Source organism: Rubrivivax sp. JA1055 (assembly GCF_020966565.1).
In the GTDB taxonomy this organism is placed as follows: domain Bacteria; phylum Pseudomonadota; class Gammaproteobacteria; order Burkholderiales; family Burkholderiaceae_C; genus Rubrivivax; species Rubrivivax benzoatilyticus.
On record NZ_JAJKFP010000002.1, the window covers coordinates 332,299 to 444,547 of the forward strand.

Annotated in this window: 96 protein-coding genes, 2 tRNA genes, 2 pseudogenes and 1 riboswitch (2 of these 101 running past the window's edge); of the genes and pseudogenes, 63 read left to right on the plus strand and 37 right to left on the minus strand. The window is 72.0% G+C overall.

Going from position 1 to position 112,249, the window contains the following annotated elements; all coding sequences use genetic code 11:
• A protein-coding gene (locus tag LOC65_RS04695) for an ExeM/NucH family extracellular endonuclease (RefSeq protein ID WP_164962721.1) crosses the window boundary here: on the plus strand, window positions 1–1,402 show its 3' portion. Its footprint begins 1,394 nt before the window's first position; the window shows 1,402 of its 2,796 coding nt (coding positions 1,395–2,796); its start codon lies beyond the left edge, outside the window; the stop codon is at window positions 1,400–1,402.
• Between the two features lie 14 nt (window positions 1,403–1,416).
• Window positions 1,417–1,947: a PEP-CTERM sorting domain-containing protein gene (locus LOC65_RS04700; RefSeq protein ID WP_230246788.1), complete on the plus strand. Its 531-nt coding sequence runs from the start codon at window positions 1,417–1,419 to the stop codon at window positions 1,945–1,947.
• Window positions 1,948–1,954: 7 nt separating this feature from the next.
• On the opposite strand, the gene LOC65_RS04705 is transcribed toward LOC65_RS04700, so the two are convergent.
• From LOC65_RS04705 to LOC65_RS04725, 5 genes are all read right to left on the minus strand, one after another.
• A complete protein-coding gene (locus LOC65_RS04705; RefSeq protein ID WP_230246789.1) occupies window positions 1,955–2,992 on the minus strand; it encodes a DctP family TRAP transporter solute-binding subunit in 1,038 nt (345 codons plus the stop codon).
• A gap of 25 nt (window positions 2,993–3,017) precedes the next feature.
• On the minus strand, window positions 3,018–4,316 hold the full coding sequence (locus LOC65_RS04710) for a TRAP transporter large permease (protein WP_230246790.1): 1,299 nt from the start codon (window positions 4,314–4,316) through the stop codon (window positions 3,018–3,020).
• Complete coding sequence (locus LOC65_RS04715) at window positions 4,313–4,846, minus strand: TRAP transporter small permease (protein WP_230246791.1); 534 nt, start codon at window positions 4,844–4,846, stop codon at window positions 4,313–4,315. The genes LOC65_RS04710 and LOC65_RS04715 overlap by 4 nt, the downstream gene beginning before the upstream one ends.
• Before the next feature lie 247 nt (window positions 4,847–5,093).
• On the minus strand, window positions 5,094–5,900 hold the full coding sequence (locus tag LOC65_RS04720) for an alpha/beta fold hydrolase (protein ID WP_230246792.1): 807 nt from the start codon (window positions 5,898–5,900) through the stop codon (window positions 5,094–5,096).
• Entirely contained in the window at window positions 5,897–7,195 is a 1,299-nt protein-coding gene (locus LOC65_RS04725) for an O-acetylhomoserine aminocarboxypropyltransferase (protein WP_009857773.1), read from the minus strand. Before LOC65_RS04725 ends, LOC65_RS04720 begins: the two co-directional genes overlap by 4 nt.
• Before the next feature lie 52 nt (window positions 7,196–7,247).
• Between LOC65_RS04725 and LOC65_RS04730 the strand changes: the two genes are divergently transcribed.
• From LOC65_RS04730 to LOC65_RS04765, 8 genes are all read left to right on the plus strand, one after another.
• A complete protein-coding gene (locus LOC65_RS04730) occupies window positions 7,248–7,709 on the plus strand; it encodes a CBS domain-containing protein (RefSeq protein ID WP_009857774.1) in 462 nt (153 codons plus the stop codon).
• Window positions 7,710–7,763: 54 nt separating this feature from the next.
• Window positions 7,764–8,873, plus strand: coding sequence for a chorismate synthase (gene aroC, locus LOC65_RS04735; RefSeq protein WP_164962716.1), 1,110 nt, complete (start codon window positions 7,764–7,766; stop codon window positions 8,871–8,873).
• Window positions 8,870–10,075 carry an MFS transporter gene (locus LOC65_RS04740; RefSeq protein WP_164962715.1) on the plus strand — a complete coding sequence of 402 codons (1,206 nt, stop codon included), beginning with the start codon at window positions 8,870–8,872 and terminating at the stop codon, window positions 10,073–10,075. Before aroC ends, LOC65_RS04740 begins: the two co-directional genes overlap by 4 nt.
• Before the next feature lie 52 nt (window positions 10,076–10,127).
• Window positions 10,128–12,536, plus strand: a complete 2,409-nt coding sequence (locus LOC65_RS04745; protein WP_029718870.1) for a bifunctional diguanylate cyclase/phosphodiesterase — start codon at window positions 10,128–10,130, stop codon at window positions 12,534–12,536.
• Window positions 12,537–12,668: 132 nt separating this feature from the next.
• Window positions 12,669–13,838, plus strand: a complete 1,170-nt coding sequence (locus tag LOC65_RS04750) for an efflux RND transporter periplasmic adaptor subunit (RefSeq protein WP_230246793.1) — start codon at window positions 12,669–12,671, stop codon at window positions 13,836–13,838.
• A 3-nt stretch (window positions 13,839–13,841) separates the two neighbouring features.
• A complete protein-coding gene (locus LOC65_RS04755) occupies window positions 13,842–17,063 on the plus strand; it encodes an efflux RND transporter permease subunit (RefSeq protein ID WP_164962714.1) in 3,222 nt (1,073 codons plus the stop codon).
• A gap of 167 nt (window positions 17,064–17,230) precedes the next feature.
• Entirely contained in the window at window positions 17,231–17,614 is a 384-nt protein-coding gene (locus LOC65_RS04760; protein ID WP_164962713.1) for a type II toxin-antitoxin system RelE/ParE family toxin, read from the plus strand.
• Window positions 17,598–17,900: a DNA-binding transcriptional regulator gene (locus LOC65_RS04765; protein WP_230246794.1), complete on the plus strand. Its 303-nt coding sequence runs from the start codon at window positions 17,598–17,600 to the stop codon at window positions 17,898–17,900. The genes LOC65_RS04760 and LOC65_RS04765 overlap by 17 nt, the downstream gene beginning before the upstream one ends.
• 44 nt (window positions 17,901–17,944) lie before the next feature.
• Here LOC65_RS04765 and LOC65_RS04770 read toward each other — a convergent pair whose 3' ends face one another.
• The 8 genes from LOC65_RS04770 to gcvT all read right to left on the minus strand — a co-directional run bounded on the left by LOC65_RS04770 (window position 17,945) and on the right by gcvT (window position 28,198).
• On the minus strand, window positions 17,945–19,009 hold the full coding sequence (locus LOC65_RS04770; protein ID WP_230246795.1) for an ABC transporter ATP-binding protein: 1,065 nt from the start codon (window positions 19,007–19,009) through the stop codon (window positions 17,945–17,947).
• Window positions 19,010–19,012: 3 nt separating this feature from the next.
• Window positions 19,013–19,867: a carbohydrate ABC transporter permease gene (locus tag LOC65_RS04775; protein WP_230246796.1), complete on the minus strand. Its 855-nt coding sequence runs from the start codon at window positions 19,865–19,867 to the stop codon at window positions 19,013–19,015.
• Window positions 19,864–20,742, minus strand: a complete 879-nt coding sequence (locus LOC65_RS04780) for a carbohydrate ABC transporter permease (protein ID WP_164962709.1) — start codon at window positions 20,740–20,742, stop codon at window positions 19,864–19,866. Before LOC65_RS04780 ends, LOC65_RS04775 begins: the two co-directional genes overlap by 4 nt.
• Before the next feature lie 68 nt (window positions 20,743–20,810).
• A complete protein-coding gene (locus tag LOC65_RS04785; RefSeq protein ID WP_230246797.1) occupies window positions 20,811–22,061 on the minus strand; it encodes an ABC transporter substrate-binding protein in 1,251 nt (416 codons plus the stop codon).
• Window positions 22,062–22,306: 245 nt separating this feature from the next.
• The gene (locus LOC65_RS04790; RefSeq protein WP_230246798.1) at window positions 22,307–23,701 is read right to left on the minus strand and encodes an L-serine ammonia-lyase; all 1,395 of its coding nucleotides are present in this window, start codon (window positions 23,699–23,701) and stop codon (window positions 22,307–22,309) included.
• Window positions 23,702–23,748: 47 nt separating this feature from the next.
• The gene (gene gcvP / locus LOC65_RS04795) at window positions 23,749–26,637 is read right to left on the minus strand and encodes an aminomethyl-transferring glycine dehydrogenase (protein WP_230246799.1); all 2,889 of its coding nucleotides are present in this window, start codon (window positions 26,635–26,637) and stop codon (window positions 23,749–23,751) included.
• Between the two features lie 28 nt (window positions 26,638–26,665).
• The gene (gene gcvH / locus LOC65_RS04800; RefSeq protein WP_009857791.1) at window positions 26,666–27,040 is read right to left on the minus strand and encodes a glycine cleavage system protein GcvH; all 375 of its coding nucleotides are present in this window, start codon (window positions 27,038–27,040) and stop codon (window positions 26,666–26,668) included.
• 18 nt (window positions 27,041–27,058) lie between these two features.
• A complete protein-coding gene (gene gcvT, locus LOC65_RS04805; protein ID WP_230246800.1) occupies window positions 27,059–28,198 on the minus strand; it encodes a glycine cleavage system aminomethyltransferase GcvT in 1,140 nt (379 codons plus the stop codon).
• Between the two features lie 40 nt (window positions 28,199–28,238).
• Window positions 28,239–28,348, minus strand: a riboswitch (glycine riboswitch).
• 192 nt (window positions 28,349–28,540) lie between these two features.
• On the opposite strand from gcvT, the gene LOC65_RS04810 reads away from it, so the two are divergent.
• The 3 genes from LOC65_RS04810 to LOC65_RS04820 all read left to right on the plus strand — a co-directional run bounded on the left by LOC65_RS04810 (window position 28,541) and on the right by LOC65_RS04820 (window position 33,095).
• Window positions 28,541–30,187, plus strand: a complete 1,647-nt coding sequence (locus LOC65_RS04810; protein WP_230246801.1) for an acyl-CoA synthetase — start codon at window positions 28,541–28,543, stop codon at window positions 30,185–30,187.
• 116 nt (window positions 30,188–30,303) lie between these two features.
• Entirely contained in the window at window positions 30,304–31,101 is a 798-nt protein-coding gene (locus LOC65_RS04815; RefSeq protein WP_230246802.1) for an enoyl-CoA hydratase, read from the plus strand.
• A 5-nt stretch (window positions 31,102–31,106) separates the two neighbouring features.
• Window positions 31,107–33,095, plus strand: a complete 1,989-nt coding sequence (locus LOC65_RS04820; protein WP_230246803.1) for a prolyl oligopeptidase family serine peptidase — start codon at window positions 31,107–31,109, stop codon at window positions 33,093–33,095.
• A gap of 65 nt (window positions 33,096–33,160) precedes the next feature.
• Here LOC65_RS04820 and LOC65_RS04825 read toward each other — a convergent pair whose 3' ends face one another.
• Together LOC65_RS04825 and LOC65_RS04830 are read right to left on the minus strand one after the other, a co-directional pair.
• Window positions 33,161–34,837 (minus strand): electron transfer flavoprotein-ubiquinone oxidoreductase, encoded by a 1,677-nt coding sequence (locus LOC65_RS04825; RefSeq protein ID WP_230246804.1) that lies wholly within the window; start codon window positions 34,835–34,837, stop codon window positions 33,161–33,163.
• A gap of 71 nt (window positions 34,838–34,908) precedes the next feature.
• On the minus strand, window positions 34,909–36,087 hold the full coding sequence (locus LOC65_RS04830) for an NAD(P)/FAD-dependent oxidoreductase (protein WP_405048239.1): 1,179 nt from the start codon (window positions 36,085–36,087) through the stop codon (window positions 34,909–34,911).
• Between the two features lie 20 nt (window positions 36,088–36,107).
• Between LOC65_RS04830 and LOC65_RS04835 the strand changes: the two genes are divergently transcribed.
• Genes LOC65_RS04835 through LOC65_RS04845 form a run of 3 tightly spaced genes read left to right on the plus strand, consistent with a single transcriptional unit; the run spans window position 36,108 to window position 38,031 of the window.
• Window positions 36,108–36,890: an SDR family oxidoreductase gene (locus LOC65_RS04835; RefSeq protein ID WP_009857846.1), complete on the plus strand. Its 783-nt coding sequence runs from the start codon at window positions 36,108–36,110 to the stop codon at window positions 36,888–36,890.
• A 12-nt stretch (window positions 36,891–36,902) separates the two neighbouring features.
• Window positions 36,903–37,562 (plus strand): YceH family protein, encoded by a 660-nt coding sequence (locus LOC65_RS04840; RefSeq protein WP_230246806.1) that lies wholly within the window; start codon window positions 36,903–36,905, stop codon window positions 37,560–37,562.
• A 46-nt stretch (window positions 37,563–37,608) separates the two neighbouring features.
• Entirely contained in the window at window positions 37,609–38,031 is a 423-nt protein-coding gene (locus LOC65_RS04845; protein ID WP_009857848.1) for a thioesterase family protein, read from the plus strand.
• Between the two features lie 7 nt (window positions 38,032–38,038).
• On the opposite strand, the gene LOC65_RS04850 is transcribed toward LOC65_RS04845, so the two are convergent.
• Both LOC65_RS04850 and LOC65_RS04855 read right to left on the minus strand, forming a co-directional pair.
• Window positions 38,039–38,713, minus strand: a complete 675-nt coding sequence (locus LOC65_RS04850) for a glutathione S-transferase (protein ID WP_009857849.1) — start codon at window positions 38,711–38,713, stop codon at window positions 38,039–38,041.
• 16 nt (window positions 38,714–38,729) lie between these two features.
• The gene (locus tag LOC65_RS04855; RefSeq protein ID WP_009857850.1) at window positions 38,730–39,275 is read right to left on the minus strand and encodes a PAS and helix-turn-helix domain-containing protein; all 546 of its coding nucleotides are present in this window, start codon (window positions 39,273–39,275) and stop codon (window positions 38,730–38,732) included.
• Window positions 39,276–39,379: 104 nt separating this feature from the next.
• On the opposite strand from LOC65_RS04855, the gene LOC65_RS04860 reads away from it, so the two are divergent.
• The 6 genes and pseudogenes from LOC65_RS04860 to LOC65_RS04885 all read left to right on the plus strand — a co-directional run bounded on the left by LOC65_RS04860 (window position 39,380) and on the right by LOC65_RS04885 (window position 47,542).
• A complete protein-coding gene (locus tag LOC65_RS04860) occupies window positions 39,380–40,084 on the plus strand; it encodes a CoA transferase subunit A (protein WP_009857851.1) in 705 nt (234 codons plus the stop codon).
• A gap of 10 nt (window positions 40,085–40,094) precedes the next feature.
• Window positions 40,095–40,736, plus strand: a complete 642-nt coding sequence (locus LOC65_RS04865) for a CoA transferase subunit B (protein ID WP_009857852.1) — start codon at window positions 40,095–40,097, stop codon at window positions 40,734–40,736.
• 121 nt (window positions 40,737–40,857) lie between these two features.
• Window positions 40,858–43,374: a phosphoenolpyruvate--protein phosphotransferase gene (ptsP, locus tag LOC65_RS04870; RefSeq protein WP_230246807.1), complete on the plus strand. Its 2,517-nt coding sequence runs from the start codon at window positions 40,858–40,860 to the stop codon at window positions 43,372–43,374.
• Window positions 43,371–44,341: pseudogene (locus LOC65_RS04875) on the plus strand (1-phosphofructokinase family hexose kinase). Before ptsP ends, LOC65_RS04875 begins: the two are co-directional and overlap by 4 nt.
• On the plus strand, window positions 44,338–46,107 hold the full coding sequence (locus LOC65_RS04880; RefSeq protein ID WP_230246808.1) for a PTS fructose transporter subunit EIIBC: 1,770 nt from the start codon (window positions 44,338–44,340) through the stop codon (window positions 46,105–46,107). Before LOC65_RS04875 ends, LOC65_RS04880 begins: the two are co-directional and overlap by 4 nt.
• A 211-nt stretch (window positions 46,108–46,318) precedes the next feature.
• Window positions 46,319–47,542 (plus strand): LanC-like protein, encoded by a 1,224-nt coding sequence (locus LOC65_RS04885; protein WP_230246809.1) that lies wholly within the window; start codon window positions 46,319–46,321, stop codon window positions 47,540–47,542.
• A gap of 1 nt (window position 47,543) precedes the next feature.
• On the opposite strand, the gene LOC65_RS04890 is transcribed toward LOC65_RS04885, so the two are convergent.
• Window positions 47,544–48,584, minus strand: a complete 1,041-nt coding sequence (locus LOC65_RS04890) for a quinone-dependent dihydroorotate dehydrogenase (protein ID WP_230246810.1) — start codon at window positions 48,582–48,584, stop codon at window positions 47,544–47,546.
• A gap of 56 nt (window positions 48,585–48,640) precedes the next feature.
• Between LOC65_RS04890 and rpiA the strand changes: the two genes are divergently transcribed.
• On the plus strand, window positions 48,641–49,303 hold the full coding sequence (gene rpiA, locus LOC65_RS04895; RefSeq protein WP_230246811.1) for a ribose-5-phosphate isomerase RpiA: 663 nt from the start codon (window positions 48,641–48,643) through the stop codon (window positions 49,301–49,303).
• 114 nt (window positions 49,304–49,417) lie between these two features.
• Window positions 49,418–49,606, plus strand: a complete 189-nt coding sequence (locus LOC65_RS04900; protein ID WP_230246812.1) for a hypothetical protein — start codon at window positions 49,418–49,420, stop codon at window positions 49,604–49,606.
• Here LOC65_RS04900 and mnmC read toward each other — a convergent pair whose 3' ends face one another.
• The 3 genes from mnmC to earP all read right to left on the minus strand — a co-directional run bounded on the left by mnmC (window position 49,607) and on the right by earP (window position 53,365).
• A complete protein-coding gene (mnmC, locus tag LOC65_RS04905; protein WP_230246813.1) occupies window positions 49,607–51,526 on the minus strand; it encodes an FAD-dependent 5-carboxymethylaminomethyl-2-thiouridine(34) oxidoreductase MnmC in 1,920 nt (639 codons plus the stop codon).
• A gap of 141 nt (window positions 51,527–51,667) precedes the next feature.
• Window positions 51,668–52,222 (minus strand): elongation factor P, encoded by a 555-nt coding sequence (gene efp / locus LOC65_RS04910; RefSeq protein ID WP_230246814.1) that lies wholly within the window; start codon window positions 52,220–52,222, stop codon window positions 51,668–51,670.
• A 123-nt stretch (window positions 52,223–52,345) separates the two neighbouring features.
• Entirely contained in the window at window positions 52,346–53,365 is a 1,020-nt protein-coding gene (gene earP / locus LOC65_RS04915; RefSeq protein ID WP_230246815.1) for an elongation factor P maturation arginine rhamnosyltransferase EarP, read from the minus strand.
• 35 nt (window positions 53,366–53,400) lie between these two features.
• Between earP and uvrC the strand changes: the two genes are divergently transcribed.
• The 7 genes and pseudogenes from uvrC to LOC65_RS04950 all read left to right on the plus strand — a co-directional run bounded on the left by uvrC (window position 53,401) and on the right by LOC65_RS04950 (window position 59,146).
• Window positions 53,401–55,437, plus strand: a complete 2,037-nt coding sequence (gene uvrC / locus LOC65_RS04920) for an excinuclease ABC subunit UvrC (protein ID WP_405048238.1) — start codon at window positions 53,401–53,403, stop codon at window positions 55,435–55,437.
• Window positions 55,424–55,903, plus strand: a complete 480-nt coding sequence (locus LOC65_RS04925) for a hypothetical protein (protein ID WP_009855333.1) — start codon at window positions 55,424–55,426, stop codon at window positions 55,901–55,903. The genes uvrC and LOC65_RS04925 overlap by 14 nt, the downstream gene beginning before the upstream one ends.
• Window positions 55,904–55,947: 44 nt before the next feature.
• Complete coding sequence (pgsA, locus tag LOC65_RS04930) at window positions 55,948–56,511, plus strand: CDP-diacylglycerol--glycerol-3-phosphate 3-phosphatidyltransferase (RefSeq protein ID WP_009855334.1); 564 nt, start codon at window positions 55,948–55,950, stop codon at window positions 56,509–56,511.
• A gap of 111 nt (window positions 56,512–56,622) precedes the next feature.
• A pseudogene (locus LOC65_RS04935) lies at window positions 56,623–56,910 on the plus strand (HU family DNA-binding protein); the annotation flags it as partial.
• Window positions 56,911–56,919: 9 nt separating this feature from the next.
• Window positions 56,920–56,995 (plus strand) — tRNA-Val (locus LOC65_RS04940).
• A 127-nt stretch (window positions 56,996–57,122) separates the two neighbouring features.
• Complete coding sequence (locus LOC65_RS04945; RefSeq protein WP_230246816.1) at window positions 57,123–59,030, plus strand: SurA N-terminal domain-containing protein; 1,908 nt, start codon at window positions 57,123–57,125, stop codon at window positions 59,028–59,030.
• Window positions 59,031–59,070: 40 nt separating this feature from the next.
• A tRNA-His gene (locus tag LOC65_RS04950) sits at window positions 59,071–59,146 on the plus strand.
• A 59-nt stretch (window positions 59,147–59,205) separates the two neighbouring features.
• Here LOC65_RS04950 and LOC65_RS04955 read toward each other — a convergent pair.
• Complete coding sequence (locus LOC65_RS04955; RefSeq protein WP_230246817.1) at window positions 59,206–60,096, minus strand: LysR family transcriptional regulator; 891 nt, start codon at window positions 60,094–60,096, stop codon at window positions 59,206–59,208.
• Between the two features lie 92 nt (window positions 60,097–60,188).
• On the opposite strand from LOC65_RS04955, the gene LOC65_RS04960 reads away from it, so the two are divergent.
• The 6 genes from LOC65_RS04960 to LOC65_RS04985 all read left to right on the plus strand — a co-directional run bounded on the left by LOC65_RS04960 (window position 60,189) and on the right by LOC65_RS04985 (window position 65,066).
• Window positions 60,189–60,692 carry a lactoylglutathione lyase family protein gene (locus LOC65_RS04960; RefSeq protein ID WP_230246818.1) on the plus strand — a complete coding sequence of 168 codons (504 nt, stop codon included), beginning with the start codon at window positions 60,189–60,191 and terminating at the stop codon, window positions 60,690–60,692.
• Between the two features lies 1 nt (window position 60,693).
• Entirely contained in the window at window positions 60,694–61,683 is a 990-nt protein-coding gene (locus LOC65_RS04965; RefSeq protein ID WP_230246819.1) for an alcohol dehydrogenase catalytic domain-containing protein, read from the plus strand.
• Window positions 61,684–61,718: 35 nt separating this feature from the next.
• Complete coding sequence (locus tag LOC65_RS04970; protein ID WP_230246820.1) at window positions 61,719–62,819, plus strand: NADH:flavin oxidoreductase/NADH oxidase; 1,101 nt, start codon at window positions 61,719–61,721, stop codon at window positions 62,817–62,819.
• A gap of 122 nt (window positions 62,820–62,941) precedes the next feature.
• Window positions 62,942–63,457, plus strand: a complete 516-nt coding sequence (locus LOC65_RS04975) for an SRPBCC domain-containing protein (protein WP_230246821.1) — start codon at window positions 62,942–62,944, stop codon at window positions 63,455–63,457.
• Between the two features lie 22 nt (window positions 63,458–63,479).
• Window positions 63,480–64,190, plus strand: coding sequence for a type 1 glutamine amidotransferase domain-containing protein (locus LOC65_RS04980; RefSeq protein ID WP_230246822.1), 711 nt, complete (start codon window positions 63,480–63,482; stop codon window positions 64,188–64,190).
• Window positions 64,191–64,202: 12 nt separating this feature from the next.
• Window positions 64,203–65,066, plus strand: coding sequence for an NAD(P)-dependent oxidoreductase (locus tag LOC65_RS04985; protein WP_230246823.1), 864 nt, complete (start codon window positions 64,203–64,205; stop codon window positions 65,064–65,066).
• Here the strand turns inward: LOC65_RS04985 and LOC65_RS04990 are convergent.
• Window positions 65,054–65,971 (minus strand): LysR family transcriptional regulator, encoded by a 918-nt coding sequence (locus tag LOC65_RS04990; RefSeq protein ID WP_230246824.1) that lies wholly within the window; start codon window positions 65,969–65,971, stop codon window positions 65,054–65,056. The two genes, LOC65_RS04985 and LOC65_RS04990, sit on opposite strands and share 13 nt — an antisense overlap.
• Before the next feature lie 289 nt (window positions 65,972–66,260).
• On the opposite strand from LOC65_RS04990, the gene LOC65_RS04995 reads away from it, so the two are divergent.
• From LOC65_RS04995 to LOC65_RS05015, 5 genes are all read left to right on the plus strand, one after another.
• The gene (locus LOC65_RS04995; RefSeq protein ID WP_230246825.1) at window positions 66,261–66,554 is read left to right on the plus strand and encodes a hypothetical protein; all 294 of its coding nucleotides are present in this window, start codon (window positions 66,261–66,263) and stop codon (window positions 66,552–66,554) included.
• A 10-nt stretch (window positions 66,555–66,564) separates the two neighbouring features.
• Complete coding sequence (locus LOC65_RS05000; protein WP_230246826.1) at window positions 66,565–68,352, plus strand: PepSY domain-containing protein; 1,788 nt, start codon at window positions 66,565–66,567, stop codon at window positions 68,350–68,352.
• Window positions 68,349–68,657, plus strand: coding sequence for a DUF3325 domain-containing protein (locus tag LOC65_RS05005; protein ID WP_230246827.1), 309 nt, complete (start codon window positions 68,349–68,351; stop codon window positions 68,655–68,657). The genes LOC65_RS05000 and LOC65_RS05005 overlap by 4 nt, the downstream gene beginning before the upstream one ends.
• Before the next feature lie 221 nt (window positions 68,658–68,878).
• Window positions 68,879–71,077 carry a FepA family TonB-dependent siderophore receptor gene (locus LOC65_RS05010; protein ID WP_230246828.1) on the plus strand — a complete coding sequence of 733 codons (2,199 nt, stop codon included), beginning with the start codon at window positions 68,879–68,881 and terminating at the stop codon, window positions 71,075–71,077.
• 80 nt (window positions 71,078–71,157) lie between these two features.
• Window positions 71,158–72,558 (plus strand): class I SAM-dependent methyltransferase, encoded by a 1,401-nt coding sequence (locus tag LOC65_RS05015; protein ID WP_230246829.1) that lies wholly within the window; start codon window positions 71,158–71,160, stop codon window positions 72,556–72,558.
• Between the two features lie 6 nt (window positions 72,559–72,564).
• On the opposite strand, the gene LOC65_RS05020 is transcribed toward LOC65_RS05015, so the two are convergent.
• From LOC65_RS05020 to LOC65_RS05030, 3 genes are read right to left on the minus strand one after another with little or no spacing between them, the layout of a single operon-like run.
• Entirely contained in the window at window positions 72,565–73,968 is a 1,404-nt protein-coding gene (locus LOC65_RS05020; protein WP_230246830.1) for an efflux transporter outer membrane subunit, read from the minus strand.
• 6 nt (window positions 73,969–73,974) lie between these two features.
• Window positions 73,975–75,933 (minus strand): MacB family efflux pump subunit, encoded by a 1,959-nt coding sequence (locus tag LOC65_RS05025; protein WP_230246831.1) that lies wholly within the window; start codon window positions 75,931–75,933, stop codon window positions 73,975–73,977.
• On the minus strand, window positions 75,930–77,807 hold the full coding sequence (locus LOC65_RS05030) for an efflux RND transporter periplasmic adaptor subunit (protein WP_230246832.1): 1,878 nt from the start codon (window positions 77,805–77,807) through the stop codon (window positions 75,930–75,932). The genes LOC65_RS05025 and LOC65_RS05030 overlap by 4 nt, the downstream gene beginning before the upstream one ends.
• A gap of 127 nt (window positions 77,808–77,934) precedes the next feature.
• Here LOC65_RS05030 and LOC65_RS05035 point away from each other — a divergent pair, with 127 nt between their 5' ends.
• A complete protein-coding gene (locus LOC65_RS05035; RefSeq protein WP_230246833.1) occupies window positions 77,935–79,395 on the plus strand; it encodes an ATP-binding protein in 1,461 nt (486 codons plus the stop codon).
• Complete coding sequence (locus LOC65_RS05040) at window positions 79,388–80,092, plus strand: response regulator (protein WP_230246834.1); 705 nt, start codon at window positions 79,388–79,390, stop codon at window positions 80,090–80,092. Before LOC65_RS05035 ends, LOC65_RS05040 begins: the two co-directional genes overlap by 8 nt.
• A gap of 95 nt (window positions 80,093–80,187) precedes the next feature.
• Here LOC65_RS05040 and LOC65_RS05045 read toward each other — a convergent pair whose 3' ends face one another.
• The 3 genes from LOC65_RS05045 to LOC65_RS05055 are packed head-to-tail and all read right to left on the minus strand — an operon-like array spanning window position 80,188 to window position 85,962.
• Window positions 80,188–81,609 (minus strand): efflux transporter outer membrane subunit, encoded by a 1,422-nt coding sequence (locus tag LOC65_RS05045; RefSeq protein WP_230246835.1) that lies wholly within the window; start codon window positions 81,607–81,609, stop codon window positions 80,188–80,190.
• Window positions 81,606–84,740, minus strand: a complete 3,135-nt coding sequence (locus tag LOC65_RS05050; RefSeq protein WP_230246836.1) for an efflux RND transporter permease subunit — start codon at window positions 84,738–84,740, stop codon at window positions 81,606–81,608. Before LOC65_RS05050 ends, LOC65_RS05045 begins: the two co-directional genes overlap by 4 nt.
• Before the next feature lie 13 nt (window positions 84,741–84,753).
• Window positions 84,754–85,962 carry an efflux RND transporter periplasmic adaptor subunit gene (locus LOC65_RS05055; RefSeq protein ID WP_230246837.1) on the minus strand — a complete coding sequence of 403 codons (1,209 nt, stop codon included), beginning with the start codon at window positions 85,960–85,962 and terminating at the stop codon, window positions 84,754–84,756.
• 118 nt (window positions 85,963–86,080) lie between these two features.
• Between LOC65_RS05055 and LOC65_RS05060 the strand changes: the two genes are divergently transcribed.
• Both LOC65_RS05060 and LOC65_RS05065 read left to right on the plus strand, forming a co-directional pair.
• Window positions 86,081–87,559 carry an ATP-binding protein gene (locus LOC65_RS05060; RefSeq protein ID WP_230246838.1) on the plus strand — a complete coding sequence of 493 codons (1,479 nt, stop codon included), beginning with the start codon at window positions 86,081–86,083 and terminating at the stop codon, window positions 87,557–87,559.
• 67 nt (window positions 87,560–87,626) lie between these two features.
• A complete protein-coding gene (locus LOC65_RS05065) occupies window positions 87,627–88,304 on the plus strand; it encodes a response regulator (protein ID WP_255718614.1) in 678 nt (225 codons plus the stop codon).
• An 84-nt stretch (window positions 88,305–88,388) separates the two neighbouring features.
• Here the strand turns inward: LOC65_RS05065 and LOC65_RS05070 are convergent, their stop codons facing one another.
• The gene (locus tag LOC65_RS05070; protein ID WP_230246840.1) at window positions 88,389–89,048 is read right to left on the minus strand and encodes a PadR family transcriptional regulator; all 660 of its coding nucleotides are present in this window, start codon (window positions 89,046–89,048) and stop codon (window positions 88,389–88,391) included.
• A 79-nt stretch (window positions 89,049–89,127) separates the two neighbouring features.
• Here LOC65_RS05070 and LOC65_RS05075 point away from each other — a divergent pair, with 79 nt between their 5' ends.
• The 5 genes from LOC65_RS05075 (at window position 89,128) to LOC65_RS05095 (ending at window position 95,574) form a co-directional block, all read left to right on the plus strand.
• The gene (locus tag LOC65_RS05075; RefSeq protein ID WP_230246841.1) at window positions 89,128–89,427 is read left to right on the plus strand and encodes a DUF3861 domain-containing protein; all 300 of its coding nucleotides are present in this window, start codon (window positions 89,128–89,130) and stop codon (window positions 89,425–89,427) included.
• 237 nt (window positions 89,428–89,664) lie between these two features.
• Window positions 89,665–91,845 (plus strand): TonB-dependent receptor domain-containing protein, encoded by a 2,181-nt coding sequence (locus LOC65_RS05080; RefSeq protein WP_230246842.1) that lies wholly within the window; start codon window positions 89,665–89,667, stop codon window positions 91,843–91,845.
• A 19-nt stretch (window positions 91,846–91,864) separates the two neighbouring features.
• Window positions 91,865–92,890: an extracellular solute-binding protein gene (locus LOC65_RS05085; RefSeq protein ID WP_230246843.1), complete on the plus strand. Its 1,026-nt coding sequence runs from the start codon at window positions 91,865–91,867 to the stop codon at window positions 92,888–92,890.
• Window positions 92,877–94,559 carry an iron ABC transporter permease gene (locus LOC65_RS05090; protein WP_009855342.1) on the plus strand — a complete coding sequence of 561 codons (1,683 nt, stop codon included), beginning with the start codon at window positions 92,877–92,879 and terminating at the stop codon, window positions 94,557–94,559. Before LOC65_RS05085 ends, LOC65_RS05090 begins: the two co-directional genes overlap by 14 nt.
• Window positions 94,560–94,569: 10 nt before the next feature.
• Window positions 94,570–95,574, plus strand: coding sequence for an ABC transporter ATP-binding protein (locus LOC65_RS05095; protein WP_230246844.1), 1,005 nt, complete (start codon window positions 94,570–94,572; stop codon window positions 95,572–95,574).
• Here LOC65_RS05095 and LOC65_RS05100 read toward each other — a convergent pair whose 3' ends face one another.
• Complete coding sequence (locus LOC65_RS05100) at window positions 95,575–95,949, minus strand: hypothetical protein (protein ID WP_009855344.1); 375 nt, start codon at window positions 95,947–95,949, stop codon at window positions 95,575–95,577.
• A gap of 167 nt (window positions 95,950–96,116) precedes the next feature.
• Between LOC65_RS05100 and LOC65_RS05105 the strand changes: the two genes are divergently transcribed.
• The gene (locus tag LOC65_RS05105; protein ID WP_009855345.1) at window positions 96,117–96,485 is read left to right on the plus strand and encodes a translation initiation factor Sui1; all 369 of its coding nucleotides are present in this window, start codon (window positions 96,117–96,119) and stop codon (window positions 96,483–96,485) included.
• Window positions 96,486–96,581: 96 nt separating this feature from the next.
• Here LOC65_RS05105 and LOC65_RS05110 read toward each other — a convergent pair whose 3' ends face one another.
• The gene (locus LOC65_RS05110) at window positions 96,582–96,842 is read right to left on the minus strand and encodes a hypothetical protein (protein WP_138938741.1); all 261 of its coding nucleotides are present in this window, start codon (window positions 96,840–96,842) and stop codon (window positions 96,582–96,584) included.
• A 142-nt stretch (window positions 96,843–96,984) separates the two neighbouring features.
• Between LOC65_RS05110 and LOC65_RS05115 the strand changes: the two genes are divergently transcribed.
• Genes LOC65_RS05115 through LOC65_RS05145 form a run of 7 tightly spaced genes read left to right on the plus strand, consistent with a single transcriptional unit; the run spans window position 96,985 to window position 104,447 of the window.
• Window positions 96,985–98,274 (plus strand): DUF3422 family protein, encoded by a 1,290-nt coding sequence (locus LOC65_RS05115; RefSeq protein ID WP_009855347.1) that lies wholly within the window; start codon window positions 96,985–96,987, stop codon window positions 98,272–98,274.
• Between the two features lie 33 nt (window positions 98,275–98,307).
• Window positions 98,308–99,306, plus strand: a complete 999-nt coding sequence (gene bchI, locus LOC65_RS05120) for a magnesium chelatase ATPase subunit I (protein ID WP_230246845.1) — start codon at window positions 98,308–98,310, stop codon at window positions 99,304–99,306.
• Window positions 99,307–99,311: 5 nt separating this feature from the next.
• Complete coding sequence (locus LOC65_RS05125; protein WP_230246846.1) at window positions 99,312–101,057, plus strand: magnesium chelatase subunit D; 1,746 nt, start codon at window positions 99,312–99,314, stop codon at window positions 101,055–101,057.
• Window positions 101,050–101,646: an alpha/beta fold hydrolase BchO gene (bchO, locus tag LOC65_RS05130; protein WP_230246847.1), complete on the plus strand. Its 597-nt coding sequence runs from the start codon at window positions 101,050–101,052 to the stop codon at window positions 101,644–101,646. The genes LOC65_RS05125 and bchO overlap by 8 nt, the downstream gene beginning before the upstream one ends.
• Window positions 101,643–101,882, plus strand: a complete 240-nt coding sequence (locus LOC65_RS05135) for an alpha/beta fold hydrolase (protein WP_230246848.1) — start codon at window positions 101,643–101,645, stop codon at window positions 101,880–101,882. Before bchO ends, LOC65_RS05135 begins: the two co-directional genes overlap by 4 nt.
• A 31-nt stretch (window positions 101,883–101,913) precedes the next feature.
• Complete coding sequence (locus LOC65_RS05140) at window positions 101,914–103,443, plus strand: acyl--CoA ligase (protein WP_230246849.1); 1,530 nt, start codon at window positions 101,914–101,916, stop codon at window positions 103,441–103,443.
• Window positions 103,440–104,447, plus strand: a complete 1,008-nt coding sequence (locus LOC65_RS05145) for a 2-dehydropantoate 2-reductase (protein ID WP_230246850.1) — start codon at window positions 103,440–103,442, stop codon at window positions 104,445–104,447. Before LOC65_RS05140 ends, LOC65_RS05145 begins: the two co-directional genes overlap by 4 nt.
• Before the next feature lie 60 nt (window positions 104,448–104,507).
• Here the strand turns inward: LOC65_RS05145 and LOC65_RS05150 are convergent, their stop codons facing one another.
• The 4 genes from LOC65_RS05150 to LOC65_RS05165 all read right to left on the minus strand — a co-directional run bounded on the left by LOC65_RS05150 (window position 104,508) and on the right by LOC65_RS05165 (window position 107,875).
• Complete coding sequence (locus tag LOC65_RS05150) at window positions 104,508–104,942, minus strand: universal stress protein (RefSeq protein ID WP_009855353.1); 435 nt, start codon at window positions 104,940–104,942, stop codon at window positions 104,508–104,510.
• A gap of 77 nt (window positions 104,943–105,019) precedes the next feature.
• Entirely contained in the window at window positions 105,020–105,856 is an 837-nt protein-coding gene (locus LOC65_RS05155; RefSeq protein ID WP_230246851.1) for a sulfurtransferase, read from the minus strand.
• 1 nt (window position 105,857) lies between these two features.
• Complete coding sequence (locus LOC65_RS05160) at window positions 105,858–106,766, minus strand: DMT family transporter (RefSeq protein ID WP_009855355.1); 909 nt, start codon at window positions 106,764–106,766, stop codon at window positions 105,858–105,860.
• The gene (locus LOC65_RS05165; RefSeq protein WP_230246852.1) at window positions 106,763–107,875 is read right to left on the minus strand and encodes an aromatic ring-hydroxylating dioxygenase subunit alpha; all 1,113 of its coding nucleotides are present in this window, start codon (window positions 107,873–107,875) and stop codon (window positions 106,763–106,765) included. The genes LOC65_RS05160 and LOC65_RS05165 overlap by 4 nt, the downstream gene beginning before the upstream one ends.
• Window positions 107,876–108,100: 225 nt before the next feature.
• Here LOC65_RS05165 and xseB point away from each other — a divergent pair, with 225 nt between their 5' ends.
• The 4 genes from xseB to folE2 all read left to right on the plus strand — a co-directional run bounded on the left by xseB (window position 108,101) and on the right by folE2 (window position 112,117).
• Window positions 108,101–108,331 (plus strand): exodeoxyribonuclease VII small subunit, encoded by a 231-nt coding sequence (gene xseB / locus LOC65_RS05170; RefSeq protein ID WP_009855357.1) that lies wholly within the window; start codon window positions 108,101–108,103, stop codon window positions 108,329–108,331.
• Window positions 108,316–109,206: a polyprenyl synthetase family protein gene (locus LOC65_RS05175; RefSeq protein ID WP_230246853.1), complete on the plus strand. Its 891-nt coding sequence runs from the start codon at window positions 108,316–108,318 to the stop codon at window positions 109,204–109,206. Before xseB ends, LOC65_RS05175 begins: the two co-directional genes overlap by 16 nt.
• Window positions 109,207–109,314: 108 nt before the next feature.
• Window positions 109,315–111,201: a 1-deoxy-D-xylulose-5-phosphate synthase gene (gene dxs / locus LOC65_RS05180; RefSeq protein ID WP_164964237.1), complete on the plus strand. Its 1,887-nt coding sequence runs from the start codon at window positions 109,315–109,317 to the stop codon at window positions 111,199–111,201.
• A gap of 115 nt (window positions 111,202–111,316) precedes the next feature.
• Window positions 111,317–112,117 carry a GTP cyclohydrolase FolE2 gene (gene folE2 / locus LOC65_RS05185; protein WP_230246854.1) on the plus strand — a complete coding sequence of 267 codons (801 nt, stop codon included), beginning with the start codon at window positions 111,317–111,319 and terminating at the stop codon, window positions 112,115–112,117.
• 91 nt (window positions 112,118–112,208) lie between these two features.
• Here the strand turns inward: folE2 and fliR are convergent, their stop codons facing one another.
• Window positions 112,209–112,249 carry the final stretch of a flagellar biosynthetic protein FliR gene (fliR, locus tag LOC65_RS05190; protein WP_009855361.1) on the minus strand. 721 nt of this gene lie beyond the right edge of the window, so only the last 41 of its 762 coding nucleotides appear in the window; the start codon falls outside the window, past its right edge; the stop codon is at window positions 112,209–112,211.

The window sequence follows — 112,249 nt, forward strand, 5'->3', positions numbered from 1 at the left end:
GGTCGCGCCGCCCGCGGTCGGCGGCAACGTCAAGGTCGCCAGCTTCAACGTGCTGAACTACTTCACGACCTTCACCAACGGCGCCACCGCCGGCGGCCAGACCGGGCAGGGCTGCAGCCAGGGCGGCACGGTCTCGGCGTCCAACTGCCGCGGCGCCAACAGCCTGGCCGAGTTCCAGCGCCAGCGCGCCAAGATCGTCGAGGCGCTGGCTGCGCTGGACGCCGACGTCGTCGGGCTGATGGAGATCCAGAACAACGGCGTGGTCGCGGTGCAGAACCTCGTCGACGCGCTGAACCTGCGTGTCGGCTCGGGCACCTACGCTGCGCTGCCCGAGCCGGCGGCCGGCACCGGCAGCGACGCGATCAAGGTGGCGATGATCTACAAGCCTTCGCGCCTGACGCGTGTCGGCGCGCCGGCCAGCGACACTGCCGCGGTCAACAGCCGCCCGCCGCTGGCGCAGACCTTCGCGCCGGCCAACGGCGAACGTTTCACCGTCGTCGTCAACCACCTGAAGAGCAAGAGCAGCTGCCCGGCCGCCGGTGATGCCGACGCCCCCGGCAACGTCGACAGCGGTGACGGCCAGGGCTGCTGGAACGCGCTGCGTGTCGCCCAGGCCGAGCAGCTGCGCCGCTTCGTCGCCCAGCTGCAGGCCGCCAGCGGCAGCCACGACGTGCTGCTGGTCGGCGACTTCAACGCCTACGCCCAGGAAGACCCGGTCTACCAGTTCACCGGCAGCGGCTACGTCGACGAGGTCGGGCGCTTCGACGGCTTCGGCTACTCCTACGTCTTCGACGGCGCCGCCGGCCGCCTGGACCACGCGATCTCGACCGCCACGCTGTCGCCCAAGGTCAGCGGTGCGCGGCACTGGCACATCAACGCCGACGAGTCGGTGGCGCACGACTACAACCTGGAGTTCAAGCAGCCGGCCTGCGCCGCCTGCGCGCCCGACCCGTATGCGGCGACGCCGTACCGCTCGTCGGACCACGACCCGGTGCTCGTCGGCCTGAACCTGGTGAAGACGATCACCGCGGCACCGTCCAGCACCAGCGTCACCGGCACGCCGGGTGACGACCTCATCGTCAGCGGCGCCGGCCGGCGCACGCTGAGCGGCGGTGGCGGCCGCGACACCTTCGTCTTCAGCAGCGGCTTTGCCGGCGGCGCGACGATCACCGACTTCACGCCGGGTGATGACCGCATCTCGTTCGCCGAGCTGCTGCGCAGCCTGCGTGTGCCGTCCGCTGACCCGATCGGCCAGGGCTACCTCTTCTGCAGCGTCTCCGGCGCCGATGCGCTGCTGAGCATCGACCCGGATGCTGCCGGCCCCGCCGCGGCGCGCGCGATGGTGCTGGTCAAGGGCCGCACCTGCGCCGAGCTTCTCAAAGCCTCGAACTTCCTCTTCTGAACCTGGAGACCTGGATGACCCGCCAACTCTTGTCGGCCGCGGCGCTGGCCGCCACGCTGTTCGCCGGCCTGGCCGCCCCCGCGCAGGCCGCGCTCTATCGCATCGACGGCGCCGTCGACTACGGCCCGCTGGACGGCAGCACGATCAGCGGCAGCGTCGGCTTCGAGGATCCGGCGGCCGGGTACGACGGCAGCCTCGAACTGAACAGCTTCACGCTGGACTTCGCCGGCCACCGCTACACGCTGGACATGGCCGATGCCGACATCCTGCCGCTGGCCTGGTTCTCGGGCGGCAGCCTGCTCGGTGTGGACCTGTCGTTCGTCACCGGCGACCCGTTCGTGCAGCCGCTGCTGCAGCTCGTCGCCGGCTTCGGTTCGGCCAGCGAAGCCTACCTGGCTTACGACACCACCGGCGCCGGCACCGAAGGCCTCGGCAGCCTCGTGTTCACCGAGGTGACGCAGGACGTGCCCGAGCCGGCCGGTCCGGCGCTGGTGATGGCCGCGCTGGCCGCGGCGGCGCTGGCGCGCCGCCGTCGGCCTGCCTGAGCGGCGTCTACTTGCGCGCCGCGATCGCCTTCTCGGCGGCGTCGACCAGATCCGCGCCGATCTGCTTCTTCCACTTGTCGTAGACCGGGCGCGTGGCCTTCACGAAGGCCTCGCGTTCGGCCGGCGTCAGCTTGGTCACCGTGACGCCGAGCGCGCCGATCTCCTTGAGCAGCGGCTGGTCGGCCTCGACGACGCCCTTGCGCGCGATCGCGATCTGCTGCTTGCCGGCGTCGATGGCGGCCTGGCGCACGATGGCCTGGTCGGCCGGCGTCCAGCTCTTCCAGACGTCCTTGTTGACGACGAAGATCAGCGGGTCGGCGACGTAGCCCCAGAGCGTCAGATGCTTCTGGCCGACGGTGTGCAGCTTGGCCGCGGTGAAGATCGACAGCGGGTTCTCCTGGCCGTCGACGGCGCCCGAGGCCAGTGCCGGCTGGGCGTCGGCCCAGCTCATCTGCGTCGGGTTGGCGCCCAGCGCGGTGAAGGTGTCCAGGAACAGCGGCGAGCCGACGACGCGGATCTTCATGCCCTTCAGGTCGGCCGGCGTGTGGATCGGCTTCTTGCTGTTGCTGATCTCGCGCGTGCCGTTCTCGCCCCAGGCCAGCGGCAGCGCGCCGGCGCGGTCGATGGCCTGGAAGATCTGCTGGCCGACCGCGCCCTGCGTCAGCGCGTCCAGCGCCGCGTGGTCGGGCATCAGGAAGGGCATCGAGAACAGGTTCAGCTGCTTGACCTGCGGCGACCAGTTGATCGTCGAGCCGACCGCGAGGTCGATGACGCCTTGGCGGATCGCCGGGAACTCGCGCGTCTGGTCGCCGGCCACCAGCGAGGTGCCCGGATACAGCTTGATGTTGATGCGGCCCTGCGTGCGCTCGCGCACGAGATTCGCCCAGATCTCGCCGCCCTTGCCCCAGGGGAAGGCGGTGCCGAGCACCAGGCTCATGCGGTACTCGGCCTTGTAGCCGGGCGGCAGCGCGGTCTGGGCGCTGGCGACACCGGCGGCGGCCAGCGCGCAGGCGGCCAGCGTGAACTTCAGGAACGTTCGTTTCATCGTCGTCTTCTCCTCGGGACAGGGATCAATAACCCAGCTGCGCCGGCAGCCACAGCGCGAGCTGGGGCCACACGATCACCGCGACCATCACCATGAACATCGCCAGCAGCATCCAGCCGACCCAGCGCACGGTCTCCTCCATGCGCACGCCGGCGATGCGGCAGGACACCATCAGGTTCACCGCCAGCGGCGGCGTGAACTGGCCCAGCGCCACCTTCAGCGTCAGCAGCACGCCGAACCACACCGGATCCCACTGGTAGTGGTTCATGATCGGCTGCAGCAGCGGCACGAAGATCAGGAAGATCGAGACCCCGTCGAGGAACATCCCGACGACGATCAGCATCAGGATCAGCAGCGACAGCACGCCGTACTCGCCGAGCCCGGAGTTGACGATCGCGTTCGTCAGCGGGTCGATCACGCCCATCGTCGACAGCGAGTAGGCGAAGATGCCCGCCAGCGCGACGACGAACAGGATCACCGCCGACAGCTCGCCGGACTCGCGCAGGATCGGCGCCAGGTCGCGCAGCGCGATCGTGCGGTGGATGAAGACGCCGACGAACAGGCCGTAGAACACCGCGACGACGGCGGCCTCGGTCGGCGTGAACCAGCCGGCGCGCATGCCGCCGAGGATCAGCACCGGCGCGAACAGGCCCCAGCTCGCCTCGCGCAGGCTGGCCCAGAACGGCGGGCGCGGCAGCGTGGCCTCGGCGGCGCCCATGCCGTGTTTGCGCGCCAGCCACACCGCCGGCAGGATCAGCGCGATGCCGGCCAGGATGCCGGGCACCATGCCGGCGGCGAACAGCGCCGGCACCGAGGCGCCCGAGACCAGCACCGAGTAGACGATGAAGGCGACGCTGGGCGGGATCAGGATGTCGGTGGCCGCCGCGGCGCCGACGACGCTGGCCGAGAACGAGGCCGGGTAGCCGGCGCGCGCCATCGCCGCGATCATCACGCCGCCGACGGCCGCGGCGTTGGCCGGGCCCGAACCCGAGATGCCGCCGAGGAACATCGCGACGACGATCGCCACCAGCGGCAGCATGCCGGGGCCGCGGCCGACGATCGCGATGGCGAAGTTCACCAGCCGCAGCGCGACGCCGGAGCGGTCGAAGATCGAGCCGACGAGCACGAACATCGGGATCGCCAGCAGCGGGTACTTGCCCAGCCCGGCAAAGAAGTTCTGCGGCACCGCCAGCAGCCCGAACCACTGCGTGTCCAGGTTGGCCAGCGCGATCGCCGCGGTGCCGGCCAGCCCGAGCGCGACGCCGATCGGCACGCCCAGGAACATCAGCGCCAGGAAGCCGACGAAGAGCAGCGTCGGGATCATCGCCCGGCCTCCTCGTCGTCGTCACGCTCGCGGCCGCGGCGCACGAACAGCCCGAGCGCACGCCCGGCGATCACCACCGAGAGGATGGGCAGCCAGATCGAGTACCACCACTGCGGCACGCCGATGCCCGGCGAGGTCTCCTCCCACTGCACGTGGTCCCAGACGATGCGCGCCGACAGCACCGCCATGATCGCGAACAGCAGCGCCACCATCAGCGCGCCGAAACGCGCCAGCGCACGCTGGCGCCGCGGCGGCCCGGCGTCGGCGAAGACCTCGATGCGGATGTGCCGGTTGCGCGCCACCGCCGCCGAGCCGGCCACCAGCGCCAGCACGATCATCAGGAAGACCGAGATCTCCTCGGTCCAGGCGAAGGACTGGTCGCTGAAGTAACGCACCAGCACGTTGGCGAAGGTGATCAGCGCCAGCGCCGCCATCACGGCGACGGTGAGCCAGTCCTCGATCTTCAGCGGTACCGCCGTCTTTTCATCGGGCGTGGCAGGAGCGGGCGGCAGTTCGGAAGGCGAGGACATCGGGGGCGACGGCGCAGAAAGCGAAAGCCGGCGCGCGCCGGATGGCGCCGCCGGGGTGCACCGGGGACGCGAGCGCGGGGGTAGGCTCGCGGCGGCTCGCGGCGAGGGCCGCGGCCGTAGCGAAGACGGCGGGCCTGGTGCGGCCCGCGTGCGCCGCGGTGTCGCGGCGTCTTCGCTCCCGGTTCATCCGTCGTGGGGACGAGGCGCCATTGTAGGAGCCTGGGGCCGGCGCGCCGCCGGCGCCGGCTCAATCGAGCAGCGCGCGCAGTGCCGCGAGCACGCCGTCGGGCGCCTCGGCCATCAGCGAGTGGCCGCCGGGCAGCGTCGTCACGGTCGCGCGCAGCGCCTCGCCGAGTTCACGCGCCGCACGCGGCGGTGTCATCGAGTCGCGCCGGCCCAGCACCAGCGCCGCCGGGCAGCGCACGGCCGCCGCGGCCTGCAGGCCGCCGGCATAGGCGTCGCAGATCGCGAAGTCGTGCGCGAAGAGGTTCAGCCCGCCGGCTTCGGCCTGGCCCTGCATCCGGCGCATCAGCGCACGCTGGCCGCCGTGCAGCCAGGCGCCGGGTGCCGGGAACGAAGGTTTGGCGGCGATCGTCGACAGCGAGAAGGTGTTGACCAGGTCGATCGCCGCCTGCGGCGTCTCGCGTGCGGTCGCCAGCAGCGCCGGGCTGACCTTCATCGGGAACGCGGTGCCGATCAGGCCCAGTTGCGTGATGCGCTCGGGGGCGCGTGCCGCGGCCTCCAGCGCGATCAGCGAGCCCAGGCTGTGGCCGACGATGGCCGCGCGCTCGACGCCGGCGGCGTCGAGCAGCGCCAGCAGGCCGTCGGCGGCGGCTTCGACGCTGGCCGGCGGCGGCCCCTCGCTGCGGCCGTGGCCGGGCAGGTCGACGGCCAGCACCGAGCGGCCGTGGTGCGCGAACCAGCGCGCCAGCAGCGTCCAGACGCTGTGGTCGTTGAGCGCGCCGTGCACGAAGACGACGCAGGGCAGGGCGGGGTCGAACTCGACGCCGCCGGTGTAGGCGTACAGCGCGTGGCCGTTGACGACGAGCTTCATGCCGCACGCTCCGCGGCCTTCAGCGCCCGCTTCAGGTCCTCGATCAGGTCGGCCGGGTCTTCGAGCCCGATCGACAGCCGCACCGTGCCGGGGCCGATGCCGGCGGCGGCCAGCGCCGCGTCGTCCATGCGGAAATGCGTCGTCGACGCCGGGTGGATGACGAGCGAGCGGCAGTCGCCGACGTTGGCCAGGTGGGAGAAGATCTGCAGCGCCTCGATGAAGGCCTGGCCCTGGCGGCGGCTGCCGCGCAGGTCGACGCTGAACACCGAGCCGCAGCCGCGCGGCAGCAGGCGCTTCGCCAGTTCGTGGCTCGGGTGCCCCGGCAGATCGGGGTGTCGAACCCGTTCGACGAAGGGCTGGCCGGCCAGGAACTCGGCGACGCGGCGTGCGTTGTCGACGTGGCGCGCCATGCGCAGCGGCAGCGTCTCCAGCCCCTGCAGCACCAGCCACGCGGTGTGCGGGCTCATGCAGGCGCCGAAGTCGCGCAGGCCTTCGCGGCGCGCGCGCAGCAGGAAGGCGGCGACCGTGCTCTCCTCGCTGAAGACCATGCCGTGAAAGCCCGCGTAGGGCTCGGTCAGCTCGGGGAAACGCCCCGAGGCCTCCCAGTCGAAGCTGCCGCCGTCGACCAGCACGCCGCCGACGACGGTGCCGTGGCCGGACAGGAACTTGGTCGCCGAGTGGAAGACGAGGTCGGCACCGTGATCGAAGGGCCGGATCAGCCAGGGCGTGGTGAAGGTCGAGTCGACGAGCAGCGGCAGCCCGGCGTCGTGCGCGACGGCGGCCACCGCCGGGATGTCGAGCACGTCGAGCCCCGGGTTGCCCAGCGTCTCGCCGAACAGCAGCCGGGTGTTCGGCCGGATCGCTGCGCGCCAGGCGGCTACGTCGCCGGGATCGACGAAGCTCGTCTCGATGCCGAAACGCGGCAGCGTGTAAGCCAGCAGGTTGTGCGAGCCGCCATACAGCGCGCGCGAGGCGACGACATGGCTGCCGGCACCGGCAATCGTCGTGATCGCCAGGTGAAGCGCGGCCTGGCCGCTGGCCGTGGCGATCGCGCCGACGCCGCCTTCGAGCGCCGCCATGCGCTCCTCGAAGACCGCCGTCGTCGGGTTGCTGATGCGGCTGTAGACGTGGCCCGAACGTTCCTGGTCGAAGAGCGCGGCGGCACCTTCGGCGCTGTCGAAGACGAAGCTCGTCGTCAGGTGGATCGGCACCGCGCGGGCGCCGGTGGCGGGGTCGGGTGCGGCGCCGGCATGCAGCGCCAGCGTGTCGAAACCAGGGTCGGCGGGACCGGCCATGACGGACCTTCCACAGGGGGGATGGCGCCGGATTGTGGGCTATATTGCCCGCATGAAAGTCACCGACATCCTGCGCGTCAAGGGCAACACGACGTACACGGTTTCGCCGGACCAGCTGCTCGCCGAGGCGATGAAATCGATGTCCGAGTTCGACGTCGGTTCGCTGGTCGTGATGGAGCACGGCGACCTCGTCGGCATGCTGACCTTCCGCGAGGTGATCTCGGCGGTCGTCGAATGCCACGGCAACGTCGGCACGCGCCACGTTCGCTCGGTGATGGACGACGCGCCGCTGACCTGCACGCCCGAGACCAACATCGACGAGGTGCGCCGCATGATGCTGCTGCGCCACGCGCGCTACATGCCGGTGCTCGACCACGGCACGCTGATGGGCGTGATCTCGTTCTACGACGTCGCCAAGTCGGTGGTCGACGCGCAGGACTTCGAGAACCGCATGCTGAAGGCCTACATCAAGGACTGGCCCGAGGAAGACACGCCGGCGCAGCCGGCGGCCTGAGCGGCCGGCCGGGGGCCGCCGCATAGAATCCGCTGCCCCCAACGCAGCGTTCCCATGTCCGGCAGCACCCTCGGCGAACTCTTTCGCGTCACCAACTTCGGCGAGAGCCACGGCCCGGCGATCGGCTGCGTCATCGACGGCTGCCCGCCCGGCCTGGAACTGTCGGAAGCCGACATCCAGCCCGAGCTCGACCGCCGCCGCCCGGGCACCAGCCGCCACGTCACGCAGCGCCAGGAAGCCGACCGGGTGCAGATCCTGTCGGGCGTCTACGAAGGCCGCACCACCGGCACGCCGATCGCGCTGCTGATCCCCAACACCGACCAGCGCAGCAAGGACTACGGCAACCTGCTGGACACCTTCCGCCCCGGGCATGCCGACTACGCCTATTGGCGCAAGTACGGCCTGCGCGACCCGCGCGGCGGCGGCCGCTCGTCGGCACGCACGACGGCGCCGACGGTGGCCGCCGGCGCCGTCGCGCGCAAGTGGCTGAAGGAACGCCACGGCTGCACGTTCACCGGCTGGATGAGCGCGCTCGGCGAGATCGAGATCCCGTTCGAGGACGAGCGCCACATCGGCGCCAACGACTTCTTCGCCGCCAACACCCGCGACATCCCGCGCCTGGAGGCCTACATGGACGCGCTGCGCAAGGCCGGCGACTCCTGCGGCGCGCGCATCGAGGTCCGTGCGCGCGGCGTGCCGGCCGGCCTGGGCGAGCCGCTGTACGACCGCCTGGACGCCGACATCGCGCACGCGATGATGGGCCTCAACGCCGTCAAGGGCGTCGAGATCGGCGCCGGCTTCGCCTGCGTCGCCCAGCGCGGCAGCGAACACGGCGACGAGCTGACGCCCGAAGGTTTCGCCAGCAACCACGCCGGCGGCGTGCTCGGCGGCATCTCGACCGGGCAGGAGATCGTCGTGCGCCTGGCGATCAAGCCGACGAGCTCGATCCGCATCGCACGCGCCTCGATCGACCGTGCCGGCCAGCCGACGACGGTCGAGACCCACGGCCGCCACGACCCCTGCGTCGGCATCCGCGCGACGCCGATCGCCGAGGCGCTGCTGGCGCTGGTGGTGATGGACCACGTGCTGCGCCAGCGTGCGCAGTGCGGCGACGTCGAGCTGCCGATCCCGCCGATCCCCGCGGCCCGGCCGGCCGGCGCTTGAACCCCGCGCCCACCGGGCTGCGCGCCTTCGGCGCGGTCTGGTTCGTCTATTTCGCCGGCATCGCGCTGTTCAACCCCTACGCGCCGCTGTGGTTCAAGGAGCTGGGCTTCTCGACGCTGCTGATCGGCGCCGTGGCCTCGCTGCAGAGCTGGACACGCGTCGTCGCGCCCTACGGCTGGGGCTGGTGGGCCGACCACGGCGCCTCGCGCGTGCGGCTGATCCGCCTGGCGGCGGCTGCGGCGCTGGTGGCCGCCAGCGGCTTTCTCTTCGTGCGTGGCGAATGGGCGGTGGCGGCCTGCACCGCGCTGCTGTTCCTGGCCAACGGCGCCATCGTGCCGCTGTCCGAGTCGGCGCTGGCCTCGCGGCTCAGCGCCACCGGCGGCTTCGACGCGCGGCGCTACGGCCGCGTGCGCGTCTGGGGCTCGATCGGCTTCGTGGTCTCGGTCGTCGCCGCCGGCGCGCTGCTGCAGCGTGCCGGCATCTCGCTGTTCCCGGTGCTGCTGTGCCTGCTGTACGCGCTGCTGCTGGCGGTCGCGATGCGCCTGCCCGAGCCCGGGGCCAAGGCCGCCGGCGCAGCGCTGCCGCCGCCGGTGCTGCCGGTGCTGCGCCGGCCCGCGGTGGCCTGGTTCTTCGCCTCGGTGGCGTTGACGGTGCTGGGGCACACCGCGCTCTATGCCTTCTTCTCGCTGCTGCTGGACGCGCGCGGCTACCCGAAGTCGGCGGTCGGCGCGCTGTGGGCGGTGTCGGTGGCCGTCGAGATCGTCTTCTTCTGGTTCCAGGGCCAGGCGCTGGCGCGTTTCGACGCCTACCGCTGGCTGCAGTGGGCCGGGCTGGCGTCGGCGGCGCGTTTCGCGATGACGGCCGCGGCCGAGGGCTCGACGGCGCTGCTGGTGGCCGCGCAGCTGCTGCACGCGCTGACCTTCGCTGCCCACCACGCCGCCAGCATCGTGCTGGTGAGCCGTCACTTCCCCGGCGCGCTGCGCACCCGAGGCCAGGCGCTGTACTCGGTGCTGGGCTACGGCGTGCCGGGCGTCTGCGGTGGCCTGGCCGGCGGCTGGGTCGCCGAGCACCACGGCCTGCCGGCGGTGTTCTGGCTGGCCGCCGTCGCCGGCCTGGGCGGTGCGGCCGCCGCGGCGCGTGCCGCGCGCCACGACCGCGTGGCGCACGAAACCGCTTCAGCCGGCGCACCCAACGGCCGATAAACGCCGTGGCGCAGTCCGCGCCGGCCGCGACTTTCCCTCCCCCCCGCCCCTGATGGACACCAGCCCGTCGACGACGCCTGGCAGCGTTGACCGAGCGCACCGCCGCATCCGCTATGCGTTGTGGTTCACGTTCGCGACGCTGGTGGCGCTGGCCGGCTTCCAGTCCTGGTACAACGGCCGGCTCGAGCGCGTGCGTGCGCTGGATGCCGAGCTGATCGGCCTGGCCGGCGCGCAGCGCGGCTTTTGCCAGCAGGTCGGCCGCCTGGCGGCGATGGTCGCCGGCGGCGGCATGACGGGGACCGTGGACACGGCGCTGCTGTCCGAGGCGATCGACCGGTCGCGCAGCACCGAGTTGCGCATCGAGGCGCTGCTGGCGGCGCAGCAGACGCTCTCATGGCACGACGAGGACGAGGTCGCCACCGCGCTGGCGCGCTGGCACGTGGTGCGCGAGCGCCTCTGGTATCGCGCCGACACGCTGGACTGGCACCTCGCGCGCCGTGATGCGGACAACGCGACCCGGGTCGCCGAGACCCTGCAGGAGGAGGTGGAGCCTGCGCTCGCCGGCGCCGACCTGCTGTACCGCCGCCTGCACGAGGCCTCGCTGGAGCGCAGCGCGCGCCAGTCCAGCGTGCTGCAGTGGGGCGTGGGCATGACGCTGCTGGTGCTGGCGGCCGTCGTGCTGCTGGTCGCGGCGCCGACGATGCGCGCGCTGCGCGAGCAGTTGCAGCGCCTGGCGGTGCAGACACGCGAGCTCAAGCGCCTGGCGCTGGTGGTCTCGCGCACCGACAACGTGGTCGTCGTCACCGACCCCGGCGGCCGCATCGAGTGGGTCAACGACGCCTTCACGCGCATCACCGGCTGGTCGGCCGACGAGGTGCGCGGCCGGGCCGTCGACGGCGCGCTGCACAGCCCGCGCAACGCCTCGGCCGACGTGGCGCCGTTCCACGAGGCGCTGCGCAGCCAGCGCCCGGCGCGCTTCGAGGTGCTGACGCGCCGCAAACACGGCGGCGAGGTCTGGTTCGCCATCGACATGCAGCCGCTGTTCGACGAGGACAGCAGCCACCGCGGTTTCGTCTCGCTGGCCACCGACGTCACCGCGCGGCGCGAGCTCGGCGAGCGGCTGCGCCTGGCCGCCAGCACCGACGCGCTGACCGGCCTGCCCAACCGCGCCGCCGCGATCCAGCGCCTGGAGCGGGCGATCGACCATGCGCGGCGCAACCCGGGCTACGGCTTCGCGCTGCTGTTCATGGATTTCGACCGCTTCAAGCAGATCAACGACACGCTGGGCCACAGCGAAGGCGACGAGCTGCTCAAGCAGATGGCGCGGCGCATCGAGCTGGCGCTGCGCCCGGGCGACGCGGTTGCGCGGGCCGGCGGCGAGCACACCGCAGCGCGCCTGGGCGGCGACGAGTTCATCGTCGTGCTCGACGGCGTCTGCCGTGTCGAGGACGCGCGGGCGATCACCGACCGCCTGCTGCGCGACCTGGCCGAGCCGTACACGATCAACGGCCGCTGGGTGCAGTCCAGCGTCAGCATCGGCGTCGTCGTTGCCGCGGCGGGTGCCGAGTCGCGCACGCCCGACGACCTGCTGCGCGACGCCGACACCGCGATGTACGAGGCCAAGCGCGCCGGGCGCGACTGCTGCATGGTCTTCGACCCGGCGATGCACGAGCGTGTCAGCCAGCAGCTGCAGATCGAGAACGACCTGCGCCGCGCGCTGCCCGAGGGCGAGCTCTTCGTCGTCTACCAGCCCATCGTCGCGCTGCCCGGTGGCCGCGCCACCGGCGTCGAGGCGCTGGTGCGCTGGCGCCACCCGACACGCGGCGTGCTGACGCCGGGCGGCTTCATCGGCGTCGCCGAGGAGGTGGGGCTGATCGACGCCATCGGCGAGCACGTGCTGCGCGAGAGCTGCGCCTGCTTCGCCGACTGGCGCGCGCGCCTGGGCTCGCGCGCGCCGCGCCAGCTCAACGTCAACCTGTCGCGCGCCCAGCTGCGCTCGCCGGCGCTGCCCGAGCTCGTCGGCGCGATCCTGGCCGAGCACGGCCTGCCGCCGCAGGTGCTGCAGTTGGAGGTCACCGAGTCGCTGGCGGCGCAGGACGAGGTCGTGCAGGCGACGCTGCGCCAGCTCAAGCAGCTCGGCGTGCGGCTGGCGCTCGACGACTTCGGCACCGGCTACTCCTCGCTGGCCTGCCTGCATCTGCTGCCGGTGGACACGGTGAAGATCGACCGCAGCTTCATCGCCCACGCCGAGACCATCGAGTACCACCGCGTGCTGATCGAGGCGACGATCCGCGTCGCCCAGTCGCTGGACATGGCGACCGTCGCCGAGGGCATCGAGACCGCCGGCCAGGCGGCGCTGATGACACGCCTGCGCTGCGACTACGGCCAGGGCTGGCTGTACGGCCGGCCGCTGGAGGCCGCCGCGCTCGAGCGCCGCATCGCCGAGACCCACGCCGCCTGAGCGCTGCCGTCTGTCGCCGTGTCCGGCAGCTGATGCCGCCGCCGCTGCGCTTCGTCGCAGCGCCGCCAGGGTGATCGGCGGTCTTTCTACACTGCAGGCCGCCGTCTCCCGAGGACGGCCAGGAGGCATTCGATGAGAACGAGAACCTGGGTGTCGGCCGCCGTCGTGCTGGCACTCGCCGGTGGCGCTGCCGCCGTCTGGATGAAGGGCGCCGGCAACGGCGCCGCCAAGGAGGCGCCTGCCGGCCCGCCGCCGCTGAAGTTCGTCGCCCGCGAGGTCACCCTGCCGCAGCGCACGACGATGCCCGAGCGCGTGGAGTTTTCCGGCCCGCTGGTCGCGCCTCAGACGGCCATCGTGCGCGCCAAGGCCGCCGGCACGCTGCTGGCGCTGGACGTCGCCGAGGGCAGCCGCGTCAAGGCCGGCCAGGTGCTGGGCCGCATGGACCTGTCCGAGCTGGCCAGCCGCGTCGCCGAGCGCGACGCCCAGCTCGCCGCCGCCAAGGCCACGCTGGTGCAGGCCGAGCGCACGCACGAGTCCAACGAACGGCTGGCGCAGCAGAAGTTCATCTCGCCGATCGCGCTGGAGAACTCGCGTGCCGCGCTGGAGACGGCTCGCGGCGCCTACGACGCCGCCGCCGCGGCGCGCGACACGGTGCGCACGACGATGCGCGAGGCGGCGCTGGTGGCGCCGATCGCGGGCATCGTCGCCAAGCGCCATGTGGTGCCGGGCGAGAAGCTGGCCGAGGAGCAGCAGCTGCTGACGATCGTCGACATCCGCGAGCTCGAGCTCGCCGGCAGCGTCGGCACGCACGAGGTCGGCAAGCTGACGCCTGGCATGACGGCCGAAGTGCGCGTCGAGGGCCTGGCCGAGCCGTTCCGCGGCCGCCTGGCGCGCATCGCCCCGGCGGCCGAGTCCGGCACGCGTTCGATCGGCGTGACGATCGCGCTGGACAACCCCGGCGAGCGCCTGCGCGCCGGCCAGTACGCCGTCGCCGCGGTGACGCTGAAGGACGCCGGCGAACGGCTGACGCTGCCGGTCGACGCGGTCTCGCGTGTCGGTGGCCAGGACCACGTCTGGGTCATCGAGGACGGCGTGCTGGCGCGCCGCGCGGTCAAGCTCGGCCGCCGCGACGACGCGGCCGGCCGCGTCGAGCTGCTGTCGGGCGTGCCCGAGAAGGCCACCGTGCTGGCGCTGCGCTTCGACAACCTGCGCGAGGGCGCCAAGGCGCAGGTCTCGCCGGCCGGCAGCGCCGGGTCGGTGGCGTCCGCGGCGTCGGCGGCCTCGTCACCGCGCGTGGAGTGAAGCATGTGGATCACCCGCGTCTCGATCCGCAACCCCGTCTTCGCGACCATGGTCATGGTCGCGCTGTGCGTGCTGGGCGTCTTTTCCTACATGCGGCTGGGTGTCGAGCAGATGCCCGACATCGCGCTGCCCGGGGCCTACGTCGAGGTGTCGTACCCGGGCGCTTCGCCCGAGGCCGTCGAGCGTGAGATCACCAAGCCGCTGGAGGAGTCGGTCAACGGCATCGCCGGCGTCAAGCGCCTGACCTCGCGCAGCTTCGAGGGCCGCAGCCAGACCAGCATCGAGTTCACGCTGGACACCGACATGGGCCGCGCGATGCAGGACGTGCGCGACCGCGTCGCCGCGGCGCAGGCACGTTTCCCCGACGACGCCAAGCCGCCGCTGATCAACCGCTTCGACAACGAGAACTCGCAGCCGGTCGTCGCGCTGGCGCTGCTGTCGGACACGCGCAGCCAGCGCGAGCTGTCGATCATCGCCGACCAGGTGGTGAGCCGCCGGCTGCAGCGTGTCGACGGTGTCGCCCGCGTCGACGTCAGCGGCCTGGCGCTGCGCGAGGTGCGCATCGACCTCGACCCCGAACGCCTGCGCGCCTACGCGGTGACGCCGGCCGAGGTGGCCAAGGCGCTGGACGAGGCCAATGCCGACGAGCCGGTGGGCCTGCTCAGCAACGAGCGCGCCGACGCCATCCTGCGGGTCGAGGGCCGCGTGCGCGACCCGCGCGAGTTCGAGAACACCATCGTCGCGCACCGCAACGGCCTGCCGCTGCGCCTGGGTGACCTGGGCCGGCTGGTCGAGCGCGAGCGCGAGCCCGACTCGTTCGCCCGGCTCAACGGCCGCACGGCGATCAACTTCAACGTCTTCAAGCAGCAGGACGCGAACATCGTCGCCACCGGCGAGAAGGTCAAGGAGGCGATGGACGAGCTCGGCCGCACGCTGCCGCCGGACACCCAGATCGAGCTCGTCTACGCCGCCAGCGACTGGGTCAAGGGCTCGCTCGTCGGTCTGCGCCACACGCTGATCGAAGGCGCGCTGCTGACGGTGGCCATCGTCTTCCTGTTCCTGCACTCGTGGCGCAGCACGGTCATCACCGGGCTGACGCTGCCGATCGCGGTGATCTCCAGCTTCATCGCCGTGCACGCCTTCGGCTTCACGCTGAACTTCATGACGATGATGGCCTTGTCGCTGTGCATCGGCCTGCTGATCGACGACGCGATCGTCGTGCGCGAGAACATCGTGCGCCACGTGCACATGGGCAAGGACCACTACACCGCCGCCGACGAAGGCACGCGCGAGATCGGCCTGGCGGTGATGGCGACGACCTTCGCGATCTGCGCGGTGTTCGTGCCGGTGGCCTTCATGGGCGGGATCATCGGCAAGTTCTTCTACCCCTTCGGCATCACCGTCGTCGTCGCGGTGCTGGTCAGCCTGTTCGTCAGCTTCACGCTCGACCCGATGCTGTCCAGCGTCTGGCGCGACCCGCCGTCGGCGCGCCTGGCGCGGCTGCCGGTCATCGGCGCGATGCTGCGCGGCGTCGACCGCGGCATGGACGGGCTGCACACGGTCTACGAGCGCCTGATCCGCTGGGCCTTCGGCCCCAAGCGCTGGCGCCTGTTCGGCGTGCCGGCCTTCGCCCGGCCTTTCGGCGCCGACGGCCGGCGCGACCGCAGCCAGCGCCGCCGCTGGCGCTGGGCGACGCTGACGCCGCGCGGCGTCGTGATGGCCACCGGCGGCGCGAGCTTCGTCGCCGCGCTGATGCTGGCGCCGCTGGTCGGCTCGGAGTTCGTGCCGCAGACCGACCAGGGCTTCACGCAGCTGTCGATCCGCATGCCGGTGGGCTCCAGCCTGGAGCGCAGCGACGCCAAGGTGCGCCAGGTCGAGGAGATCGTCGCCTCGTTCCCCGAGGTCAAGAACGTCGCCACCAGCGTCGGCGGCCAGGGGGCGGGGCTTTCGACCGGGCGCAACCAGGCGGTGCTGAACATCGGCCTCGTCGACCGCCGCGAACGTGACCGCACGCAGAAGCAGGTCGAGGACGCGATCCGCGAGCGCATCGCGGCGATCCCGGGCATCGAGACCTCGGTCGGCTTCGACCGCCCGATCTACGTCGCCATCCTCGGCAGCGACCCCGAAGGCCTGGCGCGTGTGGCCAGCGACTTCGCCGAGAAGGTGAAGAAGATCCCCGGCATCGCCGACGTCGAGCTGTCGGTCAAGCCCGGCGTGCCGGCCTATGCGGTGCGGCTGCTGCCGGCGGCGGTGCGCGAGCTCGGCCTGACCGCGCCGCAGCTGGCGTCGAGCCTGCGCGCCTACGTCAACGGCGAGGTCGCGACCTACTGGACGACGCCCGACGGCGAGCAGGTCGAGGTGCTGCTGCGCCTGCCGCAGGACGCGCGCCAGGAGCTCGAGCAGATGCGCAAGCTGCCGGTGGCCTTCGCCAAGGACGGCACGCCGATCCCGCTGGACGCGGTGGCCTCGATCGAGTCGGTGGTCAACCCGGAAGTCATCCGGCGCCAGAACCTGCAGCGCCGCGAGGCGATCTTCGCCGGGGTGCAGGGGCGCCCGGCCGGCGACGTCGGCGCCGACGTGCAGAAGCTGATCGCCGAGACCTCGCTGCCGCCGGGTTTCACCTTCGACGTCGGCGGCCAGACCAAGGACCAGAACGAGGCCTTCACGGCGATGCTCGGCGCGATGGCGCTGGCGGTGATCTTCATCTACATCGTGCTGGCCAGCCAGTTCGGCAGCTTCGTGCAGCCGGTGGCGATCATGGCCTCGCTGCCGCTGTCGCTGATCGGCGTGATGATCGCGCTGCTGGTCTCGGGCTCGACGCTCAACGTCTTCTCGATGATCGGCCTGGTGATGCTGATGGGCCTGGTGACGAAGAACGCGATCCTGCTCGTCGATTTCGCCAACCACGCCCGGCGCGACGGCGCCAGCGTGCCCGAGGCGCTGCTGCAGGCCGGGCTGACGCGCATGCGGCCGATCGTCATGACGACCGCGGCGATGGTCTTCGGCATGCTGCCGCTGGCGATGGCGCTCAACGACGGCGGCGAGATCCAGGCGCCGATGGGCCGCGCGATCATCGGCGGCGTCATCACCTCGACGCTGCTGACGCTGGTCGTCGTGCCGGTGCTCTACAGCTACCTGGTGCGTGATCGCAAGCCGAAACCGGCGCCGGCGGCCGAGCCCGGCGGCGGGGTGCTGCCGGCAGGGGCCAGCGCGGATCGCGACTGAGGCTGCAACGTTGAACGAGAAGGCCGCCCGAGGGCGGCCTTCTTTTTGGGGCCTCGTGGGCGGCGGCACAGGGCGCATGCTCGCCCCGCAACCAGACGACGGGTGTCGTCGAACCGATCAGCTTTCTGCAGAAAGCTACCCGTAACGGGTATGATTTGGAGCCCGCGATGTCCCAGATCTTCAAGCGCAAGGACTTCGCACGATGGCAGGCGGCAGAGAAGCTGCCCGACTCTGCCTTGTGCAAGGCCGTGCAGGAGATGGAAAGCGGACTGATCGACGCCGATCTGGGTGGCGGTCTCTACAAGAAGCGAGTGGCTCGCCAGGGCGCGGGCAAGAGCGGCGGCTGCAGGACGCTGCTGTCGGCCCGGATCGGCGGGCGTTATGTGTTCCTGCACGGCTTTTCCAAGAGCGACAAGGCGAACATCACTCAGGACGAGAAGTCGGCGCTGCGGTTTGCCGGTCGGGTGTTTCTCGAGTTGTCGGCCGAAGCCTTGTCGAAGGCCCTGCGAACGGGCGTGCTGCTGGAGGTGCATGGTGAGCAAGATCGTTGAGTCCCTGCGTGATGACCTGGCGGCGCTCCATGAAGCGGGCGCGATCAGCAAGCTCACGATGCGCGAGTTCGACGCGATCTGTCCTCCGCCCGTCAGGCCTTTCGACGCCGCCGACATCAAGCGCCTGCGTGAAGCCTTGAACGTCAGCCAGCCGGTCTTCGCGCTGCACCTGCACACCACGGCGTCGACGGTGCGCAAGTGGGAACAAGGCGAGACCCGTCCGGCCGGGCCGGCGCTGAAGCTGCTGAACCTCATCGCCGACAAGGGCCTGCAGGCCATCAGCTGACGGCTGCAAGCCGCTGATCGCGGCCGTCCGGACGTGAGCGGCGCTCAGCCGATGCGCTTCTCGCTCGCCGCGTCGAACAGGTGCGCGTGTTCGGCCGCCCAGTGCAGATGCACCGTGCCGCCGACCTGGCCTTCGGCGGTGCCGGGCAGGCGCGCGGTCAGCTTGCCCGCCACGGTGTTGGCGGTCATGTAGGTCTCGGGGCCGGTCGGCTCGACGATGACGAGTTCGCCCGGCAGGCCTTCGGCGCCCAGGCAGACGTTCTCGGGCCGCAGGCCGTAGATGACCTCGCCGCTGCCGCCGGCCAGCGCCTGGCGTTGCGCGGCGCTGAGCGGCAGCGCGTGGCCGGCCGCCGTCAGGCCGCCGTCGGCGCTGCGCTGGGCGAGGATCATGTTCATCGCCGGCGAGCCGATGAATTCGGCGACGAAACGTGTCGCCGGCCGGGTGTAGATCTCGTGCGGCGAACCCAGCTGCTGCACGGCGCCGTCCTTCATCACCGCGATGTGGTCGCCCAGCGTCATCGCCTCGACCTGGTCGTGCGTGACGTAGACCGTCGTCGTGTGCGTGCGCTGGTGCAGCAGCTTGATCTCGGCGCGCATCTCGACGCGCAGCTTGGCGTCCAGGTTGGACAGCGGCTCGTCGAACAGGAACAGCTTGGGGTCGCGCGCCAGCGCGCGCCCCATCGCGACGCGCTGGCGCTGGCCGCCCGACAGCGCGCCGGGCTTGCGGTCGAGCAGGTGGTCGATCTGCAGCATCTTGGCGACACGCTGCACCGCCGCCTCGCGCTCGGCCTTGGGCACCTTGCGCATCTCCAGCGCGAAGGCGATGTTCTGGCGCACGTCCATGTTGGGGTACAGGGCGTAGCTCTGGAACACCATCGCGATGTCGCGGTCCTTGCTGGGCACGTCGGTGACGTCGCGGCCGTCGATGTGGATGCGGCCCGAGCTCGGCGCGTCCAGGCCGGCGATCATGTTCAGCAGCGTGCTCTTGCCGCAGCCCGAGGGGCCCACGAGGATCAGGAAGTCGCCGGCCTCGACCTCGATGTCGATGCCTTTCAGGATCTCGGTCTTGCCGAAGGCCTTGCGCACGGAGCGGATGGACAGGGCTCCCATGGTTCAGCCTTTCACCGCGCCGGCCGTCAGGCCGCGCACGAAGTACTTGCCGGCGACGACGTAGACGAAGAGGGTGGGGAGCGCCGCGATCAGTGCCGCGGCCATGTCGACGTTGTATTCCTTCACGCTGCTGGAGGTGTTGGCGAGGTTGTTGAGACCGACGGTCACGGGTTTGCTGTCGGCGCCGGAGAAGACGACGCCGTAGAGGAAGTCGTTCCAGATGTTGGTGAACTGCCAGATCAGCGTCACGACGAGGATCGGCGTGGACAGCGGCAGCACGATGCGCGTGAAGATCTTCCAGAAGCCGGCGCCGTCCAGCATCGCGGCCTTGATCAGCTCGTCGGGCAGGCCGACGTAGTAGTTGCGGAAGAAGAGCGTCGTGCTCGGGATGCCGGCGACGACGTGCACCAGGATCAGCCCCCAGATCGAGCTGGCGATGCCCAGCCAGCCGAGCACCTGGCTCATCGGCAGCAGCACCACCTGCATCGGCATGAAGACGCCGAACAGCATCAGCGCGAACATCGTCTCGCTGCCGCGGAAGCGCCACTTCGACAGCACGTAGCCGTTGATCGAGCCGATCGCCGTCGACACCAGCACCGCCGGCACGACCATCAGCACCGAGTTCATGAAGAAGGGCTTCAGGCCGCCGCAGTCGGTGCCTGTGCAGGCGCTGCTCCAGGCCCGCGCCCAGGCGTCGAGGCTGGGGCTCGTGGGCAGCGACAGCAGGCTGCCGGCACGCACCTGGTCCATGTCCTTCAGCGACGTGGTGACCATCACGTACAGCGGCGTCAGGAACCAGGCCGCGAACAGCAGCAGGGCAGCCCACAGCAGGGCGCGTTGCAGGACGTGGCGGCTCATCGTTTGGCCCTCAGTTCGCTGTAGAGATAGGGCACGACGATCGCAGCCACGGTGGCCAGCATCACCGTCGCGCTGGCCGCGCCCAGGCCGATCTGGCCGCGCGAGAAGGCCATCGCGTACATGAAGGTCGCCGGCAGGTCGGTGGCGTAGCCGGGGCCGCCGGCGGTCAGCGCCATCACGAGGTCGAAGCTCTTGATCGCCAGGTGGCTGACGACCATCAGCGTGCTGAAGAACACGGGCCTGAGCGTCGGGATGACGATGCGCCAGTAGATCAGCGGCAGGCTCGCACCGTCGACCTGCGCGGCCTTGATGACCGAGTCGTCGATGCCGCGCAGCCCGGCCAGGAACAGCGCCATGACGAAGCCCGCGCTCTGCCAGACGCCGGCGATCGCGACGCAGTAGATCGCCTTCTCCGGGTCGACCAGCCAGCCGAAGCTGAAGCTCTCGAAGCCCCATTGCTGGACCACGTGCTCCAGCCCCAGGCCGGGGTTCAGGATCCACTTCCAGGCCGTGCCGGTGACGATGAACGAGATCGCCATCGGGTACAGGTAGATCGTGCGCAGCAGGCCCTCGGCGCGGATCTTCTGGTCCAGCAGGATGGCCAGCAGCAGGCCCAGGGCCATCGAGCCGCCGATGAACAGCGTGCCGAAGATGCCCATGTTGACGAGCGCGACGTGGAAGCGCTCGTTGTCGAACAGGCGCACGTACTGCTCCAGCCCGACGAACTCGTAGTTGGGCAGCAGGCGCGAGGCCGACAGCGACAGGTAGCCGTTCCAGGCGATCAGCCCGTAGATGAACAGGAACGACAGGACGAAGGACGGCGCGACGACCAGCTTGGGCAGCCAGCGTGCGCCCGCGGGCGATGAAGACGGCATGGAGGCGGCACGGCAGACGCGCCGCGTCCCGCTGGCGGGGAACGCGGCGCGTCGGTTCTACGGCGGGTTTACTGCGCCTTCGCGGCGTTGGCGATGCGCGTCATCGCGTCCTTGGCGCTCATCTTGTCGCTGTTCCAGAACTGGCTGACGACGTCCTTGATCGCGCCTTCGATGGCCGGGGCGACGGCCATGCCGTGGGCGATCGACGGCACCAGGCCGCCGTTCTTCGACGTCGCGACGAAGTCCTTGGCCGACAGCCTGGCGCAGTCGTCGAACTTGTCCATGTTCATGCCCAGGCGCACCGGGATCGAGCCCTTGTTGAGGTTGAACACCTGCTGGAAGTCCGGCGACATGATGGCCGCGGCCAGCGCCTTCTGGGCCTTGGTGTTCTCGGCGTTCTTCAGCTTGAACATCGCGAACGAGTCGATGTTGAAGGTGAAGGCCTGCGCCGTGCCCGGGGCCGGGGCGCAGACGAAGTCCTTGCCCGGCAGCTTGCCGGCGGCGACGAACTCGCCCTTGGCCCAGTCGCCCATCAGCTGCATGCCGGCTTCGCCCTTGATGACCATCGCGGTCGCGAGGTTCCAGTCGCGGCCGGGGGCGTTGCGGTCGGTGTAGCCCTTCACGCGCTTGAAGGTCGTGAGCACCTTCTCCATCGTCGGGCTGTTCAGCGTCGCCGGGTCGAGCTGCACCAGGGCCTTGCGGTAGAACTCGGTGCCGCCGACACCCAGCGCCACGCTCTCGAAGGTGGTGAAGTCCTGCCAGTTCTGGCCGCCGTGCGCGACGGGGATGATGCCGGCCTTCTTCAGCGCCTCGGCGGCGACGAAGAACTCGTCCCAGGTCGTCGGCACCTTGGCGCCGGCCTTCTTGAAGGCTTCCGGGTTGGCCCACAGCCAGTTCACGCGGTGCACGTTCACCGGTGCGGCGATGTAGTTGCCCTTGTACTTCATCACGTCGGCCACCGCCTTGGGCAGCACGGCGTCACAGTTCTCGGCCTTGGCGACGTCGTCGATGTTGGCGAGCACGCCTTCGGCGGCCCATTCCTGCAGCGCCGGGCCCTTGATCTGCGCCGCGGCCGGGGCGTTGCCCGAGACCACACGCGACTTCAGCACCGTCATCGCCGAGTCGCCGCCGCCACCGGCGACCGCGAAGTCCTTCCAGGTGTGGCCCTTGGCCTGCATCGTGGCCTTCAGGGCTGCCGCGGCCTTGGCCTCGCCGCCGCTGGTCCACCAGTGCAGGACCTCGACTTCGCCGGCCTGGGCCATGCCACAGGCGGCCAGTGCGGCGGCGGCCGCCAGGGTGCGGATGGGGGTGTTCTTCATGTCCGTCTACCTCGTGTGCGCCGCTCGTGGCGGCTGTCGTTCGTGGTGGGTCGTGCGAGGTGCCGGGTGCCACGCGCAGTGTCGCCCGGGCCTCGCCGCGACGAGGATGCGCCGCTACGTGGGCCAGATCAAGGGCCGTAACCCCGTGGAATCCGATGAAAGCGCGCGTTGAGGGGCGGGCGCAACGTCGGCCCCCCTGCGCTTGACTCGGGCTGCGGCCTCGCGCTTGGCGGACCGCAGCGGCCTCAGCATTCGACGATGTTCACCGCCAGGCCGCCGCGGGCCGTCTCCTTGTACCTGGTCAGCATGTCGGCGCCGGTCTCGCGCATCGTCTTGATGACCTGGTCCAGGCTGACCTTGTGCGTGCCGTCGCCGCGCAGCGCGATGCGTGCGGCGTTGATCGCCTTCACCGCGCCCATCGCGTTGCGTTCGATGCAGGGGATCTGCACCAGGCCGCCGACCGGGTCGCAGGTCAGGCCCAGGTGGTGCTCCATGCCGATCTCGGCGGCGTTCTCGGCCTGCGCCGGGCTGCCTCCGAGCACCGCGCACAAGGCGCCGGCGGCCATCGAGCAGGCGACGCCGACCTCGCCCTGGCAGCCGACCTCGGCGCCGGAGATGCTGGCGTTCTCCTTGTAGAGCAGGCCGATGGCGCCGGCCGTCAGCAGGAAGTCGACGACACCGCGTTCGCTGGCGCCGGGCACGAAGCGTTGGTAGTAGTGCAGCACCGCGGGCACGATGCCGGCGGCGCCGTTGGTCGGCGCGGTGACGACCCGGCCGCCGGCGGCGTTCTCCTCGTTGGCGGCGAGCGCGAAGAGGTTGACCCAGTCGAGCACCGCCAGCGGGTCGGCCGGCGTGCCGTCGGGCGCCTGCGCCTGCAGCGCCTCGGCCAGGTCGGGGGCACGCCGCTGCACCTTGAAGCCGCCGGGCAGCGTGCCGCGGGTGCGCATGCCGCGCGCCACGCACTGCTGCATCACCTGCCAGATCGCCAGCAGGCCGGCGTCGATCTCGGCGTCGCTGCGCCAGTGGCGCTCGTTGCGGCGCATCACGCCGGCGATGTCGCAGCCCAGCTCGGTGCTCAGCGCCAGCAATTCGGCGCCGGTGTGGAACGGGTGCGGCAGCACGGTCGTGTCGGGCGCGATCACCGGGTGCCGGCTGCCGTCGGCCGCGACCTCGTCGCTGACGACGAAACCGCCGCCCACCGAGTAGTAGCGGCGTTCGGCTAGCAGCGCGCCGGCGGCGTCCCAGGCCGCGAAGGCCATGCCGTTGGCGTGGAACGGCAGGGTCTCGCGGCGGTGGAACTTCAGGTCGCGCGTTTCGACGAAGTCCACCGCCTGGCGGCCCAGCAGCGCGAGGCGGGCGCTGGCGCGGATCGCGGCCAGCAGCGCCGGCACCTCGTCGATCGGCACCGTGTCGGGCTCGTGGCCGGCCAGGCCCAGCAGCACCGCGGTGTCGCTGCCGTGGCCCTTGCCGGTGGCGCCCAGCGAGCCGTAGAGCCGGGCGCCGACACGCGCCGTGCGCTCCAGCAGGCCGTCGTGCGCCAGCCGCGAGACGAACAGCCGCGCGGCGCGCATCGGGCCGACGGTGTGGCTGCTGCTCGGCCCGATGCCGATCTTGAAGAGGTCGAAGACGGAAACGGCCATCGTGACCTCCAACGATGGCGGGCGCGGCGCCGGCCGCGCCCGCGGGCTCAGGCGTAGTCGGCCATCGGCGGGCAGCTGCAGCTGAGGTTGCGGTCACCCCAGACGTTGTCCACGCGGCCCACCGGCGACCAGTACTTGTGGCGGCGCAGCGCCGGCACCGGGTAGGCGGCTTCCTCGCGGCCGTAGGCGTGCGGCCACTCGGCCGCGAGCAGCGCCTCGGCGGTGTGCGGGGCGTGCTTCAGCGGGTTGTCCTCGCGCGACCAGGCGCCGGACTCGACCTTCGCGATCTCGGCGCGGATGGCGATCATCGCGTCGCAGAAGCGGTCCAGCTCGACCAGCGGCTCGCTCTCGGTCGGCTCGACCATCAGCGTGCCGGGCACCGGGAAACTCAGCGTCGGGGCGTGAAAACCGTAGTCGATCAAGCGCTTGGCGACGTCCTCGGCGCTGATGCCGCTGGTCTCCTTCAGCGGCCGCAGGTCGAGGATGCACTCGTGCGCGACACCGCCGCCGGCGATGCCGTCGATGCCGCCGCTGTAGTGGATGTCGTAGTAAGGCGCCAGCCGCGCGGCGATGTAGTTGGCGCTGAGGATCGCGGTCTCGGTGGCCTGGCGCAGGCCGTCGGCGCCCATCATGCGCACGTACATCCAGCTGATCGGCAGCACGCCCGCGTTGCCCAGCGGCGCGGCGCTGACGGCGCCCACCGGCGCGGCGGCGTCGCCGTGGCCGGGCAGGAAGGGCACGAGGTCGGCGACGACGCAGACCGGGCCGACGCCCGGGCCGCCGCCACCGTGCGGGATGCAGAAGGTCTTGTGCAGGTTCAGGTGGCTGACGTCGCCGCCGAACTCGCCCGGCGCCGCCAGGCCGACGAGCGCGTTCATGTTCGCGCCGTCGACGTAGACCCGGCCGCCGTGGCGGTGCACGATCTCGCACAGCTGCTTGACGCCCGGCTCGAAGACACCGTAGGTCGACGGGTAGGTGATCATCACGCAGGCCAGGCGTTCGGCGTGCTGGACGCACTTGGCCTCCAGGTCGGCGAGGTCGACGTTGCCGTTGGCGTCGCACTTGACGACGACGACCGAGAGACCGGCCATCTGCGCGCTCGCCGGGTTGGTGCCGTGCGCCGACTCGGGGATCAGGCAGAGGTCGCGCTTCGCGTCGCCGCGCGAGGCGTGCCAGCCGCGGATCGCCAGCAGGCCGGCGTACTCGCCCTGCGAGCCGGCGTTGGGCTGCAGGCTGATGCCGGCGTAGCCGGTGGCTTCGGCCAGCCAGGCGCAGAGCTGGTCGTTCATCTCCCAGACGCCGGCCAGCTGGTCGCGCGGCGCGAACGGGTGCAGGTTGGCGAACTCCGGCCAGGTGATGGGGATCATCTCGCTGGTCGCGTTGAGCTTCATCGTGCACGAGCCCAGCGGGATCATCGTGCGGTCGAGCGCCAGGTCCTGGTCGGACAGGCGGCGCAGGTAGCGCAGCATCTCGGTCTCGCTGTGGTGCGAGTTGAAGACCGGGTGCGTCAGGAAGGCGCTGCTGCGGCGCAGCGCCTCGGGCAGCAGCGGCTCGACGCCACGCTCGTATTCGTCGATCGACGGCAGCGTCGCGCCGTCGGGCGCGAACCAGCGCCAGAGGTCGGCGATGTCGGCGCGGCTCGTCGTCTCGTCCAGCGCTGCGGCGACACGCGTCGCCGACAGCCGGCGCAGGTTGGCGCCGTCGGCCAGCGCACGCGCCACCACCGCGTCGGCACGCGCGCCGAGCTCGACGGCGACGGTGTCGAAGCCGGCTTCGGTCAGCACCTCCAGGCCCATCGCACGCAGGCCGGCGGCCAGCGCCGCGGCGTAGGCGGCGACACGCTGGGCGATGCGCTTGAGCCCAGCGGGGCCGTGGTAGACGGCGTACATCGACGCCAGCACCGCCGGCAGCACCTGGGCGGTGCAGATGTTGGACGTCGCCTTCTCGCGGCGGATGTGCTGCTCGCGCGTCTGCAGCGCCAGGCGGTAGGCCGGGCGGCCGTGCACGTCGACGCTGACGCCGACGAGGCGGCCCGGCATCGCGCGCTTGTACTCGTCGCGGCAGGCCAGGTAGGCGGCGTGCGGGCCGCCGGCGGCCATCGGCACGCCGAAACGCTGCGTCGTGCCGACGGCGATGTCGGCACCGAACTCGCCCGGCGGCACGAGCAGCGTCAGCGCCAGCAGGTCGGCGGCGACGACGAAGGCCGCCTGCTTCGCATGCACCGCGTCGGCCAGCGTGCGCAGGTCGTGCACCGTGCCGTCGGTGGCCGGGTATTGCGCGACGACGGCGAAATACTCGCCGTCGTCGGCGAGCGTGGCGAAGGGCCGCACGTCGACCGCCAGCCCCAGCGGCTCGGCGCGCGTGCGCAGCACCTCGATCGTCTGCGGGTGGCAGTCGTCGGCGACGCGGATCGTGTCCGACTTGGCGCGCACGCTGCGCCGGGCCAGCGTCATCGCCTCGGCGACGGCGGTGGCCTCGTCGAGCATCGAGGCGTTGGCGATCGCCATGCCGGTCAGCTCGGCGATCATGGTCTGGAAGTTGACCAGCGCCTGAAGCCGCCCCTGCGAGATCTCGGCCTGGTAAGGCGTGTAGGCCGTGTACCAGGCGGGGTTCTCGAGCACGTTGCGCAGCACCACCGTCGGCGTGCGCGTGCCGTGGTAGCCCTGGCCGATGAAGCTGCGCAGCGTGCGGTTCTTCGCCGCGATCGCACGCAGCTCGGCCAGCGCCTGGTGCTCGGGCACCGGCGCCGGCAGCTGCATCGGCTGCGGCCGGGCGATGGTGCGCGGCACCACCGCCTCGATCAGCGCCTGCCGCGAGGCGGCGCCGATCACCGACAGCATCTGCCGTTCCTCGGCTTCGTTGGGCCCGAGGTGGCGGGCGGCGAACTCGTCGTGGTGCTCGAGCTCGGCGAGCGTGGGAAGGGCGGACATCAGCATGGGCGGCGGACGGCTGGAGGGGGTGGGGTCAGAGCGTCTTCAGCAACGCGTCGTAGGCGGGCGGGTCCATCAGCTGGTCGAACTCGGCCATGTCGGCGACACGGACCTTGAAGAACCAGCCGTTGCCCATCGGGTCGCTGTTGGCCAGCGCCGGCTCGTCGCGCAGCGCTTCGTTGACCTCGACGATCTCGCCGCTGACCGGCATGTAGAGGTCGGCGGCGGCCTTCACCGACTCGACGACGCCGGCCACCTCGCCCTTCTTGAACGTGCGGCCGACCTCGGGCAGCTCGACGAAGACGACATCACCGAGCGCGTCCTGCGCGTGCGGCGTGATGCCGACGACCGCGGCCTCGTGGTCTTCGATGTTGATCCATTCGTGGTCGGGGGTGAACATGGTGGTCATCGGCTTCTCCTGAAGATTTCAACCGCGGTGGTAGCGGTGGGGTTGGAACGGCATCGGGGTCACGCGCATCGGCAGGCGTTTGCCTCGCACCTCGGCGTAGACCTCGTGTTCGGGGGCGGCATGGTCCTGCGGCAGGTAGGCCATCGCGATCGGACGGTCGACCCCGGGCGCCAGCGTACCGCTGGTCACGCGTCCCAGCGCATGGCCGTGCGCATCGACGATGGCCGTGCCCTCGCGCACCGGCACACGTTCCAGGCCGACGAGGCCGACGCGCTTGCGCATCGCGCCGCCGGCCAGGTGGCGTTCGACGGCCGCCGCGCCGGGGTAGCCGCCTTCGCGTGCACCGCCCGGGCGGCGCACCTTCTGGATCGCCCAGGTCAGGCTGGCTTCGACCGGCGAGGTGTTCTCGTCGATGTCGTGGCCGTACAGGCACAGCCCCGCTTCCAGGCGCAGCGTGTCGCGTGCGCCCAGGCCGGCGGGCTTGACCTCGGGCAGCGCCAGCAGCGCCGAAGCCAGCGCCTCGGCCCGTTCGGCCGGCACCGAGATCTCGAAGCCGTCTTCGCCGGTGTAGCCCGAGCGCGTGACGAAGCAGGGCGCGTCGGCCAGTTCGAAGACGCCGCCGGTCATGAACACGAGGTCCTTCACGCCCGGGTTCAGCCGCGCCAGCGCGTCGGCGGCCAGCGGGCCCTGCAGCGCCAGCAGCGCGCGCTCGGGCATGCCGACGACGGTGCAGCGGTGGCCGATGTTCGTCTGCAGATGGCGCAGGTCGGCGTCCTTGCAGCCGGCGTTGACGACGAGGAACAGGTCGCCGAAGCCGGTGCCCGGCGCGGGGCGCGAGATCATCAGGTCGTCGAGCAGGCCGCCGTGCTCGTTGGTGAAGAAGGCGTAGCGCTGGCGGCCGACGGCGAGGTCGACGACGTCCACCGGCACCAGCGTCTCCAGCGCGGCTGCGGCGTCGGCGCCCGACAGCCGCACCTGGCCCATGTGCGAGACGTCGAACAGCGCCGCGGCGTTGCGGCACTGGCGGTGTTCGGCGATCAGGCCGTCGCGGTATTGCACCGGCATCGCGTAGCCGGCGAACGGCACCAAACGCGCACCGAGGCTCAGGTGCAGGTCGTGCAGGGGCGTCTTCAGAAGGTCGCTCACAGCGGACTCCATCGAGGGCATCGTCTTCGGATCGCCGGCTGTCGCCGACGCACGTGCCCCCGCTGTCCGCTTTACCTGAGAGATTCGGAAGCCACCCCGGCGGTGGTCCTTGCCCCTTCGGTGGGCCGCCTGTCGCGGCGGCCTCTCTCCAGTGAGGTGGAAAGCCAGTCCTTTTGCCTGAGCGTTCGGGCTGGACCCTGCGCCTTCGGCGGCCCGCTCGAGGCGGGCTCTCTCCTGACGGCGCGCAGTGTATCAGCGCCCATCCGGCGCCGCGCACCCGCCGCAGACGAGGGGCCGAGGCAGCCTGGTGTCAGCCGCTTGCATAACATTCGCCGCGCACCGACAGGAGGCCGGATGAGCATCTACGAGCAGCACCTGGACCGCAACGCGGCCAACCACGTGGCGCTGTCGCCGACGAGTTTCGTCGAGCGCAGCGCCGAGGTCTTCGGCGACCTGCCGGCCGTGATCCACGGCACGCGGCGCTACACCTGGGCCCAGGTGCGCGAGCGCAGCGCCCGGCTCGCGGCGGCGCTGCGCTCGCTGGGCGTCGGCCGCGGCACGACGGTCAGCGTGATGCTGCCCAACACGCCGGAGATGGTCGAGGCGCACTACGCGGTGCCGGCGGTCAACGCCGTGCTCAACACGCTGAACACGCGGCTGGACGCGCCGCTGCTGGCCTGGCAGATGAACCACTGCGAGACCGCGGTGCTGATCACCGACCGCGAGTTCGGCCCGCTGATGGCCGACGCGCTGGCGCGGCTGAAGGCCGAACACGGCCGCGAGCCGGTCGTCATCGACGTCTGCGACAGCGAGTACACCGGCCGCGGCGACCGCGTCGGCACGCTGGAGTACGAGGCGCTGCTGGCCGCGCACGCGCCGCTGGCGCGCCTGGAAGGCCCGGCCGACGAGTGGGACGCGATCGCCGTCAGCTACACCAGCGGCACGACGGGCGACCCCAAGGGTGTCGTCACCCACCACCGCGGCGCCTACCTGAACGCGGTCGGCAACGCGGCGACCTGGACCATGCCGCACTTCCCGAAGTACCTGTGGACGCTGCCGATGTTCCACTGCAACGGCTGGTGCTTCCCGTGGACCGTGGCGATGCTCGGCGGCACGCACGTCTGCCTGCGTCGTGTCGAGCCGAAAGCGATCCTCGACGCGATGCGCGAGCACGGCGTCGACCACTACTGCGCCGCGCCGATCGTGCACGGGCTGATCATCAACGCGCCGGCCGAATGGCGCGAGGGCATCACGCAGCAGGTGCGCGGCATGGTCGCCGGCGCCGCGCCGCCGGCGGCGATGATCGAAGGCATGGCGAAGATCGGCTTCGACATCACCCACGTCTACGGCCTGACCGAGGTCTACGGCCCGGCCGCGGTGGCCGTCAAACGCCCGGCCTGGAGCGAGGCCGACCTGTCCGAGCAGACGCGGCTCAACGGCCGCCAGGGCGTGCGCTACGCGCTGCAGGAAGGCATGACGGTGCTCGACCCGGAGACGATGGCCGAGGTGCCGGCCGACGGCCAGACGATGGGCGAGATCATGTTCCGCGGCAACATCGTCATGAAGGGCTACCTGAAGAACCCGTCGGCGACCGCCAAGGCCTTCGCCGGCGGCTGGTTCCACACCGGCGACCTGGCGGTCATCGAGCCCGACCGCTACGTGAAGATCCGCGACCGCAGCAAGGACATCATCATCTCCGGCGGCGAGAACATCAGCTCGCTGGAGGTCGAGGACGCGCTGTACCGCCACCCCGCGGTGCTGGCCTGCGCGGTGGTCGCCAAGCCCGACCCGAAGTGGGGCGAGACGCCGGTGGCCTACGTCGAGCTGAAGCTGGGCGTCGACGTCACGGCCGACGAGCTGATCGCCCACTGCAAGCGTGTGCTCGCCGGCGACAAGGTGCCCAAGGAGATCCGCTTCGAGACGATCCCGAAGACCAGCACCGGCAAGATCCAGAAGTTCCAGTTGCGCCAGCGGGCCAGGAGCTCGTCGGCGATCGAATGAGTCGTTCCTCTCCCTCTCCCGCTTGCGGGAGAGGGTTGGGGTGAGGGTGGCGGCAGACCCCGGCCCTCACCCCCCGCCCTCTCCCGCCGTCGCGGGAGAGGGAGCCTGACCAGGAGATGTCGATGACCGAAGAACCGCTGCTGCGGCACGAGAAGGACGAGCGCGGCGTCGTCACGCTGACGCTGGACCGGCCGCAGGCCTTCAACTCGCTGTCCGAGGCGATGATCGCGGCGCTGCAGGCCTCGCTGGAACGTGTCGCCGAGGACACGACGGCGCGTGTGGTCGTCATCGCCGCCGCCGGCCGCGCCTTCTGCGCCGGCCACGACCTGAAGGAGATGCGCGCCGAGCCGTCGCTGGCCTACTACGAGCGCCTGTTCGCGGCCTGCGCACGCATGATGCTGACGATCCAGAAGCTGCCGGTGCCGGTCGTCGCGCGGGTGCACGGCATCGCCACCGCAGCCGGCTGCCAGCTGGTCGCGATGTGCGACCTGGCGGTCGCCTCGCGCGACGCGAAGTTCGCCGTCAGCGGCGTCAACCTGGGCCTGTTCTGCGCGACGCCCAGCGTCGCGCTGGCGCGCAACCTGCCGCGCAAGGCGGCTTTCGAGATGCTCGTCACCGGCGAGTTCATCGGTGCCGACGAAGCCTGCGCCAAGGGTCTGGTCAACCGCGTCGCCGCGCCGGAAGCACTGGATGCCGAGGTCGAGCGCCTGGTCGCCGCCATCGTCGCCAAGCCGCAGGTCGCGATCGCCGCCGGCAAGGCGCTGTTCTATCGTCAGGTCGAGACCGGCATCGCCGCGGCCTACGAAGACGCCGGCCGCACGATGGCCTGCAACATGATGGACCCGGCCGCACTCGAAGGCGTGCAGGCCTTCATCGACAAACGCAAGCCCTCCTGGGCTCTTGGAGAACGATGAGACGAATGCTGTTTTCGGCGGCCTGTGCCGCCGCCGCGCTGGTGCTGGCCGGCTGTGCCAGCGCACCGGCCACCGAGGCGACGGTCGCGCCCAACGCCAACCTCGTGGTGCAGGGCATCCCGCCGATCCCGCAGTCGCTGGCCGAGCGTGTGCAGCGCTACAACGACTTCCGCGGCCACGGCTTCGCCGACTGGCATCCGACGCGGCGCGAGATGCTGGTGCTGCACCGCGCCGAGACCGACGCCACGGCCCAGCTCTGGCGTGCCGCCGCCCCCGGCGCCGCGCTCGAACGTCTGACCGCCGAGCCCGACCCTGTGGCCGAAGCCAGCTGGGAGCCGCGTGAAGGCCGCTACATCGTCTTCGCGCGCGGCCGCGGCGGCAACGAAGCGACGCAGCTCTACCGCCTGGACCCGGCAACGCGCCAGGCGACGCTGCTGACCGACCCCGACCAGCGCCACGATCCCATCGGCTGGCTGCATGGCGCGTCCAAGCTGGTTTACGGCGCGGTGCCGCTGGACCGCACCGCCGACGGCGGCAAACGTGCGGCGATCGACACGACGCTGTGGCTGATGGACCCGCTCTCGCCCGAGGGCCGGCGCCAGATCGCCGTGCTGCCCGGCGCCGGCTGGTTCGGCGGCGCGATCTCGCACGACGACCGCACGCTGGCGATCACACGCTATGTCTCGGCCACCGAGTCCGAAGCCTGGCTCGTCGACCTCGCCAGCGGCGAACGCCGGCGTGTGCTGCCGGCGCCCGGCGAGACGCTGAAAGCCTCGCACTTCCCGGTCGCCTTCCGGCCCGACGGCTCGGGGCTGCTGTTCCTCAGCGACCGCGCCGGCGAGTTCCGCGAGCTGATGCTGCTGTCGCTGGCCGACGGCCGCATCACGCGGCTCACGTCGCAGATCCCCTGGGACGTCAGCGGCGTCGCACCGAGCGAGGACGGGCGCTGGATCGCCTTCCAGGCCAACGTCGAGGGCCGCGACGAGCTGCGCCTGCTCGACGGCCGCACGCTGAAGGAGCTGGCGCTGCCGCCGCTGCCCGCCGGCAGCATCGGCAGCGCGGCCTTCGACCGCCGCGGCGACGAGCTGGCGTTCTCGACCAACAGCGCGCAAGGCCCGAGCCGGCTGCATTCGCTGCGCCTGGCCGGCGGCGCGGTCGCCGACTGGACCACGCCCCATGTGCCGCCGGGCCTGGACGTGTCGCGCTTCGGCGAGGCCGAGATCGTGCGCTGGACGAGCTTTGACGGCCGCACGATCTCCGGCCTGCTGCACCGCCCGCCGGCGCGGTTCACCGGCCCGCGCCCGGTGCTGATCCAGATCCACGGCGGCCCCGAGGGCCAGGCCACCGTCGGCTTCATGGGCCGTTACAACTACCTGCTGCAGGAGCTGGGCGTCGCCATCGTGCAGCCCAACGTGCGCGGCTCGTCGGGTTTCGGCAAGACCTTCCTGTCGCTGGACGACGGCTACAAGCGCGAGGACTCGGTGAAGGACATCGGCGCGCTGCTGGACTGGATCGCCACGCAGCCGGGGCTGGACGCCTCGCGTGTGCTGGTCGCCGGCGGCAGCTACGGCGGCTACATGACGCTGGCCAGCGCGGTGCATTACGCCGACCGCATCGCCGGCGCGGTCGACGACGTCGGCATCTCGCACTTCGTGACCTTCCTGCAGAACACCGAGAGCTACCGCCGCGACCTGCGCCGCGCCGAGTACGGCGACGAGCGCGACCCGGCGATGCGCGCCTTCCTCGACCGCATCTCGCCGCTGACCAACGCGGCGAAGATCCGCAAGCCGCTGTTCGTCGTCCAGGGCCTCAACGACCCGCGTGTGCCCTACACCGAGGCCGAGCAGATCGTCGCCCAGGTGCGCGCCAACGGCACGCCGGTCTGGTACCTGCGCGCCGAGAACGAAGGCCACGGTTTCCAGCGCAAGGAGAACGCCGACTGGCGCTTCTACGCCTTCGTGCGCTTCGCCGAGCAGGTGCTGCTGGCGCGCTGAGCCGGGCGGCGCCCCAACGAAAAACGGCGGGCCCAGGCCCGCCGTTCTTCATGCCGCGTGCGGCTTCACATGCCGGCGTAGTTCGGCCCGCCGCCGCCTTCGGGCGTGACCCAGACGATGTTCTGCGTCGGGTCCTTGATGTCGCAGGTCTTGCAGTGCACGCAGTTCTGGGCGTTGATCTGCAGGCGCTCGCCGCCGTCGGCCGCGGCGACGAACTCGTAGACGCCGGCCGGGCAGTAGCGGCTCTCGGGGCCGGCGTAGCGCGCCAGGTTCACCGCCACCGGCACCGACGCATCCTTCAGCGTCAGGTGCGCCGGCTGGTTCTCCTCGTGGTTGGTGTTGCTGAGGAACACCGAACTCAGGCGGTCGAAGGTCAGCTGGCCGTCGGGCTTGGGGTAGGCGATCGGCTCGACCTGGCTGGCCGCGTGCAGCCGCACGTGGTCCGGCGCGTGGCGGTGGATCGTCCACGGCGGGCTCTTCATGCCCAGCTTGGGCAGCAGCCACTGCTCGATGCCGGTCATCAGCGTGCCGACCGTGTTGCCCTTCTTGAACCAGGTCTTGAAGTTGCGGCTGGCGTCCAGCTCCTCGTGGAGCCAGCTGGTGCGGAAGGCCTGCGGATAGGCCTCGAGCTCGTCACCGGCGCGGCCGGCGGCGATGGCCGCGGCGGCGGCCTCGGCGGCCAGCATGCCGGTCTTGATCGCGGCGTGGCTGCCCTTGATGCGCGCGGCGTTCAGCGTGCCGGCTTCGCAGCCGACCAGCGCACCGCCCGGGAACACCAGCTTGGGCACCGACAGCAGGCCGCCGGCGGTGATCGCGCGGGCGCCGTAGCCGACCCGCTTGCCGCCTTCGAGGTGGCGCCGGATCGCCGGGTGCGTCTTCCAGCGCTGCATCTCCTCGAACGGGCTGATCCAGGGGTTCTGGTAGTCCAGGCCGACGACGTAGCCCAGCGCGACCTGGTTGCCTTCCATGTGGTACAGGAAGCCGCCGCCGTAGGTCTGCTCGTCGACTGGCCAGCCGGCGCTGTGCAGCACCAGGCCGGGCCTGGCGACCGACTCGGGCACTTCCCACAGCTCCTTGATGCCGATGGCGTAGGTCTGCGGGTCGCGGCCCTTGTCCAGCTCGAAGCGGCTGATCAGCTGACGGCCCAGGTGGCCGCGTGCGCCTTCGGCGAAGATCGTGTACTTGCCCAGCAGCTCCATGCCGAGCTGGAAGCCGTCGTGCGGCTGGCCGTCCTTGCCGACACCCATGTTGCCGGTGGCGACGCCACGAACGTGACCGTCCTCGCCGTACAGCACTTCGGCCGCGGCGAAGCCGGGGAAGATCTCGACGCCCAGCTCCTCGGCCTGCGCGGCCATCCAGCGGGTCACCGCGCCCAGGCTGATGATGTAGTTGCCGTGGTTGTGCAGGCAGCCCGGGATCAGCCACGACGGCGCCTCGTGGTGGCTGCCGTTGGCGTTGAGGAACAGCACCTCGTCCTCGGCGCAGGGCTGGTTCAGCGGCGCACCGCGTTCCTTCCAGTCCGGGATCAGCTCGGTCAGCGCACGCGGGTCCATCACCGCGCCGGACAGCACGTGCGCGCCCGGTTCGCTGCCCTTCTCGAGCACGACGACCGAGAGCTCGGGGTTCAGCTGCTTGAGGCGGATCGCCGCCGCGAGCCCGCCCGGGCCGGCCCCGACGACGACGACGTCGTACTCCATCGCCTCGCGCGGACCGTACTGCTCGAGGATTTCTTCTGAGCGCATCTTGACCTTTGTCTCCTGGGTGAGGCCGCGCGCATTCTATAAGTCCGGGCCCCGAAAAACGAACGGTCGTTCTATTTTGAGGTCGCGAAAGGGACAATGCGCCCGGCCACCTCGTCGGCGAGCGCGAGGCACGCGGTAAGCCCGGGCGACTCGATGCCGAAGAGCTGCACGACGCCCGGCACGCCGTGCTCGGCCGGGCCGGCGATGACGAAGTCGGCCGCCGGCTCGCCGGGGCCCGAGATCTTGGGCCGGATGCCGCTGTAGGCCGGCTGCAGCGCACTGGCCGGCAGGCCCGGCCAGTAGCGCCGGATGTCGGCCTCGAAGCCGGCCCGGCGCGCGGGGTCGACGGCGTAGTCCAGTGGGGCACCGGGCGCCAGCCATTCGACATCGGGGCCGAAACGCGCCTGGCCGCCCAGGTCCAGCGTCAGGTGCACGCCCAGGCCGCCGTCGACCGGCGTCGGGTAGACGAGGCGCGAGAACGGCGCCCGCCCGGCGAGCGAGAAGTAGTGGCCCTTGGCGCGCCAGGTCGGCGGAATCGCCGCCGGCGGGAAGCCCTGCATCGCGTGCGCGACCTGCTGGGCGTCCAGCGCCGCGGCGTTGACGATCCAGCGTGTCGCCAGCTCGAAGGGCTCGTCGCCGCCGGTGCCGACGATCCAGCCGTCGCCGTCGCGGCGCGCGCTGGCGAACGGCGAGCGCAGCGCCAGCATCGCGCCGGCGTTCTCGGCGTCGCCCAGCAGCGCGGTCATCAGCCCGTGGCTGTCGACGATGCCCGACGACGGCGACCACAGCGCGCCGGCGCAGGCCAGTGCCGGCTCCATCGCCATCGCCTCGGCGGCCGACAGGCGTTGCAGGTCGGCGACGCCGGCGGCGCGGCCGCGGGCCTCGATCGTGTCGAGCTTGGGCAGGTCGGCCGCGGTCGTCGCGACGACCAGCTTGCCGCAGCGGCGCGCGTCGACGCCGCGTTCGGCGCAATAGGCGTAGAGCCGCTCGCGGCCTGCCACGCACAACCGTGCCTTCAGGCTGCCGGCGGGGTAGTAGAGCCCGGCGTGCACGACCTCGCTGTTGCGCGACGAGACGCCGCTGCCGATCGCGCCCTCGCGCTCGAGGATCAGCACCTCCGACCCGGCGCACGCCAGCGCGCGCGCCACCGCGAGGCCGACGACCCCGGCCCCGACGACGACGACTTCGACACGGTCCATGGGCCGATTGTCGGCCACGGCTTCGGTGCTATCGTGCCCGCGCCCCGACAGACCGAACCAGGACTCCACCGATGAGCTACCAGATCGACCTTTCCGGCCGCGTCGCCTTCGTCACCGGCGCCTCCAGCGGCCTGGGCGCGAGCTTCGCGAAGACGCTGGCACGAGCCGGTGCCGGCGTCGTGCTCGCCGCGCGCCGCGTCGAACGCCTGAAGACCCTGCGTGCCGAGATCGAGGCCGAAGGCGGCGACGCCCACGTCGTCACGCTCGACGTCACCGACCCGGCGAGCATCGCCTCGGCCGTGGCCCATGCCGAGACCGAGATGGGTGTCATCGACATCCTGGTCAACAACTCCGGCGTCAGCACGACGCAGAAGCTGGTCGACGTCACGCCCGAGGACTACGACTACGTGATGGACACCAACACCCGCGGCGCCTTCTTCGTCGCCCAGGCGGTGGCCAAACGCATGATCGCGCGCAGCCGCGGCCAGGCGCCGGGCACCTACACCGGCGGGCGCATCGTCAACGTGGCGTCGATGGCCGGGCTGCGTGTGCTGGGCCAGATCGGCGTCTACGCGATGAGCAAGGCGGCGGTGATCCACATGACACGCGCGATGGCGCTGGAATGGGGCCGCCACGGCATCAACGTCAACGCCATCTGCCCGGGTTACATCGACACCGAGATCAACCACCACCACTGGCAGACCGAGGCCGGGCGCAAGCTGGTCGACATGCTGCCGCGCAAGCGTGTCGGCAAACCCGAGGACCTGGACGCCGTGCTGATGATGCTCTGCGCCAACGAGAGCCACTTCGTCAACGGCGCGGTGATCTCCGCCGACGACGGCTTCGGCGTCTGAGGGGCGTGCAGCATGCGTGACCTGACCCCGCTCGAAGCGCGTGTGCTCGGTGTGCTCGTCGAGAAGCAGCACACCGTGCCCGACACCTATCCGCTGTCGCTGAACGCGCTGGTCGCAGGCTGCAACCAGAAGACCGCGCGCCAGCCGGTGATGGAAGCCGCCGACGCCGACGTGCTGGCGGCGCTGGAAGGGCTGAAGTCGCTGGCGCTCGTCAACGAGGTCAGCGGCAGCCGCGTCGTGCGTTTCGACCACAACGCCGCGCGCGGCCTCGGCGTGCCGGGTGCGGCCGTCGCGCTGCTGGCGGTGCTGATGCTGCGCGGCCCGCAGACCGCGGCCGAGCTGCGCCTGAACAGCGAGCGCCTGCACCGTTTCGCCGACATCTCTTCGGTCGAAGGTTTCCTGGAGGAACTGGCCGAGAAGCAGCCGCCCAAGGTCGTCAAGCTGGCGCGTGCGCCGGGCGAACGCGAGTCGCGCTGGGCGCATCGGCTGTGCGGCGAGGTCGCGCAGCCGGTCTGGCCTGCCGGCGCCGCGGCGCTGCCGGCCGAAGCGGTGTCGGCCGGCGAGCTGTCGGCGCTGAAGGCCGAGCAGGCCCGGCTGGCGGCCGAGGTCGCCGACCTGCGTGTGCTGGTCGAGCGGCTGGCGCGCGAGCTGGGCGTGTCGGCCACCGATTGAACCCCGCGCCCGGCCGCGGGCAGGCCGGGCGACGCTGGAGACCGCCATGCGTTTCACGCTGCCCGAACACAAGACCCTGACCCACGAGACGGTGATCACTATCCGCTGGGGCGACATGGACGCGATGGGCCATGTCAACAACACCGTCTACTTCCGCTACCTGGAGATCGCGCGGCTGGAGTGGCTGTACCGCATCGGCGGCCCGGCGCACCCCAGCCACGGCAGCGGCCCGGTGATCGTCAACGCGTTCTGCAACTTCGTGCGCCAGCTCGAGTTCCCCGGCGAGGTGCTGGCGCGCCACTACATCGCCAACCCCGGGCGCACGAGCTTCGACACCTACGTCGTGATGGAGCGTGTCGGCGAACCCGGCGTCGTCTACGCCGAAGGCGGCGCGAAGACGGTGTGGACCGACTACGCGGCGAAGAAGGCGGTGCCGTTGCCGGAGTCGGTGCGCGCGCTGTTCGGCTGAGCGCGCCTCAGCCGATGATCGAATACGGCCCGCCACGCTCCAGCGCCCGGCCGTAGGCGGCACGCGCGTGCACGCGCTTCAGCCAGTCCTGCAGCTTCGGATAGCGGGCGTCGAGCCCGGCGCGGGCCGCCGCGGCTTCGAGCGGGAAGCTCATCATCACGTCGGCGGCGCTGAAGGCCTCGCCGGCGAACCAGGGGCGGGCGCTCAGTTCGGCTTCCATGAAGGCCAGCTGCGCGGCGATGTTCGGCGCGATGAAGCTGCCCGTCACCTTGTCGGCGATGCCCTTGACGACGGGCTTGATGAAAAACGGCACCGGCGCGCTGCGCACGCGGTCGAAGACCAGCTTCATCAGCAGCGGCGGCATCGCGCTGCCTTCGGCGAAGTGCAGCCAGTAGGTGAAGCGCCGGCGCGCCTCGGTGGCCGGCGGCGGGCGCAGGCGGCCTTCGGGGTCGTAGGTGTCGAGCAGGTACTCGACGATGGCGCCGGTCTCGGCCACCGTCACCGCGCCGTCGACGATCACCGGCGACTTGCCCAGCGGGTGCACACGCTTCAGTTCCGGCGGCGCGAGCATCGTTTCGCGGTCGCGCTCGTAGCGCTTCACTTCGTAAGCCAGGCCCAGTTCCTCGAGCAGCCACAGCACACGCTGCGAGCGCGAGTTCTCCAGGTGGTGGACGACGATCATGCGTTGTTCTCCAGGTTCAGCCGTTGAGGAGCTTGTTGACCAGTTCGGGCGTCGTCGCCGCGCCCGTCTTGCGCATCAGCCGTGCGCGGTAGACGTCGACCGTGCGCGGGCTGATCGCCAGCTTGCGGCCGATTTCCTTGCTCGTGTGGCCCTCGATGACCAGGGCCGCGATCTCGCGTTCGCGCGGCGTGAAGTCGACCTTCAGCACGCGCCGCGCCGACAGGTCCTCGAAGGACCAGATGCCCGCCGCGTGCGGCGCGCGCGTGTCCAGCGCGTGGCCCGAGACGTGGCACCAGAAGAGTTCGCCGCCGGCGCGCTTCATGATGCGGTCGTCGGCGTAGCGGCCCTGGGCGTCGAGCATCTCGACGATGCGCTCGCCGGTGCGTTCGTATTCGGCCGCGGTGGGGTAGAGCACCTCGAAGGACTGGCCGACGATCTGCTCGCGCACGGCGCCGAAGATCGCCAGCATCTCGGCGTTGCAGTCGATCATCACGCGTTCGCGGCTGATCACCAGGCCGATCGGCGCCAGTTCGAACGCGGTGCGGTAGTCCAGCGTCTGCATCGCGAGGTCCTTCGGGGCAGATCCGTAGTCAATTCTACGTAACGACTACTTAACCCCTTACGTAGTACGCTGCCTCGGTTTCCCTGAGTGCGAGAGGCGTCCCGATGAAGAAGCTCTATCCGAGCGCGCAGGCCGCGCTCGCCGGCATCGTGCACGACGGCCAGCTGATGGCCGTCGGCGGCTTCGGCCTGTGCGGCATCCCCGAGGCGCTGATCGCCGCGCTGCGCGACAGCGGCGTCAAGGATCTGACCGTCGTCTCCAACAACGCCGGTGTCGACGGCTTCGGCCTCGGCCAGCTGCTGGAGACGCGCCAGATCCGCAAGATGATCTCCAGCTACGTCGGCGAGAACAAGGAGTTCGAGCGCCAGTTCCTGGCCGGCGAGCTGGAGCTGGAGTTCACGCCGCAGGGCACGCTGGCCGAGAAGCTGCGGGCCGGCGGCGCCGGCATCCCGGCCTTCTTCACGCGCACCGGCGTCGGCACGCTGGTCGCCGAAGGCAAGGAGACCCGCGAGTTCGACGGCAAGCTCTATGTGATGGAGCGCGCCATCGTGCCCGACGTGTCGTTGGCCAAGGCCTGGAAGGCCGACGAGAGTGGCAATCTCGTGTTCCGCCGCACGGCGCGCAACTTCAACCCGGCGGTGATCATGGCCGGGCGCGTCAGCGTCGTCGAGGTCGAGGAGATCGTGCCGGTCGGCAGCTTCGACCCCGACGAGGTGCACCTGCCCGGCATCTACGTGCACCGCCTGGTGCACAACCCGCACCCGGAGAAGCGCATCGAGAAGCGCACGATCCGCGAGAAGACCGCCTGAAGGAGCGATCATGGCCTGGACCCACGACGAGATGGCGGCGCGCGCCGCCCAGGAACTGCAGGACGGCTTCTACGTCAACCTCGGCATCGGCCTGCCGACGCTGGTGGCCAACTTCGTGCCCGAGGACATCGAGGTCTGGCTGCAGAGCGAGAACGGCATGCTCGGCATCGGCCCGTTCCCGACCGAGGACGAGGTCGACGCCGACCTGATCAACGCCGGCAAGCAGACGGTGACGACGATCGCCGGCTCCAGCATCTTCGGCAGCCACGACAGCTTCGCGATGATCCGCGGCGGCAAGATCAACCTGTCGATCCTCGGCGCGATGCAGGTCAGCGCCAAGGGCGACCTGGCCAACTGGATGATCCCCGGCAAGATGGTCAAGGGCATGGGCGGCGCGATGGACCTCGTCGCCGGCGTGCGCAGCGTCGTCGTGCTGATGGAGCACGTCGCGAAGAAGAAGGACGGCTCGGGCTTCGAGCTGAAGATCCTGCCGCAGTGCACGCTGCCGCTGACCGGCGTCGGCGTCGTCGACCGCATCATCACCGACCTCGCGGTGCTCGACGTCACGCCGCACGGGCTGAAGGTCGTCGAGATGGCGCCCGGCGTCACGCGCGACGAGCTGCAGGCCAAGACCGGCGTGCCACTGCAATAACGTTTACCGTGTTTCGGGTCGTCGTGCGCGGCCCGCGCACGACGACCATCCGGGATCGTCGGAACTCGCCGGCCACGGCCGCCTGCGCTACCGTCGCAGGTCAAACCGACGGAGTTCTGACGTGTCCACCTTCAACGCCAGCGGCCTGCTGCCGCGCGAACTCGTCCGCCTGGACGCGCGTGTGGCCGACAAGGCCGACGCCATCCGCCAGGCCACCGGCCTGCTGACCGCCGCCGGCTGCGTGCGCCCGGCTTTCGAGGCCAGCATGCTGCGCCGCGAGGCCGCCGCCGACACCTTCCTCGGCAAGGGCATCGCCATCCCGCACGGCATGGTCGACGAGCGCGAGCTGATCCAGCGCGACGGCATCGCCGTGCTGCAGGTGCGCGACGGCGTCGAATGGAACGCCGGCCAGCGCGCCCATCTGGTCGTCGCGATCGCCGCGCGCTCCGACGCCCACATCGGCATCCTGCGCCGGCTGACGCGGCTGATGGCCGACGACGCGCGCCTGGCGATGCTGGCGCGCACCGACGACCCCGACGCGCTGATCCGCGCGCTGGCCGGCGTCGAGGTCGCGCCCGACGAAGCCGACGCGCCGGCCGAGGACTTCGCGCGCCGCTTCGACTGGGTCGTCGACTACCCGAGCGGCCTGCACGCGCGCCCGGCCACCGAATGGGCCGAGACCGCACGCCGCTTCGCCGCCCGCGTGCGCGTGCGCCATGGCGCCGAAGCCGCCGACGCACGCAACCTGATCGCGCTGCTGCAGCTGGGCCTGCGCTGCGGCGACACCGTCACCGTCTCGGCCGACGGCCCCGACGCCGCCGACGCGCTGGCCACGCTGCGCATCGTGCTCGCCGGCCTGAGCGCGCGCGAGAAGGCCGACGCCGAGAAGGCCGAGCGCAAGCGCCGCGCCGCCGCCGGCGCCTGGCAGCCGCCGGGCGCGGCCGAGGCCGTCACCGGGGTCGGCGCGTCGCCGGGGCTGGCGATCGGCCGGCTGCACCGGCTGCACGCCGGGCCGATGGTCGTGCCCGACGAGCCGGTCGACCTGGTCGAGGCCGCCGACCGATTGCACGGCGCGCTGGCGCGTGCCCGCGACGAACTGCGTGCCGTCGCCGACGACACCCGCCGCCGCCTGGGCGCCGCCGACGCGGCGATTTTCCGCGCCCAGGCCGAGCTGCTGAACGACCCGGCGCTGATCACGCTGGCTTCGCAGCACCTCGTCGAAGGCCACGGCGTCGCCTGGGCCTGGCACGCCGCCGTCGAGGACACCGCCGGCCGGCTGGCCTCGCTGGGCAACGCCGTGCTCGCCGGGCGTGCCACCGACCTGCGCGACGTCGGCCACCGCGTGCTGGCGCAGATCGACCCGGCGCTGGCGCGCCCGGCCGCCGCCGAGGTGCCGGCCGGCAGCATCCTCGTCGCCGAGGACCTGACGCCCAGCGACACCGCCGGGCTGGACGCCGAGCGTGTCGTCGGCATCGTCACCGCGCAGGGCGGGCCGACCTCGCACACCGCGATCCTGGCGCGCACGCTGGGGCTGCCGGCGGTGGTCGGCGCCGGGGCCGCGCTGGCGGCGCTGGAAGCCGGCGCGCCGGCCATCGTCGACGGCAGCGGCGGGCGGCTGTTCCTGGCGCCGTCGGACGCCGATCTGGCCTCGGCGCGCGCCTGGATCGCCGCCGAGGAGGCGCGCCGCGCCCAGGCCGCCGAGGCGCGTGCGCTGCCGGCGCGCACGCGCGACGGCCACACGGTCGCTATCGGCGCCAACATCAACCTCGCCGACCAGGCCGCGTTCGCCATCGCCCAGGGCGCCGAAGGCGTCGGCCTGATGCGCACCGAGTTCCTGTTCCTCGAACGCGGCGAGACGCCGTCCGAGGAAGACCAGTACCAGGCCTACAAGGCGATGGCCGACGCGCTGCAGGGCCGGCCGCTGGTCATCCGCGCGCTGGACATCGGCGGCGACAAGCAGGTCGCGCACCTGGAGCTGCCGCGCGAGGAGAACCCCTTCCTCGGCGTGCGCGGCGCGCGCCTGCTGCTGCGCCGGCCCGAGCTGCTGGTGCCGCAGATCCGCGCGCTGTACCGCGCCGGCCGCGACGGCGCACCGATCTCGGTGATGTTCCCGATGATCACCTCGGCCGCCGAGCTGCTGGCGCTGCGCGAGACCTGCGAACGCATCCGCGAGGAGCTGCAGGCGCCCAAGCTGCCGCTGGGCATCATGATCGAGGTGCCCTCGGCGGCGCTGCTGGCCGCCGACCTGGCCCAGCACGCCGACTTCTTCTCCATCGGCACCAACGACCTGACGCAGTACACGCTGGCCATCGACCGCCAGAACCCGGTGCTCGCGCCCGAGGCCGACAGCCTGCACCCGGCGGTGCTGCGGCTGATCGGGCTGACGGTGCAGGGCGCGCACCTGCACGGCCGCTGGGTCGGCGTCTGCGGCGGCCTGGCGGGCGATCCGCACGGCGCCGCGCTGCTCGCCGGCCTGGGTGTCGACGAGCTGTCGATGACGCCGCGCGACATCCCGGCGGTCAAGGAGCGGCTGCGCGCCGCCGAGCTGCCGGCGCTGCAGGCGCTGGCACGCCAGGCGCTGGCGGCGCCCGACGCCGCCGCGGTGCGTGCGCTGGCCGACGGCGGGGAGAGCGCATGACGATCCGCTGCGTCAGCTTCAACCCGGCGATCGACCAGACGGTGACGCTGGAACGCCTGGTGCCCGGCGAAGTCGTGCGCGCGCTCGCCGTGCGCCATGACGCCGGCGGCAAGGGCGTCAACGTCGCCTCCTGCCTGGCCGATGCCGGCCAGGCGGTCGAGCTGCACGGGCTGCTCGGCCGCGACAACGCGGCGATCTTCGAGCAGCTCTTCGCCGCCAAGCGCATCGCCGACCGGCTGCGCCGCGTGCCGGCGCGACGCGCACCAACGTCAAGCTGCTGGAGACCGGCGGCCGCACCACCGACGTCAACCTGCCGGGCTTCACGGCGGCCGCGGCGGACGCCGGGGCGGTGTTCGCCGGCCTGGCCGAGGTCGGTGCCGGCGAGCTGGTCGTGATCTCCGGCAGCCAGCCGGCGGGGCTGGCTGCCGACACCAGCGCGCGCCTGGCCGCGGCGCTGGCCGGGCGCGGCGCACGTGTCGTCGCCGACTTGAGCGGCGCGGCGCTGGACGCCGTGCTCGCCTTGCCGCCCGGCGCGCTGCCGCACGCCGTCAAACCGAACCGCGCCGAGCTCGAAGCCTGGGCCGGGCGGCGCTTCGACGAACGCGCGGCGCTGGTCGACGCGGCGCGGGCGCTGGTCGCACGCGGCATCACGCTGGTCGTCGTGTCGCTGGGCACCGACGGGGCGGCCTTCGTCAGCGCCGACGGCGCGCTGCAGGCGGCGCCGCCGCGGCTGGCGACGGGCAGCACGGTCGGCGCCGGCGACGCGATGGTCGCCGGCATCACCTCGGCGCTGGCCGACGGCCTGGCGCTGGACGCGCTGGCGCGGCGTGCGACGGCTTTTGCCGCCGGCAAGCTGGGGCGCGAAGGTGCGCACCTGCCGCCGGCCGCCGAACTGGATGCCCTGGCCGCCGCGGTGCGGCCGCAGCCGCTGGACGTCTGGGCCGCGGCCCCCGGGAGCAGAACATGAGTCACATCGTTGCCGTCGTCGGTGCCGGGGACCGCGGCACCCACGCCTACCTCGTGCGCGAGGCCTTGAAGCGCGCCGCGCGCGAAGCCGGGCGCACGATCGCGGTCGAGCTGCACACCGAGGACGGTGTGATCGACCCGCTGGACGCCGCCGCGCTGCACGAGGCGCATGCGGTGCTGCTGGTCGGCGACCTGCGGCCCGACGCACGTTTCGACGGCCTGTCGCCGTACACCGCGACGCTGGCCGAGGTGCTGCACGACGCCCGCGCCGTGCTCGTGCTGGCCGGCGCCGCGGCGGCGACGCCGGCGGCAGCCAGCGCGCCGCGGCCGGCCGCGCCGGCACCCGTCTCGCCGGCTGCGGCGCCGGCGTTGGCGGCGCTGAAGATCGTCGCTATCACCTCCTGCCCGACCGGCATCGCGCACACCTTCATGGCCGCCGAAGGGCTGCAGGAAGGCGCCAAGGCGCTGGGCCACCAGATCCGCGTCGAGACCCAGGGCTCGGTCGGCTCGCAGGATGCGCTGACGGCCGAGGAGATCGCCGCTGCCGACCTGGTGCTGATCGCCGCCGACCGCCAGGTCGAGCTGTCGCGTTTCGCCGGCAAGCGCCTGTTCCAGTCGCCGACCAAGCCAGCGATCGGCGACGGCGCCGGCCTGATCAAGCGTGCGCTGGCCGAGGCGCGTGTGCACGGCGGCGAGGCCGCGCCGGACGCGTCGGCGTCGGCCGCTGCCCCGGCGGCACGCACCGGCGTCTACAAGCACCTGATGACCGGCGTGTCCTTCATGCTGCCCTTCGTCGTCGCCGGCGGGCTGCTGATCGCGATCGCCTTCGCGCTCGGCGGCATCTACGTCTACGAGGACGTGCACAAGGGCACGCTGGGCTGGACGCTGTTCCAGATCGGCGCCAAGGGCGCGTTCACGCTGATGGTGCCGGCGCTGGCCGGCTACATCGCCTACTCGATCGCCGACCGGCCGGGCATCGCGCCGGGCATGACCGGCGGCGTCATCGCCGGGGCGATCGGCGCCGGTTTCCTCGGCGGCATCGTCGCCGGCTTCATCGCCGGCTACGGCGTGCTGTGGCTGAACAAGGCGATCAAGCTGCCGCGCACGCTGGAGGGCCTCAAACCCGTGCTGATCCTGCCGCTGCTGGGCACGGCGGCGACCGGGCTGCTGATGTACTACGTCGTCGGCGCGCCGGCGGCGACGCTGCTGGCGGCGCTGACCACCTGGCTGCAAGGCATGCAGGGCGCGTCGGCCGTGGTGCTCGGGCTGATCCTGGGCGGCATGATGGCGGTGGACATGGGCGGGCCGATCAACAAGGCGGCCTACGTCTTCGGCACGACGCTGATCGCAGCCAACGTCACCGAGCCGATGGCCGCGGTGATGTGCGCCGGCATGACGCCGCCGCTGGCGCTGGCCGTGGCCTGCAAGCTGCTGCCCTCGCGTTTCACCGCCGAGGAGCGTGAAGCCGGCAACGCCGCCTTCGTGCTCGGGCTGGCCTTCGTCACCGAAGGCGCGATCCCGTTCGCGGCGCGCGACCCGCTGCGCGTGATCCCGTCGCTGATCGCCGGCTCGGCGGTGGCCGGCGCGATCTGTCTCGCGATGGGTGTGCAGCTCAAGGTGCCGCACGGCGGCGTCTTCGTGCTGCCGATCCCGAACGCGGTGACGCACCTGGGCAGCTTCGTCGTCGCGCTGGTGGTCGGCACCGCGGTCTCGGTGGCGGCGCTGGCGATCGCCAAGCGCCGCGTCGTCGCGCCGGCGGCGGCATGAGCCCTCAGGACTTGTCCGGGGCTCATTCCCGCCTGGCGGGACCGGCCGCCAGGCCGAAGGGTGCCCAGTGAGCCCTCAGGACTTGTCCGGGGCTCATTCCCGCCTGGCGGGACCGGCCGCCAGGCCGAAGGGTGCCCCAGTGAGCCCTCAGGACTTGTCCGGGGCTCATTCCCGCCTGGCGGGACCGGCCGCCAGGCCGTAGGGTGCTCCAGTGAGCGTGGTTCTTCTCGACCCTTCGCGCCACGAGCCGCTGGCGGCGGCCTGGTCCGAGGCCGCGGCCCGCCAGTCGCTGGCCCGCATCGTCGCCTCGGCGCTGGACGAAGCCGACGCGCTCGGCTGGCCCGCCCACCCGCTGGACGACCCGGAGTCGCCCGACGACCACCGCCACGCGCTCTACGACGGTGCCGGCGGCGTGCTGTGGACGCTGCGCCGGCTGGTGCAGGACGGCGCCGTTGCCGACTCGCCGCAGCGCCGGGCCCTGGAAGACCGCCTGCTCGACGGCCTCGTCGAGCGCAACGCCGCCGTGCGCAAGCCCGACGAGAGAGGTTCCTTCTGGCTCGGCGACACCGGGCTGGAACTGCTGGCCTGGCAGGTGACGCAAGACGCCGCGACGCTGGACCGGCTGGAGGCGCTGCTGACGGCGCAGCTCGATCACCCGTCGCTGGAGTCGCTGTGGAGCTTCCCGGGCAGTGCGCTGGCCGCGGTGCATCTGGCCGAGCAGGAGGGCGGCACGCGCTGGCGCTTGCTGGCCGAAGCCGCCGTCGCGCGGCTGCAGGCGACGCTCATCGCCGACCCCGAGACCGGCACGCCGGTCTGGGAGCAGGACCTCTACGGCCGCCGTGTGCGCTGGCTGGGTGCCGGTCACGGGCTGGCCGGCAACGTCTACCTGGCGCTGCGTGCGCGCCGCCTGGTGCCCGAGGCCGCGGTTGCGTCGCTGCTGGACGGCGCGTACACGACGCTGGCCGCGACCGCGCTGCATGGCGAAGGCGAGCAGGCCGGCGCCTGGAACTGGCACCCGATGATCGACGCCGCGCGGGTCGCCGGCCGGCTGCCGCTGCTGCAGGACTGCCACGGTTCGCCCGGCATCCTGGCCCGGCTGGCCGACGCGCCGCGCACGTCCGAGTGGGACGGACTGCTGCTCGCCGCCGGCGAAGCGGTCTGGCTCGCCGGCCCGCTGAACAAGGGCCCGAGCCTGTGCCATGGCACCGCCGGCAACGCGCTCGCGCTGCTGCGCCTGGCCGAGCGCAGCGGCGACGATCGCTGGCGCGAACGTGGCCTGGCGATGCTGGCCCACGCCGCGGCGCAGGTGGAAGCGGCACGCGAGCACTACGGCCGCGGCCGGCCGTCGCTGTGGACCGGCGACCTGGGCGTCGCCTGGGTGCTGGCCGAGGCGCTGGCCGGGCGCGCCCGGCTGCCGCTGCTCGACGTGTTCTGAGTCAGCGGCGCGCCAGCGCGCGCGCCGCTTCGCCGACCAGCCCGGAGCCGCGGTAGATCAGCCCGGTGTAGATCTGCACCAGGTCGGCGCCGGCGTCGAGCTTGGCGCGCGCATCGTCGCCACTCATCACGCCGCCGACGCCGATGATCGGGAAACCCGCGCCCAGCGCCGCGCGCAGGCGGCGGATGACGCGGTTGCTGGCTTCGGCCACCGGCCGGCCGGACAGGCCGCCGGTTTCCTCGGCGTGGCGCAGGCCCTGCACGGCTTCGCGCGAGATCGTCGTGTTGGTGGCGATGACACCGTCCAGCCTGTGCCGGCGCAGCGTCGCGGCGACGACGTCGACCTGGGCTTCGTCGAGGTCGGGCGCGATCTTCACGAACATCGGCACGCGCCGGCCCAGCGTGCCGGCGATTTCGTCGCGGCGCGCGGCGAGTGCGCCCAGCAGTGCGTCGAGCGCCTCGTCGCTCTGCAGCGCACGCAGGTTCTTCGTGTTCGGGCTGGAGATGTTGACGGCCACGTAGTCGGCGTGCGGCGCGACGCCGTCCAGGCCGATCAGGTAGTCGTCGACGGCGCGCTCGATCGGCGTCGCGGCGTTCTTGCCGATGTTCAGGCCCAGGATGCCGCCGGCGGCGCGGAAGGACTTGGCCCGCTGCACGTTGGCGACGAAGGCCGCCAGGCCGTCGTTGTTGAAGCCCATGCGGTTGATCAGCGCCTCGGCCTCCGGCAGGCGGAACATGCGCGGCTTCGGGTTGCCCGGCTGAGGCTTCGGCGTGACGGTGCCGACCTCGATGAAGCCGAAGCCCATCGCGCCCAGCGCGTCGATGCAGCGGCCGTTCTTGTCCAGCCCGGCGGCCAGGCCGACGCGGTTGGGGAAACGCAGGCCGGCGACGGTGACCGGGTCGTCGATGCGCGTCTCGCTCCAGGCGCAGCGCAGCGGCGTGTCCTGCAGCCGGGCCAGGCCGGAGATCGTCAGGTCGTGGGCGGCTTCGGGGTCGAGGCCGAAGAGGAAGCGGCGGGCCAGGCCGTAGGGCAGCAGGGACATGGGCGGCGATTGTCGCAAACGGTGTCGCGCCCGGCCGGCGCGGATAATCGGCGCCCATGACACAGGACGAACTCAAGGCCCTGGTCGCCCAAGCGGCGATCGAGCACGTCGTCCCGGGCGCGCTGGTCGGCGTGGGCACGGGATCGACGGTCAACCACTTCATCGACGCGCTCGCGAAGATCAAGGACCGCATCGCCGGCGCGGTGTCGAGCTCGGTGCAGAGCACCGAACGGCTGCGCCGCCACGGCATCCCGGTCGTCGAGGCCGCGGCGCTGGACCGGCCGCTGCCGGTCTACGTCGACGGCGCCGACGAGATCGACCATCACGGCCACATGATCAAGGGCGGCGGCGCGGCGCTGACGCGCGAGAAGATCGTCGCCGACCTGGCCGAACGTTTCGTCTGCATCGCCGACGAGAGCAAGCTCGTCGACACGCTGGGGCGCTTCCCGCTGCCGGTCGAGGTGATCCCGATGGCCGCGCCGCAGATCGCGCGTCGCTTCGAGGCGATGGGCGCCACCGCGACGCTGCGCCTGGGCGTGACGACCGACAACGGCCAGCCGATCCTCGACGTGCGCGGCCTGAAGATCACCGACCCGCTGGCGATGGAGACCGAGATCAACCAGTGGCCGGGCGTCGTGACGGTGGGCATCTTCGCGCGCCACAAGGCGAGCCTGTGCCTGCTGGGCACCGCCGACGGCGTGCGCACGCTGCGTTTCTGACCGTTCCCGAGGGCGGCCGGGCGTCGAGCTTGGCCCTTCTCAAACCCGCGCCATTGCGGAGCCCGCGCCCGGTGCGCGGCTCCATAATGGCGCCCCCTGATCAAAGGACCGCCCGTGGCCAAACCCAATTACGCCTTCGAAAAGCGCCAGCGAGAACTCGCGAAGAAGCGCAAGAAGGAAGAGAAGGCCTCGCGCAAGGCCAGCCCGTCGCAGCACGACGACGCGCCTGACAACCAGGCCCAGACGGCCGAAGGCTCCGCCGACACCCCGCCGCCGGCCGCCGAAGGCCAGCGCGAAGACTGATCAGCCCCGGCGCCGCAGCGCGCGCGCCGCGAAACGCGCCGGGTCGACGGCGTCCACCAGGTCCTGCTCCAGCGGCCACGGCGCGCCGGTGGCCATCGCCGCCACCAGCCGGCCGGCCAGCGGCGCCAGCGTGATGCCGCGGCTGCCCAGCGCGGTGCAGACCATCAGCCCCTCGTGCCGCGGCCAGCGCCGCGGCTGCTCGGCACGATGCGCCGGCAGCACCGCCGGTAGCGCGCCGACGATCGGCATCCTGTCCTCCGCCACCAGACGCCAGCCGACCCGGCCGGGCCAGGGCCGGGCGTCTGCCGGCGGCTCCAACCCCGTCAGGCGCTTCAGCTTGGCGAGGTTGTCGGCGTGGTCGGCGTCGCGTCGCGCCGGGTCTTCGTCGCCGGCCTGGCTGCTGGCGCCGAAGACGACACCACCGTCGGGACCGGGCAGCGCATAACCGCCGCCGGCCACCGGCAGCGCCAGCGGCGCACGCGGGCCCATCCAGGCGCTGACCTGGCCACGCACCCGCTGCAGCGGCCAGGCGCAGGCCTCGGGCATCCACGGCGCGGCCAGGCGCGCGGCGTCGGAAGCGTTGGCCAGCACGACGATCGCCGTCTCGGCCAGCGTGCCGCCGGCTGCGTCCAGCAGGCGCCAGCGGTCGGCGCTACGTTCCAGGCGCGCGACCTCGGTGCCGCCGACGAAACGCACGCCCGGCGTCGCGATCCAGTGCGCCGCCAGCGCCGCCGGCGAACACCAGCCGGCACCCGGATAGAACCAGGCCGGTGACGGTAGCGTGAGCCCGGCGAGTGCCGAGGCCTCGTCGGTGTCGAGTGCCTGCACCCAGTCGGCCGGCAGCCCGGCGCGTGTGGCGAGCGCCTGCATCGCGTCCACCGGCCCGCTGTCCAGCCGCAGCAGGCCACGCGTCGAGCCCGGCACCCGGCCGGCGTCGAACAGCGGCGAGTACGTGCGCGTGGCCAGCAGCGCGCCGGCCCGCAGCAGCCGCGCATGCGGGCCGTCGTCCGCGTGCACCGTGCCATGGAAGATGCCGGCCGGGTTGCCCGAGGTCTCGGCGCCGGGCGTGGCGCGGCGCTCGAAGACCGTCACCGCCAGCCCTTCGGCGGCCAGCGCCTGGGCGACCGCGGCACCGGCCAGTCCGGCGCCGACGACGACCGCGTCACGCGCCTGCGGCACGGCTGCCGCGTCGCGCGGCGGTGCCGGCGGCACGAACCGCGGCGCGTAGCGTGCGACGCTGATCTCGCGTTTGCCGCCGATGCCGGCGCGGCGTTCGAGCTCGAAGCCGACCGCTGCCAGCCCGTCGCGCACCGCGCGTGCGACGCTCCAGGTGGCCGCCGTCGTGCCCGGCGCCGACAGCCGCGCCAGCGCCTGGAACACCGTCGCCGACCACATCGCGGCGTTGCGGCCGGGCGCAAATCCGTCGAGGTAGATCGCGTCGGCCACCAGGCGCAGCTCGGGCAGCAGCGCCGCGGCGTCGCCGTAACCCAGCAGCAGGCGCACGCGGCCGCCGTCGAAGTCGATCGGGTGCAGGCCGGGTGTCGCCGGCGGCCAGGCGGCGACGAGTTCGGCGGCGAGTTCCGGCCGCGGCGAGCCGCGCAGCGCGCGCGCGAGGTCGGCGCGTGTCGGCGGATGGCGTTCGACGCTGACGAAGACCAGCTGCGCGCAGCGCGCCGGGTCGTCGCGCCATTCGGCCCAGGTCGCGAGGAAGTTGTTGCCCAGGCCGAAGCCGGTCTCGGCGATGACGAAACGCCGCTGCCCGGCCCAGCGCCCGGGCAGGCCGTTGCCGGCCAGGAACACGTGCCGCGCCTGCTCGAAGGCGCCGACCTGGGCGTGGTAGACGTCGCCGAAGTCCGGCGCGTGCGGCAGGCCGGCGGTGTCGAACTCGATGCGCGCCGGGACGACGGGTTCGGTCTTCATGCGTGTCTGGACAACCCGGCCTGCCGCGTCATGCGCGACGGCGCCGAGACCGCCGCGTCGAAGTCGAAGGCCATGCGTCGATGATGCCCCAGCAACGACAAAGGGCACCTCGCGGTGCCCTCGGTCAGGAGCGAAGACGCGTCAGACGCGCTTGCGGTACTCGTGGGTGCGGGTGTCGATTTCGACCTTGTCGCCGTTCTCGACGAACAGCGGCACCGAGATCTCGAAGCCCGTGTCGACGATCTTGGCCGGCTTCATGACCTTGCCCGAGGTGTCGCCCTTGACGGCCGGCTCGGTGATGATCTCGCGCACGACGGTGGTCGGCAGTTCGACCGAGATCGCCTTGCCGTCGTAGAAGACGACTTCCACCGGCATGTTGTCTTCGAGGTAGCTGATGGCGTCACCCATGTTCTCGGCCTCGACCTCGAACTGGTTGTATTCCGGGTCCATGAACACGTACATCGGATCGGCGAAGTACGTGTACGTGCACTCCTTCTTGTCCAGGATGATCTGGTCCATCTTGTCGTCGGCCTTGAAGACGACTTCGGCCCCGCCGCCGTTCAGCAGGTTCTTCATCTTCATGCGGACCGTGGCGGCACCGCGGCCACCGCGGCTGTATTCGGTCTTCAGCACGACCATCGGGTCCTTGCCCTGCATGATGACGTTGCCGGCGCGGATTTCCTGAGCGAGTTTCATGGCGTCGAGCGGGGCGTGCCCCCGCGGCTGGTTGATCCCCGGCGAGCGCTGCCGGGCAGCCGCTCCATCACCGGTGTAGAACTGGGCGAGCCCGACGGGCCCGTTTGCGCAAAGCCCTTGATTCTAGCATTCGGGGCCGGCTTTGCCTTGTGCGAACTGCCACAGAGCGCCGGTCAGATCAAGTCGCGACGCTTGTCCGTCGCGGAATGCGGCCATCGCGGCGGCCCAGACGCCGGCCTCGGGCAGTGGCGCCCAGGGCCCGAGACCGTTCCAGCCGCGCCAGAACTCGGCCAGCCCCGGCACCGCGGGAATGCGCGCCAGCAAGGCGTCCAGCTTGTCGGCGTGCACGCCGTCCTCTTGCGGGTAGATGTGCCAGACGAAGGGCCGGCCGGCCCAGAGTGCGCGCACCAGCGAGTCTTCGCCGCGCACGAAGTTCAGGTCCGAGGCGCGCAGCAGGCGGTCGAACTCGGGCTGCGGCAGGTGGGGCAGGGCGGCGCTGCGCAAGCCGGGCGGCGTCGTGCTCACCAGCCGCTGGGCGTGGCCGGGTGTCAGCAGCAGCAGCGTCGGCTCGGCGGCCAGCGCGTCCAGCAGCGCCGGCACCGCCGGGTTGTCGTAGCAGAACAGCGTCACGACCCGTTCGCCGTCGCGCCGCGCCAGGCCGTGGGCCGCGAGCCAGGCGTCGCCGTCGAAGGCCGCGTGCTCGGCCAGCAGCCCGGGCTCGCGCAGCAGGCCGCCGGTGGCGGCGGTGAAACCCGGATGGAAGAACCACTTGTCCAGCCCCGAACGATGCGGCGAGCGCAGACCGTGAACCCGTTCGACCCAGGGCTCGGCGCTCAGGTACTCGAGGTTGATCCACACCGGCGCCGGCGTGCGTGCGGCCATGCGTTCGACGAAGGCCGGCGGCGGGTCGCAGGCGAAGGCCTCGACGACGACGTCGCCGGGTTCAGCTGCGGCGTCGAAGGCGCCGACCTCGACACCGCCGGTGCCGGCGGGCGCCATCCAGGCCAGCGCGCTGGCGTCGTCGATCCACAGCCGCACGCGTGCACCGCGTGCGGCGAGGTCACGCGCCAGGCGCCAGCAGACGCCGACGTCGCCCCAGTTGTCGATGACGCGGCAGAACAGGTCCCAGGTCCAGGCTCGCATCGGCCGGATTATCGGCAGCCGCGACAATAGGGCCCGTGATCCCCGAGCCCGAGTCTCCCGCCGTTCCTGATGCCGCGCCGGCCGCCCCGGCCGCCGCGCCCGACGCCGTGCGCGAGCGCCTGCTGGCCGAAGTGGCCGCGCTGCCCGGCCTTCCCGGCGTCTACCGCTATTTCGACGCCGCCGGCGGCGTGCTCTACGTCGGCAAGGCGCGCAACCTGAAGAAGCGCGTCTCCAGCTACTTCCACAAGGACCACGGCGGCACGCGCATCGGCGCGATGGTCACGCGCATCGCGCGGCTGGAAACGACGGTGGTGCGCACCGAGGCCGAGGCGCTGCTGCTCGAGAACAACCTGATCAAGACGTTGAACCCGAAGTTCAACATCCTGTTCCGGGACGACAAGAGCTACCCCTACCTGAAGATCACCGGCACGCGTTCCGCCGACGGGGCGGGGGCCCTGACGGCCGCCAGCTGCGCGCGTGTCGCCTACTTCCGCGGCGCCGTCGACCGCAAGCACCGCTACTTCGGGCCGTACCCGAACGCCTGGGCCGTCAAGGAGACGATCCAGCTGATCCAGAAGGTCTTCCGCCTGCGCACCTGCGAGGACACGGTGTTCGCCAACCGCTCGCGGCCCTGCCTGCTCTACCAGATCCAGCGCTGCTCGGGCCCCTGCGTCGGCCTCGTCTCCAAGGACGACTACGCCCGCGACGTGCACGACGCCGAGCGCTTCCTGCTCGGCGAGCAGCAGGAGGTCGTCGCCGACCTGCAGGCGCAGATGATGGCCTTCGCCGAGGCCTACGAGTACGAGAAGGCGGCCGCGGTGCGCGACCGCATCGGCTCGCTGTCGCGCGTGCTGCACCAGCAGGCGATGGAAGCCAGCAGCCTGTCGGCCGGCGACAAGGACGTCGACATCCTCGCCGTGAGCGTGGCCGGAGGCCGCGCCTGCGTCAACCTGGCGATGGTGCGCGGCAGCCGCCACCTCGGCGACCGCGCCTACTTCCCGACCCACGTCGACGACGGCGCCGCGCTCAGCGCCACCGAGGCCGACGAACGCGCCGATGCGCCCAGCCCCGAGACCGCGGTGCTGGAAGCCTTCATCGTCCAGCACTACCTCGGCCAGGCGGTGCCGCCGCAGCTCGTCACCAGCCATCCGGTGGACCCGGAACTGATCGAGACGCTGTCCGAGGCCGCCGGCGTGCGTGTGCGCGCCACGCAGCAGCCGCGCGAGCAGAAGCGCATCTGGCTGGAGCTGGCCGAGAAGGGCGCCGAACTGGCGCTGGCGCGCCTGCTGGCCGAGGAAGGTTCGCAGCGCGAACGCACACGCGCGCTGGTCGAGGCACTGGAACTCGACGTCGAGCCCGATGCGCTGCGCATCGAGTGCTTCGACATCAGCCACACCGCCGGCGAGGCGACGCAGGCTTCCTGCGTGGTCTACGAGGCCCACGCGATGCAGAGCGCGCAGTACCGGCGCTTCAACATCGAGGGCGTGACCGGCGGCGACGACTACGCGGCGATGCGCCAGGTGCTGACGCGGCGCTACGCCCGGCTGGCCGAGGCCCGCCGCCAGGACGCCCAGGACGGCGCCGCCGACGAGGCCGCCGCGCCGGCAAAGAAGGGCGCGGCGCGCCTGCCCGACCTGGTGCTGGTCGACGGCGGCCGCGGCCAGGTGTCGATGGCGCGCGAGGTCTTCACCGAGCTCGGCCTGCCGCTGTCCATCGTCGTCGGCGTCGAGAAGGGCGAAGGCCGCAAGGTCGGCCTCGAAGAGCTCGTCTTCGCCGATGGCCGCGAGAAGGTGTACCTCGGCCACGACTCGGCGGCGCTGATGCTCGTCGCGCAGATCCGCGACGAGGCCCACCGTTTCGCGATCACCGGCATGCGGGCGCGCCGCGCCAGCGTGCGCACCGGCGGCAGCAAGCTCGAGGACATTCCCGGCGTCGGGCCGCGCAAGCGCTCGCGCCTGTTGCAACGTTTCGGGGGCGTGCGCGGCGTGGCCGCGGCCAGCGTCGAGGACCTGGCCTCGGTCGACGGCATCTCGCACGACCTCGCGGAGGAGATCTACCGTGCGCTTCACTGATTCCCGTGGCTGGCTGGCGAGCGTCATCGCGGCGGCCGCGGCGCTGGCCGGCTGCGCGTCCAAGCCGACGCCGAAGCCGGCGCTGCAACCCGTGCCGCCGAGCTCGGCGGCGGCGCCCGGCACGATGCCGCTGCCGCCGGCGCGCAGCTGGGACGAGTACCGGCGTCGCGCCGCCGAGCGCCTGGTCGCCGCCAACCCCGAGCGCAGCTACCTCGGCCCGGTGTCGCAGCCGCTGCTGGCGATCCCGGTGCTCGAGGTCGAGCTGGAGCACGACGGCCGCGTGCGCCAGATCCACGTGCGGCGCGTGCCCTCGCAGGCCAAGGACACGACGCAGCTCGCGATCGACGCGGTGCGCCGTGCCGCGCCCTTCGGCGACGTCTCGCACCTGCCCCGACCGTGGGCCTTCACCGAGGTGTTCCTGTTCGACGACGAGCGGCGCTTCAAGCCCCGCACGCTGGACGACTGAACCGCCGTCAAGTCCGCGTCCGCCGCTTTCGGTACGATCCACCGATGTTCTTCACGGTCCCCACGCTGCTGACCTGGGCGCGCATCGCCGCGATCCCGCTGATCATCGGCGTGTACTACCTGCCTCTCGAATGGGGCACACGCAACCTCGCGGCCACCGTGATGTTCGTGTTCTTCGCCGCCACCGACTGGCTCGACGGCTTCCTGGCGCGCAAGCTCAACCAGACCTCGGCCTTCGGCGCCTTCCTCGACCCGGTGGCCGACAAGTTCCTGGTCTGCGCCTCGCTGCTGATCCTGGTGCACCTGGGCCGCGCCGACGTCTTCGTCGCGCTGATCATCATCGGCCGCGAGATCGCGATCTCGGCATTGCGCGAGTGGATGGCACAGATCGGCGCGTCGCGCAGCGTCGCCGTGCACATGCTCGGCAAGCTGAAGACCACGGCGCAGATGGTCGCGATCCCGTTCCTGCTCTACGACGGCCGCGTGTTCGGCCTGGACACGCGTGTCTGGGGCTCGTGGCTGATGTGGATCGCCGCGGTGCTGACGGTCTGGTCGATGGTCTACTACCTGCAGCGTGCGATCCCCGAGATCCGTGCCAAGGTGCGCTGAAGACCGCGCCGGGTGTCGGCGCTTGGACGGCGTCCGGCGCGCCTGAACCATAATCCGCGGCCTTGCCGCTCGCCCGTCCCACGAGGCCGGGCCGGCGACCCGAACGAAACACACGAGGAAAACGACGTGAACAAGACGGATCTGATCGCCCACATCGCCCAGCAGGCGGACCTGTCCAAGGCCTCGGCCACGCGCGCCCTGGAAGCCGCGCTCGAAGGCGTGCAGACCGCGCTGAAGAACGGCGACAGCGTCGCGATCGCCGGCTTCGGCACCTTCGAGGTCTCGGAGCGCGCCGCGCGCACCGGCCGCAACCCGCGCACCGGCGAGGCCATCGAGGTCAAGGCCGCGAAGGTTCCGAAGTTCCGTCCGGGCAAGGCCCTGAAGGACCTGCTCGGCTGAAGTCCAGCCGGGTGCTTAGCTCAGTCGGTAGAGCGGCGCCCTTACAAGGCGTAGGTCGGCGGTTCGAACCCGTCAGCACCCACCAGAAAACGGCCATGGCCGCGGCATAGAATCCCGCGGCTTGCGCCGGCCCCGGAAGGCGAACCGCGGTTCGCCTTCTTTTGCTTCAGGGCTCCGGCTCCCGCCGTCCACGGCCCCCACCCCACACAACGATGTTCGATTTCGTCCGCAACCACTCGCGCCTGGTGCTGGGCATCCTGGTGCTGCTGATCTTCCCGTCGTTCATCTTCTTCGGGGTCCAGGGCTACAGCCGCTTCACCGAAGGCGGCGCGGTGACGGTGGCAGAGGTCGGCGGCCAGGCGATCTCGCGCGCCGAGTGGGACGCCGCCCACCAGAACAACATCGAGCGCCTGCGCCGCCAGCGCCCCGAGCTCGACCCCAAGCTGCTCGAGACCCCCGAACTGAAGCGCGAGACGCTGGACGGCCTGGTGCGTGACCGCGTGCTGATGGCCACCGCGCGCCAGTACCACCTCGTGCCCGACGACGCCCGCCTGCAGCGGCTGTTCGTCACCGACCCGCAGTTCGCCGGCCTGCGCAACCCCGACGGCAGCGTCAACCGCGAGATCCTGGCCGCCCAGGGCATGAGCGTCGAGGCTTTCGAGCAGCAGCTGCGCCAGGAGTTCGGCATGCAGCAAGTGCTGGGCGCCGTGGCCCAGTCCTCGTTCACGCCGCCGGCCGTCGCCGCGACGTCGCTGGACGCGCTGCTGCAGCGCCGCGAGGTCCAGATCCAGCGTTTCGACGCCGCCGCCTACCGTGCCCAGGCGACGCCGGGCGACGCCGACCTGCAGGCCTACTACGAGGCCCATTCGGGCGAGTTCCGCGCGCCCGAGCAGGCGCAGATCGAGTACGTCGTGCTCGACCTGGCCGCGCTCGCCAAGGACGTCGCGGTGCCCGAGGAAGACCTGCGCCGCTACTACGAGGAAAACGCCAGCCGCTACACGCAGGCCGAGGAGCGCCGCGCCAGCCACATCCTGATCCGTGTCGACCCGTCGGCGCCGGCCGACGAGAAGAAGGCCGCCAAGGCGCGTGCCGAGCAGCTGCTGGCCGAGGTGCGCCGGTCGCCGAACTCGTTCGCCGAGGTCGCGCGCAAGAACTCGCAGGACCCGGGCTCCGCGTCGCGCGGCGGTGACCTCGACTTCTTCGGCCGCGGCATGATGGCCAAGCCCTTCGAGGACGCCGTCTACGCGATGAAGACCGGCGAGATCAGCAACGTCATCGAGACCGACTTCGGCTATCACGTCATCACGCTGACCGGCCTGCGCGGCGGCCAGAAGAAGGCCTTCGACACGGTGCGCGCCGAGATCGAGCAGGAGGTTCGCCGCTCGCTGGCGCAGAAGCGCTACGCCGAGGCCGCCGAGACCTTCACGAACACCGTCTACGAGCAGTCCGACAGCCTGCAGCCGGTGATCGACAAGCTGAAGCTGCAGAAGCAGACCGCCACCGTGCTGCGCCAGCCGGTGCCGGGCGCCAGCGGCGCGCTGGCCTCGGCCAAGCTGCTCGACGCCGTGTTCTCCGACGACGTGGTGCGCAACAAGCGCAACACCGACGCCGTCGAGATCGGCCAGAACCAGCTCGTGTCGGCACGCATCGTCACGCACTCGCCGGCGCGCACGCTGCCGCTGGCCGAGGTGCGCGACCAGGTGCGTGAGGCGGTCGTCGCGCAGAAGTCCGCCGCGCTGGCCAAGGCCGAGGGCGCCAAGCGCCTGGAGGCGCTGAAGAAGTCGCCGAACGAGGCGCTGCCGATCTCGCTGACGCTGTCGCGTGCGCAGCCGCAGGGCGCGCCGCGTGCGGTCGTCGACGCCGTGCTGCGTGCCGACACCAAGCAGCTGCCGGCCATCGTCGGTGTCGACCTGGGCAGCCAGGGCTACGCCGTCGTGCGCGTCTCCAAGGTGCTGCAGCGCGAGGCCGATCCGGCCACCGACGCGATGCTGCAGCAGCAGCTCGCCCAGACCTGGGCCACCGCCGAGGCGCTGGCCTACCTGGACGCGCTGAAGCGCCGCACCAAGGCCGAGATCAAGGAAGCGGCAGTTCAGGCTGCGGCCAAGTCGACTACGCCTTGAAACCGGCGCTTTCGCGCTATACTCTCGCTTCTTTGCTGCGGTGGCTGTAGCTCAGTTGGTAGAGTCCCAGATTGTGATTCTGGTCGTCGTGGGTTCGAGTCCCATCAGCCACCCCACCGAATAGAAGACCGAATGCCTGGTTCTCCGGAACCAGGCATTTTTGTTTTGGACGGGGTCAACCGCGCAGGGTTGCCAGCGCGTCGGCCACACGCGGCTCCAGCAAGTCCAGCACGCGTCGTGCTCGCCCGGACAGCGGCCATTCGGCGCGGTGCATCAGCCACAGCGTGTCCACGACCTCAGGCCCGCCGTCGAGTACGCGCACCGTGTCCTGCGAGTTGAAGGCCCGCCGTGCGTAGTGCGGCAGCACCGTGAAGCCCAGCCCGCGTGCCACCGGTTCCAGCAGCAGCCCGATCTGGTTGCTGAAGCCGCGCACCGGCAGGCTGTCCAGCCCCGGATGCTCGGGAAAGCGCCGGCGTAGCAGCCGCGCCGCCATCGCGCGTCCGTCGGGATGGTCGATGAAGCCCAGCCGGGCCAGGTCGTCCCAGCCCTCGACCTTGGCGTCGCGCGGCACGACCAGTTCCAGAGCTTCCTTCAGGAACGGACGCGACACCAGCCGCGCATCGTCGGGCCGCAACGTCAGCAAGCCCAGCTCGTACTGCTGCGCCAGCACCGCTTGGCGCACCTCGTCGTCGGGGGCGAAGCGCTGGCGCACCACCAGCCCCGGGTGCTCGCGTTGCAGGTCCAGCAGCAGCGGGTACAGGAACAGGCCGACGCTGCCCGGGCAGATCAGTCCGAACTCGCCATCAAGGGACTGGCCGTCTTCCAGGCGCTGGCGCAGCCGCCGGTCGGCCTGCTGCAGTTCACGGCAGTAGTCCAGCAGCGCCTTGCCGGCTGGCGTCGCCTCCAGCCGCGGCCGACGCACCAGCAGCGGCCCCAGCCGCGCTTCCAGCTGGCGCACGTGCTGGCTGACGGCGGCCTGGGTCAGGCCCAGGCGCTCGGCCGCCCGCGTGAAGCTGCCCAGTTCGTGGAGTGTCTCGAAGCTCAGCAACCACTGCGGGTTCAGCATAAGAATGCGTTATCAAATTGATAAGGTAGCAGCTGTTTCCATTATGAAGTGGCGCTTCTAGACTGGTGCTATCCCGTTTTCGGCACCGCACCATGATCCCGACGCCTTATCCCCGCAGCTTCTCCCACATCGGTCTGTCGGTGACCGATCTCGATGCCGCCGTGCGTTTCTACACCGAGGTCATGGGCTGGTACCTGATCATGCCGCCGACGACCATCGAGGAAGACGACAGCGCGATCGGCGTGATGTGCACCGACGTCTTCGGTGCCGGCTGGCGCTCGTTCCGCATCGCCCACCTGTCCACCGGCGACCGCGTCGGCGTGGAGATCTTCCAGTTCCGCAACGCCCAGCGTCCGGCCGACAACTTCGAGTACTGGAAGACCGGTGTCTTCCACTTCTGCGTGCAGGACCCGGACGTCGAGGGTCTGGCCGCGCGCATCGTCGCCGCCGGTGGCAAGCAGCGCATGCCGGTGCGCGAGTACTTCCCCGGCGAGAAGCCGTACCGCATGGTCTACATGGAAGACCCGTTCGGCAACATCCTCGAGATCTACAGCCACAGCTACGAGCTGACCTACTCGGCCGGTGCCTACCGCTGACATGAGCCACGACATCGCGGACGCTCGAGTGCCGACGTCCTGGCAGGCCTGGACCTGGCCCGGCCCCTGCGACGCACTGGGCCTGGAGTTGCAATCCGTGCCCGCGCGCGAACCCGCACCGGGCCAGGTCCTGGTGCGCAACGCCGCGATCGGCCTGAACCCGGTCGACTGGAAGGTGCTCGGCGGCCTCGACGGCTGGGTGCCGGGCCAGGTGCCGGGGGTCGACGGTTCCGGGGTCGTGGTCGCCGTCGGCGAGGGCGTCGCGTCCGCCTGGTGCGGCCGCCGCGTCGCCTACCACCAGAGTCTGGCCGGCCCGGGCAGCTTCGCTGCGTACACCCCGGTGGCCGAGCGCGCGCTGCTGCGCCTGCCCGACGGGCTCGATTTCGAGACCGCCGCGGCCTTCCCGTGCCCCGGGCTGACCGCCTGGCAGGCGCTGGCCAAGCTGCCGTCGCGCCCGGGCCGGCTGCTCGTCAGCGGTGCGGGCGGCTCGGTGGGGCATTACCTGGTCGCGCTGGCCCGGCGCGCCGGCCACGAGGTCGACGTGCTGTGCCATGTCCGCCATGCCTGGCGCCTGCTCGCCGCCGGCGTGCGCTGCGCCTACGCCTCGGTGGCGGAGGTGCTGGCTGCGGGCGAGCGCTACGACGCCATCGTCGACACCGTCGGTGCCGCACGTGCCGCCGAACTGGCCGCGCGGCTGCGCGCCAACGGCCACCTGGTCTGCGTGCAGGGCCGCGTCGCCGAGTGGCCGCATCCGCCGTTCGGCCGCGCGGTCTCGCTGCACGAGGTGGCGCTGGGCGCACTGCACCGCGAGGGCGACGACGCCGACTGGGCCGAACTGCGCCGGGCCGGCGAGTCGCTGCTGGCTGAACTCGCCGACGGCCGGCTGCCGCCCGAGCGGCTGCACCACCCGGCGCGTTTCGACGAACTCGCCGTCACGCTCGACGGCCTGCGCCACCGCCGCTTCGACGGCAAGGCTGTCGTCTCCGTCTGATCCCCGTCTTTCACCTTCACCGACTCCCAACTTCCATGTCCGCCCTGTTCTCTGCCTACAAGCTCAAGAGCGTCGAACTCCGCAACCGCATCGCCGTGCCGCCGATGTGCCAGTACAGCGCCGTCGACGGACTGGCCAACGACTGGCACCTGGTGCACTACGCCGGCCTGGCGCGCGGCGGTGCCGGCCTGGTCATCGTCGAGGCCACCGGCGTCTCGCCCGAGGGCCGCATCAGCCCGGCCTGTCTGGGCCTCTGGAACAACGACCAGGCCGAGGTGCTGGCCCAGGTCGCCGGGCTGATCAAGGCCGGCGGCGCGGTGCCCGGCATCCAGATCGGCCATGCCGGCCGCAAGGCCAGTGCCGAACTGCCTTGGCAGGGCGACGGCCACCTGGCCGCCGACGATCCGCGCGCCTGGCCGACGCTGTCGCCCTCGGCGATCGCCTTCGGCGCCAACCTGCCGCGTGTGCCGCGCGAGATGAGCCTGGAGGACATCGCCCGAGTGCAGCACGACTTCGTCAACGCGGCGCAGCGGGCGCTGGCAGCCGGCTTCGAATGGCTGGAGCTGCACTTCGCCCACGGCTACCTCGGGCAGAGCTTCTTCTCGGTGCATGCCAACCGGCGCGAGGACGCCTACGGCGGCGACGCCGTGCGCCGCGGCCGCTTCCTGCTGGAGACGGTGCGCGCGGTGCGCCGCGTCTGGCCCGAGCACCTGCCGCTGACGGCGCGTTTCGGCGTGCTCGAGTTCGACGGCCGCGACGAGGAGACGCTGGCCGAGGCCATCGGCCTGACGCGTGCGATGCGCGAGGAAGGCCTGGACTTCCTGAACGTCAGCATGGGCTTCTCGACGCCCGAGGCGGCGATCCCCTGGGCACCGGGCTTCCTGCTCCCGGTGGCCGAGCGCGTGCGGCGCGAGGCTGGACTGCCGGTGGCGACCTCCTGGTACCTCGACGACCCGGCGCTGGCCGAGCGCGCGGTGGCCGGCGAGCAGGTGGACCTGGTGATGATCGGCCGCGCGCTGCTGGCCAATCCGCACTGGCCGCTGGTCGCGGCGCAGGAACTGGGCCTGGAGCGGCCGTCCGCTGTGCTGCCGCCGCCCTACGCGCACTGGGCCGGGCGCTACCGCAGCAAGCGCTGAACGGCTCTGTTATCGACGCGGTGGATGCTGTGAATCAGAAGATGTGATTTCACTTATGACGGTTCGATCCCGATCATGAAGACATGCCGCCGTCGCGCGGCCTGTCTTCAAACGGAATCGACATGAGTGACATCCTCTGGCCCGCGGGCTACGTCCCGGGCTTCACCGACAACTACTGTTCCAACGAAGTCATCGTCGCCGGCCTCACGGCCGCCGAGGTCTGGCCGCTGCTGGCCACGCCGGCGCACTGGCCCGGCTACTACGCCAACTCGGCGAACCCGCGCTTCTACGACGGCAAGGGCCCGCAGCTCGAAGCGGGCGTGCGCTTCTACTTCGAGACCTTCGGCTTCCCGGTCGAGTCGCAGGTCGTCGAATGCGTGCCGCCGGTGGCGGGCCAGCCGGCGCGTCTGGCCTGGCACGGCTGGGCCGGCGAGCCCGGCGCGGCCGACCGGCTCGACGTGCACCACGCCTGGCTGATCGAGGACCTGTCCGGCGGCCGCGTGCGCATCCTCACCCAGGAGACGCAGAACGGCGAGCCGGCCAAGGCGCTGGCGAAGACCAGGCCGAACCCGATGATCAACGGCCACCAGGACTGGCTGGACGGCCTCGTGGCCGCGGCCTTCGCCGCCCGCGCCTGATCGCCGTCTCGTAGCACGCACGATGAGCGCGACCCTGAAGATCCTGATGATCCTCACCTCCACGGCCGCGATGGGCGACGACGCGCGTCCGACCGGGGTCTGGTTCGAGGAACTGAGCACGCCGTACTACGCCTTCGTCGACGCCGGGGCCGAGGTCGAGATCGCCTCGATCCAGGGCGGCCCGGTGCCGATCGATCCGCATTCGATCCGCGCCAGCGGCAACCCGCCCAGCGTCAGCCGCTTCCTCGCCGACGAGGCGGCGATGCGCAAGCTCGCCACGTCGACGCGGATCGACGGCCGCTTCGCCGTCGACGGCTATTCGGCCGTCTTCCTGCCCGGCGGCCACGGCACGATGTGGGACCTGCCGGCGAGCACCGACCTGGCCGGCCTGCTGTCGCGCGCCTGGGCCCAGGGCAAGGTGCTGGCCGCCGTCTGCCACGGCCCGGCCGGGCTGCTCAACGTGAAGGACGTCGACGGCCGGCCGCTGGTGGCCGGGCGCCACGTCGCGGCCTTCACCAACACCGAGGAAGAGGCTGCCGGCCTGACCCGCACGGTGCCCTTCCTGCTGGAGACGCGGCTGCGCGAGCTCGGCGCCGTGCACGAGCGCGGGCCGGACTTCGCCCCGTTCGCGCGCCGCGACGGCCGCCTGGTCACCGGCCAGAACCCGGCCTCGTCCGAGGCTGCCGCCCGATTGACACTGGAGGCCGTCGGCGCTGCCGCGGCAGCCCGCTGAAAGGAGCCGACGATGTCCCGCATTGCTTTCCTCGGTCTCGGCGCGATGGGCAGCCGCATGGCGGCCCGGCTGCTGCAGGCCGGTCACGAGCTGACGGTCTGGAACCGCACCGGCGCCGCAGCGCTGCCGCTGGTCGAACAGGGCGCGCGCCAGGCCGACACGCCGCGTGCGACGGTGGCCGGCGCGGAGTTCGTCTTCTCGATGCTGCGCGACGACACGGCCTCGCGCACCGTCTGGTGCGACCCGCAGGACGGCGCGCTGGCCGGCATGACCGCCGGCAGCGTCGCGGTCGAGAGCTCGACCTTGTCACCCGGCTGGGTGCAGGAACTCGAGCGCCACACGCGCGCGGCCGGCGTGCACCTGCTGGAGGCGCCGGTCTCGGGCTCGCGCCCTGCGGCCGAGACCGGCCAGCTGGTGTACCTGACGGGCGGTGAAGCCGCCGTGCACGGCCGGGTGCTGCCGCTTCTGCAGCGGCTCGGCGCTGCGGCGCACCACCTGGGGCCGGTGGGCAGCGCGGCGCACGCCAAGCTGGCGACCAACGCCCTGCTGGGCGTGCACGTCGCGACGCTGGCCGAGCTGATCGGCCTGCTGCAGCGCCACGGTGTCGACGTCCCCGCCGTGCTGCGCGCGATCGCCGGCACCTCGGTCTGGGCGCCGGTCGACCACTACCTGTCCGGCACGATGATGGCGGGCGACTTCCGGCCGCAGTTCCCGGTCGAGCTGATCGCCAAGGACTTCGGCTACACGGTGGACGCGGCCGGCGGTGTCGGCCAGGCGCCGGTCACGGCAGCGGCGCTGGAGGTCTTCCGGCGCGGGGTCGCCGAAGGGCTGGGCGCCGACAACATGACCGGCGTCGTGCAGCTCTACACCCGCTGAGACGCGCCGTCCCCGGGGGCCACGCATGAGCGCAGCAGCTCGCGCGCCCAGCGCTGCCCCGGGTCCTCGTGGGTGCGGGCGTGCCAGGCCAGGATCTTCGTGAAACCGGGCACCGCCAGCGGCGGCTCGGCGACGTGCAGGCCGCCGGTGTCCGCCAGCAGCCTGCGCGGCACCAGGGCGACGATGTCGCTGGTGCGCACCAGGTCCAGCAGCATCACGAAGCTTGGAACCGAGACGACGACGCGGCGGCTGCGTCCCAGTGCCGCCAACGCCTGGTCGGTGGCGCCGCTGAAGCCGCCACCCTGAAGCGAGACGATGCCGTGGTCCAGCGCGCAGAAGCAGTCCAGGTCGAACGCGCCGGCGGCCGCCGGGTGGCCCGCGCGCATTACGCCGACGTAGGTCTCGTCGAAGAGGTGGCGGCTGTGCAATTCGGGCGGCGTGCTCTGCGGCGTCAGCAGCGCCATGTCGAGCTCGCCGCGTTCCATGCGCTCGAGCAGCGTCGACTCGTCCATCGCGAGCACCGCCACGCGAACGCCCGGCGCCAGCGGCCGCAAGGCGGCGACGAAGGGCACGACGACGGCGCGCAGCGCGTAGTCGGTGACGGACAGCGTCAGCGTGAACTCGGCCTGCGCCGGGTCGAACGCCGCCGGCGTGAGCAACTGCTCGATCTCGGCAAGCACACGCTTGACCGGGGCGGCGAGTTCCAGCGCGCGTTCGGTGGGCGCGACGCCGCGTTGCGTGCGCACGAACAGCGGGTCGCCGAAAGCGTCGCGCAGGCGGTTGAGCGTGGCACTGACCGCCGGCTGGCTGAGCGCCAGCCGCGACGCGGCACGAGTCACGCTGCGCTCGTCCATCAGCGCATCGAAGGCCTTCAGCAGGTTGAGGTCGACGTTTCGCAGTTGCATGAGGGGAGCGGGCGACTCGCGGCGCATTGTGCCGCCGGCCCGCAAAGGAGGGGCGCGCCGGCGGCAGTCGACGGCCTGTCCACATTTGTTGCACTTTTGTGAGATCAACTCTCATTCTCATCCCGGGGCCAGCCAGCCGCCAGTCGCCACCCGGGGCGGACTCGTATCCCAACACGATGTTTACGCGGGGCGGGTCGGATCGAGCCCGGCGCAGCCGGCCCCGGCCAGGCTCCATGGCTCGGGCGCCCGTGCGCTCCAGGCGCGGCCCGGCCTGCGCCCGCCGGAGCCCATGAACCCGCTACGTCTCTGGTCCCGTGTCGAAGGCCACCGCCGCCTGAACGTCGCCGTGCGCTGCCTGCTGGCGGTGCCCGGTGCCTATCTCGTCGGCTCGCTGTTCGGCGCCGTGCTCGCGCGCCAGCTGCCGATGAAGCCGGTCGACGCTTCTATGGCCGCGGTGCTGGCGACGATCGTCGCCGTGCCGCTGCTGTCGATGTGGGCCGTCGGCGCCGCGACTGCGGCCCGCGCCACCGTCTCGATGGTCGCCCTGGCGCTGGTGCTGGGCGGCTGGTCGCTGCTCGTCTGAGGACACGCCGATGGCCCTGAAGTTCGACGAGTCGCGCGCCGTGCGCAAGTCCATGTCCTGGCTGCACACCTGGAGCGGCCTGCTTTGCGGCTGGCTGCTGTTCGCGGTGTTCGTGACCGGCACGCTGGCCTATTTCCGCACCGAGATCACCGTCTGGATGCAGCCCGAGGCGCAGGTGGCGCGTGCCGACGACCAGGCGTTGGGCGTGGCGCTGGCGCGGCTGCAGCAGGTGGGCGCCGGGGCGCGCAACTGGGGCATCGAGCTGCCGCAGCCGCGCTCGCCGCTGCTGCAGATCAGCTGGTCCAACTCCGACCGCCGCGGCGACGGCAAGCGCGAGGTGCTGGACCCGTCAAGCGGCCAGCCGCTGGCGGTGCGCGAGACCGCCGGCGGGCGTTTCCTGTACGACTTCCACTACCAGCTTCACGGCCTGGAGCGCGGCACCGGCCGGCTGATCACCGGCGTCTGCGCCTTCGTGATGCTGCTTGCGGTGCTGACCGGCATCGTCGTGCACAAGAACATCTTCAAGGACTTCTTCACCTTCCGTCCCGGCAAGGGGCAGCGCTCTTGGCTGGACGCGCACAACGTCTGCAGCGTGATGGCGCTGCCGTTCTTCCTGATGATCAGCGCCTCGGGCGTGATGCTGGTGGCCAACAACGTGCTGCCGGTGGTCACCGGCGCGGCCTACGGCGGTGACCCGCAGGGAATGATGGCCGACATGCGCGGGCGGCGCCCGGGCGTGGCACCGGGTCAAGCTGGCCAGGGCATGGCGCCGGGTCGCGGCGGTGCGGCGATGGCGCCAGGTCAGAGTGTGCCGGGCGGAGGGCGTCCCGAGGCGTCGGCCCGCGGCGGCGTTGGCGAACGCGGCGGCACGGGGCGTGGTGAGCGGGGTGATCGTGGCGGCGACGCCGGCCGGGTGGCCGCGCCGCCGGCCGAGGCTGCGCCGCTGGTCGACATCGTGGCCCTGCGCGAGGACGCCGCGCGGCGCTGGGGCGGCCGGGGCGTCGCCTCGCTCACGATCCGCCAGCCGGGCACGGCGCAGGCGGTGGTGGAGTTCCGCAGCGTCGGCGGCGAACTGCTGAGCAACCGCGGCATGCCGCAGACGCTGCGCTACAGCGGCGTCACCGGCGTACCGCTGGAGCAGACGCCGGCGCCGCAGTCCGGGCCGCGCAAGGCCTTCGCGGTGCTCGAGGCCATGCACCTGGGCGTCTTCGGCCTGCCGTTCGAACGCTGGCTGCTGTTCGTGTCGGGCGTGCTCGGCTCGCTGATGATCGCCACCGGCCTGTCGATGTGGCTCGTCGCGCGCCAGCGGGACCGGCTCGCCGTCGAGCACCGGCATGCCGGCCACCGCATCGTCGAGACGCTCAACGTCGCGGCGATGGGCGGCGTGCTGCTGGCCGTCTGCGCCTACTTCTGGGCCAACCGGCTGGTGCCCGCGGGCCTGGAGGATCGCCAGCTGTGGGAGATCCGGGCCTTCTTCGGCGTCTGGCTGCTGGCGCTGCTGCACGCCGCGCTGCGGCCGCACAAGACGGCCTGGGTCGAGCAGCTCGCCGCCGCCGGCGTGCTGGCCGCGCTGCTGCCGGTGCTCAACGCGCTGACCGGCGGCGCCCACCTTTTCGTGGCCTGGACGCGCGGCCTTGCCGGCATCGCCGCCTTCGACCTGATGGCACTGGTGCTGGGCCTGTCGCTGCTGTGGGCGGCCCGTGCCGTGCGGCGCCACGCACCGCGGCCGCGGGCGGCGGTGGCCGCCTCGTCACCCGCGAAGCCGCAACTGCAAGAGCTGCAAGGAGTGACGCCGTGAGCGCCGTCGCGAACATCGCACAGGTTCTGTTGACCCTCGTCGGCTTCGTGCTGCTGTGCGCAAGCAGTGCGCGCAACGAGCAGACGATCCACGGCCGCGAACTCGAGCCCGGCACGCGGCGCACGCTGCGCCTGGCAGGTACCGCTGTGCTGTTGCTGGCGCTGGCCTGGCTGGTGCACGCCCGTGGCAGCGGCGTCGGCTTCACCGTCTGGTGCCTGCTGCTGAGCGTCGCGTCTGTGCTCGTGGTGCTGACGAACACCTACCGGCCAGGCTGGCTGGGCCTGCTGCTGCGCCGAGGCGCCTGAACGAACCAATTCCGAGGGCGCGGCCTTCGGCGCTGCGCCGTTCCATTTCTCGACACCACGACGGTACCGCACGAGGAGAGACACGCGCCAAAGAAGAAACGATTCGCATTCGCGCGGATATCGCCGAGCAGGCGATACCGCAGGGCGTCGCGACCCGAGGTCAGCGCCACGCCCGAGCTGATTTGACTTGCCCGAAGGGACGGGCCCCAGGAGGAATAAAAATGTCCGCACTCATCCAGAACGCGCCCTCGCGCTTCGCCGTCAAACGTTCCGTCTCCGCCGTCAGCCTCGCGCTGCTGGCCATGCCTCTGGCCGCGCAGCAGGCGCAGGACGCCGGCACGCTCAAGGAGGTCCGTGCCGTCGCCACGGCCGAGGAGGAGCTCCGGCAGTCGCTGGGCGTGTCGGTGATCACCGACGAGGATCTGGCGCGCAAGCCGCCGGCCAACGATCTGGCCGACATCCTGCGCACGCAGCCGGGTGTCAACCTCACCGGCAACAGCGCCTCCGGCGCCTATGGCAACCAGCGCCAGATCGACCTGCGTGGCATGGGTCCGGAGAACACCCTGATCCTCGTCGACGGCAAGCCCGTGATGTCGCGCACCGGCACGCAGATGCGGCGCAACGGCGAGCGCGACACCGGCGGCGACACCAACTGGGTGCCGGTCGACCAGATCGAGCGCATCGAGGTCATCCGCGGTCCGGCGGCGGCGCGCTACGGCTCGGGCGCCGCCGGCGGCGTCATCAACATCATCACCAAGAAGCCGGCGCAGACCTTCGGCGGCTCGATCACGGCCTACAAGAGCGTGGTCGACGATGGCGGCAACACCAAGCGCCTGGGCTTCAGCGTCAACGGCCCGATCAGCGAGAACCTGTCGTTCCGCGTCTACGGCAATGTCGCCAAGACCGACGAGGACTCGGCGACCGTCAACACCGACGAAGACGGCAACTTCCTCGCCGCCGGTCGCGAAGGCCGGCGCAACCGTGACGTCAACGGCCTGCTGCGCTGGCAGGCCACGCCCGACCAGGTGTTCGAGTTCGAGTCCGGTTTCAGCCGCCAGGGCAACATCTACACCGGCGAGAGCGTCACCGGCGTCAACCCGACCGAGGAACTGATCGGTGACGAGGTGCGCCGCGTCTACCGCCAGACCGCCGCCGTGACGCACAAGGCCCGGTGGGGCGATCTGGGCGACTCGCGCATCGTGCTCCAGTACGAGGACACGCGCACCGCCAACTGCCGCAAGGGCTCGGTCGGCGGCACCGAGGGCAACTGCTCGACGCCGGTGAGCAGCGTCACCTCCGATCTGCGCGACTGGTTCCTCAACGCCGAACTGCACACGCCGCTGACGATCGGCGAGCAGCGCCAGGTACTGACGACCGGGTTCGAGTACCGCTCGGAGCGCCTGGACGACCCGAACGCGATCCAGACGACCTCAGGCACGCTGGGCGACCCGGCGGCCGCTGCCTACCGGGTGATGGAGGCCAAGACGGCCGCCTTCTACGTCGAGGACAACATCGGCATCGGCCAGTCGCTGGTGCTGACCCCGGGCCTGCGCCTGGACCACCATGACCAGTTCGGCAACAACTGGAGCCCGAGCCTGAACGCCAGCTTCGAGCTGTCGCCGCAGTGGATGCTCAAGGGCGGCATCGCGCGCGTCTTCAAGGCGCCCAACCTCTACCAGACCAACCCGTACTACTACTGGCAGAGCATGGGCGGCGGCTGCCCCTCGGGTTTCAACCCGTGCCAGATCCGCGGCAACGAGAACCTCGACGCCGAGATCAGCGTGAACAAGGAGATCGGTGTCGCCTGGGCGCCCGACGACGGCTGGGACGCGAGCCTCACCTACTTCCGCAACGACTACAAGAACAAGATCGGCACCGCGCTGGGCGCCGTGGAGTCGACGCAGATCGGCACCTACTGGGTGACGCAGTGGCTCAACCTCGGGCCGGCGCTGGTCCACGGCCTGGAAGGCAGTCTCAGCGTGCCGCTGATGGGGCCCAAGGGGCGTGACCTGAAGCTGGTCAACAACGTCACCTGGATGTTCAGCAACAAGAGCAAGGACACCGATCAGCCGATCTCCATCATCCCGAAGTACACGCTCAACAGCACCCTGGACTGGCGCGCCAACGACCAGTTCTCGGCGCAGCTGATCGGCACCTTCTACGGGCGGCAGGCGCCGCGCACCGTCAACCAGAAGAACGACCCGGCGACGGCCGCGGGGTTGAAGGAGCAGGGCTCGTACTCGCTGTTCGAGATCAATGGCAGCTACGCCTTCGACAAGCACCAGCGCGTGTCCTTTGGCGTGACCAACCTGTTCGACAAGATCATCACGCGCGAGTCCAGCAGCACCGACAACGCCGGCGCGGCGACCTACAACGAGCCGGGGCGCGGCTTCTACGTCAGCTACTCGGCGAAGTTCTGAGCCCCGCCGCGGCAGCCTCGCGGCCTACCGAGACCATGCCGGCGGGGCAGCGCTCCGCCGGCTTTTTGCATTCACCGCCGATGAACCACGGCCCCCTAGGCGAGCTCGCCGCTGTCGACTATCCCGTCCACTTCCACCGCGAGACCATGCCGGCGTGGCTCGTCGCCGTGTTGACGGCGCTCGGCCGTCGCGCCCCGGACCTGAGGCGGCCGTTCACTTGGCTGGACCTGGGTTGCGGCGCCGGCCTGGGCGCGCTGGTCGGCGCGGCCACCCACCCGCTGGGGCGCTTCGTCGGCGTCGACGCCGACCCGCGCGCGATCGAACGTGCGCAGGCCGTGGCGAGTGCCGCCGGCCTGGACAACGTGCGCTTCGAGTGCCTGGACTTCGACACGCTCGCGGCCCGCACCGACGCGCCGCTCGGCCCCTGCGACTTCATCGTCTCGCACGGCGTGTATTCGTGGGTCGCGCCGGACCGTCGCCGGGCGATGCGGCGCATCGTCGAGCACAGCCTCGTGCCCGGCGGCGTCGCCTGCCTCGGCTACATGAGCCAGCCCGGCGGTGCCTCGTTCGCCGCCGCGCGCCGGCTGATGACGCTGGCCGGCGAGGGCAGCCCCGTCGCGCGCGTGCCGGCCGGCCTGGCGCTGCTGCAGGCGCTGGCCGACGGCGGCGCCGGCTACTTCACCGAGCACCCGACGGCGCTGCGCGAGCTGCAGCGACTGCACGCCGAGGACGCGCGCCAGCTCGCGCACGAGTTCCTCGGCAGCCACTGGCACGCGCTGCACGTCGCCGACGTGATGGCCGACTTCGCCGCCGCCGGCTGCGAGTGGGCGGGCAGCGCGACGCCGCTGGAGAACATCGACGCCGTCTCGCTGCCCGCGGCCAGCCAGCCGCTGCTGGCGAAGCTGCAGCGCGAGGGCGCCGACGCCGCACTGCTGGAGACCGCCCGCGACCTCGCGCGCAACCAGACGCTGCGCCGCGACCTGTTCCTGCGCGCCCACCGCGAGGGCAACCTGCTCGGCGATGACCGCCACCGCGCGGCGCTGCTGGCGCAGCGCGTGTGCCTCACGCCGCAGGCGCCGGTGGCGCCGTCGCCGCAGGGCGAGCTGCGCCTGGACACGCGCATCGGCCCGGTGACGCTGCCGATGGCCCTGGTCGCGCCGCTGCTGGCCGCGCTGCACGACGGTGTCGCGTCCTACGCCGACATCGCGCGCGCACCGGCCTTCGCGGCCCAGCCGGGCGTGCTCAGCGTCCTGCTGCAGACCCTGGCGTGGGCCGGCTGGCTGCAGTTCGTGCGTCCGGACTGGCCGGCCTCGGGATCGGCGATCGAGATGCGCCGTGCCGCGGCGCTCGAGGAGGCCCTGGCGCGCGAACCGGGGCTGGCCGGGCGCTGGCGCGTCGCCCCGGCGATCGGCTCCGCGCTTCCCGATGCCCCGGCAGCATCGGGGCCACGGCTGGCCGCCTTGGGTTGCCGGGTGCGCTGATGTGCGTCAGCCGCGCCAGCCGCCGCCCAGCGCGACGCACAGGTCGACGGCGGCGTTCAGCCGTTCCAGGCGCAGCGTGACCAGCGTGTCCTGGGCCGAGAACAGCGTCTGCTGCGCCTGCAGCACCGTCAGCAGGTCGCCGGCGCCGGCCTGCAGCCGGGTCTGCGCCAGGCGCAGCGCTCGCTCGGCCTGCTCGACGACCGCGGCCTGCGCCGCCTCCTGGCGCGCAGCGCTGCGCACCCGGCCCAGGCCGTCGTCGATCTCCTTGAGCGCGATGCGCAGCGTCGCCGCATAACGCTCGATCAGCACGCGCCGCGCCGACCGGCTCTGCTCGACGGCGGCGTCGCGCCGGCCGGCGTCGAACAGGGTCTGCGCCAGGCTGGCGGCCAGCGCCACGCTGCGCGTCGGGTCGGCCAGGTCGAGGAGCACGTCGCTGGCCAGCGTGCCGCTGGCCGACAGCGTCAGCGTCGGCAGCAGCGCGGCGCGCGCCGCGCGCACGTCGGCGTCGGCCGCGGCCAGCCGGGCCTCGGCCGCGGCGACGTCGGGGCGTCGCGACAGGGCCTCGGCGGGCAGCTCGGCGGCGAGTTCGGGCACGCGGATCGCGGTCAGTGCCTCGTCACCAAGCTCGGGCGCCTGCTGCGGCACCCGCCCGAGCAGCAGCGCCAGCGCCGAGGCGTCCTGCTGCAGCGCCAGCTCCAGCGGGATCAGCGCCGCCTCGCGCTGGCGCACCAGCGTGCGCTGCTGGGCCACGTCCACCGCGGTCTGCACGCCGCCGGCATGGCGGGCCTCGACGATGGTCAGGATGCGCCGCGCCGCGGCCAGGTTGTCGCGCGCCACGCGCAGCCGTTCGGCGCCGGCCAGCCAGCCCCAGTAGCTGGCGGCCACGCCGGCACGGATGCTGGTGCGCGAGGCCTGCAGGTCCAGCCGGCTGGCCGCCAGCGTGGCTTCGCCGGCGTCGACGCCGGCGGCCAGGCGACCCCAGAGGTCGGCCTCGTAGCTCACCGACAGGCCGGCGCTGCTGCGCCGGCTGGTGCTGGCGCTGCCGCCGTCGGGGTCGGTGCGGGTGCGCGAGGACGAGGCGCTGGCACCCACCGTCGGCCAGCGCGAGGCCCCGGCCACGCGCAGCGCGAGCTCGGCCTGGCGCACGCTCTCCAGCGCGATGCGCAGGTCGCTGTTGTGCGCGTCGGACTCGGCGATGAAGCCGCCCAGCCGCGACGAGCCGAAAGACTGCCACCAGGTTTCGTCGACGCGTGTGGCGTCGGCGGCGGCAGAGCTGTCGCCGGCCTGGCGCCATCCGTCCGGGACGGCGGGGCGTTCGGGCGCCGGCTCGGGGGCGGTCGCGCAGGCGGCCAGCAGCGTGGCGGCGGCCAGCGCCAGGGCGCTGCGGCAGAGGGTCGTGCGTGAGCTCATCGGGAATCAGTCGGAGGCGAGGGCGACCACCGGGTCCAGCGCCGCGGCCTTGCGCGCCGGCAGGAAGCCGAACACCAGCCCGGTGGCGAAGGCGCAGCCGAAGGCCAGCAGCACCGGCGCGGCGGCGTACTCGACGGCGGTGCCGAAGGCCTGCACCAGCGCCACCGCGGCCAGCCCGCCGGCCACGCCGAGCAGCCCGCCGAGGCCGGAGACGACCACCGCCTCGACCAGGAACTGCTGCAGGATGTGGCGCATGCGCGCGCCGGTGGCCATGCGGATGCCGATCTCGCGCGTGCGCTCGGTGACGCTGACCAGCATGATGTTCATCACGCCGATGCCGCCGACGAGCAGCGAGATCGCGGCGATGGCCGCCAGCATCAGCGTCAGCGTGTCCTGGGTCTCGGAGGCGGTGTCGATGATCGAGGCCATGTTGCGGATCTGGAAGTCGACACGCCCGTGGCGTGCCGCCAGCAGCGCTTCCACCGCGGCCTGGGTCTCGTCGATGCGAGCGACGTCGGCCACCGCGATCGTCGCGTTGCGCAGCGCGCGCTGGCCTGACAGCCGCAGCTGGGCGGTGGAGAAGGGCACCAGCACGACGTCGTCCTGGTCCTGGCCGGTGGGCGATGCGCCGCGGTCGGCCATCACGCCGATGACCTGGAACATCAGGTTGTTGACGAGCACGTACTGCCCGAGCGCGGACTCGCCGTCGGGGAACAGCGCGCGCGCGACCGTGCCGCCCAGCACCATCACCGTGGCATAGCTCTTCTCGTCCTCGGCGCTGAAGAAGGTGCCTTCGGCCAGGCCCCACTGGCGCGCCAGCGGGAACTTGGCGGAGGTGCCGTTCAGGCTGGTGCTCAGGTCCTTGCCTTCGCGGCGCAGGGTGACCGTGCTCGACTGCTCGGGGATCGCCGCGAGCACGTTGGGCAGCTCCTCGTCGATCGCCTTGACGTCGGCCTCGACCAGCGTGGAGGTATCGCGAAAGCCGCGCTGGTTGGGCGCGCCGGGGCGCACCAGCAGCAGGTTGGAGCCCATCGCGCTGACGCGCTCGATGACCTGGCGCTTGGCGCCGTCGCCGATGGCCAGCATCGTGATCACCGAGCCGACGCCGATGACGATGCCCAGCAGCGTCAGCACTGCGCGGAACAGGTTGGAGCGCAGCGCCCGCAGCGCGGTGCGCGCCGACTCCATCAGGTCCGCTGCGGTGCCGGCCAGCCGTGCCGGGCGCGACGGCTGCGCCAGCGCGTCGGCGCGTGGCGCCGTGGCCGGGCCGGGGTCGCGCACGATGTGCCCGTCCTGGATCTCGATGACGCGGTGGGCGTGGCGCGCGACCTCGGCCGCGTGGGTGATCAGGATCACCGTGTGGCCCTGCTCGGAGAGCTCGCGCAGCAGCCGCATCACCTCGGTGCCGCTGCGGCTGTCCAGCGCGCCGGTGGGCTCGTCGGCGAGGATGACGTGGCCGCCGTTCATCAGGGCGCGGGTGATCGACACACGCTGCTGCTGGCCGCCCGAGAGCTGGTTGGGCCGGTGGTGGGCGCGATCGGACAGCCCGAGCTCGCCGAGCAGCCGCAGCGCGCGCTCCTGGCGCTCGGCTGCCGGGCAGCCGGCGTACATCGCCGGCACCTCGACGTTCTCGCGCGCGTTCGCCGTGGCGATCAGGTTGTAGCTCTGGAAGATGAAGCCGAAGGCCTCGCGGCGCAGCGCCGCCAGCTCGTCGGCGTCCATCGCGCCGACGTCGCGGCCGGCGAAGCGGTACTCGCCGCCGGTCGGCCGGTCCAGGCAGCCGAGCAGGTTCATCAGCGTCGACTTGCCCGAGCCCGAGGCGCCCATGATCGCCACCAACTCGCCGGCGTGGATGTCCAGGTCGATGCCGTGCAGCACCGCGACCGCGAGCTCGCCGTTGCGGTAGGTCTTGGTGACCCCGCGCAGGCGGATCAGCGGCTCGACGTCGGGGCTCGCGCCGCTCACCGTCCGGGCCCCATCGGTCCGATCGCGCCGCCCGGCCCGCCCGGGCCCATCGCGCCCATGCCGGCAGCGCCCATGGCGCCGGCGCGGCGCTCCTGCGAGCCGTCGCCGCCACGCGGCCGCGCGCCGTCGGGCTGGCGCTGGCCGACGACGACCTTCTCGCCCTCATTGAGTCCCTGCAGGATCTGAACGTGAACGCGGTTGCCGATGCCGACGAGCACCTCGCGTTCCTCGATCGCGCCCTGCTCGTTGGCCACCTTGACGACGGCGCGCTGCGGCACTGCCGCGCGGGTGGCGCCGGCCGGACCGGCCCACACGCCGCGGTCGACCGCCCGGGTCGCGCCAGCGGCTGCTGGAGCCGCTGGGGCCGCAGGCGGCGTGGCCGCGCGCGGCGGCGGCGTCTGCGGGGCCGTGTCGGCACGCGGCGGCGGCGCGCCTTCGCCGCCGGCCATGCGTTCGCGCCGCCGTGCCGCGCGCTGCTCGGGGTCCATCGTCTGCCAGTCGCTGCGCGGCCCGCCGTCGTTGCCTTCCGGTGTGCGGGGACGGCGCTCGCCGGCCGGGGCCTCGCCCTCGCGCCCGCCCCAAAGCGGCGCGGTGCCGCGGCGAGGCTCTGGCGCGGCGTCAACGCCTGCCGGCGGCCGCCCGGCAGGCGCGGAGGCCGGACGCTGCGGCGCAGCGCCTGCCGCAGCCGGCCGGCTGGGCGCAGGCGCCGCGGCGGCCGAGCCTGCCTGCAGCCCGCGGCGCTCGCCGCGTTCTCCGGGCGCCGTGGGTGCACCCGCGGCGGAGGAGGCTGAGGCGGCAGGCGGTGGCCCGCGGCGCTCGCCGCGCTCACCGCGTGCCGCGGACGCCGCCGGCGCGCCCCGCGGCGCGTCGCGCAGCGCCGAGGCGCGCTGCTGCAGCGCCGCCACCGGCACCGTCAGCACGCTCTCGGCGCTGCGCGCGACGAAGAAGACCTGCGCCGTCATCTGCGTCATCAGCTCGCGCTGCGGGTTGGGCACCTCGAAGACGGCGTTGTAGAGCACGACGTTGTTGGTCACCGTCGGCGTCGGCTCGACCTGCTTGAGGCGGCCGCTCCAGCGCCGGCCCTGGCTGCCCAGCGTCGTGAAGTAGGCCGGCATGCCGGCGTACAGCCGGCCGACGTCGGCCTCCGACACCTGGGTCTGCACGCTCATCAGCGACAGGTCGGCCACGCGCAGCAGCGTCGGTGCCTGCTGGCTGGCGTTGAGGGTCTGGCCCTGACGGGCCGTGACGCTGACCACGGTGCCCGAGATCGGCGCGTAGATCCGCGTGTAGCCGAGGTTGGTCTGCTCGACGCGCATCGTCGCCTCGATCTGCTCGATCTGCGCCTTGGTGGCGTCGACCTGGGCCTGCGCGCTGAGCGCCGCCGACCGTGCGTCGACCAGCTCCTGCGCCGTCGTCGCGTCGTCGGCCATCAGCCGGCGCTGTCGCTCGTGATCGCGGCGCGCCTTTTCCAGCGCCACCTCCTGCTGCACGAGGTTGGCCTGCTGCTGGCGCAGCGAGGCGCGGTAGGCGTCCACGCGCGCGGCAGCGGCGTCGGCGTCGATCTCGGCCAGCAGGTCGCCTTCGCGCACCTCGGAGCCCACCTGCACGTGCAGCTGGCGCAACTGGCCCGAGACCTGGGCGCCGACGTCGACGTAGCGCACCGGCTGCAGCGTGCCGGTGGCGGTGACCAGATCCTCGATGTTGCCGCGCTGCACCGTCGCCAGCAGCGGCCCGGCGTCGCGGCCGGCGTCGCCGCGCCACAGGTCGGCGAGCCACCAGGCGCCCGCGGCGCTCAGCGTGCCGGCGGCTCCCCAGCCGAGCCAGCGGCGCCGGGCCGGACTTGCCGCTGCGGCAGGGGTGGTTTTGGATTGCATGGACGGGATGCCGCGAAGGAGTGGGTACGGCAGTCATGCTGGCAAACGAATGTGCAGGCAATTCGCACGGCGCGGCGGCCGCCGGGGCATTGGCGGCGCACCGGTTGCCGCCGATTAAGCTCGCGTCATGCCTCGTGTCCCGATGCCGAGCCTGCAGTCCTGGCTGCGCCACCTCGACTCCCTGCGGGTCAAGCTCTTCCTGGCCATCGCCGGCGCCAACGTGGTGCTGGTGATGGCCGCGTCGCTGGTCTACAGCTGGAGCTTCGAGCGCGGCTTCGTCGAGTATCTGCAGCACAGCGAGGAGGCGCGGCTGACCCCGGTCGTCGCGCGCCTGGCCGACGGCTACCGCGAGCACGGCGACTGGCGCTGGCTCACCGACGACGAGGACCGCTGGTTCCGGCTGCTGCACGAGATGCTCGGCGTCACGCGCAGCCGGCGCTTCGGCCCCGAGGCGCCGGCCATCGCGCCGCCGGGTGCGGCGCCGCTGCCGCCGGTGACGATCGACCCGCGCATCCTGCTGCTGGATGCCTCGCGCGAGCGCCTGCTCGGCCCGCCAAACCGGCAGGATCAGGCGGTGCTGCGGCCGATCGAGGTCGGTGGGCGCACCGTCGGCTTCCTCGGTTACGTGCCGCGGCTGTCGATGGTGGCCTCGCTGGAGCAGGTCTTCCAGCAGCAGCAGAACCGCAAGTTCGGCTTCATCGCCGTGGGCATGCTGCTGGCCGTCCTGCTGACCGCGGCCTGGATCTCGCGCTGGCTGACGCTGCGCCTGCGCGCGCTGGGCGAAAGCGCTGCGGCGGTCTCGCACGGCGACTACACGGTGCGCATCGGCGTGCGCGGCCACGACGAGCTGGCCGAGCTGGCGCGCGACTTCAACCGCATGGCCGCCAGCCTGGACGCGGCCAAGAGCGCCCGCGAACGCTGGATCGCCGACATCGCCCACGAACTGCGCACGCCGCTGACGACGCTGCGCGTGGAGATCGAGGCGCTGGTCGACGGCGTGCGCCGGCCCAGCGCCGACACCCTGGCCTCGCTGGCGCAGGAGGTGCTGCGGCTGTCGCGCCTGGTCGAGGACTTGCGGCTGCTGTCGCTGGCCGACCTGGGCGCGCTGTCGATGCGGCTGCAGCATCTGGACCTTGCCGGCCTGGTTCGCGAGTACCTGAAGGATCAGCGTGCCCAGCTGCCGGCGGACGCGACGCTTCAGCAGGCGCTCGAACCCGGCGGCGTCATCCATGCCGACCCCGACCGCATGGCCCAGGTCTTCGGCAACCTGATGCAGAACAGCCTGCGTTACACGCACGCGCCGATGCAGCTGCGCGTGGCCGTGCGCGTCGAGGGCGAGGAGGTCGTGCTGACCTGGGAGGACAGCGCGCCCGGCGTGCCCGAGGACGCCCTGCCGCGCCTGACCGAGCGCCTGTTCCGCGTCGAGGACTCGCGCTCGCGCGCCGGCGGCGGCTCCGGCCTGGGGCTGGCCATCGTGCACGCGATCGTCACCGGCCACGGCGGCACGATGCTGGCCGACGCCAGCCCCTTGGGCGGCCTGCGCTGGACCCTGCGCTTCGCGCGACTGGACGAACCTGCCGATGACTGAACGCGTGCTGATCGTCGAGGACGAGGACAAGATCGCCCAGGCGCTGGACGAGTACCTTCGCCACGCCGGCTACGAGACCCACCGCCTGGCGCGCGGCGACGAGGTACTGCCCTGGCTGGACGGGCATCCGGTGGAACTGATCCTGCTGGACCTGATGCTTCCCGGGCGCAACGGGCTGGACATCTGCCGAGCGCTGCGCGACGGCGGCGCCCACGGCCGCGGGCCGGCGGTGATCATGCTCACCGCGCGTGTCGACGAGGCCGACCGCCTGGCCGGGCTGAACTGCGGCGCCGACGACTACGTCTGCAAGCCCTTCAGCCCGCGCGAGGTGGTGGCGCGGGTTCAGGCGGCGCTGCGGCGCACGCGTGCACTGACTTCGGCGCCCGAGCCGCAGGCCAGTGAGGCGCTGGTGCTCGACGCCGCGGCCTGGACTGCCCGCCTCGACGGCCAGGACCTGGGGCTGACGGCCATCGAGTTCCAGCTGCTGCACGTGCTCGTCAGCCAGCCGGGGCGCATCTTCACCCGCGACCAACTGATGGACCACATCTACCCCAGCGAGCGCGTCGTCAACTGGCGCACCATCGACAGCCACGTCAAGAAGGTGCGCCGCAAGATCGACGACGTGCGCCCGGGCATCGACCTGATCGAGGCGGTGTACGGCGTGGGCTACCGCTACCAGCCCGAGCGCGCCGGCTGAGGCGCCGGCGGACGGCTGTCAGGCCAGCGTGTCGTCGGCGGCCGGGCGCGGCCCTCGTCACCCGCTTGCCCCCGCGATGAGACGGTTCACGGCGATCACTCCGTGCTGTCCGCCTCGGCCTCCCAGCCCCCGCCCAGCACCTCGAACAGCCGCACGCGGTTGCTCTGCTCGGCCAGGCGCAGCGTGACCAGCGTCTGTTGCGCCGCGTACAGCGTGCGCTGGGCGTCCAACGCGTCCAGGTAGCTGGCCGCGCCGGCCTTCCAGCGTGCGTCGGCCAGGCGCCAGGCGCGCTCGCTGGCGTCGACCAGCGCCGCCTGGGCGTCCAGGCGCTCGGCGATCGTGGCACGCACCGCCAGCGCGTCGGCGACCTCGCGGAACGCGGTCTGCACCGTCTGCTCGTAGGTCGCGACCTGGATCGCCCGCGCGGCCTCGGCCTGGGCGACGCCGGCGCGCGTGGCGCCGCCGTCGAAGATCGGCAGGCTGACCGAGGGCGCGAAGGACCAGGCCCCGCCCTTGAACAGGTCCGACAGGCTGCGGCTGGCGCTGCCGGTGGCGGCAGTCAGCTGGATCGTCGGGAACATCGCCGCGCGCGCCGCGCCGAGATCGGCGTTGGCCGCCTTCAGGCTGTGTTCGGCGGCGATGACGTCGGGTCGGCGCTGCAGCACCGTCGACGGCAGCCCGGCAGGCACGGCCACCAGCGCCGTCGCCTCGGCGCCGGGCGCGGCGTCCGGCGGCAGGGCGTCGGCGGGCAGCTCGGCGCCGACCAGCAGGCGCAGCGCGTTCAGGTCCTGCGCGACGGTGGCCTCGTAGGCGGCGACGTCGCGGCGTGCGGCTTCCACCGAGGTCTGGGCCTGGGCCAGCGTCAGCGCCGAGTCGGCGCCCAGCGCATGGCGCTGGCGCGTCAGCTCGTAGGTCGTGCGCTGGCTGTCCAGCGTGCTGCGCGACAGCGCCAGCTGCGCCTGGTCGGACTGCAGCGTCAGCCACGCGGTGGCGACCTCGGCGACCAGCGCGATGCGCGTGCTGCGTGCCGCCTCCTCGGTGGCGAGGTAGCTTTCCAGCGCCGACTCCGACAGGTTGCGCACGCGGCCGAAGAGGTCCAGCTCGAAGGCCGAGACGCCGATGTTGGCGTTGTAGGTGCGCGAATGCACGATCTGGCCGCTGCTGCTGGCTTCGACCGGAGTGCGCGAGGCGCTCTGCGCGCCGGTGGCGTTCAGCGTCGGCAGCCGGTCGGCGGCCTGGATGCGGTAGGCCGCTCGCGCCTGCTCGATGGCCAGCAGCTTCAGGCGCAGGCTGCGGCTGTTGTCCAGCGCCAGCTCGATCGTGCGCCGCAGGCGCGCGTCGGTGACGACGTCGCGGCCGTCGGGCAGCGCGCTGCCGGCCGCCGTGCCCAGCGGCCAGGCCGCCGGCACCGGCGCCTCGGGCCGCGTGTATTCGGGCGCCAGGTTGGCGCAGGCCGTCAGCGCGGCCAGCGCCACCAGCGTGAGGCCGCGCGCGGCGAATCGGATGCTCGTGTTCATGCCCGTACCTCCGCGGTCGGGGCGGCGCCGCGGCGCCGGTCGAAGAAGCCGCGCACCAGCACGTAGAACACCGGCACGAAGAACAGGCCCAGCACCGTCGCGGTGGCCATGCCGCCGAGCACGCCGGTGCCGATGGCGCGCCGGCTGGCGGCGCCGGCACCGCTGGCGATGGCCAGCGGCAGCACGCCGAACATGAAGGCCAGCGAGGTCATCAGGATCGGCCGCAGCCGCAGCCGCAAGGCCTCCAGCGTCGCGTCGACGAGCGCCGCACCCTGTTCCTGGCGCTGCTTGGCGAACTCGACGATCAGGATCGCGTTCTTCGCCGACAGGCCGACGGTGGTCAGCAGGCCGACCTGGAAATAGACGTCGTTGTGCAGCCCGGCCAGCGTCGTGAGCGCCAGCGCGCCGACGACGCCCAGCGGAACCACCAGCAGAACCGAGAACGGCACCGACCAGCTCTCGTACAGCGCCGCCATGCACAGGAACACGAACAGCACCGACAGCGCGTACAGCGCCGGCGCCTGCGAGCCCGACAGCCGTTCCTGGTAGGACTGGCCGGCCCACTCGATGCCGACGCCGGCCGGCAGCTGGGCGACGATCTGCTCGACGGCCTTCATCGCGTCGCCCGAGCTGACGCCCGCGGCCGCCTCGCCGACGATCTCGAAGGCGCCCATGCCGTTGTAGCGCTCCAGCTTGGGCGCGCCGTAGCTCCACTTCGTGCTCGCGAAGGCCGAGAACGGCACCATCTGGCCGGCGTCGTTGCGCACCCGCCACTGCATGATCGCGTCCGGCGCCATGCGGTAGGGCGCGTCGCCCTGGGCGTAGACCTTCTTCACCCGGCCCTTGTCGATGAAATCGTTGACGTAGCTGCCGCCCAGCGCCACCGACAGCGTGTTGTTGATGTCGCTGGTGGACAGGCCCAGCGCGCCGGCCTTGCGGTCGTCGATCTCGATGCTGAACTGCGGCGCGTCGTCCAGGCCGCTGATGCGCACCTGGGCCAGCTTGGGGTTCTGGCGGGCGAGCTTCAGGAACTCGTCGCGCGCCGCCTTCAGGCCCTCGTGGCCGAGGCCGCCGCGGTCCTGCAGCTCGACGGTGAAGCCGCCCGAGGAGCCGAGGCCGCGCACCGTCGGCGGCTGCATCACGAAGACACGCGCGTCGCGCAGCGCCGCCAGCTCCTTGTTCGCGCGGCGCGCGAACTCGGCGGCGCTCTGGCCGTGGCCGCGGCGCTCGCTCCAGTCCTTGAGCCGGATGAAGGCGTTGCCGGTGGCCTGGTCGCCGCCGATGCCCGAGATCAGCGTGTAGCCGTCGACGTCGGCCTGCTGCGACAGCCAGTTCTCGACCTGGTTCAGCGAGGCCCGCAGGCGCTCGTCGGTGGCGCCGGTGGGCAGCCGCACCTCGGCCATCAGCACGCCCTGGTCCTCGTCGGGCAGGAAGGAGGTCGGCAGCCGGGCGTAGAGCACGGCCATCGCCGCCAGCAGGATCGCGTAGACCAGCATCACGCGGCCGCTGCGCCGCAGCAGCGTGGCGCCGGCACGCTGCATGCCGGCGCTGCCGCGGTCGAAGCCGCGGTTGAAGGCGCCGAAAAAGCGCCCCAGCAGGCCCTTGTGCGCCGCGTGGTGCTCGCCCGGCGGCAGCGGCTTGAGCACCGAGGCGCACAGCGCTGGCGACAGCGTCATCGCCACCAGCACCGACAGCAGCATCGCCGACACCACCGTGATCGAGAACTGGCGGTAGATGACGCCGGTGGAGCCGCCGAAGAAGGCCATCGGGATGAACACCGCCGCCAGCACGAGCGCGATGCCGATCAGCGCGCCGGTGATCTCCTGCATCGACTCGCGTGTCGCCTCGCGCGGCGACAGCCCGCGTTCGGCCATCAGGCGCTCGACGTTCTCGACGACGACGATGGCGTCGTCGACCAGCAGGCCGATCGCCAGCACCATGCCGAACATCGTCAGGCTGTTGATCGAGTAGCCGAAGGCCGCCAGCACGCCGAAGGTGCCGAGCAGCACCACCGGCACCGTGATCGCCGGCACCAGCGTCGCCCGCCAGCTCTGCAGGAACAGGTACATGATCAGCACGACCAGCACCACGGCCTCGGCCAGCGTGATGACGACCTCCTCGATCGAGATCTTCACGAACGGCGTCGTGTCGTAGGTCATCGCCGTCTGCAGTTGGTACGGGAAGCCCGGCTGCAGCTCGGCGATCTTGGCCTTGACGGCGTTGGCGGTGGCGATGGCGTTGGCACCCGAGGCCAGGCGCACGCCCATCGCCGCCGAGGCCTGGCCCTTGTAACGCGTGCGGATCGTGTAGCTCTCGCCGCCGAGCTCGACGCGCGCGACGTCGGCCAGGCGCACGCCGGCGCCGCTGGCCGCCGACTTGACGACCACGGCTTCGAACTGCTCGACCGTCTGCAGTTTGCTGCGTGCGGTGATCGTCACGTTGAGCTGCTGGCCGGGCGCCGCCGGCAGGCCACCGACCTGGCCGGCCGAGACCTGGGCGTTCTGGGCCGTGATCGCGCTCGTCACGTCCGAGGGCATCAGGCCGTAGCTCGCCAGCTTGTCCGGGTTCAGCCAGACGCGCATCGCGTGGCCGGTGCCCAGCGTCTGCACCTCGCCGACGCCGTCGATGCGGCTGATCGTGTCGACCAGGCTGGACTTGATGTAGTCGCCGATCTGCACCGCGCCGGCGCTGCCGTCCTCGGAGTACAGCGCGACGATGAGCAGGAAGTCGGTGCCGGCCTTGGTGACCGTCACGCCCTGGTCCTGCACGGCCTGCGGCAGCTGGGTCATCGCCTGCTGCAGCTTGTTCTGCACCTGCATCTGGGCGACGTCGGGGTCGGTGCCCGAGACGAAGCTCAGCGTGATGCGCGCGCTGCCCGAGGAGGTGCTGGTCGAGGCCATCGACAGCAGGCCGTCCAGGCCGGTCATCTGCTGCTCGATGACCTGGGTGACCGAGTCCTCCAGCGTCTTGGCCGAGGCGCCGGGGTAGGTGGCGTTGACGCTCACGCGCGGCGGCGCGATGTCGGGGTACTGTTCCAGCGCCAGCGTGCTGATCGACAGCGCGCCGGCGAGCATGACGACGATGGCCAGCACCCACGCGAAGATGGGGCGGTCGATGAAGAAGCGCGGCATCGTGCGGCTCCCTTCAGCGCGACGCCGCCGAAGCCGGCGCCGACGCGGCCGAGGCCGCGGCGCCCACCGCCTGCGGCTGCACGACGTCGCCCGGCTTGACCTTCTGCAGCCCCTCGACGACGACACGCTCGCCTGCCTTCAGCCCCGAGCTCACCAGCCAGCGGCTGCCGATCGTGCGATCGGCGGCGATCGTGCGGCGCTCGAGCTTGTCGCCGGCGCCGACGACGAGCACGCTGGCCGAGCCGTCGGTGTTGCGCGAGACGGCCTGCTGCGGCACCAGCATCGCGTCGGCCACCGCCGCCGTGGGCAGCAGCGCGCGCACGTACATGCCCGGCAGCAGCAGGCCCTGCGGGTTGGGGAAGGTCGCGCGCAGCGTCACCGTGCCAGTGCCGGTGTCCACCGAGGCGCCGGTCACGCTGAGGCGGCCGGCCAGCGGGTAGGTGCTGCCGTCCTCCAGCCGCAGCGACACCGCGGCGTCGCCGCCAGGCAACTGCTTGACGCGGCCGGCCGCGATGTCGCGCTTGAGCTGCAGCATCTCGGCGCTGGACTGCGTGACGTCGACCTGGATCGGGTCGGTCTGGCGCACCGTGGTCAGCGCTGTCGTCTGGTTGGCGGTGACGAGCGCACCGACGGTGACCGCCGAGACGTCGGCACGGCCGCTGATCGGGCTGGTGACGCGGGTGCGATCGAGGTCGATGCGCGCCGTCTGCAGCGTCGCGCGGGCGGCGGCCAGGTCGGCCTCCGCCTGTTTCAGCGCGGCTTGCGCGTCCTGCAAGTCTTGCCGGCTGACGGCGTCGATCTTGGCCAGCGCCGTCTGGCGCTCGGCGGTGAGGCGATGGGTTTCCGCGGTCGCCTCGGCCCGGGCCACGGCGGCCTCGGCGCTGGCGACCGCGGCGCGGTAGCTGGCGGCGTCGATCTCGTAGAGCACCTGGCCGGCCTTGACGCTGCCGCCTTCGACGAAGCGCCGCGCCTGGACGATGCCGCCGACCTGCGGCCGGATCTCGGCGCTCTGCAGCGCGGTCGTGCGGCCGGGCAGCTCGCTGGACAGCGACACGGTCTCGGTCTGCACGGTGAAGGTGCCGACGACCGTCGGCCGGCCCGGGCCGGGCGCCGCGGCGCCATCCTGGCGGCCGCAGCCGGCGAGCGCGGCCGCGAGCGCGAGGGCCGCCATGGCGAAGGGAATGGGCGTGCGCCGGGCGGCGCGGGAGACGATGGCGGCCATCGGGATGTCCTGCTTCGGGTTCTGCTGGCCCGGATGATTGACGCCGAATGTGGAGGAAAGTTGAAGTCCGCCCCGGTTGCGTCACCAGCGCTTGCACGCGGCGGGGGGCCGTGCGCCAATGCCGACCGTGTCGACGCTCGCTCGCCTCAAACGCCCCGGCATCACCGGCAAGCTCTTCCTTGCAGTGCTGGCCACCGCGACGCTGGTCGCCGTGGCCGTCAGCGTCGCGGCGCAATGGAGTTTCCAGCGCGGCTTCATCGGCTACCTGAACCAGCAGGCCGTGCTGCGCATGGAGCTGGTGCTGCCACGCTTGGCGGCCGCCTACGGCGAGCACGGCAGCTGGGGCTTCCTGCGCAACCGGCCGGAAGTCTGGTTCGGCCTGGTTGGTGTCGGTCCGGCGCATCCGCCGGACCCTCCGGAGCCGCCCGACTCGCCGCCCAGTGCAGCGCCCAAGGGGCCGATGGCCGAGATGATCGCGTCGGATCTGCTGGGCGCCGGCCGGCGGCTGTCGCTGCTGGACAGCCAGCGCCAGCGGGTCACCGGCTTCCCGTTCATCATGGCCGACTCCGAGCAGCGCGAGATCGTCGTCGACGGCCGCACGGTCGGCTGGCTGGCGATGGCGCCGATCCAGACCGTCACCGACGCCGCGGCGGTCGGCTTCCTCGACCGCCAGCTGCTGGCCAGCGCCGCCGCGGTGGCCGTGGCAGTGCTGCTGTCGGCGGCGATCGCCTGGTGGGTGGCGCGCGCGCTGCTGGCGCCGGTGCGCGCCGTGGCCGGCGCCACGCACCGCCTGGCCGCCGGCGGCTACGACACGCGCGTGCCGGTGCGCGGCCGCGACGAGGTGCCCCAGCTCGAGCAGGACTTCAACCAGCTCGCGCTGACCCTGGAGCGCAACGAGCGAATGCGGCGCGACTTCATGGCCGACGTCTCGCACGAGCTGCGCACGCCGCTGGCAGTGCTGCGCGGCGAGCTCGAGGCGCTGGAGGACGGCGTGCACCAGCCGACGCCCGAGCTGCTGCGCCGGCTGCAGCAGGAGGTGGCGACGCTGGCCCAGCTCGTCGGCGACCTGCACGAGCTGGCGCTGGCCGACGTCGGCGCGCTGGCCTACCGCAAGGAAGACCTGGACCTGGTGCCGCTGCTGCGCGGCGAGCTCGCGTCGCTGCAGGCCGAGGCCGCCGAGCGCGGCCTCGCGTTCGAGGCAGGCCTGCCGGCCGGGCCGATCGCCGTCTCGGGCGACGAGCGCCGGCTGCGCCAGCTGCTGCTGAACCTGCTGGCCAACAGCCTGCGCTACACCGACGCCGGCGGCAGCGTGCGCGTGACGCTCGCCGCCGACGGCGGCGACGCCGTGCTCGACCTGCAGGACTCGGCGCCCGGCGTACCTGAGGAACTGCTGCCGCGGCTGTTCGAACGTTTCTTCCGCGTCGAGGCCTCGCGTTCGCGCGGCAGGGGCGGCAGCGGCCTGGGGCTGGCGATCGCGCGCAGCATCGCCGAGGCCCACGGCGGCCGGCTCGAAGCCCGACCCTCGCCGCTGGGCGGCCTGTGGATCCGCCTGGTGCTGCCGCGGCTGCGGCGCCGCGGCGAAGGGGAGGGGGCATGAGTCCTCAGGACTTGTCCGTGGCTCATTCCCGCTCGGCGGGACCGGCCGCAGGCCGAAGGGCGCCCCGCTGAGCGCCGACACCCGCTTCGTGCTCGTCGTCGAGGACGAGCCTTCGCTGGGCCGGCTGGTGGCCGACTACCTGGCCGCCGCCGGCTTCGAGACACGCTGGATCGACGACGGCCTGGCGGTGCTGCCCGCGGTGCGTGAGCGCCTGCCCGACTTGATCGTGCTGGACCTGATGCTGCCCGGGCAGGACGGCCTGTCGATCTGCCGCGAGCTGCGCACGTTCTGCGAGGTGCCGGTGCTGATGCTGACGGCACGTGTCGAGGAGGTCGACCGCCTCGTCGGCCTGGAGGCCGGCGCCGACGACTACGTCTGCAAGCCTTTCAGCCCGCGCGAGGTGGTGGCACGTGTCAAGGCTATCCTGCGCCGGCCGTGGAACCGGCCGGGCGATGCCGCGCCCGGGCTGCAGATCGACGCCGGGCGCTACGAGGCGCGGCTGCACGGCGAGCTGCTGGACCTGACGCCGCTGGAGTTCCGCCTGCTCCAGGCGCTGGCAGAGCAGCCGGGGCGCGTGTTCTCGCGCGACCAGCTGCTCGACCGCCTGCACGACGACCAGCGCGCGCTGAGCGACCGCGCGATCGACAGCCACGTCAAGAACCTGCGCCGCAAGCTCGAGCGGGTCCGTCCCGGGGACGATCCCATCCGCTCGGTCTATGGCGTCGGCTACCGCTTCGAGCTCTGAGCCGGGATATGCGCGGCCGCAAGGTCTCGCACGCCAGGCCGTGGCCCGAGCGCGATTTCGTTCGAGAGGGCGTAGTCCGGCGGCTCAGCTGCGCTCGATCTCGACGGCGGCGCGGTCGATGGCCTCGGCGATGCGGCGCACCGCCTCCTCGGACGGCGCCTCGCCGGCGAAGCGCAGCTGCAGCGCCAGCTTCAGGTTATGCATCGCGCGGTGGATGGCCGGCGAGCGGCGCGCGTCGGCGCTGCCGCCCAGGTGCTGCAGACGCGCCAGCACGCGATCCAGCACCTCCTGCTGGGCCGCCAGCGCCTCTTCGCCGGCGACCGTGATGCGGTACTGCTTGCGGCTGCCACTGGTGTCGGCCAGTTCGACATGACCCAGGTCCTCCAGCATCGCCAGCGTCGGGTAGACGGTGCCGGGGCTGGGGCTGTAGTGGCCGCCGGCCAGGTCCTCGATGGCCTTGATGACCTCGTAACCGTGGCTGGGGCGCTGGCGCAGCACGTGCAGGGCCAGCAGGCGCAGGTCGCCCCCCTCGAGCATGCGCTCGCGGCGGCCTTCGCCGTCAAGGCCGCGGCGGCCACCGCCGCCGAAGTCACCGAAACCGCCCGGGCCGCCGAAGCCGGGGCCGGGGCCGAAGCCGCCGCTACCGCGGCGACCCGCGCTGTGCATCGGGTCGCCGCCACGGCCGACACTGAAACAAGAAGAGTTGCCGCCATCGCGGCCGAAGGAGAGACGTGCGAAGTGCATCGTGGTTCCAAAACTGTGTTGCGATGCACTCACGATATATCTTAGACTGTCATCCGTCAACACTGAATCGAGAGATCCGATGAGACAGCACCGCTACCGCATCACCGTCGAACACCTGGCCGACGCCGATGGCAACCTCCCTGGCAACACCGCGCCGCTGGTCTTCGAGGCCGGCAGCCACGACAACATCCTGCAGATCGTCGAACGATTGCGCGGCCACCCTGGGCTGCCACCGGAGTCGGCCCCGGCGTTTGGCGTCGGTCTGAAGCTCTTCGGCGAGGTCATGCTGGAGAACCGCAAGTCGCCGCTGTTCGTGGACTTCTCGCCACATTTCCGCGACTTCATGCAGGCGTTGAAGTCGGGCGCTCGATCCGCCTGATCCCGCAGGTGTCCCGGCGAGGACGGGTGCTCGCCGTCCGGTGCCGGGCGGCCTGGTTGCGGCGTCGGCTTCGCTGCTGACCCCGACCGCCGCTACACGTCAAGACGTGGCATGACAAGTTTCATTACAAACGCAAAGGAGAATGATTCGCAATAGCGAGCTCTCCGGATAATCCCTGGCATGGACCGGCCGTGGCCTCCGGCGCGACGGTCCTCCACAAGCCACAGGAAAGCTCGCATGTCCCACGTCTTCGCGAACCGCCGCGGCCGCATCCGCATGACCGCCGCGGCCGCCATCGCTGCCTGTGCAGCGGCTGCACACGCCCAGGCCTCCCCCGAGACCGGCTCGCTGCCGACGCTGGTCGTCACCGCCTCGGGCTTCGAGCAGGAGCTGCGCCAGGCGCCGGCGTCGATCACGGTGATCACGCGCGAGGATCTGCAGACGCGCCAGTTCCGCGACCTGGCCGAGGCGCTGCAGGACGTCGAAGGCGTCGACGTGCGCGGCGGCACCGGCAAGACCGGCGGCCTGGACATCAGCATCCGCGGCCTGCCCAGCGAGTACACGCTGGTGCTGATCGACGGCCGGCGCCAGAACGTCGCCGGCGACGTCACGCCCAACGGCTTCGGCGCGGCGCTCAACAGCTTCATGCCGCCGGTGGCGGCGATCGAGCGCATCGAGATCATCCGCGGCCCGATGTCCACGCTGTACGGCTCGGACGCGCTGGGCGGCGTCGTCAACATCATCACGCGCAAGGTCGGCCGCCAATGGGTGGGCAGCGCCGGCGTCACCTTCGGCGTGCCCGAGGCCGGTGACGAAGGCCTGCAGCGCAAGGCCGACGTCTACCTCAGCGGCCCGCTGGTGGCCGACACGCTGGGGCTGCAGCTGCGCGGCAACGTCTACGACCGCAACGCCTCGGAGCGCATCTGGAGCCGAGGCAATGCCCGCGACCCGCGCCCCGGCGAGAGTCTGCAGACCGGCGTCGGCGCCAAGCTGACGCTGACCCCCGGCGCCGGCCACGACGTCTGGCTGGACCTGGACCAGGCGCGCACGCGCTACGACAACGCCGACTGCCGCCTCGGCGGCGTCGACTACCTGAACTGCGCCACCGGCGCGGCCACCACCACCGCCGTCGGCTACCGCGACGAGCTGCGTTTCAACCGCGACCAGGTCGCGCTGGGCCACACCAGCCGCCTGCCTGTCGGCCTGCTCGAGTCGAGCCTGACCCGCAGCGTCACCGAGACCCTGGGACGCACGATCCCCAGCGCCTCGCGCCCGGCGGGCAGCCCCGAGATCGGCCAGGACCGCGAGCTCGAGACCACCAACGTCGTGCTCGACTCCAAGCTCGTCAGCCCGCTCGGCGAGCGCCACGTGCTGAGCACCGGCCTGCAGTGGTGGAAGGCCGAGTTCCACGACAGCCTGCTGCCCGAGGACCACGAGCAGACGATGTGGGCCGTCTTCGCCGAGGACGAGTGGCAGCTCGCCGACGGCCTGACGACGACGCTGGGCGGACGCTACAACCGCCACGACGCCTTCGGCGGCGAGTTCAGCCCGCGCGCCTACCTCGTCTGGGACGCGGCGCCGGGCTGGACGCTCAAGGGCGGCATCAGCGGCGGCTTCAAGGCGCCGCGCCTGAACCAGCTGATCGACGGCGTCTCCGGCATCGGCGGCCAGGGCACGGTGCTGGCGATCGGCAACCCGAACCTCAAGCCCGAGGTCAGCCGCAGCGCCGAACTCGCCGCGCTCTACGACGGCGGCAAGGCCTGGGGCGGCTCGGTGACGCTGTTCCGCAACAAGATCAAGGACCGCATCAGCAGCGGCGGCGGCAGCTGCAGCGTCGACTGGATCTCCAGCTGCAGCGCCAACCCCGGCGCCACCTACGCGATCAACATCGACGAAGGCAAGACCTGGGGCGTCGAGCTCGCCGGCCGGCTGGCGCTGGCCGAACGCTGGGCGCTGACCGCCAACTACACCTGGACCGACAGCGAGGCCATCGTCAACGGTGTCGAGAGCGGCAAGCTCAGCGACACCGCCGAGCACGTCGCCAACGTCCAGCTGCGCTGGAACGCCAGCGATCGCTGGAGCGCCTGGCTGCGCGGCGAGTACCGCGGCGACAGCCGCCGCTTCGACGGCAAGACCTCGGCACTGGCCGGCAACGACGCGCTCGAGTACGCCGCGCTCGGCGACCTGAAGGGCTACTCGCTGTGGCACCTGGGCGGCAGCTACCAGCCGACCAAGACGCTGACGCTGAGCGCCAGCGTGCACAACCTGCTCGACAAGGACTTCGACGAGTTCCGCGCCTGGACCAACACCAGCGGCCAGGAGGTGCTCGGCAGCCCCTACTACAAGTCGACCAGCTCGGTGCGCGGCACCGCGCCCGCGGGCCGCACCTTCTGGGTCGGCGCCAACCTGACGTTCTGATCCCCCACCAGGAGAAACGATGAAGAACTGGAAGACGACGCTGGCCGTCGGCGCCGTCGCGCTCGCCGCGGCCGGCCAGGCCCTGGCGCAGGCCGCGCCGCAGCCGGTGACGGTCTACTCGTCGCGCATCGAGCAGCTGCTCAAGCCGACGCTGGACCGCTACACGCAGGAGACCGGCGTGCGCATCAACCTGCTGACCGACCGCGGCGGCTCGCTCACCGAGCGCCTGGCCGCCGAAGGCGCCAGCTCGCCGGCCGACGTGCTGATCACCGTCGACATGGGCAACCTGTGGAACGCCGCCGAACGCGGCCTGCTGCGCAAGCTGCAGTCTCCGACGCTGGACGCCAACGTGCCGGCCAGCTTCCGCGACCCCGGCAGCCGCTGGTGGGGGCTGTCGCAGCGCGAACGCACGATCTTCTACGCCGCCGGCAAGGTGCAGCCGGCGCAGCTGCCGACCTACGAGGACCTGGCGCTGCCGAAGTGGAAGGGCAAGCTCTGCCTGCGCACCGGCAAGCAGACCTACACCCAGTCGCTGGTGGCGATGATGATCGCCAAGCACGGCGAGGCCCGCGCCGAGGAGATCGCGCGCGGCTGGGTCGCCAACCTCGCGACCGACGTCTTCACCAACGACAACAGCCTGCTGAAGGCGATCGAGGCCGGGCAGTGCGAGGTCGGCATCGCCAACACCTACTACTACGGCCGCATCCTGGCGCGCGAGCCCGAGTTCAACGCCAAGGTCAAGCTGTTCTGGGCCAACCAGGGCGCAGGCGAGGGCGGGGCGCACGTCAACCTGTCCGGCGGCGGCGTGACCACGCACGCGCGCAACCCCGAGGGCGGGCGCAAGCTGCTCGAGTGGCTGTCCTCGCAGGGCGTGCAGCGCGACTACACGCACGGCACCTTCGAGAGCCCGATCAACCCGAAGGCCGAGGCCGACCCGATCGTGCAGGCCTGGGGCACGTTCAAGGCGAGCCCGCTGAACGCAGCCGACATCGGCTCGCGCCAGGCCGCGGCGATCCGCCTGCTCGACCGCGTTGGCTACCGCTGAACGCGGCCTGAACCCGCCGGCCTTCGTGCCGGCGGCGCACCGCACGCGGCATCTGCCCTGGCGCGGCGCGCTCGCCGCGCTGCCGATCGCGCTGCTGACGCTGCTGCCGCTGGGCGCGGTGCTGGTGCTGGCGCTCGCGCCGCAGGCCGACACCTGGGCCCATCTGTGGCAGCACGTGCTGCCGCGCGTGCTGGCCAACACCGCGCTGCTGATGGCGCTGGTGGCCGTCGGCGTGCTCGCCGTCGGCGTGCCGCTGGCCTGGCTGACGGCGATGTGCGAGTTCCCCGGCCGGCGCGTTTTCGCCTGGGCGCTGGTGCTGCCGCTGGCCTTCCCGGCCTACGTGCTGGCCTTCGTGCAGATGGGCCTGTTCGAGTACGCCGGCCCGGTGCAGACGGCGCTGCGCGAGCTCTTCGGCAGCAGCCGCTGGTTCCCCGAGATCCGCGGCAGCTTCTGGGGGCTGACGCTGGTGCTGGTGCTGGCCTTCTACCCCTACGTCTACCTGCTGGCGCGCGGCGCCTTCCTGACCCAGGGCCGGCGTGCGCTGGAGGCGGCGCAGACGCTGGGCTGCTCGCCGGCCGGCGCGCTGTGGCGCGTGGCGCTGCCGATGGCGCGGCCGTGGATCGGCGCCGGCCTGGCGCTGGTGCTGATGGAGACGCTGGCCGACTTCGGCGCCGTCGCGGTGTTCAACGTCGACACCTTCACGACCGCGCTCTACAAGGCCTGGTTCGACCTGCACGACCTGGGTGCGGCGGCGCAACTGGCCTCGCTGCTGGTGCTCGTCGTGCTGGTGCTGGTCGCGGCCGAGCAGCGCTCGCGGCAGGCGCAGCGTTTCGACGCCGCGGCCGGCGGCGATGCGCGGCGCGCGCTCGGGCCGCGCGCGCGCTGGCTGGCCACCGCGTTCTGCGCGGCGGTGCTCGGTGCGGCCTTCGTCGTGCCGATGCTGCAGATCGTCGTCTGGTCGCTGCAGGTCTGGCGCGAGGACCTGGACGCGCGCTACTGGGGCTTCGCCTGGAACACGCTGCGCCTGGCCGGCGCCACCGCGGCGGCGGTCACGGTGCTGGCGCTGCTGCTGTCGTGGATCCGCCGCCGCCATGCCGACGCCGCCACCGCCTGGCTGGTGCGGCTGGCGGTCGTCGGCTACGCCTTCCCCGGCGTGGTGCTGGCGGTCGGCGTGTTCGTGCCGATCGCCTGGCTCGACGAGCAGCTGCTGGCGCTGCTGAAACCCTTCGGCGTCGAGCCGCTGGCGCTGCTCAAGGGCAGCCTGGCGACGATGCTGCTGGCGCTGGCGGCGCGTTTCATGGCCGTGGGCTTCCACGCCACCGACAGCGCGATGCAGCGCGTCAGCCGCCACCAGGAAGAGGCCTGCGCCTCGCTGGGCCTGACGCCGTGGCAGACGCTGCGCCGGCTGCACCTGCCGCTGCTGCGCGGCGGCCTGCTCGCGGCCTTCCTGATGGTGCTGGTCGACGTCATGAAGGAGATGCCGATCACGCTGATGACGCGCAGCTTCGGCTGGGACACGCTGGCCGTGCGCGTGTTCCAGCTCACCTCCGAGTCGATGTGGCAGCAGGCGGCGCTGCCGGCGCTGGCCATCGTGCTCGTCGGCCTGCTGCCGGTGGCGCTGCTGGTCATGCAGACCGAACGCCGGCCCTCGTCCCGAACCCCGTCCTGAGTCGCTCACGATGCTCGAAGTCGAACACCTCACCCTGGGTTATGGCGCGACGGACGTCGTGCAGCGGGCCTCGCTGGCCCTGGCGCGCGGCGAGATCGGCTGCCTGCTGGGGCCCTCGGGCTGCGGCAAGACGACGCTGCTGCGCGCCATCGCCGGTTTCGAGGCGCCGCGTGCCGGCCGCATCCTGCTCGACGGGCGTGTCGTCGCGACGGCCGAACGCCAGCTGCCGGCGCGCGAACGCGGCGTCGGCATGGTCTTCCAGGAGCACGCGCTGTTCCCGCATCTGGACGTCGAGGGCAACGTGGCGTTCGGGCTGCGCGGGCTGGCGGCTGCCGAACGCCGCGCGCGTGTCGGCGAGATGCTGGCGCTGGTCGGCCTGGACGGGATGCGGCAGCGCTGGCCGCACGAGCTGTCCGGCGGCCAGCAGCAGCGTGTCGCGATCGCCCGCGCGCTGGCGCCGCGGCCGGCGCTGCTGCTGCTCGACGAGCCGTTCTCCAGCCTGGACACCGGGCTGCGCGAGTCGATCGCGCGCGAGCTGCGCAGCATCCTGCGCCAGGCCGGCGCCACCGCGCTGATGGTCACGCACGACCAGCCCGAGGCCTTCGCGATGGCCGACCGCATCGGCGTCATGGCCGGCGGCCGGCTGTGCCAGTGGGCCGACGCCTTCGATCTGTACCGGCGTCCGGCGACGCCCGAGGTCGCGGCGCTGGTCGGCAGCGGCGTGCTGCTGCCGGCGCGGCGTGTCGCCGAGGGCTGGCAGACCGTGCTGGGCCGGCACGACGCGGCGACGCCGGTCTTCGGCGACGGCGACGGCACCCGCGTGCTGCTGCGCCCGCAGGCGCTGCGCCTGGTCGACGACGGCGGGGTGCCGGCGACGGTGGCCGTGCGCATGTTCCGCGGCAGCCACTTCGAGTACGAGCTCGTGCTCGCCGACACGACGCGGGTGCTGGTGCACGGCGACACCGGGCGCGCGCACGAGGTCGGCACCGTCGTCGGCCTCGTGCCGGCGGGCTGATCAGGTCTCTTCGTCGGCCTCGATGACGAGGCGCAGGCGCTCGGCGCCGCCGCATTCGACGAAGGCCTGCAGCCGCAGCTCGCGCCCGACCGGCACGCTGCGGCGGAAGCGGAAGTCCAGGCCGTCGTAGCGGCCTGCGGGGTCGGTGGCGATGCGCCGCGACCACTGCAGCTCGCCGTCGGCGAGCACACGCAGCGCGTGCCAGGGCTCGTGCGCGTCGGCGCGCGGACGCACGCTCATCGCCACCGAGATCTCGAAGCGGCGTTCGCGGCGCGCGTCGGCCGGCACGACGAGCAGCGCGTCGGCGCGGTCGCCGGCGTCCAGGTGCCAGCGTTCGGGGCGGGCGGGATCGGCGGGGCGGGCGGTGCTGCTCAAGGCGGTGACGTGTCGGAGGCGGCGAGGGCCGCGAGCGTAGCGCAGCCCGCGCCGGCGGCGCATGGCCGTGCCCGGCGCGCGCTTATGCTCGCGGCCGTGATGAACACGATCCCGATGAACCGCCGCCGTGCCGCGGCGCGGCCGTCGCGGCACGCAGCATGGGCGCGATGAACGATCGCCGCCGTGCCGGCGCCGGCGGCCTGGTCTATTCCACCGAGGGCGGGCGCATGTGCCCGGCCTGCCGCCGGCCGCTGGCCGAGTGCGCCTGTGCTGCGCCGAAGGCGGCGCCGGCCGGCGACGGCATCGTGCGCGTCGGCCGCGAGACCGCCGGCCGTGGCGGCAAGGGTGTCACCGTCGTGCGCGGGCTGGCGCTCGACGAGGCCGCGCTGGCCGCCCTGGCCAAACGCCTGAAGGCGCACTGCGGCAGCGGCGGCACGGCCAAGGACGGCGTCATCGAGATCCAGGGCGAGCACCGCGACAAGGTGCTGGCCTTCCTCCAGCAGCAGGGCTGGACGGTGCGGCGCAGCGGCGGCTGAGCCGGCGCGGTCAGCCCGCCCGGGAGCGAGCCGACGCGACAAGACGCCAGCCACGGCATGGCGCCGTGGCCGGACGGGGCAGGCGTCGACGCCGGCTCAGGTCGCCGGGGTGGTGATGCCCAGGCAGTTGTTGCAACGGCCCAGCCCGCGCAGGCGCGGGTCGGGCTTGCCGTCGCCCGTCTTGAAGTTGGCGTGGCACTTGATGCACACGTACATCTTCGAGCTGGACATCATCGGCTTGACGCCGGGTTCGGCATTGGGACGGGCGGCGGTGTACTCGGCCTGGGTCTGGCGGAGTTTCGGGCCGGGCGGGGTGGTCGGGGTCGACGGAGGTGCTGCGGAACGGCGGGTGGCCATGGCGCTATGTAGGAGGCTGCGAGAGCCTTTCGTATCGCGAACCCCTTATTGTCCCTTGAAATGAGGTCGTCTCGCTGCTTGATCCGTGTCGCCTCGACCGATCAGGGGGGATGCCATACTTCAGGCCCTCAGGTCACGACTGATGCCGCAGCTGCCACCCGACTTTCCCGGTCGTTTCGAACTCGCCGACGAGGTCCACGCGCGCCCCCCCGAGCCGCTGGAGCTGCCGTCGAGAGCGACCTATGTCGCGGTGATGGTCGACCCGACCGACCGCGAGAGCGAGCGCGCCCACATCGTGCGCCTGTTCGAGGCCTTCGGCGCCGAGCCGCCGGACGCCTCGCTGACGCAGTTCAGCGCCTCGATCGGGCCGCTGCGCATCAAGTGGGAGCGCCACGGCGAGTTCTCCGGCTACGTCTTCCTGCTGCCCGGGCTGAGCCCGGCGCCGTTCTCCGAGCCGGCGACGACGCGGCTGCCTGCCGGCTGGCTGGAGGCCATTCCCGGCCAGACCATCGTCGCCGCGCACGCCAAGCTCGTCGGTGGCGCCGAGCCGGTGCCCGACCCGCAGGCGCTTGCCGACCACTTCGGCGGCAACATCGTCGTCGGCTCGTCGATCGGCGAGGGCGCCGGCTACGCTTTCACCGACTTCAAGATCCACGCCGACGGCTGCGCGCGTTTCGTGCTGATGGACCGCGGCCTGACGCCGCGCCAGGCCGGCCGCATGCTGCAGCGCCTGCTCGAGATCGAGGCCTACCGCATGCTCGCGCTGCTGGCGCTGCCGATGGCGCGCGAGCAGCTGCCGCGCATCGTGCAGATCGAACGTTCGCTCGAGACGCTGACCGGCGAGATCGCCCGTGAAGGCGCCGACGAGGAGCGCTTGCTGCAGGAGCTGACGCGCACCGCCGCCGAGATCGAGCACGAGCTCACTGCGACCCAATACCGCTTCGGCGCCACGCGCGCCTACGCCGAGCTGGTGCGCACCCGCATCGCCGAGCTGCGCGAGGTGCGCATCCCCGGCACGCAGACCATCGAGGAGTTCATGGCGCGGCGCTTCACGCCGGCCGTGGCCACCTGCAACACCGTCTCGCAGCGCCTGCACGAGCTGGCCGACCGCGTCGCCCAGGCCAGCGGCCTGCTGGCCACGCGGGTGGGCATCGTGCGCGAGAAACAGAACCAGGCGCTGCTGGCGTCGATGAACCGGCGCGCGCAGCTGCAGCTGCGGCTGCAGAAGGCCGTCGAAGGGCTGTCGATGGCGGCCATCGTCTACTACGCCGCCGGCCTCGTCGGCTACGTCGTCAAGGGCGGCAAGGCCGCCGGGCTGCCGCTGGACCCCGAGCTGATCGTCGGCCTGTCGATCCCGCTGCTGGCCGGCGTCGCCTACCTCGTGCTGCGGCGCGCCCGCCGCCACCTCGCCACCAGCGAGCGTGATTCCTGAAGATCCCCGACCCTCCTGAAAGCCCGTTTCCTCATGAAGTTGACGTATCCCTTCTCGGCCATCGTCGGCCAGGACGAGATGAAGCTCGCCATCCTCATCGCCGCGGTGGACCCGAGCGTGGGCGGGGTGCTGGTCTTCGGCGACCGCGGCACTGGCAAGTCGACCGCCGTGCGTGCGCTGGCGGCGCTGCTGCCCAAGATGAAGGCCGTCGTCGGCTGCCCCTACAACCGTGACCCGGCGCTCGAACCCGCCGGCGCGCCCAAGCCCAAGACCCACCTCGTGCCGGTGCCGGTCGTCGACCTGCCGCTGGGCGCCACCGAAGACCGCGTCGTCGGCGCGCTCGACCTCGAACGTGCGCTGTCGCAAGGCGTCAAGGCCTTCGAGCCCGGCCTGCTGGCGCGTGCCAACCGCGGCTTCCTGTACATCGACGAAGTCAACCTGCTCGAAGACCACCTCGTCGACCTGCTGATCGACGTCGCCGCCTCGGGCGAGAACGTCGTCGAACGCGAAGGCCTGTCGGTGCGCCACCCCGCGCGCTTCGTGCTGGTCGGCTCGGGCAACCCGGAAGAAGGCGAGCTGCGGCCGCAGCTGCTCGACCGTTTCGGCCTGTCGGTCGAGGTCAAGACGCCGACCGACATCCCGGTGCGCATCGAGATCGTGCGCCGCCGCGACGCCTTCGAGCGCGACCCCGAGGGCTTCACCGAGAAGTGGAAGGCCGAGGACGACAAGATCCGCCGCCGCATCCTGGCCGCACGCAAGCGCCTGGAAGACGTGCAGGTGCCCGACGCCGCGCTGGAGCGCGCCGCCCAGCTGTGCATGAAGCTCGGCACCGACGGCCTGCGCGGCGAGCTGACGCTGATGCGCGCCGCGCGTGCGCTGGCCGCGATCGACGGCGACAAGGCCGTCGGCGACAGCCAGCTCAAGCGCATCGCCGCGCCGGCGCTGCGCCACCGCCTGCGCCGCAACGTGCTCGACGACGCCGGTTCCACGGTGCGTGTCGACCGCGCCGTCCAAGAGCTGTTCCCCGCCTGATCCCGATGAAAGCCTGGGAAGACGCCACGCTGGCGGCGGCGGTGTTCGCCGTCGACCCGGCGGGCATCGGCGGCGTGCACGTGCGCTCGCCGGCCGGCCCGGTGCGCGACCGCTGGCTGGCGGCGCTGACACGCGCGCTGCCGACGCCGCCGCGGCGCATGCCGGTGGGCATCGCCGACGACCGCCTGCTCGGCGGCCTGGACTTGGCCGGCACGCTGCAGGCCGGGCGCCCGGTCGCGCAGCGTGGCCTGCTCGCCGACGCCGACGGCGGCGTCGTGCTCGCGGTGATGGCCGAGCGCCTGCCGCCGGGCACCGCGGCGAAGATGGCCGCGGTCATCGACCGCCACGAGGTCGTCGTCGAACGCGACGGCGTCGCGCTGTCGCACCCGACCCGTTTCGGCGTCGTCGCCTTCGACGAAGGCGGCCCCGACGACGACCCGGTGCCGGTCGCGCTGACCGACCGCCTGGGGCTCAAGCTCGACTTCACGCAGATCCCGCCGCGCGAGGCGCCCGAGATCGACTTCGGCGACGTCGCCGACGCGCGCGCGCTGCTGCCGCGTGTGCGCTGCGGCGACGAGGCGCTGCAGGCGCTGGTGCAGGCCGCCGTCGCGCTGGGCATCGCCTCGCTGCGTGCGCCGCTGCACGCCTTGCGCGTGGCCTGCGCGCACGCCGCGCTGAACGGCCGCGACACGGTCGAGGCCGAGGATGCCGCGGCCGCCGCACGCCTGGTGTTCGCGCCGCGCGCGACGCAGCTGCCGGCGCCGCCCGAGCAGGAACAGGAAGCCCCGCCCGAGGAGCCGCCGCCTCCGCCGCCGGATCAGCAGGACCCGAACCAGGACCCGCCGCCGCCGGACAACGAGCAGCAGGCCGAGGAGCTGAAGGGCCCGATGGAAGACCAGGTGCTCGACGCCGTGCTCGCGTCGCTGCCGCCGGCGCTGCTGGCGCAGATGCAGGCCGACTACGCGTCGCGCGAACGCGCGCGTTCGTCGGGCAAGTCGGGCGCGCTGCACAAGGGCGGCCACCGCGGCCGGCCGTCGGGCATCCGCCGCGGCGAGCCCAAGGCCGGCCAGCGCCTGAACCTGATCGCGACGCTGCGCGCCGCGGCGCCCTGGCAACGGGTGCGCGGCGCGGTCAAGCCGCGGGTGCAGGTGCGGCCCGACGACTTCCACGTCACGCACTACCGCCAGCGGCGCGAGACGACGACGATCTTCGTCGTCGACGCCTCCGGCTCGTCGGCGCTGAACCGCATGGCCGAGGCCAAGGGCGCGGTCGAACTGCTGCTGGCCGACTGCTACGTGCGCCGCGACAAGGTGGCGGTGATCGCCTTCCGCGGCAAGGCCGCCGAGCTGCTGCTGCCGCCGACGCGTTCGCTGGTGCGCGCCAAGCGCAGCCTGGCCGGCCTGCCCGGCGGCGGCGGCACGCCGCTGGCGGCGGCCGTCGACGCCGCCGGCGCGCTGGCCGAGTCGATCCGCCGCCGCGGCGACACGCCGCTGGTGGTCTTCCTGACCGACGGCCGCGCCAATGTCGCGCTCGACGGCACCGGCGGCCGGCCCAAGGCCGAGGCCGATGCGCTGGACGCCGCCAAGCGCATGCTGGCCAGCGGCGCGGCGACGATGCTGATCGACACCTCGCCGCAGCCGGCGGCGCAGGCGCGCAAGATCGCCGGTGCGATGCAGGCGACCTACATGCCGCTGCCTTACGCCGGCGCGCAGACCCTGTCGCAGGTGGTGCGCGCCCGCGCCGGTGGCTGAAGACCGCCGCTTCGTCAACGCCGCCGGCCTGCGCTGGCACGTCGAACGTTCCGGGCGCGGCCCGGGCACGATGCTGCTGCTGCACGGCACCGGCGCGTCGGCGCACAGCATGGCGGCGCTGGGCGAACGACTGGCCTGGCGCTGGCGCCTCGTCGCGCCCGACCTGCCGGGCCACGGCGAGACCAGCCGGCCGACACCCGAGCAGCTGACGCTGCCCGGCATGGCCGCCGCCGTCGGCGCGCTGCTGGCCGAGATGAAGCTCGCGCCCGACGTCGTCGTCGGCCACTCGGCCGGCGCCGCGGTCGCGGTGCGCATGGTGCTCGACGGCCTGGTGAAGCCCTCGGTCGTGGTGTCGATCAACGGCGCCTTCCTGCCGTTCGGCGGCCGCGCGGCGGCGCTGCTGTCGCCGCTGGCGCGGCTCCTGTACGCGCAGCGCTGGGTCTCGCACCTGTTCGCGCGCCGCGCCGAGGACCCGGCCGTCGTGCGCCGGCTGATCGAAGGCACCGGCTCGCACCTGGACCAGGACGGGCTGGACGCCTACCGGGCGCTGATGACACGCCCGGCCACGCCGAGGCGGCGCTGGGCATGATGGCCCACTGGGACCTGAGCACGATGGAACAGGACCTGCGGCGTTTTCCGGTGCCGCTGTGGCTGGTCACCGGGCTGCGCGACCGCGCGGTGCGGCCGTCGCAGGCGCGGCGCGTGGCAGCGCTGTGCCCGCGGGCGCTGGTCCTGCCGCTGCCCGGCGTCGGCCACCTCGCGCACGAGGAAGCCCCTGACGCGGTCGCCCGTCTGCTCGGGACCTTGCCGGCGCCGGCGGTATAACGCGCCGACGCCCGTTCCCGAGGAGTCCCCGATGCACCAGACCCTGGAGGCGCTGCTGCGAGCCGGCGCCGAAGACGCCGTCGCGCTGGCCGCGCCCGGCCGCGCGCCGCTCAACTACCGCGGCCTGCGCGCGCAGATCGCCGGCACCGTCGCGACGCTGAACACGCTGGGCGTCGGCCGCGGCGACCGCGTCGCGATCGTGCTCGCCAACGGCCCCGAGATGGCGAGCTGCTTCGTCGCCTGCGCCAGCGGCGTCGCCAGCGCGCCGCTGAACCCGGCCTACCGCGCCGAGGAGTTCGAGTTCTACCTCTCGGACCTGCGCGCCAAGGCGCTGATCGTCGAACGCGGCAGCGCCTCGCCGGCGGTGGCGGTCGCCGAACGCCTGGGCGTGCGTGTGCTCGACCTCGTCGTCGCCGACGGCGCGCCGGCCGGCAGCTTCACGCTGGTGCCGCGCGATGGCAGCGCCGCCAGCACGCCGGCGGCCGACGGCGGCCCGGCCCAGCCCGGCGACGTCTCGATGGTGCTGCACACCTCGGGCACGACCTCGCGGCCGAAGATCGTGCCGCTGTCGCAGGCCAACCTGGCGGCGTCGGCGCAGCACATCCGCGACACGCTGCAGCTGACGCCGGCCGACGGCGGCCTGAACGTGATGCCGCTGTTCCACATCCACGGCCTGATCGCCGGCGTGCTGGCGCCGCTGGCCGCGGGCTCGCGCATCTTCTGCACGCCGGGTTTCGACGCGCTGAAGTTCTTCGGCTGGATGGACGAGGCCGCGCCCACCTGGTACACCGCGGTGCCGACGATGCACCAGGCGATCCTCGGCCGCGCGCGGCGCAACGCCGAGGTCATCGCGCGGCATCCGCTGCGTTTCCTGCGTTCGTCGTCGTCGTCGATGCCGCCGCAGGTGATCCGCGAGCTGGAAGAGGTGTTCGGCGCGCCGCTGATCGAGGCCTACGGCATGACCGAGGCCACGCACCAGATGGCCTGCAACCCGCTGCCGCCGGCCGTGCGCAAGCCCGGCAGCGTCGGCCCGGCGGCCGGCCCCGAGATCGCGATCATGGACGAGGGCGGCACGCTGCTGCCGCGCGGCGCGGTCGGCGAGATCGTCATCCGCGGCCCCAACGTCACCGCCGGCTACGAGTCCAACCCGAAGGCCAACGCCGAGGCGTTCACGAACGGCTGGTTCCGCACCGGCGACCAGGGCACGCTGGACGCCGACGGCTACGTGACGATCACCGGGCGCCTGAAGGAGATCATCAACCGCGGCGGCGAGAAGATCAGCCCGCGCGAGATCGACGAGATCCTGATGGACCACCCGGCCGTCGCCCAGGTCGTCTGCTTCGGCATGCCGCACCCCAAGCTCGGCGAGGAGGTCGCCGCCGCCGTCGTGCCGCGTGAAGGCCAGCAGCCGAGCGAACGCGAACTGCAGGACTTCGTCGCCGCGCGTGTCGCCGACTTCAAGGTGCCCAGGCGCATCCTGTTCATGGCCGAGATCCCCAAGGGCGCGACCGGCAAGCTGCAGCGCATCGGCATGGCCGCCAAGCTGGGGCTGGGCGGATGAGGATCACGATCGTCGGCGCCGGCGCGATCGGCGGTTATCTCGGCGCGCGGCTGTCGGCCGCCGGCGAGCAGGTCAGCTTCATCGCGCGTGGCCGCAACCTGGAGGCGATCCGCGCGCGCGGCTTCCGCCTGATCCTCGAAGACGGCAGCGAGCTGGCGGCGCCCGAAGCCCGGGCCTTCGAGCGCATGGACGAGGCCGGGCCGCAGGACGTCGTCATCCTCGCCGTCAAGGCGCACCAGGTCGCCGACCTGCTGCCCGGGCTGCCGGCGCTGCTGGCGCCGCACACCAGCGTCGTCACGATGATCAACGGCGTGCCCTGGTGGTACTTCCACCAGCTCGCCGGCCCGTACGAAGGGCGGCAGCTCGAAAGCGTGGACCCGGGCGGGCGCATCGCCGCGGCGATCGCGCCGGAGCGCATCCTCGGCGGCATCGTCTACCCGGCGGCCGAACTCGTCGAGCCGGGGCTGGTGCGTGTCGTCGAAGGCAACCGCTTCACGATCGGCGAGCCCGACGGCAGCCGCAGCGAGCGGGCCGAGGCGCTGTCGCAGGCACTGATGAAGGCCGGCTTCAAGGCGCCGGTGGCGCGCGACATCCGCGCCGAGCTCTGGGTCAAGCTCTGGGGCAACCTGTGCTTCAACCCGATCAGCGCGCTGACGCAGGCGACGCTCGAGGACATCACGCGCTTCGGCCCGACACGCGCGCTGGCCGCCGCGGCGATGGCCGAGGCCCAGACGGTGGCCGAGGCGCTGGGCGTGCGATTCCGCATCACGCTGGAGCAGCGCCTGGCCGGTGCCGAGGCGGTGGGCGCGCACAAGACCTCGATGCTGCAGGACGTCGAACATGGCCGCGCGCTGGAGCTGGAGGCGCTGGTCGGCGCGGTGGCCGAACTCGGCCGCATCGTCGGCCGGCCGACGCCGACGGTGGACGCGCTGTACGCGCTGGCTTCGCTGCTGGCGCGCACGCTGGCCGCGCAGAACGGGCGGCTGGCGCTGCAGCCGGCCTGACGCGGCACCAAGAAAAACCCCGCCGGGCGGCGGGGTTCAACGCGAGACCGGAGCGTGCGTTCAGCGCACGACCAGCACCGGCAGCGTGCTGTGCGTCAGCACCTTCTGCGTCTCGCTGCCGAGCAGCAGCGCGCTGACGCCGCGGCGGCCGTGCGAGGCCATGACGATCAGGTCGCATTCCTGGTTCTTGGCGTGGTCGATGATCGCCTCCCAGGGATGCAGGGCCTCGACGGTGTGGCCGCTGCAGGCCACGCCGACAGCGCTGGCGGCTTCGATGACGGCCTTCACGCGCGACGACGCGATGCGTTCCTGCGCGTCGTAGAACTCCTGCGGCGGCACCGGCTGCATCTCGGAGATCGCGCTGTACGGGAAGGGCTCCTTGACGCCGATGACGAACATTTCGGCGCCGGCGAGCCGGGCCAGTTCCAGAGCCGTCTGGACCGCCTTGGCCGTGATCTCGGAGCCGTCGGTGGGGACCAGGATGCGCTTGTACATGGAGACTCCTTTGGGTTCGATGTTTCGAGTGTTCTGCAGGGCCGGGGTTCCTGCAAGCGGGGTTGGATTGATGGAAGTCAGCCGCGAGCGATGGGGCGCGCGGGGTCGCGGCACCACTCGCTCCACGAGCCCGGGTACAGCCGCATGCCCTCGAAGCCGGCATGCGCCATCGCCAGCAGGTTGTGGCAGGCGGTGACGCCGCTGCCGCACTGCAACACCACCTGCTCGGCCGGCGTCGCCCAGCGCTCGAACTCGGCGCGCAGCGTGGAGGCGGGCTTGAAGCGGCCGTCGGCCTGCAGGTTGTCCTTGAAGCAGCGGTTCGTCGCGCCGGGAATGTGGCCGCCGACCGGGTCGATCGGCTCGACCTCGCCGCGGAAGCGTTCGCCGGCACGGGCGTCGACGAGGCGCACGTGGCCCAGCGCGGCGAGCAGCGACTCGGCGGTGATCGTCGGCATCGCCGGCGCGGGGCTCAGCGGGTAGGGCGCGCCGGCGGCCGGCGCGGTGGCGGCGATCACGAGTTCGCCGCCGGCGGCGGTCCAGGCCGCCGGGCCGCCGTCGAGCACCGCGACCTTCTCGTGGCCCAGCCACTTCAGCATCCACCACGCGCGTGCCGCGTACGGCCCGCCCTGGGCGTCGCAGCAGACGATCTGGGTCTCGGGGCGGATGCCCCAGGCGCCGACGGTGGCGGCGAAGGCCTCGCGCGTGGGCAGCGGGTGGCGGCCGCGCCGGCCGTCGCCCTTGGGGCCGGACAGATCACGTTCGAGGTGGGCGTAGATCGCGCCCGGCAGGTGGCCGGCGGCGTACGCGCGTTCGCCGGCGGCCGGGTCGCCGAGGTCGAAACCGCAGTCGAGCACGACGACGCCGGCCGGCGCGGTGCGCAGGTCCTCGGCGCTGACAAGGGTGGTGAAGCTCATCTCAGGTCTCCGTGGAAGGGGTGAGGCGGGGCGTGCGGGCGAGCCAGGTGGCGGCGATGCCGGCGGCGACGATCAGCGCCATGCCGGCCAGCGCCGACAGCGTGACCGGGTCGTCGAACAGCCAGACGCCGAAGCCGAAGGAATAGACGATGCCCAGGTACTGCAGCACCGCGTTCGTCATCGGCTGGCCGATGGCGTAGGCGCGCGTCATCATCAGCTGCGCCACCGAGGCCAGCACGCCGGTGGCCAGCAGCAGCGCGACGCCGCGTGCGCTGTGCGCGCTGGGGCCGCCTGACGCGAACATCAGCAGCGCGCCGGCCGCCACGCCACCGGCAGCGAAATAGAAGACGATGCGCTGCTCTGGCTCGCCGGCCTGGCCCAGCGAGCGCACGTGCAGCAGCGCCTGGGCCGACAGCAGCCCCGACACCAGCCCGGCCAGCCCGTGCAAAAGCTGGCTCGATTCGATCGTCGGCTTGAGCACCAGCGCGACGCCGGCGAAGCCGGCCAGCACCGCGGCCAACAGCCGGGCGTCGAGACGCTGGCCGCCGCGCCAGGCGGCGCCGACGAGGAAGGCGGCGATCCACACCGACGAGGTGTAGTTCAGCGTCATCGCCGTGGCCAGCGGCAGCGTGCCCAGCGCGTAGAACCACAGGCAGATCGCGCCGACGCCGGCAGCGCTGCGCTTGAAGTGCAGCCCCGGCACGCGTGTGGCCAGTGGCGTGCCGCTGGCGCGCAGCAGCACGGCCATCAGCACGACGCTGACGGCCGAGCGGTACATGACGATCTCGCCGGCGCCGTACTGCGCCGACGCGAGCTTGACGCACAGCCCCATCGCCGCGAACAGGAACGCGGCGCCGGCGATCAGCAAGGGGGCACGCAGCGGGCCCGGGGCCGGCTGCGCGCGGCTCACCGCGACAGGTTCATCTGCCGCCGGTACCACTCGTGGAACTGTTGCATGCCGTCTTCCATCGGGCTCTGGTAGGGCCCGACCTCGTTGTCGCCGCGCACCATCAGCGCGTGGCGGCCGGCGTCCATTCTCTCCGCGATCTCGTCGTCCTCGATGCAGGTCTCCATGTAGGCGGCCTGCTGGGCCTCGACGAACTCGCGCTCGAACAGCGCGATCTCCTCGGGGTAGAAGAACTCGACCAGGTTCAGCGTCTTGCGCGGGCCCCTGGGGAACAGCGAGGACACGACGAGCACGTGCGGATACCACTCGACCATGATCGTCGGGTAGATCGTCAGCCACACCGCGCCCTGCGCCGGCGGCTGGCCGGCGCGGTAGGCGAGCAGCGCGTCGTGCCAGCGGCGGTAGACCGGCGAGCCCGGCCGCGCCAGCGCCTGGTGCACGCCGACCGTCTGCACCGAGTGGTGCGCGCCGAACTCCCAGCGCAGGTCGTTGCAGGTGACGAACGAACCCAGCCCCGGGTGGAACGGGCCGACGTGGTAGTCCTCGAGGTAGACCTCGATGAAGGTCTTCCAGTTGTAGTCGCACTCGTGCACGACGGCGCGGTCGAAGACGTAGCCCGAGAAGTCGAGCAGCGGCTGCGGCGCCATGCCGGCCAGGTCGGCGACGAGGTCGCGCCCGTTGTCCTCGAACAACAGCCCGTTCCACGCGCGCAGCGGGTACTGCTTCAGGTTCAGGCAGGGGTCTTCGGCGAAGTGCGGCGCGCCGACCAACTGGCCTTGCAGGTCGTAGGTCCAGCGGTGCAGCGGGCAGACGATGCCGCCCTGGGTGCGGCCGCGGCCCTTGAGCATGATCGCCTGGCGGTGGCGGCAGACGTTGGAGACGAGCTCGATGCCGCGTTCGTGGCGCACGAGCGCGCGCCCCTCGCCTTCGTGCACGAGGGCGTGATAGTCGCCAGTGGCGGGAACGGCGAGCTCGTGCCCGACGTAGCGCGGGCCGGACTCGAAGATGAGTTTCTGTTCCTGCTGGAACAGACCCTCGTCGAAATAGTGGGTGACGGGAAGCTGAGACGTGCTTCGATCGAGAGCTTCGAGACGGATGCTCAGGTCAGACATGATCCGAGGGGATCCTCCGTGACGGATGTCCAAACCCCCGCCCGGTGGCCCCGCGGGCGGGCATGGTGACTGACGAATGCGCCCCTCGGTGGCGTCGCATGGGTTTCGTCAGGCGAACCGACCATTGTACCGGCCGGATGGGTGGCGCAGCGGGGCAGGCGGAGTGTCCGAGCGCCGCACTGCCGTGTGTCTAGAATGCCCGGCTTGCTGTCACGTTCCCACCGAATGTCGTCCGTCCCCGCCCCGCAGGAGCCCGCCAGCTACGAGCAGGCCGTCGCCGAACTGGACCGTCTGGTCCAGCAGATGGAGACCGGCCAGATGCCGCTGGACCAGTTGCTCGACGGCTACAGGCGCGGCAGCGAACTGCTGACCTTTTGTCGCAACCGGCTGCAGGCGGTCGAGGAACAGGTCAAGCTACTTGACGATGGACAGCTGAAGACATGGAGCGCACCCTGAATTTCGATCAATGGGCGCGACGCCAGCTCGACGCGGTGGAAGCCGCGCTCGAAGCCTGGGTTCCCGACAATGCTCCCGCCGGCCTCGGCGAAGCGATGCGCTACGGCGTGCTCGACGGCGGCAAGCGGCTGCGGCCGCTGCTGGTGCTGGCCGCCTGCGAGGCGCTGGGCGGCTCGCGTGAAGCCGCGCTGCGCAGTGCCTGCGCGGTGGAACTGATCCACGCCTACTCGCTGGTGCACGACGACATGCCGTGCATGGACAACGACGTGCTGCGCCGGGGCAAGCCGACGGTGCACGTGAAGTACGGCGAGGCCCAGGCGATGCTGGCCGGCGACGCGATGCAGGCGCTGGCCTTCGAGATCCTGACCCCCGACGAAGGCGTCGAGCCGGCGCTGCAGGCGCGCCTGGTGCGCCTGCTGGCGCGTGCCGCGGGCCACGCCGGCATGGCCGGCGGCCAGGCCATCGACCTGGCCAACACCGGGCGTTTGCTCGACGAGGCCACGCTGCGCGAGATGCACCGCAAGAAGACCGGCGCGCTGCTGCTGGTCAGCGTGCAGATGGGCGCGGCCTGCGGCTCGCCGGCGCCGGCCACCTGGCAGGCGCTGTCCGAGTACGGCGAGGCCATCGGCCTGGCCTTCCAGGTCGTCGACGACATCCTCGACTGCACCCAGGCCTCCGACAAGCTCGGCAAGACCGCCGGCAAGGACCTGGAGGCCAACAAGCCGACCTACGTCTCGGTGCTCGGCCTGGAGCCTGCCCGCCGCTACGCGCAGGAGCTGCGCACGCAGGCGCATGCGGCACTGGCGCGCGCCGGCCTGGCCGATGGCGCAGCCCTGGCCGCGATCGCCGACAAGGTGGTGGAACGCGAGAACTGAACTGACGGCTTCATCCCCGTTGCCGGCCGTCGGGAGGCGGGCGACTTCGGGAGCGGTTCGTGGTGCCGTCACCGGCGCCGCGGCTCGTCCAGCGCGGTGGAAACTGACATGAGCAAAATCCTCGATTCGATCCAGACGCCGGCCGACCTGCGCCGCATGTCGCGCAGCGACCTGCCCGGGCTCGCGCGCGAAGTGCGCGAGTTCGTGCTGAACACCGTCAGCCAGACCGGGGGGCACCTCGGCAGCAACCTGGGCACGGTGGAGCTGACGGTGGCGCTGCACTACGTGTTCAACACGCCGCACGACCGCATCGTCTGGGACGTCGGCCACCAGACCTATCCGCACAAGGTGCTGACCGGCCGGCGCGAGCGCATGCACACGCTGCGCCAGCTCGGCGGCATCGCCGGCTTCCCGCGCCGCGACGAGAGCGAGTACGACACCTTCGCCACCGGCCACAGCTCGACCAGCATCAGCGCCGCGCTGGGCATGGCGCTGGCGGCCAAGCAGAAGGGCGAGGACCGCAAGGCGATCGCCGTCATCGGCGACGGCTCGATGACCGCCGGCATGGCCTTCGAGGCGCTGAACAACGCCGGCGTGCCGCACGCCGGCGTCAACGCCGACATCCTCGTCATCCTCAACGACAACGACATGTCGATCAGCCCGCCGGTGGGCGCGCTGAACAAGCACCTGGCGCGGCTGATGAGCGGCAACTTCTACGCCGCCGCACGCGAAGGCGTGAAGGGCGTGCTGAAGGCTGCGCCGCCGCTGTTCGAGCTGGCGCGCCGTTTCGAGGAGCACGCCAAGGGCATGGTCGTGCCGGGCACGATCTTCGAGGAGTTCGGCTTCAACTACGTCGGCCCGATCGACGGCCACGACCTCGACGCGCTGATCCCGACGCTGGAGAACCTGCGCAACAAGAAGGGCCCGCAGTTCCTGCACGTGGTCACGAAGAAGGGCTACGGCTACAAGATGGCCGAGGCCGACCCGGTCAAGTACCACGCCGCCAGCGGCCGCTTCAACCCGGCCGAGGGCTTCCCCAAGAGCAGCGGCGGCAAGCCGACCTTCACCCAGGTCTTCGGACAGTGGCTGTGCGACATGGCCGAGGCCGACGAGCGCCTGGTCGGCATCACGCCGGCGATGCGCGAAGGCTCGGGCATGGTCGAGTTCCACAAGCGTTTCCCGCGCCGCTACCACGACGTCGGCATCGCCGAGCAGCACGCGGTGACCTTCGCCGCCGGCCTGGCCTGCGAAGGGCTGAAGCCGGTCGTCGCGATCTACAGCACCTTCCTGCAGCGTGCCTACGACCAGCTGGTGCACGACGTCGCGCTGCAGAACCTGCCGGTGGTCTTCGCGCTGGACCGCGCCGGCATCGTCGGCGCCGACGGCCCGACGCACGCCGGCGTCTACGACATCGCCTTCATCCGCTGCATCCCGAACTGCGCGCTGCTGGCGCCCAGCGACGAGAACGAATGCCGCCAGGCGCTGACCACGGCCTATCGCCGCGACCAGCCGGTGGCCGTGCGCTACCCGCGCGGCAGCGGCTGCGGCGCCGAGATCGAGACCGGCCTCAGCGAATGGGAATGGGGCAAGGGCGTCGTGCGCCGCGAAGGCCAGCGCATCGCGATCCTGGCCTTCGGCACGCTGCTGCACCCGGCGCTGGCCGCCGCCGAGAAGCTCGGCGCGACGGTCGTCGACATGCGTTTCGTGAAGCCGATGGACGAGGCGCTGGTGCTCGAGATGGCGCGCCGCCACGAGGCCATCGTCACCGTCGAGGAAGGCTGCGTGATGGGCGGTGCCGGCAGCGCGGTGCTCGAGTGCCTGGCCGCCGCCGGCGTGACGACGCCGGTGCTGCAGCTGGGCATTCCCGACCGTTTCACCGAACACGGCGACCCGAACAAGCTGCTGTCGATGATGGGCCTGGACGCCGAGGGCATCGAAGCCTCGATCGTCAAGCGTTTCGCCAGCCGCCCGGCGCTGGCCGCGGTCAACGGCTGAGCCGGCTGCGCCCGCACCCGAAGGCCGCCTGCGGGCGGCCTTCGCCTTGATTGAACGCTGCGTGGAAACCCTTGCACCGTCCGCGCCGCCGAACGCAGGCATCATTCAGCCCGACATGACCAACCTGACCGACGCCCTCCACATCCCCGACACCCAGAGCGCGCGCGACGAGCGCCACGTCGCGATCCAGCGCGTGGGCGTCAAGGACGTTCGCTACCCGCTGCAGCTGCGTGTGGCCGGTGCGGTGCAGGCGACGGCGGCGTCGTGGACGCTGGACGTCGCGCTGCCGGCCGAGCAGAAGGGCACGCACATGTCGCGCTTCGTCGCGTGGCTGGACGCGCTCGACGAACCGCTGGACGCCGCCGCGCTGGCCCGCCGCCACGCCGCGATGCTCGACAAGCTCGGCGCGCGCGAAGGCCGCGTCGAGGCTTCGTTCTCGTTCTTCCTGAGAAAGCGCGCGCCGGTTTCCGGCCTGCAGAGCCTGCTCGACTACCAGGGCCGCTGGATTGCCGAGACGCGGCTGGACGGCGACGCGCCGAAGACCACGCTGTGGGCCGAGGTCGCGGTGCCGGTGAAGAGCCTGTGCCCGTGCTCCAAGGAGATCTCCGACTACGGCGCGCACAACCAGCGCTCGATCGTCACGATCCGCGTCGAGCTGCTGCAGCCCGTCGAGTGGCACGAACTCGTGCGTTTCGCCGAGGACGAGGCCTCCAGCGAGATCTGGCCGATGTTGAAGCGCACCGACGAGAAGTGGGTCACCGAGCGCGCCTACGAGAACCCGAAGTTCGTCGAGGACCTGGTGCGAGACGTCGCGCTGCGCCTGAACCGCGAGCCGCGCATCGGCCGCTACGTCGTCGACGTCGAGAACTTCGAGTCCATTCACAACCATTCCGCCTGGGCGCGCATCGAGCGCTGAGGCGAAATACTCGAAATACCGGGGTCAGGTACCAAGGTACCTGACCCCGGCGTCCGAGGTGCCTGACCCCGGCGTCCTGACCCCGGCGTCCTTACTGGAACAAGGCCAGCAGCCGCTCCAGCGCGACGGTGA

Bases quoted from the DNA above. Each gene is read 5' to 3' on its own strand.
- LOC65_RS04700 (WP_230246788.1), top strand. From the start codon at position 1,417: ATGACCCGCCAACTCTTGTCGGCCGCGGCGCTGGCCGCCACGCTGTTC.
- LOC65_RS04705 (WP_230246789.1), bottom strand. From the start codon at position 2,992: ATGAAACGAACGTTCCTGAAGTTCACGCTGGCCGCCTGCGCGCTGGCC.
- LOC65_RS04710 (WP_230246790.1), bottom strand. From the start codon at position 4,316: ATGATCCCGACGCTGCTCTTCGTCGGCTTCCTGGCGCTGATGTTCCTG.
- LOC65_RS04715 (WP_230246791.1), bottom strand. From the start codon at position 4,846: ATGTCCTCGCCTTCCGAACTGCCGCCCGCTCCTGCCACGCCCGATGAA.
- LOC65_RS04720 (WP_230246792.1), bottom strand. From the start codon at position 5,900: ATGAAGCTCGTCGTCAACGGCCACGCGCTGTACGCCTACACCGGCGGC.
- LOC65_RS04725 (WP_009857773.1), bottom strand. From the start codon at position 7,195: ATGGCCGGTCCCGCCGACCCTGGTTTCGACACGCTGGCGCTGCATGCC.
- LOC65_RS04730 (WP_009857774.1), top strand. From the start codon at position 7,248: ATGAAAGTCACCGACATCCTGCGCGTCAAGGGCAACACGACGTACACG.
- aroC (WP_164962716.1), top strand. From the start codon at position 7,764: ATGTCCGGCAGCACCCTCGGCGAACTCTTTCGCGTCACCAACTTCGGC.
- LOC65_RS04745 (WP_029718870.1), top strand. From the start codon at position 10,128: ATGGACACCAGCCCGTCGACGACGCCTGGCAGCGTTGACCGAGCGCAC.
- LOC65_RS04750 (WP_230246793.1), top strand. From the start codon at position 12,669: ATGAGAACGAGAACCTGGGTGTCGGCCGCCGTCGTGCTGGCACTCGCC.
- LOC65_RS04755 (WP_164962714.1), top strand. From the start codon at position 13,842: ATGTGGATCACCCGCGTCTCGATCCGCAACCCCGTCTTCGCGACCATG.
- LOC65_RS04760 (WP_164962713.1), top strand. From the start codon at position 17,231: ATGTCCCAGATCTTCAAGCGCAAGGACTTCGCACGATGGCAGGCGGCA.
- LOC65_RS04770 (WP_230246795.1), bottom strand. From the start codon at position 19,009: ATGGGAGCCCTGTCCATCCGCTCCGTGCGCAAGGCCTTCGGCAAGACC.
- LOC65_RS04775 (WP_230246796.1), bottom strand. From the start codon at position 19,867: ATGAGCCGCCACGTCCTGCAACGCGCCCTGCTGTGGGCTGCCCTGCTG.
- LOC65_RS04780 (WP_164962709.1), bottom strand. From the start codon at position 20,742: ATGCCGTCTTCATCGCCCGCGGGCGCACGCTGGCTGCCCAAGCTGGTC.
- LOC65_RS04785 (WP_230246797.1), bottom strand. From the start codon at position 22,061: ATGAAGAACACCCCCATCCGCACCCTGGCGGCCGCCGCCGCACTGGCC.
- LOC65_RS04790 (WP_230246798.1), bottom strand. From the start codon at position 23,701: ATGGCCGTTTCCGTCTTCGACCTCTTCAAGATCGGCATCGGGCCGAGC.
- gcvP (WP_230246799.1), bottom strand. From the start codon at position 26,637: ATGCTGATGTCCGCCCTTCCCACGCTCGCCGAGCTCGAGCACCACGAC.
- gcvH (WP_009857791.1), bottom strand. From the start codon at position 27,040: ATGACCACCATGTTCACCCCCGACCACGAATGGATCAACATCGAAGAC.
- gcvT (WP_230246800.1), bottom strand. From the start codon at position 28,198: ATGGAGTCCGCTGTGAGCGACCTTCTGAAGACGCCCCTGCACGACCTG.
- LOC65_RS04810 (WP_230246801.1), top strand. From the start codon at position 28,541: ATGAGCATCTACGAGCAGCACCTGGACCGCAACGCGGCCAACCACGTG.
- LOC65_RS04815 (WP_230246802.1), top strand. From the start codon at position 30,304: ATGTCGATGACCGAAGAACCGCTGCTGCGGCACGAGAAGGACGAGCGC.
- LOC65_RS04820 (WP_230246803.1), top strand. From the start codon at position 31,107: ATGCTGTTTTCGGCGGCCTGTGCCGCCGCCGCGCTGGTGCTGGCCGGC.
- LOC65_RS04825 (WP_230246804.1), bottom strand. From the start codon at position 34,837: ATGCGCTCAGAAGAAATCCTCGAGCAGTACGGTCCGCGCGAGGCGATG.
- LOC65_RS04835 (WP_009857846.1), top strand. From the start codon at position 36,108: ATGAGCTACCAGATCGACCTTTCCGGCCGCGTCGCCTTCGTCACCGGC.
- LOC65_RS04840 (WP_230246806.1), top strand. From the start codon at position 36,903: ATGCGTGACCTGACCCCGCTCGAAGCGCGTGTGCTCGGTGTGCTCGTC.
- LOC65_RS04845 (WP_009857848.1), top strand. From the start codon at position 37,609: ATGCGTTTCACGCTGCCCGAACACAAGACCCTGACCCACGAGACGGTG.
- LOC65_RS04850 (WP_009857849.1), bottom strand. From the start codon at position 38,713: ATGATCGTCGTCCACCACCTGGAGAACTCGCGCTCGCAGCGTGTGCTG.
- LOC65_RS04855 (WP_009857850.1), bottom strand. From the start codon at position 39,275: ATGCAGACGCTGGACTACCGCACCGCGTTCGAACTGGCGCCGATCGGC.
- LOC65_RS04860 (WP_009857851.1), top strand. From the start codon at position 39,380: ATGAAGAAGCTCTATCCGAGCGCGCAGGCCGCGCTCGCCGGCATCGTG.
- LOC65_RS04865 (WP_009857852.1), top strand. From the start codon at position 40,095: ATGGCCTGGACCCACGACGAGATGGCGGCGCGCGCCGCCCAGGAACTG.
- LOC65_RS04880 (WP_230246808.1), top strand. From the start codon at position 44,338: ATGAGTCACATCGTTGCCGTCGTCGGTGCCGGGGACCGCGGCACCCAC.
- LOC65_RS04890 (WP_230246810.1), bottom strand. From the start codon at position 48,584: ATGTCCCTGCTGCCCTACGGCCTGGCCCGCCGCTTCCTCTTCGGCCTC.
- rpiA (WP_230246811.1), top strand. From the start codon at position 48,641: ATGACACAGGACGAACTCAAGGCCCTGGTCGCCCAAGCGGCGATCGAG.
- mnmC (WP_230246813.1), bottom strand. From the start codon at position 51,526: ATGAAGACCGAACCCGTCGTCCCGGCGCGCATCGAGTTCGACACCGCC.
- efp (WP_230246814.1), bottom strand. From the start codon at position 52,222: ATGAAACTCGCTCAGGAAATCCGCGCCGGCAACGTCATCATGCAGGGC.
- earP (WP_230246815.1), bottom strand. From the start codon at position 53,365: ATGCGAGCCTGGACCTGGGACCTGTTCTGCCGCGTCATCGACAACTGG.
- pgsA (WP_009855334.1), top strand. From the start codon at position 55,948: ATGTTCTTCACGGTCCCCACGCTGCTGACCTGGGCGCGCATCGCCGCG.
- LOC65_RS04945 (WP_230246816.1), top strand. From the start codon at position 57,123: ATGTTCGATTTCGTCCGCAACCACTCGCGCCTGGTGCTGGGCATCCTG.
- LOC65_RS04955 (WP_230246817.1), bottom strand. From the start codon at position 60,096: ATGCTGAACCCGCAGTGGTTGCTGAGCTTCGAGACACTCCACGAACTG.
- LOC65_RS04960 (WP_230246818.1), top strand. From the start codon at position 60,189: ATGATCCCGACGCCTTATCCCCGCAGCTTCTCCCACATCGGTCTGTCG.
- LOC65_RS04965 (WP_230246819.1), top strand. From the start codon at position 60,694: ATGAGCCACGACATCGCGGACGCTCGAGTGCCGACGTCCTGGCAGGCC.
- LOC65_RS04970 (WP_230246820.1), top strand. From the start codon at position 61,719: ATGTCCGCCCTGTTCTCTGCCTACAAGCTCAAGAGCGTCGAACTCCGC.
- LOC65_RS04975 (WP_230246821.1), top strand. From the start codon at position 62,942: ATGAGTGACATCCTCTGGCCCGCGGGCTACGTCCCGGGCTTCACCGAC.
- LOC65_RS04980 (WP_230246822.1), top strand. From the start codon at position 63,480: ATGAGCGCGACCCTGAAGATCCTGATGATCCTCACCTCCACGGCCGCG.
- LOC65_RS04985 (WP_230246823.1), top strand. From the start codon at position 64,203: ATGTCCCGCATTGCTTTCCTCGGTCTCGGCGCGATGGGCAGCCGCATG.
- LOC65_RS04990 (WP_230246824.1), bottom strand. From the start codon at position 65,971: ATGCAACTGCGAAACGTCGACCTCAACCTGCTGAAGGCCTTCGATGCG.
- LOC65_RS04995 (WP_230246825.1), top strand. From the start codon at position 66,261: ATGAACCCGCTACGTCTCTGGTCCCGTGTCGAAGGCCACCGCCGCCTG.
- LOC65_RS05000 (WP_230246826.1), top strand. From the start codon at position 66,565: ATGGCCCTGAAGTTCGACGAGTCGCGCGCCGTGCGCAAGTCCATGTCC.
- LOC65_RS05010 (WP_230246828.1), top strand. From the start codon at position 68,879: ATGTCCGCACTCATCCAGAACGCGCCCTCGCGCTTCGCCGTCAAACGT.
- LOC65_RS05015 (WP_230246829.1), top strand. From the start codon at position 71,158: ATGAACCACGGCCCCCTAGGCGAGCTCGCCGCTGTCGACTATCCCGTC.
- LOC65_RS05020 (WP_230246830.1), bottom strand. From the start codon at position 73,968: ATGAGCTCACGCACGACCCTCTGCCGCAGCGCCCTGGCGCTGGCCGCC.
- LOC65_RS05030 (WP_230246832.1), bottom strand. From the start codon at position 77,807: ATGCAATCCAAAACCACCCCTGCCGCAGCGGCAAGTCCGGCCCGGCGC.
- LOC65_RS05035 (WP_230246833.1), top strand. From the start codon at position 77,935: ATGCCTCGTGTCCCGATGCCGAGCCTGCAGTCCTGGCTGCGCCACCTC.
- LOC65_RS05040 (WP_230246834.1), top strand. From the start codon at position 79,388: ATGACTGAACGCGTGCTGATCGTCGAGGACGAGGACAAGATCGCCCAG.
- LOC65_RS05045 (WP_230246835.1), bottom strand. From the start codon at position 81,609: ATGAACACGAGCATCCGATTCGCCGCGCGCGGCCTCACGCTGGTGGCG.
- LOC65_RS05050 (WP_230246836.1), bottom strand. From the start codon at position 84,740: ATGCCGCGCTTCTTCATCGACCGCCCCATCTTCGCGTGGGTGCTGGCC.
- LOC65_RS05055 (WP_230246837.1), bottom strand. From the start codon at position 85,962: ATGGCCGCCATCGTCTCCCGCGCCGCCCGGCGCACGCCCATTCCCTTC.
- LOC65_RS05060 (WP_230246838.1), top strand. From the start codon at position 86,081: ATGCCGACCGTGTCGACGCTCGCTCGCCTCAAACGCCCCGGCATCACC.
- LOC65_RS05070 (WP_230246840.1), bottom strand. From the start codon at position 89,048: ATGCACTTCGCACGTCTCTCCTTCGGCCGCGATGGCGGCAACTCTTCT.
- LOC65_RS05075 (WP_230246841.1), top strand. From the start codon at position 89,128: ATGAGACAGCACCGCTACCGCATCACCGTCGAACACCTGGCCGACGCC.
- LOC65_RS05080 (WP_230246842.1), top strand. From the start codon at position 89,665: ATGTCCCACGTCTTCGCGAACCGCCGCGGCCGCATCCGCATGACCGCC.
- LOC65_RS05085 (WP_230246843.1), top strand. From the start codon at position 91,865: ATGAAGAACTGGAAGACGACGCTGGCCGTCGGCGCCGTCGCGCTCGCC.
- LOC65_RS05095 (WP_230246844.1), top strand. From the start codon at position 94,570: ATGCTCGAAGTCGAACACCTCACCCTGGGTTATGGCGCGACGGACGTC.
- LOC65_RS05105 (WP_009855345.1), top strand. From the start codon at position 96,117: ATGAACGATCGCCGCCGTGCCGGCGCCGGCGGCCTGGTCTATTCCACC.
- LOC65_RS05110 (WP_138938741.1), bottom strand. From the start codon at position 96,842: ATGGCCACCCGCCGTTCCGCAGCACCTCCGTCGACCCCGACCACCCCG.
- LOC65_RS05115 (WP_009855347.1), top strand. From the start codon at position 96,985: ATGCCGCAGCTGCCACCCGACTTTCCCGGTCGTTTCGAACTCGCCGAC.
- bchI (WP_230246845.1), top strand. From the start codon at position 98,308: ATGAAGTTGACGTATCCCTTCTCGGCCATCGTCGGCCAGGACGAGATG.
- LOC65_RS05125 (WP_230246846.1), top strand. From the start codon at position 99,312: ATGAAAGCCTGGGAAGACGCCACGCTGGCGGCGGCGGTGTTCGCCGTC.
- LOC65_RS05135 (WP_230246848.1), top strand. From the start codon at position 101,643: ATGATGGCCCACTGGGACCTGAGCACGATGGAACAGGACCTGCGGCGT.
- LOC65_RS05140 (WP_230246849.1), top strand. From the start codon at position 101,914: ATGCACCAGACCCTGGAGGCGCTGCTGCGAGCCGGCGCCGAAGACGCC.
- LOC65_RS05145 (WP_230246850.1), top strand. From the start codon at position 103,440: ATGAGGATCACGATCGTCGGCGCCGGCGCGATCGGCGGTTATCTCGGC.
- LOC65_RS05150 (WP_009855353.1), bottom strand. From the start codon at position 104,942: ATGTACAAGCGCATCCTGGTCCCCACCGACGGCTCCGAGATCACGGCC.
- LOC65_RS05155 (WP_230246851.1), bottom strand. From the start codon at position 105,856: ATGAGCTTCACCACCCTTGTCAGCGCCGAGGACCTGCGCACCGCGCCG.
- LOC65_RS05165 (WP_230246852.1), bottom strand. From the start codon at position 107,875: ATGTCTGACCTGAGCATCCGTCTCGAAGCTCTCGATCGAAGCACGTCT.
- xseB (WP_009855357.1), top strand. From the start codon at position 108,101: ATGTCGTCCGTCCCCGCCCCGCAGGAGCCCGCCAGCTACGAGCAGGCC.
- LOC65_RS05175 (WP_230246853.1), top strand. From the start codon at position 108,316: ATGGAGCGCACCCTGAATTTCGATCAATGGGCGCGACGCCAGCTCGAC.
- dxs (WP_164964237.1), top strand. From the start codon at position 109,315: ATGAGCAAAATCCTCGATTCGATCCAGACGCCGGCCGACCTGCGCCGC.
- folE2 (WP_230246854.1), top strand. From the start codon at position 111,317: ATGACCAACCTGACCGACGCCCTCCACATCCCCGACACCCAGAGCGCG.